This window comes from Pseudenhygromyxa sp. WMMC2535 (assembly GCF_011083025.2).
This window is the reverse complement of the sequence record NZ_JABJWV010000001.1, coordinates 3,389,121-3,502,872: the sequence shown is the minus strand read 5'-3', so window position 1 is coordinate 3,502,872 and position 113,752 is coordinate 3,389,121. Positions and strand designations below refer to the sequence as shown.

The following is a 113,752-nucleotide window of genomic DNA, read 5'->3' as shown; positions in this document are numbered from 1 at the left end:
CGCAGGCGAGCGCCTCGGCGCCGCCGCGCGCGTCAGCCTCGACGGCCAAGCTCGCGGTGGGCGTCAGCCGATCGTCTTGCGCTGCCGCGGCGTGGAGGTCCACGGCTGGGTCGCGTCGCGCAACCTCCGAGAGAGCCCCGCCCGCTATAGCGTCCTCGACCGCGCCCAGTCGCCGGTCTCGTCGAGCTGCGAGGCCCTCCGCCGCTCGCCGACCGCCAGCGTCATGCGGGTGCCCGCGGGCACCCCCTTGTTCGAGCCCAAGTCGGGCGAGGACGCGGCGCTGATCGGCGCGGTCATCGAGGAGGTCGAGCTGCTCGTCGAGTCGGCGGGCTCGGGCTGGTGGCAGGCCTGCGTGCCCAGCCCCTGGGGTGACCTCGGGCTGCGCTTTCGGCCACGCTACTGACGAGCCCCGAGCCCCGGGCTGTCCTTTCAGCCGCGCGCTGCCCCTTTGGCAAAACCGAGCCAGCGGGGCACGTACTATGAACATTTAATCGATTCATTTTCATCATCTGTAATCAGCACCACATCGAAGGTGATCATGTGCTGATAACTCAATCGACGGTTTCCTCATCCCCCCTTCTGGAAAGCGTCGATGTCGATGAAAAAGCTGTACACCGCCACCTGCCTGTCCCTTGCCCTCTCGAGCCTGTCCGCCTGCACCGAGGCAGACTCGGGCGAGCTGCTCAGCGAGCGCGCCGCGTGTACCTCATTGATCGACGAGGCCTTCGTGGCCTCCTACATCGCGCTGCCCGGCCTCGCGGACGAGATCGTCGCCAACGCTTGCGACTACGACGAGCTCTCCTACGACCTCGCCATCCAGCTCGCGGACGCGACCAGCGTGGACGAGTTCCAGCCCAGCGACGAGCTCTACGCCCTCGCCGCGGCCAACCAAACCCTGATCGAGCCGCTGCTCGACGCCGAGTACTGGCGCGGGTGCACCAACAAAGAGTGGACCACCGCCTATATCAACCTGCGCGAGGTGTTCAACTACAGCTCGGAGGAGGCCATCGCCATCGCCAACGCGGCCTGCATGGCCAAGGAGTAGGCCCAGCCACGCCGGCCCGAGAGAGCCCTCGCAGGCCTGCCACACGCTGACCAGCTACGCGCTGGCCAGCGAGGGCAGGTCGGCGAGCACCCGGCGCAGAGACTCGGTCAGCGCCTCCGAGTCGGTCACGGCCATGAAGGTCGACCAGGTCAAGAAGGCCAGCATCGAGCGCGGGTCCGCGACCCAGGGCGGCAAGAAGAGCGGGGGCACGACCAGGCCCTCGAAGGACAGCTCGGCCAGGGCACCGATCGCCCCGACGTCGAGCTTGCCCACGAAGAGCAGGGGCACGAGGTCCGAGCGGCCCATGACGAAGGCCGCGCGCACGAAGGACGAGACCTCGAGCAGCCCGAACAGGTAGCTGACGTCCTTGCAAAAGGGCGCGCCGCCGGTGATCGGACCGCCGCGGATCACCCGGCGGGCGCTCTCGAAGGCCTGCTCTCGCGAGGGGCTGCGGTCGAGGAACCAGCGGTAGAGCTCGATGAAGTCGGCCCCGTCGATGCACATCTGGATCGCGACGACGCGGTCGGCGAGGCGGCGCAGACGATCGAGGTCGCTGGTCCCGCTCATCAGCTCGGCGAACACCGCCAGGCCCTCCTGGGTGCGCGTGATCCCCGGGTGGCTGTCGCCGAGCAGGCGGATGTGCGGCTGGGCCTGACCGTTGAGCGCGGTGGCCACGTGCACGAAGGCCTCGTGGTTGAGGAGCTGGGCGGCGTCGAGGTCCGTGAACCGGGCCGAGCGACGCAAGCGGATCTTGGTCGAGCTCGCCCGCGCCTTGGCCGAGAGCTCGTCGACCAGCACGATCTCCGGGGCGGCGTCGCCAAAGTGCTCGCGCACCGCCGACTGCAGCCGCGCGGCCACGTCCTCGGCCGAGCGATCCGGCACCGAGTTCACGTCGAGGTCGAGGGCGCGCAGCTCGACGAGGACCTCGTGGACGCGGTTGGCGAGGTCCAGAGGCGTGCTCGGGTCGTAGCGCAGCGGCTCGGTGGGCGTGCCGTAGATCAGCCGGTTGTGGGCGTAGAAGCGCTCCGTACCCACGCCGGCGAGCATCAGCGCCGAGCGCTCGATGACCGCGGCCTGCTCCTCGAGCCAGTTGTCGACGCGCAGGCCGGGGTAGATCCGCCGCCGGGCCTCACGAACGATCTCGACGATCGGCTCGGGGTCGAAGGCCTCGTACTCGACCTCGGGCAGCTCGGCCCCGTCGCAGGCCAAGAAGCGCTCGCGGGCCTCGGCCGGCCAGTCGAGGGCCGAGATCACGCGTAGCTGAGCGGCCGCGCTGTGCAGCAGCTCGCTGACGGCGATGATGCGCTCGCGCTCGTCGTCGTGCATCCGGGCAGCCTGCCAGCCTCTCGCCTGCCCGTCGAGTGGTCATTCACGCAGCGATCGCGAGGACCCTTCGCGCGGAGCGAATGTGCGCGCGGCGATCAGGTAGGCAGCCAGCGCGAAGGCTGCGCAGCTCAGACCGATCGGCAGCGGGATCCAGGCCGCCGGCCACAGCCCGCCGGCGAAAGCCTCGGCGCCCACGAGCAGGTGCAGCAGCCACAGCCCCGTACCTACGCCCATGGCTGCCAGCGCGGCGCGCTGATCCCCCGCTTCGCCGTGCAGCCCGAGCAGCAGGGGGACGAGCAGCGAGACCAGGCCCAGGGCGTAGGCCTCCTCGAGCAGCTCGTAGGCGCTCGCGCCCCAAAAGGCCGTGGCCAGGGCCCCGCCGCCGACGAGCAGCACGCAGACCCGGTTGACGGTCAGCGCCGTCCACCCGCGGGCCTCGAGGCGCGCGCCGAAGCTCGGCCAGATCAGGTTCTGGGCGAGGACGCTGGCCGGGGAGAGCAGCGCGCTGTCGATGGTCGAGAGCACCGCCGACATCAGCACCAAGGTGAACACCACGGCCATGGTCGGCGACAAGAAGAGCTGGGCGAGGCTGGTCAGGGTCGAGCGCTCGGCGGTACCCGGGGCGAGCGAGTCTGCGCTCAGGCCGATGACCAGCGGGAGCAGGCCGACGCTGAGGTAGCCCAGCCCCGAGAGGTGGCAGGCCCACACCGCGGTCCGCTCGCTGCGCGCGGCGAACATGCGCTGGCCGAGCTCCTGCCCCGGCAGGTTGCCCAGGGCGCCCACGGCCAGCACCCCCAACCAGCCCACGAAGGCCGCCGCGTCCTCGCGCGGCACGAGCACGCGCTTGTCCGCCGGGAGCTCGCGCCACAGCCGGGCCAACCCCGCGAAGGGGCCACCGCCGAGGGCGTCGAGCACCACCCAGGCGAGCACGAAGAGGCCCACGATGACCAGCGCGAGCTGGAGGGCGTCGGTCGCCGTCACCGACCACATGCCCCCGAGCAGGGTGTAGGCCACGCCGACCACCGCGACGATCACCAGGCCCCAGGCCAGGGGCAGGCCGAAGCTGATCTCCAGCATCCCAGCCAGGGCCACGTACTGCGCGGCGATCCACCCGAAGTAGCTGGGCACCATCAGGGCCGCCGACCAGCGCTCCGCCCGGGGACCGAAGCGCCGGGCAAAGAAGTCGCCGAGGGTCAGCAGCTTCATGCGCCACAGCTTGGGCGCGAGCAGCAGGCCGGCGAGGATCAGGCACAGGCCCGCGCCCAGCGGCTCGAGGGCGGCCATGCGCAGGCCGCCGGCGCGGACCTCGTCGGTCGCGGTGAGCAGCGTGCCCGCCCCGAACCATGTCGCCAGCAAGGTCGGCGCGGCGAGGATCAGCGGCAGGCGACGCCCGGCGACCAGGAAGTCCTCGGCGTCGTGAACCCGGCCGCGCGCCCACCAGCCGATCCCCAGCATCAACGCCGCGTAGGCGACGACCGTCACGGCGAGGACTGTCTGCAAGCTGGCGTCCAAGCGCCGGCTATAGACCCCGCGCCCTGGCCGCGCAAGCCGTCGGCGCGCGCTGCCCCGCGCCCCCACTCGGCGCCCACTCAGTGGTGGCGCAGTGGTGGCTCAGTCGTGGCTCAGTGGCAGCTCAAGAACAGGTCGATCAAGGTCCCGCGGCCGCCGGCGTGCTCGAAGCGCCCGCCGATCGCCGCGCAGTTGCCCCGCTCGTCGCAGGCGGCCTCCTCGGCCCCGGCCACCGGAAGCGCCTCGACTCCGGCGGCGCTGAGCGGCTCGAGCTCGCCGAGCTGCGAGCGTCGGTCGGCGTCGTGGTCCCGCCACAGCAGCAGCTCGCCAAAGCGCGGGTCGAGAGCGTCGACGAGTCCGTCGCCGTTCGCGTCGAAGCTCGCCAGGGCGACGAAGCCGTCGCTGGCCCGGCGCCCGTCGGCCAGCCGCGTGCCCGAGCCGAAGAGCTCGTGGCCCGCGTCGATGAACCCGTTTTGGTCGAGGTCCACGGCCAGCCAGGGCGTCGCGGCCGTCGGCCAGTCGGTGCTCACGCAGCCGCCCTCGTGGGCGGAGATGTCGAAGGTCGCGGCCGGGGTCTGCTCGGCGGGGATCAGCTCGAAGCGGCTCGCCGCGCTCATCGCCGCGTCGCTGAAGTTCAGGACCAGCGGCGTCTCGCAGTCGTCATCGCTGCGCCACGTCGGCTCGCCGCCCCAGACCTCGCAGCGCTCCGTGTAGTCTCCGCAGACCGCCTGCTCGAACTCGTCCGCCCGCGGGCCGAGGCTGTGGACCTCGCCCGGTTCACACTCGATCTCCTCCGGCTCCAGGCAGGGGCCGTACTCCAGGTCCGAGCTGGCCTCGAAGCTCGAGCAATAGGCGACGGACCCACCGCCACACTCCGCCACCTCGCCCGCGATCTCGCAGGACCTCCCGACCAGCTCGGCTTCGGACTTGTCACAGGCGAGAGGAGCGAGGCTCGAGAGCAGCGCGGCGGCGAGAAGTGAGCTGGCGTGGGTCTTCATGCGGAGGTCGTCCTCGACCTCCGATGTGCCAGCGATGCCCTCGCTCGATCACCGCGAGCTCGGAATTTCGAGTCCAGAACGCTCGCGCCCGCACCGAGCTCAGCGCCGCAGGGGCGCCAGCCACCACAGCGCCTCGGGCTCCCGCTCGGGGATCGAGCCCGAGACCGGCTCGCGGCGCTCGATGGAGAACAGGCCCGCGACCAGGCGCTCCACCAGCCCTGGGGCCATGTCATAGGGTGGCCCGCCCTCGCGCCCGTGGCTCCACAGCAGCGCGACCATCCGGCCCTCGGGGTGGAGCACCGCCGCCATCTGCTCGAGGTAAGGCCGGCGCAGCTGCGGCTCGAGGGCGCACAGGCAGGTCTGCTCCCAGACGAGGTCGAAGCCGGCACGCAAGGACGCAGGCGGCCGGGTGACATCGGCCTCGAGCACCTCGAGGGAGACGCCGCGCTGGCTGGCCCGCTCGCGCATGGACGCGACGGCCAGGGGCGCGAAGTCCAGGGCCACGACCTCGTGGCCCGCCGCGGCCCAGGCCAGCGCGTCGTGGCCGTGACCCGCCCCGGGGACGAGCACGCGCCGGCGCCCGCGCTGCCTGGCGATCAGCTGCTCGAGCACCGGCGGCGCGCCGCCCAGATCCCAGTGCGTCGTGCCCTCGGCGTAGCGGGAGTTCCAGGCCCTCGACTCGTCTTCGTTCATCACGCAGCCGATTGTAGCCGCCGTCGCGGCGGCGGGCGCACCGGCTCGCTCCAGCTCGCTCAGGCCTCGCGCAGGCTCAGTCCAGGCGCTCGCCGCCGACGACCTCGTAGCTGCTCAGGTTGGGATCGGCGGCGATGTCCTGTTCGCGCCATAGCACCGGCCGCCACTGCTTGGCCGAGAACAGCTCGGTCTGGTCGGAGAAGTGCGGCGAGTCGGGGTCCCCGGACTGCGAGTAGCTCAGCAGCGCCTTGGCCTCGGGGCCGTCGTCGGTGTACTGCAGGCACATCACGAAGCTGCTGCCGTAGTTGACGAGGTAGCCCTCGTCCGTCAGCCCGGTCGACGCGTGGATCACATCGCCGCGGGGGATCCACTCGCTCAGGTCGCTGCGCAGGTGCTCGTAGGCCATCATGTTGATCGGCCCCTCGTTGCGAAAGCCGCCGTGCATGGGGATCCGCAGCTCGCCCTTCCTCGCGAACTGCGCCTCTCCCAGGGGGGTATCGAGGGCGAGACCGGCCTGCTCGAGGCGAAACACGGCCCGCGCGAGGGCGTCGAGGGCACGGTCGCCTTCGCCCGCCGCCTCGGCCAGACCGCGCGGCGTCCCCAGGGGGTCCGCGGGATCGAAGGCCTCCGCGAACAGCTCGCCGGCGTCCTTGGTCTCGGCGTTCTCATAGTCGCCGACCCACTCGCGCCAGATGATCGCCCCGACGCTGTCGAGGTCGAGCAGCCCGTCCCAGGCCGCGAGCAGCTCACAGGCCGCGCCGAGCTCGACCTGCGCGACGGTCTCGAGCGTCTCGCCGGCGCTCTCGTACTCGACCTCGACCTCCCAGGTACCCACGCCGGCGCAGCGAGCGAGCAGCGCGTCGCGCAGCAGCAGCTCGGCCATGCCCCGGTTGGCGAGCACGGCCTCGCCGAGCTCGTCGAGGTCGAGCTTGCCGTCGGCCCCAGCGAAGCCGCCGCCCTCGGCGATCTCGAGCAGGGTCGTCGCGTTGAGGCGCGTGCGCAGGCGCTGGCCGACGTCCGTGAACCCGTGCAGGGGCGAGTAGCCGGTCAGCGGCGCCGTGGGGTTGGCCAGCCAGTAGCTGTCGTTGGCGTTGAACACGAAGTCCTCGCGCTCGAGCTGCGGCATGTTGGCCGGCGCCACCAAGCCCGAGCTGCGCGCCCCGGCCTGCTCCTGCCACGCGTCGCGGTCGAGGCTGCCGTCGAGCAGCCACAGATCCTGATCCGCCAGCGCCTTGGTGAAGCCCGACTCGTCCTTGCGCACGATCCAGGCGTCGATCGCCTCCTGGCTCAGGGCCGGCGTGGCCGCCGAGTCCATGTACCAGGCCCGGCCCTCGGCCGAGGTCGCGATCGTGTTCACCCAGGGGATCCCGCTGACCGCCATGTGGACCTGCTGAAATTCCTCGAGGCTGCCGGCCATGTTCATGGCCAGGAACTGCTCGACCAGCCGGGTGTTCTCGATGTTCGCGTCGCGGTAGCTCAGCGCGAAGGCCTCGGTCCAATAAAAGGGCTCGAGCGCGAGCATCGGCCCGTAGTGGGTGCTCCACTGCGTCCGGCTCTCCTCGACCAGCGAGCCGTCGTCTTGCAGCACGTCGATGGTGAAGGTCTCCGCGCTCATCTCGCGGACCTCGCCCTCGTAGAGATACTTGGTCGGCTCGTCCTCCGGCGACTCGATCTCGTAGAGGGTCAGGCGGTGGCCGTCGGAGACCGTATGCGTCCAGGCCACGTCCTCGTTGAAGCCGATCAGCACCCCGGGCACGCCGAGCAGGCCGACGCCGTAGACGTCGAGCTCGCCGGGGATGACCAGGTGGCTCTCCCACAGCTGGAGCTCGCCCTCCCACGGGAAATGCGGGTTGGCGAAGAGCATGCCCCGACCCGTGGACGAGAGCGCCCCGCCCACGCCCCAGCCGTTGCTGCCCAGCACGCCGCGATGAGCCGTGAGCGTGGAGACGTGGGGCGCCGGGGCCGGAGCCGCGCCGCTCTTGGGCGGCTGGGCCGCGCCGATCCCCGCGATCGCCTGGCGGCTGCTCGCGAGCACGGCCAAGTCGATGTAATAAGAGAAGAGATCGACCTCGTCGATCTGCGTGGGCACCCAGTCCTCGCCCGCGCACGCGCCCCCGATCTTGCCCTCGGCGACCGCCTGGTTGTAGCCCGCCGCGTAGCCGACCACCGCCTCGCGCGTCCACGCCTCGCTCGCCTCGAGGCCCTGCTCGGCGCGCTCGCGCAGGTGGAGCTGGAGATAGGCGATGTCGCCATAGATGTTGGCGTTGCCCTCGCCCGCGCCGAAGTAGCGCGACCGCTGGCTGCGGACCTTGACGATCTGATCCGCGAGCAGGCAGCCCTTGTCCTCGGTCAGCGCGTAGCCCTGGCCAAAGGCCAGGCTGCCCCAGTCGTCCGCTTGCACGTGCGCCACCCCGTAGCTGGTGCGGCGGATCTGCGCCGAATATTCGTAGCGCTCGTCCCCAGCCTCGTCGCCCCCCTCATCCGCTCCGCCGCCGCCGCAGGCCCCGAGCACGAGAAAAAGGGGCGACATCGCCTGCAAAGCACGTATTGGAGCCATTGTTTCCAAACGTAGGGCCAACCTCGCGCGCGGGTCAATCACAAAGCGCAGCTGTCCACTCCCGCCCCCAGCCGGCACTTCCTGCGTCCCTGCGCCACACAAAAGCCCGGGTTCATGCAGGGCTGCTAGCATCCCCGCATGAACCGAGTCCTGGTCCCCTTCGACTTCTCGCCCCACTCCCGCCGCGCCCTCGCCCTCGCGCTCCAGGGCTTCCCCTTCGGCCGGGACGTCGAGATCGAGGTCCTCCACGTCGTCGACGAGGACCTCTACAAAGGTGTGCTGACCAAGGCCGCGATCCCCAGCGACGACGACATCCAAAGCTACCTCCAAGACGACCTCAACCGCGTGCGCGCCGAGGTCAGCGTGGCCCACGGCAAGCACGACGCCCCCGTCGAGCTGCTCACCCCGAGCTTCTCCGTGATCCGCGGCCGGCCCCACGCGATCATCGACGAGCACCTCCAGCGCGCCGAGGTCACGGGCTGCCTGCTCGGCGGCCAAGGTCACGGCGGCGCCTCCGAGCGCCTGCTCGGACGCACGGCCCAGCGGGTCATCCGTCACGCCACGGTCCCGGTCATGGTCATCAAGCAGCCGCGCTCCTTGGCCCTGCCCGCGCGCCTGCTCGCCGCCGTGGACTGGTCCGAGAACAGCGCCCGCGCCCTCCAGCTCGCCGCCCGCCTGCACACCGAGCTCGGCGGCCTGCTCTCCGTCGCCCACGTCATCGACTCGCCCTACGTCCCCTACGTCAAGGCCTTCGCCCACGAGTCCGAGGCCCGCGAGGTCCTCGAGCAGATGCGCGAAGAGCAGGCCGAGCAGCTCCAGGCCTTCGTGACCAAGGCCCTGGGCGAGGCCGGCCCGATGCCCGACTCGCTGACCGAGGCCGTGGTCTTCGGCGACCCGGCCGAGACCATCGCCAACCAGGCGCAGACCCTGCTCGCCGACCTCGTGATCGTCGGCGCCCACGGGCAGAGCAACCTCTCGCGCTTCTTGCTGGGCTCGACCTCCGAGAAGCTGGTCACCGCCGCGCGCACGGACATCCTGGTCGTCAACTGACTCAGACCCCGTCGGCGCAGCAGCGAAAGCCCGTCGAATAGTCCCAGTGATGGACGTTGTGGGCCGTGGTCGCGTAGAGGCAACCCGGCCCGTTGATCGACGTGTCCACGTAAAAGCCGCCGCGAAAGGTCCCCTCGGGGTCCGCCGTCCACTCGTGGAGGTTGCCCATCATGTCGTAGATGCCGTCGTCGCTGACGCAGCCCGGGTGCTCGCCCGTGCGTGCGAGGCCCTCGGGGAGCTGGTCGAGGCAGGGGTGGCCGAGCTCCGACCAGATCCAGTCGGCGCTGGACTCGAAGTATTGAATCGCCGGGTGGCAGGTCCGCGCGTCGTTGCAGGTCCCCGCCGCGGGCTGATCCCCAAAGGGGTAGACGTGCGCCGCCGCGCCCTGGCACGCGCGCAGCCACTCGGCGTCGGTGCACAGGCGCTTGCCCGCGGAGGCGCAGGCGGCCTCGGCCTGGACCTGGGTGATGTAGCCCTGGGGCACGAGCTCGGGGGCGCTCACGGCCCGGACCGTCGCGGTGCCCGGGGTCTGGTAGGGCGACCAGGGCGAGAGGCTGTCGTCGATCCCCACCTCGACCAGCGCGGCCTCCCAGCGGTCGACGCAAAAGTCCTCGATCCCCGTCATCCCAGCCGGGCAGCCGCCGAGGCCGGCGGGCTCCTCGGGGACGCCGTTGGGCGTGGGCAGGGTGTCCTCGTCGCACCAAGGGATCGGGTTGGTCGTGCAGTCCTGCGGGTCTCCCGTGGTCGTGTCCTCGCTCGACTCGCTCGACGACTCTTCTGAGCTCTCCGCGCTCGACTCGCTGCCGGCGTCCCCGCTGCTCTCGCTCTCGCCCTCCCCCTCCCCCTCCCCCTCGCCCTCGCCCTCCCCCTCGCTCTCGCCAGCGCCCTCCGAGCTGCTCTCGCTCTCGTCGGTCTCCGAGCTGCTCGCGCTCGACCCCTCCTCGCTCGACTCGTCGGCGCTCGACTCCCCCGCGTCCCCGAGCGGCCCCGGAGAGACGATGTCCACGCAGGCGACGATCACGAGGCAGCTGGGGGCGAGCAACGCGATCCGACGATCCATGACCGCGAGAGTAGAGCACCAATCGGTTCGAGCCCACAACCCAGGGCACATCTGGGGACCTCGACAGCGCTCCGGGGCGATGCCAGGCTCCCCCGACCAGCCATGAGTGCGATCCGCAAGGTGTTTTGGAACCCCGAAGAGCGCCGCGTTCGCGCGCTGTGGCGCCTGCTCTTGCACCTCGTCGCCCTCGCGCTCATCGGCGTCGCTACCAGCATGGTGCTCGGCTCGCTGATCGCCTCCATCCTCGGCGTGCAGCAGCTGCCCAGCGTCGCGGTCGCGCTGATCACCGCCTCGAGCATCGCCGGCGCCTCGTGGCTGTGCGCCCGCGTCCTCGACGAGCGCCCCTTCGCCGCGCTCGGCTTCCACCTCGACGCGCGCTGGTTCATCGACGCCGGCGCCGGCGCGGCCCTCGGGCTGATCTTGATGGCGGGGATCTTCGGCGTCGAGCTGGCCGCGGGCTGGGTCGAGATCGAGGGTCGCTTCGTCCCCGGCGAGGACGCCGGCCAGCCCTTCGCCCTCGCCCTCGCCCTCGCGGCCCTGATGTTCGTGCTCGTGGGTTTTTACGAGGAGCTCTTCTCCCGCGGCTACCAGCTGCGCAACCTCGCCGAAGGTCTGCGCGGCGGGCCGCTGGGTCCGGGCGCCGCGCTGGCCGTGGCCACGCTGCTCTCGTCCACGATCTTCGGCCTCGCCCACGCCAACAACGACGGGGCCACGACCTTGTCGACCATCAACGTCGCCCTGGCCGGCTGCATGCTCGCCGTGACCCCGCTGCTCACCGGCGAGCTCGGCTTCGCCGTGGGCTTGCACGCGAGCTGGAATTTTTGCCAGGGCAACGTGTTTGGCTTCCCGGTCAGCGGCACCGACCCCGGCCCGCGGGTCCTGGCCCTGCGCCAGGCAGGAGATCCCCTGCTCACCGGCGGCGACTTTGGCCCCGAGGCCGGGCTGCTCGGCGTCGCGGCGATGATCCTCGGCGCCGGCCTGAGCGTGCTGTGGGTCCGCCTGAGCCGGGGCGAGCTGCGCTGGCACGAGGCCTGGACGCGCCCCAGCCCGCGCGAGACCAGCTGACTGGGCTCGGTCGAGCGCGCCCGAGACACACCGAGAGCCCCTCGCATCGGACAGCGCCCGCGTCCGCCCCGAGCCTCGAAGCTCGTCGGCCGACCGAGCCCCGTCGACCAGCGCGCCGCGTCAGCTGGCCGAGAGCTCGCGCAGGCGCTCGGCCGTGATCAGCTCGACCCCCCGCGAGGCCGCCCTGACCTCCTCGACGAAGGCGCAGAGGTTGACGTTCAAGGACATGCGCAGGGGATCGTCGAGGCCGATGAAAAAATTGTCGTGGTGGTGGGGCAAGACCACCTTGGGCCGAAAGCTGCGGATCGCCCGGCCGATGAAGTCGTCGGTGAAGCCGCGCCCGGCGATCCCCGCCAAGAACAGGTCGACGTCGCGGTGGCGGACGGCGTCCTCGATCAGGTCGGCGCTGCCCTGGTGGTAGATCGTGAAGCCCTCGACGGTGATCGCCAGGCCGTAGACCTGCCCGCAGCGGTACTCGCTGCAGGCCAGGCCGTCGACGTGCTCGCAGGTGATGTCCCCGCTCGAGGGCACGGCCAGACCGAGGGCGAGCTTGGAGTGGACGCTGGGCACGAAGCTGACCCGAAAGGGGCCGAGCTCGTACTCGCGGTAGACCTCGACCTCGACGGCCTGCTCGGCCATGCCGCGCGCGGCCATCAGGTTGACCAGCGAGCGCGAGCCATAGACCGAGCAGCCGTCGCGACGCGCGACGGCCGGGGCGTCGAGGGCGTGGTCGAAGTGGGTGTGGCCGATCAAGATCGCGTCGGCCCGGGGCAGGTAGCGGTCGATCAGCGCCTGATCGGGGCGGACGCGCTCGCGGCCCAGGGCCGTGGCCAGGGGCACGCGGGTGACGTAGGGGTCGATCAGCAAGGTGTAGCCCGCGCAGCGCAGGGCGAAGCCCGAGGTCCCCAACCACTCGAGGCTCAGGCCCGCGGGGAGCTGCGGCTCGTAGCGCGCCCGCGCCCAGTCGAGCTCGGCGGCGGCCTGGAGATCGTGGCGCTCCTGGCTGCGCGTCCGCGTCAAGAAGCGCAGGAAGTCGAAGATCTGAGCGGGCATATGCGGCGCAGCTTAGCAGGGCGAGGTGACGGCCAGCGCTCAGCTCGGCTCAGCTCGGCTCAGCTCGGCTCGGCTCGGCTCGGCTCGGCTCGGGGGCCGGGCGCACGTGCACGGCGAGGTCGTAGAAGAGCGCGCCCGCCCCCATGTCCGTCTCATCTGGCATCGCCAGCCAATTGATGTTGCGACCCTCGGGGCTGCGCTTGGCCCACCACACCCCGGGCGCCACGACGGTCCCCCGCGCGAGGTCCTCGCGCAGCGTCGCGCGCAGGCGGACGCTCCCGCGCTCGCCCTCGACGAGCACGTCTCGACCCTCGACCACGCCCCGGGACGCGGCGTCCTCGGGGTGGATCATCAAGCAGGGCGCGCCCTCGCGGCGGGCGAGCTTCTCGACGTTGGCGAAGCTGCTGTTCAAAAACGAGTGCGCCGGCGGCGAGATGCAGCGCAGCTGCTCGCTCGGCGCGGCGGCCGAGGCCGGCGGAGTGTAGTCGGGCAGCGGGTCGTAGCCGTGGCGGGCCATGGTCTCGCTGCGCAGCTCGCAGCGCCCGCTGGGCGTGGGGAAATTTCCGGCGGCGAAGGGCAGGTAGGGCTCCGGGAGCGCCAGCCGACAAAAGCCCGCGTCGAGCAGGCGCTCCCAGCTGATCCCCGCCATGCAGGGGTCGCGCTGCGCCGCCACGAAGGCGCGCAGGATCGTCTCGTCGTCCTCGCGAAAGCACGGCTCGTCGTAGCCGAGGGCCCGGGCGATGCGGCGAAAGATCTCGGCGTTGGCCAGGCTCTCGCCCACGGGCGCGATCGCGGGGCGGTTGAGGCCGACGTAGAGGTGCCCGTAGGCCTTGTGCAGATCCCAGTGCTCGAGCTGCGTGGTCGCCGGGAGCACGATGTCGGCCCAGTCCACGGTGTCCGTGGCGAAGTGCTCGAGGACCACGGTGAACAACCCCTCGCGCGCGAGGCCGCGGCGCACCGCGCCCTGATCCGGGACCGTGGCCGCGGGGTTGCAGTTGTAGACGAGCAGCGCCTCCACGGGGGTCTGGGCCGCCGACAGCGGAGGCTCGGGATCCGCGGGCCGCTCGCGCAAGAGCGCCGCGTGGCGCTGCTGCGGATCCGCAGACAGGGCCTGGCCGAGGCGGTTCATGTTGAAGGTCCGCGGCTGGCGACCCGCGAGCAGGTCCGGGCGCTCGAGCCCGCGGCGGTCGAGGACGAAGCTGCCCGAGTTGCTGAGCAGCACCCCGCCGCCGCGGCGCTGCCAGTCGCCGGTCAGCGCCGGCAGGCAGGCGATGGTCCGCACCGCCATGCCCCCGCCGCGGTGGCGCTGGAGCCCGTAGTTGATGCGGATCATTGCCGGCGGGCGCTCGTGGAGCTCACGGGCCAGGGCGGTGATCGTCTCGCCCGGCACGCCGGTGATCTCCTCGGCCCGAGCCGGCGACCAGCGCTCGCTAACCCGCGCCGCCAGGTCTTCGAAGCCCACGGTGGCCTGGGCGATATAGTCGTGATCCAGGCGATCTTCGACCACGAGCACGTGCATCAGCGCCAGGGCCAGGGCCGCGTCGGTGCCGGGGCGGATCGGGATCCACTGATCCGCCGCCTTGGCCGTGCGCGTGCGCAGAGGGTCGATGACCACGACCTTGGCCCCGCGCTTGCGCGCGCGGGTGATCACCGGCCACAGGTGCATGTTGCTGGTCAGCGTGTTGCTGCCCCAGAGCACCACCAGGCCCGCGTGCTCGAGGTCGAGGGGGTCCGGGCCGATGGACCGGCCGATGGTGTAGCGCAGCCCCTCGCTCCCGGCGCTGGCGCAGATCGTCCGCGCCAGCTGGCTCGCGCCCATGCGGTTGAACAAGCGCGAGGCCATGCCCTCGCCCTGCAAAAATCCCAGGGTCCCCGAGTAGCTGTAGGGCAGCACCGCCTCGGGTCCGGACCTGGCGATCACCGCGCCGAGCCGCTCGGCGATCTCGGCGATCGCCTCGCCCCAGCCGATCGCCTCGAAGCGCCCCTCCCCCTTGGCCCCCACGCGGCGCAGGGGCCTCTGAAGGCGCTCGGCGTGATAGCTGCGCAGCAGGTAGTTGTCGACCTTGGTGCACAGCTTGCCCGCGGTCAGGGGATGCTCGGGATGTCCCCATAGATCCAACGCGCGGCCAGTCTCGGCCTCCACGGCCACCTCCCAGGCGCAGGTGTCGGGGCAATCGTGTGGGCAGACGCCCCCGACGATGTGTACGCCCTCCCTACCCTGAAAACGTGCTCGACTCACCCCTGCATGGTAGCCGATTCACCCAAGCACGCCGCGGCTCGCCAACGCTACCGTAGGTAGCGTTGGACGAAGCTTCGTCCTCCCAAAACTCCCACGAAATTCGCGAGCTTGGATCAACGACCCTGACCATCGAGACGGGCGAGCCCGAGCTCTGGCCGCTCTGGACCGTCGCTTTCGTCAGCCTTCGCACAAGCTCGGCGGAAGGAGTCCACGCGGCATGGCTCACTTGACGAATTTCGCACCAAGTCCCCTGCTCCCAAAATCGAGCTCCCTGGCTTAGCATGGAGCGGTGACCATCCAGACTGATCTGCTTCCCCTCGACCGGCCGATGCGCCGGGCCTTGACCGTTTTCATGTCGATCGCCCTGCTCACGGCGTGCAGCGGCGACCCCCCCGAGGCCGAGAGCTCCGGGACCGAGACCGAGACCAACGGCGACGACGTCGACACCGAGACGACCTCCGACGAGAGCACCGAGACCGAGAGCACCGAGACCGAGACCGACACGACCGAGACCGAGACCGGGCCCGAGTGTGGCGACGGGATCGTCGAGGGCGACGAGGCTTGCGACGGGGACGACCTCGCTGGCCAGACCTGCGAGGGGCTGGGTCACTTTGGTGGCGACCTGTCCTGCTCCGCGGACTGCACCCTGGACGAGTCGGCTTGCCAGGTCGATCCGATCTGTGGCAACGGCGTGCTCGAGGGCGACGAGGTCTGCGACGCGCCCGACTTTGGCGAGGCGACCTGTGAGAGCGTTGGGGACTTCGTGGGTGGGGAGCTCGGGTGTAGTGAGGACTGCACCGCAGTGAGCGACCTCTCCTGCCTGTCGGAGGGCGAGGGCGAAGAGTGCAGCTTCGACAACGACTGTCCGGAAGAGGCGCCCTACTGCGTCGAGGGCTCGTGCTGGAATGGCAGCGAGACCGATCCTTGTGACTACAACGGTGACTGCGCCGCGTTCATCTGCGTCAACGACATGTGCTACGACGGCAGCCTTGGCGACCCCTGCGAGGGGGATGGCGACTGCCTTGAGGCTCCTTACTGTGTCGGTTTGGTGTGCACTAACGGCGACGAAGGCGACGCCTGCGAGAACGACAACGACTGCAACGACCTAGCCCCCTTCTGCGTCGACGACATCTGCTACGACGGCAGTGAGGGCGACCCCTGCGACTTCGACAACGAGTGCAAGGCCGACGCGCCGCAGTGCTCGACGCTTACCGACGCCTGCCAGACCGGTGAGACCGGCTCCCCTTGCCAGTCCAACTCCGACTGCAACAGCAGCCAGTGCGACTTCGATAACCAGGTTTGTCTCTAGACCAAGACTACCTTCGGGGCACCGCCGTCCACGATATGTGGACAACGGTGCCCCGATTTCGTTTGTCGCATCCGAGAACTCACCATGACCATCCATCACAGAATCGCTCTACTCGCCGGCTCGCTTCTTGGCCTGTCCTTCGCCTGCTCCACGGGCGAGTGCATCGTCGGCTCCGAAGGCTGCACCTGTAGCCTCGCCAGTGGCGCCTGCGAACAGGGCCTCACCTGCGTCTCGAACATGTGCGTGAGCCCCAGCGACGACGACGTTGGAGACGCGACCGACACGGTTTCTGAAACCGACACCTCGTCCGAGTCCGGCTCCGAGACCGACACGACCAGCGGCCTCCCCGTGTGTGGCGACGGCCTCGCCGAAGGCGACGAGGCCTGCGACGGCGAAGACCTCGCCGGTCAGACCTGCGTGTCCCTCGGATATACACTCGGCGAGCTCGCCTGTCGGGAGAACTGCACCCTCGATCAATCGGGCTGCTACGTCGACGCCGTCTGCGGCAACGGTACGCGAGAGGGCAACGAGGAATGCGACGGCGACGACCTCGATGGCCTAACCTGCGCGAACATCGATGACTTCGTCGGCGGCGAGCTTGCTTGCAACGAAGACTGCTCCCTCCTCGTCTATGCTTGTCTGGTCGTCGGTGAAGGAGAGAGCTGTGACAGCGATGCAGACTGCGAAGAGACTGCTCCCAATTGCGTCGATGGAGCCTGCTGGAACGGCAGCGAGGGCGACCCCTGCAACTATGTTGGAGAATGTCCAGATGCTAGCTGCGTCAACAATCAGTGTTGGGACGGCAGCGAAGGTGACCCCTGCAACAACCCCACAGACTGCTCCGAGTTCGTTCTCTTCTGCGTGGAACATCTCTGCCAGACCGGAGAACCCGGCTCCCCCTGCGTCATCAACGCAGACTGCGTGAGCGACTCCTGCGACGTCGATACCTTCACCTGCCTCTAGCTCTTTACCCCGGACCGCTAGCCCTGCCCGACTCCATCATGACCATCCATCACAGAATCGCTCTACTCGCCGGCTCGCTTCTTGGCCTGTCCTTCGCCTGCTCCACGGGCGAGTGCATCGTCGGCTCCGAAGGCTGCACCTGTAGCCTCGTCAGCGGCGCCTGCGAACAGGGCCTCACCTGCGTCTCGAACATGTGCGTGAGCCCCAGCGACGACGACGTTGGAGACGCGACCGACACCGTTGCCGAAACTGACACCTCGTCCGAGTCCGGCTCTGGAGACGGCTCCGACTCAGAGACCGAGACCGACTCGACGAGCGACCTCCCCGTGTGTGGCGACGGTCTCGCCGAAGGCGACGAGGCCTGCGACGGCGACGACCTCGCCGGTCAGACCTGCGTGTCCCTCGGATACACGCTCGGCGAGCTCGCCTGTCGGGAGAACTGCACCCTCGATCAGTCGGGCTGCTACGTCGACGCCGTGTGTGGCAACGGTACGCGAGAGGGCAACGAGGAATGCGACGGCGACGACCTCGATGGCCTAACCTGCGCGAACATCGATGACTTCGTCGGCGGCGAGCTTGCTTGCAACGAAGACTGCTCCCTCCTCGTCTATGCTTGTCTGGTCGTCGGCGAGGGAGAGAGCTGTGACAGTGATGAGGACTGTGTAGAGACCGCGCCCAATTGCGCCGACGGAGCTTGCTGGAACGGCAGCAAGACCGATCCCTGCATAAACTTTTTAGACTGCGACTACACCTGCGTCGAAAACCAGTGCTGGGAGGGCAGCGAAGGCGATCCCTGCGAAGCCAAGCCAGACTGCAGCTACGCCGTCCCCTTCTGCGTGGAAAACATCTGCCAGACCGGAGAACCGGGCTCCCCCTGCGTCATCAACGCAGACTGCCTGAGCGACTCCTGCGACGTCGAGACCTTCACCTGCGAGTGAAGCCCACGCTCCCCGGGGCGCAGTGATAAGCTCGCGCCCCCGCCATGATCGCCAAAGACCGCCTCGCGCCCACGCTCTGCCTGCTCTCCTGCCTCCCCCTCGCCGCCTGCGCTGGCGACGACGGAGGCGCCAGCACGGACGAGAGCGCCAGCGAGGAGACCGCTGGCGGCGAGACCACCGGCGGCGAGACCGGCACCGGCGAGACCGACACCGGCACCGACACCGGCACCGAGATCCCCGAGCTCCTCGCCTGCAAGAGCGCCCCGCCCGAGGGCGCCAGCTTGGCCCCCGCCCTGCCCGGCTACGGCGGCCCTGGCGGGTCGTGCCCGGTGCTCGAGACCGGCGACACCGTCAACATCATGGACACCAGCGCCGGCGAGCGCGAGTTCTACCTGATCGCGCCCAGCGACTACGCGCCGGGCGAGGACCTGCCGGTGATGTTCATGTACCACTGGCTCGGCGGCGACGCCCTCGACTTCATCTCGCGCGCCGAGGTCCAGTACGCCGCCGACTACTACGGCTTCATCGCGGTGATCCCCGAGGGCCGGACCAGCGAGGAGGACGTGCCCTTCCGCTGGCCGTTCAGCATCGCCGACGACGAGCAGCAGATGGAGGAAGAGTACGACTTCCACAACGACATGCTCGCCTGCGTCCACGAGCAGTTCGGCGCCGACAAGGAGTGCGTCTCGACCATGGGCGTCAGCGCCGGGGCGATGTGGTCGGCGATGCTCGCCAGCCGCCACGGCGAGCACCTGTCGAGCTTCATCTCGCTGTCCGGGGGCACCGGCGGCAGCCTGGTCCAGCCCTGGGTCTCGACCACCAACCACATGCCGGCCATGGTGCTGTGGGGCGGCCCCGAGGACCTGTGCCTGGGCGTGGACTTCGACGCCAACTCCATGGAGATGGAGGCCGCGCTCGAGGTCGACGGCCACTTCATGGTCGAGTGCGTGCACAACTGCACCCACGCGACCCCGCCCTTCGAGCCCGAGGATCCCAGCTGGCCGACCTACGCGCCGGCCTGGGAGTTCTTCCTCGACCACCCCTACTGGCTCGAGGACGGCGAGTCACCCTACACGGACTATGTGGCCGCGACCGGCGGGCTGCCGCCGACGTGGCCCGAGTGGTGCGCGGTCGGGCCGGGGAACGCGGAGATCCGTCAGGGCGAGTGCGGCGGCTCGGAGTGCTGAGCCGCGCCTGGGCTCACGGGGTGCACTCCCCACCCCAACAGACACTCCAACCGCTGCAATCACTGTTGCTATCGCAGGGATCACCATCGCTGCCGTTCCAGCATTGGCCGTTCTTGCAGTAGTTATCGTCCTTGCAGTCGTTGTCGTTGTCGCAAGGGTCCCCCTCCTCGCCCGCGTAGCAGCCCGAGGTGTCGAAGAGGCAGTCGTCCCCGCAGCTCAGCTCTCCCCACACGAAGCCCACGCTCTTGCAGTTCTGGTTGTTGGACAGCTGACCGTCGCAGTCCTCGTCGGGGTCGACCATGTTGTTCCCGCAGTTGTCCTCGCCCGTCGTGGTCTCGCCCCCATCCGTGGTCTCGCCCCCATCCGTGGTCTCGCCCCCCGTCGTCTCACCCGTCGACCCCTCGTCCGTCGTCCCGCCATCATCGGTGGTCGTCGTGTCCGCGCTCGAGGTCTCGTCGCTCTCACCGCCATCGGTGCTGCTCTCGCCCTCCCCGCTCGTCCCGCTGTCATCACCGATCTCATCGCTCCCCACCGCGGTCTCGCCCATGGTCTCCATGTCGTCGGCTTCGTCGCCGTCGCCACTACCTAGGCTGTCTCCAGAACCGAGGCCGCCCGTCACCGGCGAGCACGCGGCCGCCGTGGCCAGCAAAGTCATCGAGATCGTGAGCCCAACAATGCGGTCGCGTCGCACCAACGTATGGAAACGCAGCCACGCCCGAAGATCCAGGCCCTTGTCCGGCTAGCTGCCTGCGCGCTTGCCCTCCCGCGCGCCGCGACGCATGCTTGGCCCCCCTCCCTCCGGGGGGCATCGAGCGCCAACCGGAGGCCGCCAACACCGCTCCAACCATGGATCTCGCCTATTTCTTCGAACAAGGTGGCCCGCTCATGTGGGCGATCCTCGCTGCTGCGGTGGTCGGGCTGTTCATCTTCTTTGAACGGCTCTACTCGTTACAGCGCAGCAAAATCGTCCCTCGTGCCTTCGTCGATCGAATCCGCGCAATGGTCGCAAAGGGCAAGACCCGCGAGGCCCAGCTGCTGTGCGAGGAGAACAATTCGAGCATCGCGCGCATGATGGTTGCGAGCCTGCAAGCCTACGCCGACGGCAAACCCCGCGCCGACATCAAGGAGGCCGTCGAAGAGGTCGGTGGGCGCGAAGTCGCCCACCTCGACAAGAACGTCGAGATCATCGGCACCGTCGCCTCGGTCTCCCCCCTGCTCGGCCTGCTGGGCACGGTGGTCGGCATGATCCAGGTCTTCCAGCGCTTCGTCGACGCCTACGCCGACGGCAAGGCCACCCCCGACGTGTTCGCCGAGGGCATCTGGACGGCGCTGATCACCACGGCCTACGGCCTGATGGTCGCCATCCCCATGCTCGTGCTCTACAAGATCGTCCAGGGGCGCAATGACCGGCTGATCGTCGAGATGGAGGAGGACGCCATGGGCGTGGTCGATCTCCTCGACGAGGCCGCCCGCCGCGGCAGCGAGACCAGCCGCGGCGGCGAAGCCGAACCCGCACCTGAAAGGGCTCCGGCGTGAGCCTTCGGGATCGCGGCGGGGGTCACCTCCGTCATCGCCGCCGCAGCGGACAAGGCGCGGCCGTCGAGCTCACCCCGCTGATCGACATCACCTTCCAGCTGCTGATCTTCTTCTTGCTGACCGCGACCTTCCAGCAAGACTCGTCCATCGACGTCGACCTCGCCCGGGCCAAGAACCAGCAGAAGGCCAACAAGCAGGAGGCGGTGGTCGTCTCGATCAGCTCCGACGGGCGCTTCGAGGTCGACGAGATCCTGGTCGAGCCCGGCGCCCTCGAGGGCTACCTGTGCAGCCAGGCCAAGGCCGGCAAGGACACCATGCACATCCGCGCCGACAAGGACAGCAAGCACGAGGACCTGGTCCAGGCCATGGACCTCGCCAAGGCCTGCGGCTTCGAGAAGCTCGGCATCCTCCATCAGAATTGACCCGGCGTTTTGGAGACGGGAGGACCCGCGAGAAGCCTGAACCGAGCGCTACTGCTCGTTGGCGTTGGACGGTCGCCGCTTGGAATTCCGCGGGGGCTCTTGCTCGCGTTCACTTTGCGGCTCGAGAGCCCCAGAGGTGTCGCCGGTATCGGTGGTGTCATCCTCGCTCTCGTCGATGGGCCCTTCGGGTCCGGCGTAGTCGGAGCCTGACGACTCGGAGTCGCTATTGTCCGTGCCGGTGCAGCCGACGATGGTGAACGCCCCCACGGCCATCACGGTCATCGCCGTCAGACCCACGCCGAAGGCCAGGCTCTGCAGACCACGGCCGGGCTTGGTCGACGCTTGAACGGCCACGGCCTCGATGGTGATCAGCGCGGCGCCGCAGAAGGGACAGGAGGACTCTTCGGCATGGGCGTGCCGATGACAGCTAGGGCAAGGGATCATGTCACCTACCCTAGACGCGGGCTCGTGGCCGGCGCAAGCAAAACGCGCAGGCTGAGCAAGCTGCTCTTGGGAGACTCTGCGCCAAATTCCGAACAGGCCCAATTGCACGCTGTGGTCGCGCTCGAAGGTTTTTGTGCAGGCGGCAATGCATCGAAATTGTCCTCGAGTTCGACTGCGTCTCAATACACCGGGTCGAGGCAGCCCCCCAAAGCTCGCGGCTTCAGTTCGGCGCCTCGAACAACTGACTCGATGCATGAAATTGGCTCATCAGATACGGGATTCCTGTAGACGTACAGCGCCCTCTCCAACCAGTGCTGGGGATCGTCCTATGTATATTGCATCCACCCTCCTCGACTCGGCCCAGCCAGTCTGAGAAGAGTGGAAGGATCTCGTCCGGCGGCTTCGAGCAGCCCGGCATCCGCCATCGGAATTGCGCGGCGTCAGAACTTGGGGTGGCGCTCGACGACCCAGCCGCTCGCGGCCTGCAGCACGCGCTCGAGCGCGATGTCGAAGCGCAGCTGGTCGAAGGAGCCCGGCGAGAGCGTCGGGTCGAGCTCGCCGTCTCGCGTGAAGTCCTCGAGCTGACGGTCGATCTCCGGCGCCATCGAGCGTGGGAGGCCCTGGTCGAGGACGCGACGACGGAGCTGTCGAGGCCGAAGCATGGATGCGCGGGACATATCACCTGGCCAGGTTCGTCAGCGGAGCGTGGACAGCGAGTCGAGCATCGCGTGGAGCGGCCCGATCTGGAGCGGCTTGGCAAGGTATCCGTTGGCACCGAGCGCGACGGCCCGGATGCGATCCGCCTGAGAGTTCGACGCGCCCAGCATCAGCACTGGCGCGCTCGCGTGGGCGGGCTCGAGCCGCAGCGAACGCAGCACCTTGAAGCCGTCCATGCAGGGGATGTCGATGTCGAGGACGAACATGTCGAAGTCCTCGGCCTCGATGGCGGCCAGCGCCGCGAGGCCGTCACCTGCGAGCTGCGTCTCGTAGCCGCGCGCCTCGAAGGTCCGCGCGAGGCGCTCGGCGATGAAGCGGCAGTCGTCGACGATCAGCACCCGCGGCCGCAGGTCGATGCGCAGCGCCGCAGAGGACGACGAGAGGGCGAGGCCCGCAGGCTGCGAGCCCGAGCCCGCGCGACGAAGAGGGATCGGGGCTGAAGTCGACTGCATGGCTTCGCTGTCCACCGCGCCTCAAGTGTCTCATCCCCTGGTCTTAAGACCAGTTTTTTGTTCGTAAGATCAGAGACCAAAAAAATCGTGAACCCCACTTCGGGGCCCTGGACACTGAGCCCCCGAGCGCACGGATCTGCCTGGAAAACCAGAATTTGCCACGCAGGAGCTCGCTCTTCTCCCATTTGCAACCCCGCTCTTCCATGCAGTGCCAGACCGTCAGCGAAGTTGGCCCCGGACAGTCCTCCATGGAGGGCGTGGTCTGCGACGCCGGCATGGGATCCTGGTCACGACGGATCTCGAGCATCTTCCGAACGGCAACCGGCGATGACACTGCCGGAGGCATGTGGGAAACTGGGAACCCCGGCGACAACATGAGTTCTCGCCCGATCCCGGCCGTGCCCGCCCCCGAGCCAGAGTCCTCCACGGCCTCGGAGGTGGAGTCGGTTTCCGACCTCCAATCCTCCGAGCTTGCCGAGGCACTGCGCGCCGGCGATCCCACAGCGATCGCCAGGCTCTTCGATCTCTATGGCGCCCACGTCGAGCGCGTGTTGATCCGAACCATCGGCCGCGACACGGAGATGGACGACATGGTTCAAGACGTGTTCTTGGGCGCCTATCGGAGCGGGCATAACTTTCAGGGCAACGACGAGCAGCTCAAGGCGTGGATCAGCCGCATCGCGGTGTTCACTGCCCGCGGCTACCTGCGCAAGCGCAAGCGGCGTTGGTGGCTGCGCTCGGCGGCCCCCGATCAGATGCCCGAGCTCACCTCCAAGGAGGCGAGCCCGCACATCCAAGAGGTCCTGCGTCGCACCTACGCGGCGCTGGACCAGATGGATCCGGACCTGCGGATCCCCCTGGCCCTGCGCGAGCTCGAGAAGCTCGAGCTCGCGGAGATCGCCGAGGCCTGCGAGTGCTCGGTCTCGACGATCAAGCGGCGGCTCGCCCGGGCCCGCAAAGCTTTCGAGCGCCTGGCAAAGAACGACCCGATCCTGCGCGATTGGGTGGAGGAATCGAACTAGTGTCCGACGCGACCCGACACACCAGCTCACGGCTCTTCGCGGCCGTGCGCGGAGCTCAAGACGAAGCCTTGCAGCTCAGCGACTCGGGCGAGCGCGCCCGCGCCCGCGCCCGCCTGCTTCAGTCCATCGACGGTGAGCGTCGACGTGGCAAGAGCACCCCCGCGCCCGCCAGGCCGCTGTGGCGCTGGACCGCGGGCACCGTGGTCGCGGCCGCCTGTGCCTTCGCGGTGTTGTTCGCGTGGCCGAGCGAGCACGCCCTCGAGTTTCAGGTCGACGGCGTCTCCTATACCGCCGCCGAGCTCGGCACGAGCATCGACGCCGGCGACCAGCCGCGGGTGCTCGCGTTCTCCGACAGCACCCGCGTGACCCTCGACGTCGACAGCCGCATGCGCGTCGACGAGCTGCGCAGCAACGGCGCGACCGTGACCCTCACCCAGGGCGAGGTCTCGCTGTCCGTGCACCACGAGGACGACGACACCAGCTGGAAGGTGCTCGCCGGGCCCTACAGCGTGCACGTGACCGGCACCGAGTTCTCCGTGTCCTGGCAGCCGGCGAGCGGCGACTTCGGCGTGAGCGTCGACGAGGGCTCGGTCCGCGTCGAGGGCCCCGAGGGCGAGATCGCCTCGCTGCGCGGCGGCGACAGCCTGTTCCGCGCCCGCGGCAAGGCGACCATCGAGCCCGAGGACATCGACATCGACGACAGCCCGCGGGTCATCGCCGAGCGCCCCTCTGGGGACCGCGATGGCGAGCGCGACGGCTCTCGCGACGGCGCCGAAGACAGCGAGCCCAGCCAGCCGCCGGCGGGCGAGTCGAGCACCGAGGCGCCCTCGAGCGCGACGAGCCTGTCGAGCCACGCCCACGCCGAGCGCGAGCCCAGCAGCCACGCCCGCGAGCTCGAGACCGACGCCAACGCCCAGACCCAAGCCCGGACCGAAGCCCAGACCGAAGCGAGCACGGTGGCCCAAGGCTGGCTCAGCCTGCACGAGGCCGGCAGCTTCGCCAAGGCCTGGGACGCCGTCGCCGAGCAGCCCGGCGGCGTGCTCGGGGAGGCCGACCGCGCCGACGCCGACACGATGCTCGAGCTCGCCGACCTCGCGCGCTACAACAAGCGCCGCGGCGACGCGCGGACCGTGCTCGAGCGCGTGCGCGTGCGCTTCCCCGGCAGCAAGCAGGCCAGCAAGGCCGCGTTCTTGCTCGGCAAGATGGCGGCCGACGGCGGCGACACGAGCCGCGCCGCGGTCTGGTTCGAGACCTACCTCGACGAGCGCCCCAACGGCTCGTTTGCGGCCGACGCCCTCGGCCGACTCATGGCCAGCTACCAGTCGCTGGATCAGGCCGACGACGCGCGCTCTGCGGCCGAGCGCTACCTGGAGCTCGAGCCCCAGGGCTTGCACGCGGACAAGGCTCGGAAGATCCTCGGTCAGTGAGCCCCCTGCGACGACGAGCCGACCGCCTCCTCGCATGGAGCGCGGCCGGCTCGTTGGTCTTCGCGGCCAGCAGTCTCGCCCACGCGAGCCCTGCGGGAGAGGTCGTCCGCAAGGACGAGTCCATCGCCGCCGACCTCGTGCTGATCCGCGTGGTCCCCGAGCGCCCAGAGATCGACAGCCGCGTCCAGGCCGAGCTCGGCCTGCTCGGCTTCGTCAGCGAGCCCCTCGCCCTCGAAGGAGAGGGCCTCGGCCCCGACCTCCTCGATCACCTCGCCGGGCTCGAGCGAGAGGTCAGCGCGGGGATCGAGATCGACATCAGCGACACCCGCGTGGATCTGTGGATCGCCGACGCCGAGACCGGCAAGACCGTGCACCGCAGACTCGACCCCCGCGAGGGCGACTGCGAGCCACGGACGATCGCGATCGCGGCCGTCGAGCTGCTTCGGGCCTCGCGGCTCGAGGCCGCGCACCATGACGAGGGCCCAGAGGAGCCGCCGCCGACCGTGCAGGTTGTCGAGGACGAGCTCCCCCCGGACGAGAAGGCGCCGAAGTCCAGCTTGCCCTTGCAAGGCGCGCTCAGCCTGGCGCCCGCGCTGCTCTCGAGCCCCGGAGGCGTCGGCGTCAGCTCGCACATCGAGGTCGGCGGCCGCTGGGCCCCCGCGACGATCCCCCGCTTCGCCCTGCGCGTCTCGGCCTGGGTGCCAACCTTGGGCAACCGCGTCGAGGATCCCCGCGGCTCTGCGCGGATCTTCATTGGGATGATCTTCATCGAGCCGCAGCTGCGCCTGCCCGGCGGCGCGCCTTGGTTTCACCCCGAGCTCGGCCTCGGCCTCGGCGCGATGGTGATCAGCGCAATCGGCGAGGCGACCGATGGCGCGGGCTCGCGCGATAGCCAGACCGTGCTCCCCGCCTTCGTCAGCCATGTCCACGGCGGGCTGGGCTTTTCTGCCACACCTCGACTGTGGATCCGGCTGGACGGTTTTTTGGGCATCGCGCAGCCCCAGCCAGTCATCTTCTTCGCAGACCAAGAGAGCCGCGACGAGATCGTGCGCTGGGGGCTCCCCTGGGGCGGTGGCAGCCTGGGCCTCGAGGTCTGGCTGTAGGCCTGATCGGAGCGTTGTCTGAGTTGCACAAATAGCTGGAGAAACCTTGGCGATCTCCACTACATGAGCACCGTAACCCGATGATTTTCAGGCTATCCTCCATTCGGTTGAATGGAGCGAAGAGGTCTCATGCGCGTTGCCCCCCACGCTTGGCTGATCCTCATCACCGTCCCGCTCGCGGCCTGCACCATCGAGGGTGTCGCGCTCTTGCCCGGATCGGATGAGCAAGGAGACAGCGCGGACGAGATCGGAGACGACGAGACCGGCCTCGAAGAGGAGGGGGACGATCCCTTCCCCGACCTCCCGCCCAACGAGCCGCTCGAGCCCTCCGAATTCTGCACGCTCCCGAGCGCGGCCCTCGACGGGCCGCTGCCCTGCGAGATGCCCGAGCTCGCCGAGAGCGTCGCCGCCGAGATCCGCTGGGAGTGGGTCGGCCCGGGCACCGAGACCAGCGTGCTGACCACCCCGCTGGTCGCCAACCTCGACGACGACAACGGCGACGGCTTCATCGACGTCTGCGACACCCCCGACGTCGTCGCGGCGGTGGTCGACGTGCCCGCGACCAAGACCGCGATCTGGCCCGACGCTCACCTCTACATCCTCTCGGGAGATACCGGCCAGCTGACCCGAAAGATCGAGTACGGCATCGACGGCGCGGTCAACCCGGCGATCGCCGACCTCGACGGCGACGGCAGGCCCGAGATCATCGCGCTCGAGGCCGTGCTGCCCAACAGCCCCTACACGATCACCGAGCGCCGCCTGGTCGCCTTCGACAACCAAGGCGAGCTGCTGTGGCAGGGCTCGCACTGGCAGGCCGCCCGCGGCGGCGGGGCCCTGGCGATCGCCGATCTCGACGGCGACGGCAGCCCGGAGATCATCGCCCCCGAGTACGTCGCCGACGCCGACGGCGAGCTGCTGTGGGCCGTCGACGACCCCGCGATCGCCTACGCCATGCCCGTGGCCGTCGACCTCGACCTCGACGGCGATCTCGAGGTCGTGTTTGGGACCAGCGCCTACGCCCACGACGGCACCCACCTCTTCGACGCCCCCCTCGCCCCGCCCAACCACGGCTCCGTGGCCATCGCCAACTTCGACAGCGACCCCTACCCCGAGCTCTATATCCAGCACGAGGGCGCCCACGGGATCATCGAGCACGACGGCAGCCTCAAGGCCCCCTGCCCCACGGACGGCTCGGTCAACGGCACCGGCAACAACCCCGCGGCGATCCACGACCTCGACAGCGACGGCAACGCGGAGCTGGTGTTCGGCTATCACAGCCAGCTCCACGTGCTCAGCGTCGCCGACGACACCTGCACCGCGCGCTGGTCGAGGAGCGTCGACGCCAACGACATCATCGCCAGCGGGACGATCTTCGATCTCCTCGACGACGGCGAGGCCGAGACGATCTACGCCGACCGCAGCCGCGTGCAGATCGTCAGCGGCGACGGTCAGCTGCTCTTTCAGATCCCCCGGGTCGCGCGCGAGAGCATCGCCAACCCGGTCGTCGCCGACGTCGACGGAGACGGCGCCGCCGAGATCCTCGTCGCGTCGAGCAAACCAATCTCCTACTCCGGCGAGCCGGAGATCCCCCCAACCACCACGCTCACGCTGATCGACAGCCAAGTTGGCGCGTTTGCGCCCACCCGGCGAGTCTGGAATCAGCACACGTATCACTACAGCAACATCCGCGAGGACGCGCGCGTTCCCCCCCACGAGTTACCCCACTGGGCGCTCGAAAATGGCTTTCGGATAAACGTTGGCGCGGGAATGGTCGCAAGCGACACCTGCATCCCGCCCTGGTTCTGAGCCCTCGGAACGGCCATGACCGCGCGCAGGGCTCCTAGGAGCCGCTGGCGACGCCGCGCTGCGGGCGTGTCGTCGCCTAGCCACGATGGTCAGTTTATTTCACGCCGTGTCCTGACTTCTCGTGACTCGCGGCACTGTGAGCCGTGCGCTATGATGGGGCCCGCGGGTCGCTAGTCGACCCATTGGGAGGCAGGTTGTCCTCGAGCTCCAATCAACGCCGCGTGATGTTCGCGAGTATCGCAATGATGCTCGCCGGCTGCACCATGGACATCATCGCGCTGGCGCCGGGGCCCCTCGACGTCGGCGACGAGAGCAGCGGGGAAGACAGCGGAGAGGACAGCGAGGACGAGTTCGCGGAGGCGTCTGGTGACGACGAGAGCTCGGGCGACGAGTCCGAGCTCGCGCGCCTCGACCTCGGCGGCCAGGAGTTCCACGACGCCTGCGAGATCGCCCCAGGAGAGCTCGACGCGGCGCTCCCCTGCGACACCCCGCAGGTCAGCGCCACGCTCTCGCCGCAGCTGGCGTGGAGCTGGACCGGCGCAGACGGGGAGGACAGCGCCCTGGTCACGCCCCTGGTCGCCAACCTCGACGACGACAACGGCGACGGGCTGCTCGATCTGTGCGACACCCCCGACGTGGTCGTCGTCACCGTCGACCTGCCAAAGAACAAGGGCCAGCCCATGCCCGAGGGCCACCTCGTGATCCTCGACGGCGCCAGCGGCCAGCTGCGCCTGCGCGTGCCGACTGGCGTCGACGCCAGCGTGACCCCGGCGATCGCCGACCTCGACGGCGACGGCCGCCCGGAGATCGTCACCCTCGAGCACGACGGCCCGGTCTCGCTGCTCCAGCTCCACGACCGCCGGCTGATCGCCTTCGATGCCGAGGGCGAGCTGCTGTGGACCGGCTCGGACTGGTTCCCCTCCCGGGGCGGCGGCGCCGTGACCATCGCCGACCTCGACGGCGACGGCCGCCCGGAGATCCTCGCCCCCGAGCACGTCGCCGACAGCAGCGGCCAGCTGCTGTGGGCGCTCGACGATCCCCCCCAGGCCAGGTCCATGCCCGTGGCCGTCGACCTCGACCTCGACGGCGACCTCGAGGTCCTGTTTGGCAGCAGCGCCTACGACCACCTCGGGACCCCGCTCTTCGAGCCCCCGGGCGACGCCAAGAACGTCGGCCTCGCCGCGGTCGCCAACTTCGACGACGACCCCTACCCCGAGATCTATCTCCAGACCGCCAAGCATCGGATCCTCGAGCACGACGGCAGCCTCAAGACCCAGTGTCCTGGCGGCCTCAGCGGCCCCGCGGCGATCGCCGACCTCGACGGTGACGAGATCCCCGAGCTGATCGCCGGCGTCGCCAACAAGTTCGGCGTGCTGCTCATCGTCGACGACCAGCTCACCAAGGGCTGGCAGCTCGACATCGACGAGGTCGAGGGCGCCTCCTCGGGTACGGTCTTCGACCTGCTCGCCGACGGCAGCCCCGAGCTGATCCACGCCGACCGCTCGCGCCTGCGGATCTACGACATCCAGGGCGAGGTCCTGTTTCAGACGGCCCGCAGCGCCCGCAGCAACCTCGCCAACCCGATCGTCGTCGACGTCGACAACGACGGCGCGGCCGAGATCCTCGTGGTCAGCAGCGAGGTCAGTGGCGGCCTCACGCCCACGCTGATGGTGTTCGAAAACGCCGACGACGCCTTCGCGCCGACGCGGCGGATCTGGAACCAGCACGCCTACTACCAGGCCAACATCAGCGAGAGCGCCGGCCTCCCGAGCGTCCCCGCGGCGGCCACGGGCGAGCTCGGCTTCCGGACCAACGGCGCCCCCCTCGGCCCCCCGCTCGAGGCCTCGTGCCAGGGCTTGTTGGTCGAATGACCCCGTGAAATATGCGAAATTAGATTCGCACTTCCGCGCCTGACAGCGGCTGCTAGAGTTCGCCGCGAGTCAGCCGTGGTCAACGCAATTATCACCGGAACCGGGTTTTACGTGCCGCCGCGGGTCGTGACCAACGACGACCTCGTCCGCGAACATGGCATGGAGACCAGCGACGAGTGGATCCAGCAGCGCACCGGCATCCGCGAGCGACGCTTCGCCGCCGACGGAGTCGGCAGCGCCGACCTCGGCCTCGCGGCCACCGAGATGGCCGTCGCCGACGCCGGCATCGAGCCGCGCGATCTCGACATGATCATCTTCGCGACCTTGTCGCCGGAGCACTGCTTCCCCGGCTCGGGGGTCTACCTCCAAGACAAGCTCGGGCTGACCGCCGGCGACGCGCTGCGCTACGTGCCCTGCCTGGACATCCGCAACCAGTGCTCGGGGTTTTTGTATGGGACCCAGGTCGCCACCGCGCTGATCCGCTCGGGGCAGCACAAACGCGTGCTCCTCGTCGGCGCCGAGACCCACTCCCACGCCCTCGACCTGAGCACCCGCGGACGCACGGTCGCCTCGCTCTTCGGCGACGGCGCGGGCGCGGTGGTGTTCGAAGCCAGCGAGGAAGATCGCGGCGTGCGCGGGGTCTGGCTGGGCGCCGATGGCTCCCACGCAGACGTGCTCTCGCAGCCGCTGTGGGACATCTCGCGCTTCCCCTTCGTCGAGGTCGACGAGCAGGGCGTGGGTCACATCCCACCGAGCATGCTGTTCGCGCACATGGACGGGCGCACGGTCTTCAAGCACGCGGTCATCAAGCTCGCCGGCGCGCTGATGCAGGCCCTGGGCGAGACCAGGTCCACGCTCGAGGACATCGACCTGTTCATGCTCCACCAGGCCAACAAGCGCATCAACGAGTACGTCGCCAGCAAGCTGAACATCCCTGCGCACAAAGTGCCGCACAATATCGAACGCTACGGGAACACCACGGCCGCCACGATCCCCATCTTGCTGGCCGAGGCCCAGCGCGACGGGACGCTTCAGCGCGGGATGAGGATCGCGCTGGCGGCCTTTGGATCAGGGTTCACCTGGGGTTCGGCGATCATCGACTGGTGAGCGGGTGCGCGGTCGCGCGCCCGACCCCTCGCCCACCTCCTGGGCAGGGGCGACAATCCACGTTCAGCATGAGCACCGACTTGGGGTACGCTCGTCGGGCCTACTCGAATGGTCGACGAACCCAAGGACCCGAGCGACGAAGGCGGAGACGACGTCCTCGCGGTGCCGATCCGCAGCGAGTCCGACCTCAACCATGCCCGCATGGTTGCGCGCGAGACTTGCACCCTGGTCGGCCTGCGTGGCTATCAGGCGCAAAAGGTCGTCACCGCCGTCAGCGAGCTGGCCCGGAACATCGCGCGCTACGCCGGCGAGGGCGAGCTGCGCTTCCGTGTCGACACCAACACCGAGCAGATCATCATCGTCGCCGAGGATCAGGGCCCCGGCATCCCGAACCTCGACGAGATCTTCGCAGGCCGCTACCGCAGCCGCACTGGCCTCGGCCGCGGCCTGCTCGGCTCCAAGCGCCTCGCTGACCACTTCGACATCAAGACGAGCTCGCAAGGTACCAAGGTGACGATCATCTTCGAGTACCCCAAGGGCGCCGGACGGAGGTAGCCGCCATGGACAATTTCGTGACTTGCATACCGCTTTGGGACTGCCTGCTGGTCCCCCTGCATGGCGACGTGAGCGACGACCAGGCAGATGTCCTGGTCACCGACGTGCTCGAGCGCATCAAGCGTGACGAGTGCTTCGGCGTGCTCGTCGACCTCTCGGGCGTGTGGACCCTCGACAGCCACCTGTGCGCCGTCCTGGCCCGCCTGGCCATGGCCGCGCGGCTGATGGGCGCCAAGACAGTGCTCTCGGGCATGCGCCCCGAGATCGCCATGACCCTCGAGGCCATGGGCATCGAGCTGCGCGGCATCGAGACCGTCGCAACCCTCGAGGACGCCCTCGGGACCATGGGCATCACCCGCGTCCGTCAGCCCCGCGAACTCGAGGACGACATGTTGATGCAGAGCCTGCTCGACGACTCCCGCGAGTCCGAGCCGCGTGGACGGGGGAAGCCCTGAGCCCCCCTTCATGACCGACAACATCGATAGCCTACGCGCGGAGAACGAGCGCCTACGCCAGCGCCTCGACGTCCTCGAGTCCCGCATCCAGCTCGTCGTCGAGGCGACCAACGACGGCCTATGGGACTGGGACCTCACGACCGACGAGACCTTCTTCTCCAGGCGCTGGAAGGACATCCTCGGCTACGCGGAGGACGACCTCGAGTCGAACTCGGGCGCCTTCTTCGAGCTCGTCCACCCGGACGACCGCGCCAAGATCCAGGCGGTCCTCACCGCCCACCTCGAGCGCCGCGTGCCCTATGTCGTCGACTTTCGCATGCGCGCCAAGAATGGGAGCTGGCGAGAGATCCTCGCCCGCGGCCAGGCCACCTGGGACGCGCAGGGCAAGCCGCTGCGCATGGCCGGCGTCCACACCGACGTGACCGAGCACCGTCGGCGCGAGCGCGAGCAGCTGCGCAACGAGGCGCTGATCGCCATCCAGCGCGAGACCATCAACGCCCTCGGGGTGCCCATCCTCCAGATCTGGCGGGGGATCTTGTGCCTGCCGATCCTCGGCGACGTCGACGACGCCCGCGGCGCGAAGATCACCCACGAGCTGCTCGAGCGCGTCGCCGAGTCGGCGATCCGCTTTGCGATCATCGACCTCACCGGCGCCGAGTTTCACACCGAGACCGTCCAGCACCTCGCCCGCATGACCCGTGCCCTGGGGCTGATCGGCGCCCAGGGGGTGTTCTGTGGGATCAGCCCGAAGGTCGCCATGACCCTCGTCGACGCAGGCGTCGAGTTCGACGAGGTCTCCACCTACCGCGACCTCGGCGATGCCCTGCGCGCCTGCCTGCTGCGTCTGCGTGCACGCGAAGCCGGGCTCTCCCCGGGGACAACAAACGAGGGCGCGCGGCGGTGAATAATTCCGCGAGTTCGAATCCTCGCTCGCAGGCGTAGCTCGGCTTGCGAGAATGATCGCTGGTGTCGCGACGAGGAGCCGCGGCTGCGAAGCTGATAAGTTGCGCCCTTCATGGCAACCCGCTTCGTCCCCACCTCCCGCATCTCCTGGCTGGCCTCGCTCGCGCTCGTGTGCCTCGTTGCGATGGCCAGCGCCTGCCAGCACTACATGGTCATTCAGCAGTCGGGGCCGCCCTCGGCCCTGTCCGGCGCGCAGGCGGTCTACGTGCAGTACGACTACTCGCGGATCGCGATCAGCGACAAGCACATGAGCGAGCAGCAGTGGCTCGACAGCCGCGAAAAAGACGAGCACCGCCAGACCTACCTCGACACCAAGAACTCCGTGAACATCGGCGTGGTCGAGGGCCTCAGCCAGAAGCTCGGCATCCCCGTGGAGCTCGGCCAGGCCCCCGCCGGCGGCGTGCAGCTCACGGTCACCTACCTCGACTGGGAAGAGGGCGTCTACGCCGGGGTGTTCGCCTGGCCGTCGCGGGTGATGGCCCACTTCATCTTCACCATCGACGGGCAGATCGTCGACGAGATCGAGGTCAAGACCGAGGAGGAGGCCACGCTCTTCACCCCGGCCCCGACCCAGCGCTTCCACACCTGCGGCCAGCGCCTCGGGCAGTACGGCGCCGAGTTCATCCTCAAGACCACGAAGTGAGGCGCGAGCGATGACGAGCGACGCCCCGGCCCCTCCGGCCCCATCCAACTCCGCTGACTCGGCTACCTCTGCTGGCTCGGCCGGCCTGCTCGACCCCTCGCGCCTGCGCCTCGGCGCGACCACGGGGCTGATCGCGGGCGCGCTCTTCATCATCGACGAGATCGCCAGCTTCTTCGCGGGCTTCCCCCCCAGCGATCCAGGCGCGCTCGCCGACTGGGTCGCGGCTGGGCGCGTGCCGATGATCGTCGCCAACGAGGCCGCCGGCATCGGCACGGGCGCCCTCGTCCCCTTCGCCCTCGGCCTCCACCACGCCTTCGCCCGCCAGCGCCGCGGCCTGGGCGTGGCCGCGGCTGGCCTGCTCGGCTGCGCCGCCCCCCTGTGGCTGGTCCTGGTGGTGATCCAAGGCCGGCTGATCTACCCGATGTTCGGCCAGCTCGCGGGCGACGAGCACAGCCTGCGGCTGCTCGTGCAGCTCTTGTTCGGCGGGCTGCACACCCTCGGCCTCGTGCTCGCGATGGCCGCGCTCTTCGCTGGCCTCGCCGTGCGCCAGGACGCCCACGCGCTCGACGAGGGCACCAACGCCAGCGCCCTCGCGGGCTTTGGCGCCGCGGTCTTCGTGATGACCCTCGCCGGCACCTTCCCCGAGCAGCTCGGCGTCACCGCGACCGCGATCTGCCGCGCGAGCTTTGGCCTGTGGGTCATCGTCTGGAGCCTGCACCTGCGCCGCCTCGCCGGGCTATGCTCGCGCCCCCGTGAGTGAGCGCGTCCTGATCATCGGTGCGACCTCGGCCATCGCCGCGGCCTTCGCCCGGCTCCACGCCCAGCGCGGCAGCCAGCTCTACCTGATCGCCCGCAACCGCGAGCGCCTCGCCGCCCTCGTCGACGAGCTGAACGCGGCTGGCGAGCGCGTGGTCGGCTGGGCGAGCGCCGACCTCGACGCGCTCGCTCAAAACGCCGCGCTGGTCGCCAGCGCCCACGCCCGCCTGAGCGGCTTCGACCTCGTGCTGATCGCCCACGGCTACCTGGGGGATCAGCTGCGCTCCGAGACCGACCTCGACGAGGCCCTCGCCAGCCTGCGGACCAACCTGCTCAGCCCGGTCAGCCTGCTGCTCGAGATCGCCGCGCGCTGCGAGGCCCAGGCCAGCGGGCGCGTCGGGGTGATCACCTCCGTGGCCGGCGAGCGCGGGCGCCCGCGCAACTACACCTACGGCGCGGCCAAGGGCGGGCTGAGCCGCTACCTCGAGGGCGTGCGCAGCCGCCTGTACCCCAGCGGCGTGCGGGTCTACGACTTCAGGCTCGGCCCCGTGGACACGCCCATGACCCACGACCACCCCAAAAACGCGCTCTTCACCACGGCCGAGCGGGCCGCGGCGCGCATCGATCGTGGCTTCGCCGGGCGCGGGCGTGCGGTCTACGTGCCCGGATTTTGGTGGTGGATCATGCTCGTCGTCCGCTGGCTGCCCGAGCCGATCTTTCAGCGCCTGTCCTTCTTGAGCGGGCGCTGATCGAGCTGCGAGCCGACAGCGCACGCCGGGGTCCGCCGGGTATACTCGTGCGATGTCCGCACGATCCCCGCGAGCGCCGATCCGCACCGGCGCCGACTACATCGAGAGCCTGCGCGGCCGCGATCTTCGGGTCTTCTTCATGGGCGAGCGCGTGGCCGAGCCCGTCGACCACCCGGTGATCCGCCCCTCGATCAACGCCGTCGCCGAGACCTACGAGCTCGCCTCGCGCGAGCCCGAGCTGGCCACGGCCCGCTCCTCGATCACCGGCAAACCCATCAACCGCTTCTTGCACGTCGCGGGCAGCTCCCGCGACCTGGTCTTGCAAAACAAGATGCAGCGCAAGCTCGGTCAGCTGACCGGGACCTGCTTTCAGCGCTGCGTGGGCATGGACGCCATCAACGCCCTGCACTCCGTCACCTACGACATCGACGCGGCCACGGGCAGCGAGTACCACGCCCGGCTGCTGCGCCTGCTCGAGCACGTCCAGACCTACAACTTGGTGATCGGCGGGGCGATGACCGACCCCAAGGGCGACCGCGCCAAGGCCCCCCACGAGCAGCACGACCCCGACCTGTTCCTGCGCGTGGTCGAGCGCCGCGAGGACGGCGTGGTGATCCGCGGGGCCAAGGCTCACCAGACCGGGTGCATCAATTCGCACTGGCTGATCGTGATGCCGACCATGCGCCTGAGCCCCGCCGACCGCGACTGGGCCGTGGTCGCGGCGATGCCGGTGGACACGCCGGGGATCACCTTCGTCTACGGCCGCCAGTCCTGCGACACCCGCAGTCTCGAGCCCGCCGGCCGCGGCCTCGACCAGGGCAACCCGGGCTACGCCGGGCAGGAGGCCCTGGTGATCTTCGACGACGTGTTCGTGCCCTGGGAGCGCGTGCTGATGAACGGCGAGACCGAGTTCGCCGCCAGCTTGGTCGAGCGCTTCACCTGCTACCACCGGCGCAGCTACGTGTGTAAGAGCGGCGTGGGCGACGTGCTGATCGGCGCGGCGGCGACCATCGCCGAGCAAAACGGCGTGCCCAAGGCCTCGCACATCCGCGACAAGCTCGTCGAGATGACCCACCTCAACGAGACGATCTACGCGACCGGGATCGCGTCCTCGACCCAGGCCCAGGCCACGCCCTCGGGCTGCTACCTCAACGACGACATGCTCGCCAACGTCTGCAAGCACCACGTCACCAAGCTGCCCTACGAGCTCGGGCGCCTGGCCCAGGATCTCGCCGGCGGCCTGGTCGTCACCTTGCCGGCCGCCGCCGACCTCGACTCGGAGGCGGTCGGGCCCGCGCTGCGCAAGTACCTGGCGACCCGCGCCGACGTCGAGGTCGAGGATCGCTGGCGGATCTTGCGGCTGATCGAGAACATGACCATGGGCCGCAACGCCGTCGGCTACCTGACCGAGTCGCTCCACGGCGCGGGTTCACCCCAGGCCCAGCGCATCCAGATCGCGCGCCAGGCTCAGCTCGAGCTCAAGCAGCGCATGGCCAAGCGCATCGCGCGGACCTCCGACGCCGACCCGGATGGGGCCCCCACGCCCACCGACGAGGGCTACCTCGGACGGGTGTTCGACCTCGACCCCGGGCCCCTTTCGGGCGATTGAGCGTCCGCCCCCCCCGATAGTCGAGCAACTGTTCAAGTATCGAATAGCTGTGTACACCTTGACGAAGTGAAGGACTTCCTCAAGCATCGCCAACCATGAAAAAGGCTGCACCGCTGATCATCGCGGTGAGCCTGGCCTTCGCTTGCGTCGAAGACCAGGATCACGACGACCACAACCACGAGACCGAGGTGATCTCGACCGTCGAGCTGACCTTCACGCCCGACGCCGGTGGAGACCCCGTGGTCGCCACCTTCTTCGACTCCGACGGCGACGGCGGCATGTCCGGCACCGCCGAGGCGATCAACCTGGTCGCCGGTATGACCTACACCCTCGAGCTGAGCTTTCTCAACGAGCTCGAGAGCCCCGCCGAGGACATCACCGAGGAGATCCGCGAAGAGGCCGAGGACCACTTCGTGTTCATCGCTGGCGACGGCGTCGAGGGCCCCGCCTCGAGCACGGCCTCCCCGTTCGTGACTCACGCCTACGCCGACGTCGAGTCGGACTACACCGAAAACCTCGTCGGCGACGACCTGCCCGTGGGTCTGTACAACACCATCACCGCTACCGGTGAGGGCAGCTCGGAGCTGCGCGTGATGCTCCGCCACCTCCCGGAGCTCAACGGCAGCCCGCAGAAGTCGGCGGACCTGCCCTCCTTGTTCGCCGCAGGCGACGCGCTGCCCGGAGACGTCGATGTCGACGTCACCTTCGAGCTGAACGTCGTCCCCTAGCCATCCATGCTCGCGCTCGCGCTCGCGCTGCTGGCGGCCTCCTCGCTCGCCGTCCTCGCTCCCCCAGTAGGAGCGACCGAAGGAAGGGAGGAGGTCCCCAGCGCGCGCGCGCCTGCGAACGCCGGTGAGCCGCGCCCCGAGGCAGGCGAAGCGCGCTGCGTCGACAAGGCGAGCTGGACCGGGCTGATCGTCGACGCCGACACCGACGAGGGGGTGCCCGACGCCGAGGTCGAGCTGCACCCGCGCGGTCAAACGGACGCCCTGCGCGTGCGCACCGACGCCGACGGCCGCGTCCACGTCGACGGGCTGTGCACCGGGACCTTGCACGTGTCCGTGCGCGTCGGCGAGCACGAGGCCGACGAGCGCACCGTCGATCTCGTCGCACCAGGGGTCGACACCACCATCTACCTCGCCCCGCTCCACGCCCACCACAGCGAGCGAGTGATCGTCGTGCACGACGACGACGAGCACTACATGGGCGCGAGCGAGGAGATCGCCGGGGCCGAGCTCGCCCAGACCCGCGGGGTCGGGCTGTCCGACGCGATCGAGCAGGTCTCGGGGGTCTCGACCCTGCGCGGGCCCGCGGGCGGCATGGGCAAGCCGGTGATCCGCGGACAGATCGGCCGGCGCAACCTGATCATCTTCGATGGCATCCGCCACGAGGGTCAAAAGTGGGGCCTCGACCACGCCCCCGAGGTCGACCCCTACGCGGCCGGGCGGCTGACGGTGATCAAGGGCGCGGCCACGACCCGCTTTGGCCCCGACGCCATCGGCGGGGTGGTCCTCGTCGAGCCGCGGCCGCTGCCCCGCGCCCCGGGGGTCGCCGGCGAGGTCAGCACCGTCGGCGGCAGCAACCCCCTGGGCGGGGGCCTGGCCGCGCGCTTCGACCACGCCCCCGCCCGGCTCCCGGGCTTCGCGTGGCGCGTCGAGGGCAACGTCGGCCGCCACCGCGCAGCCCTGACCCCGGACTATCCCCTCGACAACACCGGCGACCTCAGCTGGAACGTGGGCGCGCGCGCGGGCTACCTCGGGGACCGCTTCGACCTCACCGCCGGCTACCGGCTGCTGCGCACCCGCGCCGGGATCTGCACCTGCCTGCGCGTGTCGACCCCCGAGGAGTTCGACGCCGCGGTCTCGGCCAGGCAGCCCGTCGCCTCCGAACTCTACACCGCAGAATTCCCGATCGAGCGCCCACTCCAGGCCTACTGGCATCACCTCGCCATGGCCCGAACCCGCGTCGACCTCGGCGCGGGCGGAGAGCTGCACGCGACCTACGCCTACCAGTTCAACGACCGCGAAGAGTACGACATCGTCCGCAGCAACATCGACGGCCCGCAGCTGACCTTTCAGCTCGCCACGCACAGCGTCGACCTCGACTACGAGCACCCCCGCGTCGAGCTCGGCCGCGACTGGGTCCTGGTCGGGGACGTGGGCGCGAGCTTCAGCCACCAGCAAAACGCCTTCACCGCCGCGACCACGCTGATCCCCGACTACCGCCAGGCCTACGGCGGGGTCTATGTGGTCGAGCGCTTCGTGGCCGAGCGCGTCGAGCTCGAGCTCGGCGCGCGCTACGACGGCCTCGATCGCCGCGCGAGCCTCAACGAGCGCGACTACCTCGGCCAGCTCGCCGGCGAGCGCCTCGACGCGGACGCCTGCGAGCGCACCGACGACGACGGCGCGCTATGCCGCAAGGTCTTCCACACCCCCTCGGCGAGCGCCGGCGTGCTGACCCGGCCATTCGCGCGGGTGCCCGAGCTGAGCTGGCGCGTCGACCTCAACTCCTCGGCGCGGATCCCCGCCATCGACGAACAATTCATGAACGGGGCCGCGCCCTCGTTCCCAATCCTCGGCCTCGGCGACTCGCGGATCGGCGTCGAGCGGACCTGGGGCGGCGCGACCAACCTGGTCTACGCCGGCACCTGGCTCTACGTCGAGGGCTCGGCCTACGCCAACTACATCGACGACTACATCTACTTCAAGCCCGAGCCCCAGGAGGGTCAGTGCGCGCCGCTGACCTGCACCACCCGCGGGCCGCTGCCGGTGTTCGTGTTCGAGCCGACCGACGCGCTCTTCGGCGGCGGCGAGCTGAGCTTCGAGCTCGACGCCCCGCGCCTGCCCCTGTCCCTGTCCGGCGACGCCGCTTGGGTCCGCGCCATCGACCTCGAGACGGGCGGCTACCTCGCGCTGATCCCCGCCGATCGCTACCGCGTCGCGGGGCGCTGGAACTGGGCCGACTTCTCGGTGACCTCGAACGGCTTTTTGGAGATCGACGGGACCTACGTGGCCCGCCAGCGCCGCTACGATCCCGACGCCGACTTCGCGGACCCGCCCAAGGACTACGTGCTGCTCGGCGCCAGCGTGGGCGTGGAATTTCCCGGCCAGGACTACCTGGTCCGCACCAGCCTGACCGGGGCCAACCTGCTCAACGCCCGCTACCGCGAGTACACCAGCTTGCTGCGCTACTTCGCCGACGAGCCCGGGTGGAGCCTGACCTTGCGCGTGGCCGTGGAATTCAGCGTGGGGACCTGAGCGCGCGCCCAGACCCCCACACCATCATCTCATCACCGGCCAGCGGCGCTCGACCAGCCCAGCGCCACTCGACCAGTCGAGCGGCGCTCGACCGGCTCAGCCTCGACGCCGGCGCAGGCCCAGGCCGAGCAGGCCCAGGCCGAGCAGGCCCAGCGCACCGCCGCCGAGGTCACGGTCGTCGGTGCTCGCGCAGGCGCAGCCCCCCGAGTCCACGCCGCCCTCACCGCCCTCGCCGCCGAGGTCGTCGCCGCCGGTCGCGTCGCCCTCGTCGCCGCCCTCGTCGCCGACCTCGTCACCCGAGCCGTCGTCCTCGTCGACGCTGAAGTGGACCGTCGCCGAGGCCTCGTTGCCCCAAAAGTCGACCGTCGTCGCCGAGAGCTCGTACTCGCCGGCGGGGAATTGCCCCCCGGCCCACACGGCCGGGTTGGTGTCCGAGTAGCCCGGGACCGCCTCGCCGTTGATGCTCAAGCTGGTCTCGAGCGGCAGGTCGCTGTCTTCTTGGATGAGGACCGTGATGTCGATGGCCGCGGGGACCTCGCTGAACACCTGGCCGTCGGTCGGGACGCTGAACTCGAGGGTCGGCGGGTTGGCCTCGTAGTGTTCGTCGTAGAAGGTCGAGCCGCAGCCCCCGCTCCACTCGATGGCCGTGGTGTCCTTGCACCACGTGGGCCACGAGCCGCCCGAGAGCGCCGGCTGGGCGTCGGAGAAGTTGCCGCACAGCTCGGTCGGGTTCCACGTCCCGTCGTAGTCGTGGCAGGGCGTCACGTCGATGCCCGAGTCCTGCTCGATCCACTGGACCGCGTAGACGGCGTTGGAGTGGGTGCCCTTGGCCGAGTTGCAGGTGCCCGCGCTCTTGGTCGAGGCGATGCCGTAGGCGTGCCAGCTGCCGTCATCGTGGCGGATGAAGGCCGGGCCGCCCGAGTCGCCCGAGCAGATCGTCGGCTGCTCGCTGCCGCCGACGTCGAAGCGCCCGTTTTGCAGGTTGGAGATCGTCGTGAACGCCCAGCGCTTGCGCCCGGACCCGGTCTCGCCCGAGTCGTTGCCGAAGCCGACCACCGCCACGGTCTGGCCGTTGTAGAGGTACTCGTTGACCTCGCAGCCGTAGCCCACGGGCGTGGTCGGGATGTCGGTCATCGGCTCGGCGAGCACGCAGTAGGCCCAGTCGTTGGTCTGGCTGCCGGTCCAGCCGTCGTAGACCTCGCAGTACTCGACCTGCTTGGTCTTGAGGGTCGCGCTGCTGTCCCCGAAGCGCACGACCTTGTCCTCGGCCTCGCAGTGCGCCGCGTACATCACCACCTGGGGATGGATCAGCGTGCCCGAGCACAGCGAGCCGTTGCCCGTCACCTGCACCGTCGTCGGCCACGCGCAGTACTCGGTCTCGCTCCCACCCCAGACCGCGGGGTTTTGCTCCTCCCCGGCCTGGACCTCGGGCTGCCCTGCCTGGGCCCCGGCGAGGGGCAACACGAGGAACGAGAGGAACGCGAGAGGTACGAGGATTTTCTGCGAGTGTGTATGAGGAATGATAGCCATGACTTGCAGGGCATCATGAAGGATTTCCCGCCGAAACTCAAATCTCGACATTTATTTCTATTATTGAACAAGTCATGAGTTACAAATTTTTCTATCGGTGAATCTATTGCGTGATCACCGAAGCACCATGGATATGGTCGCACTGTGCGCATGTCCTGGCTGACACCCATGAGCGCTTTCATCCTCGGCGCCTGCGCGACCGTGGCCGTGCAGAGCTCGGCCACGACGCAGGCCGACGCGACAGGCAGCGGGCCGCTCGAGGACGCCACCGAGCGACCCCTGAGCTCGACGCCCGGGTCCGACGCTGCCGAGTCGCCCGCCACCGTGCTCGCCCTGAGCGAGGCGCCCACGGCCACCTCGCCCAGCGGCGCCGCCACGGTCACGCACCTCGCCCGCGGCCAAAACGCCTACCTCGGCCTGCTGCGCATGGCGGGCGGCGCCGAGGTCCCGCTCCACCGCGACCCCACCGAGGAGTTCATCCACGTGCTCGAGGGCGAGGGGATCGTGACCATCGATGGCGCGGAGTACCCCGTCTCCCCCGGGACCACGATCTACATGCCGGCGAACGCCGAGGTCGGCTTCCGCGGCGGACCCGAGGCCCTCGTCGCCCTCCAGGTCTTCGCCGGGCCGGGCCCCGCGGACAAGTACGAGGCCTGGGAGCCCGCGAAGTGAGCCCTACTCGCCCCAGAGATCCGCGACGGAGTAGCTGCCGCCGGGCAGCGCCCAGAAGTCGCCGAGCACGTAGCGGCGCTGGGTCTCGCCCAGGTCGGCGAGGGCCTGCATGTCCTCGGCCGAGAGCGGCTCGGCCCGAGCCGCCGCGAGGTTTTGGCGCAGGTACTCGGGCGTGACCGACTTGGGGATCACCACGGTCTCGCGGTCGAGGGCCCAGCGGATCAGCACCTGCGCCGGGCTCAGCCCGCGGCGCTCGCCCACGGCCGCGACCACCGGGTCCGCGAGCAGCTTGGGCTCGTCGGGCTTGCGCAGCGCGGCGTTGCGATCCCCCGAGCCCAGCGGCGAGTAGGCCGTGACGACCACGCCCCGCCGCTTGCACAGCTCGACCAGCGCGTTTTGGGGCAGGTAGGGGTGGAGCTCGACTTGGTTGACCTCCGGCTGCACGCGCTCGGCCGCGTCGAGCAGCGCCTCGAGCCTGGCGGCGTGGACGTTGGACACCCCGATGTGCCGGCTCAAGCCCGCCGCCTTGGCGTCCTCCATGCCCGCCCAGGTCGTGGCCAGGGGCAGCGTCGCCAGGGGGATCTGGTCGTCGTGGGTCTTGGGGTAGAGCACGCCGTGGCGGTGGGCCACCGGCCAGTGGATCAGGTAGAGGTCGAGGTAGTCGAGGCCGAGGCGCTCGAGGCTCCCGCGCAGCGCCGGCACGACCTCGTCGCGGCCGTGGCAGTCGTTCCACAGCTTCGAGGTGATCCACAGGTCCTCGCGGCGAACGACGCCGTCCTCGAAGCAGCGCCGCAGGCCCTCGCCGACCTCGTCCTCGTTGGCGTAGATCGCCGCGCAGTCGATGTGCCGGTAGCCCATGCGCACCGCCGCCTCGACGGCCGCGCTGACCTCCTTGGGCTTGGACTTCCAGGTGCCGAGGCCGAAGGCCGGCATGGTCTCACCGTCGCGCAGACGCAGCGTGCTGAGGTCGCTCATGCCGAACTTTTACCGCGCGCCGCGAGCCCGCGCGAACCCGCCGCCTCGACCGGCGACCAGCGAGGCTCGTCCGGCGAGCGCTGACTCGGGGCCGGCCCCGGCGTCACAGCTCGATGCCGAGCGGCCCGCAGACCTTCTCGAGCATCTCTTTTTTCGACTGCGGCAGCTTCTTGTAGGCCGCCTTGGCCTTGGACTTGCTGCCCATCTTGCAGGCCGTCACGCCCATCAGGCTCAGGGCCTCGTTGCCCTTGCCGCCGTCGTAGGCCTCCTTGGCCAGGGAGTAGGCCTTGCTGTTGTTCCCCCCGACCATGGCCTTGCGCGCGGCGTCGAGGGCCGCGTCGGGGCTGAGGCCCGAGCTCTTGGGCTGCGACGACTTGGTCCGCGACTTCGACTTCTTGGTCGACTTCTTCTTGGTCGAGTTCGTCGAGGGCTCGTCGTCCTCGATGACCTCGTCCCCGTCGCTGTCCTCGGCGTCGTCCTCGATGATCTCTTCGTCGTCGCCCTCGTCCGCGACCGCCTCGTCCTCACCGGCAGAGGCGACCGCGCCCGCTTCGGCGACGCCCTCGTCGAGGGCGGCCTCGCCTGCGTCGGCGGCCGCACCACCATCGCCACCGCCACCATCAGGGCCAGCGTCGCCAGCCTCACCGCCGGCGCTCGCCTTGGGATCGCTGGTCGCCACGCCCGAGCTCTGCTCGCCCTCACCACCGCCGCCGCCGAGAGCCCACACGCTCACGCCGATGATCGCCACGAGCGCGAGCAGGCCGACGGCGATCAGCCCGCCCTTGCCCTTGCGCTCCTCTTCGCCCTCGGCCTGCCCCTGGTGGTAGCCCAGCGCGGCGCTGGCCGTGGCCGCGTCCATGTTCGCCGGGCGGATCGGCTCGAGGTCCTCGACCGACACCGAAGGCAGCTCCGTGGAGCTCGAGCCCATGCCGTCGTTGGCCGCCCGCGGCCGCTCGATGTCGACGGTCGCTCGGTCGACGTCGTCGGTGAGCGTGAGGTGGTAGTCCCCGATCTGGATCAGATCGTTCTCGGCGAGCAGCGTGGCCTCGCCGATCGGTACGCCGTTGACCTTGACCCCGTTGTAGGAGTCGAGGTCCTGGATGGACCAGGCATCCTCCTTGAAGATCAACTTGGCATGGCTACGCGACACGTTCTGCTCGGTGAGCTGAATCGTGTTGTGATCCTTGCGGCCGATGGTCACTTCCTCGTCGCCGAGGGGAACGACCGTAGTCGAGCCTTCGAGGTCTTCGATGATGAGCCTCACGCCCAATGTCCTACTAGGCTATTGATGGCGGCCCAAAGCTGTCAAGGCGCATTTGTCGGAGGAGGTAGGTGGGCCGTGTAGGCGCACCGAGGCGCAACGGGGGCCACTCTCGCCTTGCGCCCTTCCTGCAGTCCCGGGGTGAGCGCCACGCGATCACTGGACATCAGCACCGTCTTGGCGAGCTCGCTCGATCCCGCCCGAGTTGGCGGAGGGAGTCAGCGGGACGCCGCGATCAACCGCGAGAGCGGGTAGATTCCGACACCGCCGCGGTGCAGCTGCGGCAGCTCGTCACGCAGTACCTCGACCACATCCATGGAGGGGTGGGCGATCACCACCGTCGGCTCATGGCGCGAGGACTCGGCGGCCTGCGCCAGCGCCCGACGGATCGCCGGCTTGCCCGGCTCGTGATCGAGGAAAAATTTGCGAGAGATCGTGGCCACGCCAGCGCGCTCGGCCTCGGTCGCGGCCACCGTCTCGGGGTGCGTGCGCGAGTCGAAGAAGTAGAGCCCGCGCGCGCGCAAGGTCGGCATGAGCGCCGCCATCGCCCGCGCGTCGGTGGTCAGCCGCGAGCCCATGTGGTTGTTGACGCCGACGGCGTCGGGGACCACGACCAGGGCCGCCTCGAGCTTGGCCTGGAGCGTCTTGGGATCGTCGGCGGCGCGCAGGAAGTCCTCCCGCGCGTCGTCTCCGCTCTGCATGTGGGTGGCGTCGAGGGGCTCCATGGGGAGGTGCAAGAGGATCTCCCGAGGCCGGCGCGGATCCGCGTCGAGGCGGTCGGCGACCCCCTGGGCGTAGACCGCTCCCGGGAGGATCGAGAAGCTCAGGGGGAAGCGCAGCGCCAGCAGCTTGTCGAAGTAGTCGAGCTCGCGGCCGACGTCGTCGACGACGATCGCCAGGTGGCCCTCGGCCTGGTCCCAGGGGATGGTCAGGTCGCCCTCCTCGCGCTGCCAGTCCTCGGCGTCGCGCTCGGCCCACTCGGCCGTGCGCTGGCGGATCGCCGGGGCCTCGGGGGGCTCCACGGGGGCGCTCGGCGGGGGTGACGCGAGCAAGAAGAGCGCGCAGGCGATCACCACCCAGGCCAGCAACAAGATCGTGGCGATCGGGTTCCTGGGCCGCTCGACGGCCGACGGTTGGCTCGCAGAGGCCATGTCTGGCCGATATCACGATCCCTGCGGGAGCGCCGGTTTTTGGCGAGCGCGGGGCGTACACTCCCCCGGATGAGCGAGCGAGGCGCGCGGGGAACTGTAGTCGTCGGTGGCCTGTGCCTGGCGCTGGGGCTCGCGGGCGGGCTGAGCCTGGGCAAGGCCGGCGCGGCGCCGCCGAGCGAAGACCAGGACAACCCAGACAACCCGGACGACGCGGTGGTCCGCCCCGCCGTCGAGCCGGTCGGCGAGGCCCCGGCCGACTACTCCCGCTACCGCAAGCTCGATCGCTTCGCCCGCTCGCTGGCGATCATCGAGCAGTACTACGTGCGCCCCGTCGACGGCGAGGCGCTGATCGACGCGGCCCTGCGCGGCCTCGTCGACGACCTCGACCCGCACAGCTACTACCTCGATCCCGAGCAGGCCAAGCTCCTGCGCGAGGACACCGAGGGGCGCTTCGGCGGGGTCGGCCTGGTCGTGACCTTGCGCCGCGAGCCGATCGCCCCCGCCCCTGACCAGCCTGAGCAGGCTGAGCAGGGCACGAACGCGACAGACCAGCAGGCGCAGGCCGACGCCCAGCTCGCCGCCGGCCAGGGCGAGAGCGCCATCCCCTCCGCGCACGCCGACGCGGCCTCGGGCGAGCAGCGCCTGGTCCTGCACATCGACGACGTGATCCCCGGCGGCCCGGCCGAGCGCGCCGGCCTGAAGATCGGCGACCGGATCGTGGAGATCGAGGGCGAGCCGATCTCCCACTACAGCGATCTCCTCGACGCCGTCACCGTGATGCGGGGCGTCCCCGGCACGCAGGTGCGCTTCAGCTACCTCCGCGACGACGCCCCCGCCCAGGCCCTGACCGTGACCCGGGCGATCGTGGATCCGCCGGCGGTCGAGGTCCGCTGGCTCGGCGAGGGTATGGGTGTGCTGCGCCTGCGTGACTTCCAGGCCTCGAGCGCCAAGGAGCTGCGCGCCGGTCTGGCCGAGCTGGGCGAGCTCGCCGACGCGGCCGGCGAGCCGCTCTCGGGCGTGGCCATCGACCTGCGAGACAACGGCGGCGGGCTCCTCGATCAGGCCATCGAGATCGCCGACATCTTCATCGCCGAGGGCGTCATCGTGCGCACCCGCGGGCGCCAGGGAGCGCTCCTCGACGAGGCCCGCGCGCACCTCGCTCGCACCGAGCGAGATCTCCCCCTGGTCGTGCTCATCAACAAGGGCTCGGCCTCGGCCTCGGAGATCGTCGCCGGCGCCCTCCAAGATCACCGCCGCGCGCTGATCATCGGCGAGCGCAGCTACGGCAAGGGCTCCGTGCAGGCGCCCTTCGAGCTCGGCGGCGGCGCGCTGCTCAAGCTGACCACCGCGCTCTACTACACCCCGGCGGACCGGCTGATCCAGGCCAGCGGCATCGCCCCCGACGTCATGGTCGGACCGCTGCGCGCCGAGTACGTCGACAGCCGCCCGCAGCTCGAGCCGGAGCGCGCCGCTCCCAAGCACCTGCGCCCCCAGGACTTCGGCCGCCCCGGGGTGCCCAGCGACGACGCCCCGAGCCCCGCCCGGGCGGCGGCAGGCGACGACGCCCAGCTCCTCGCCGCCATCGATCACCTCCAGGCCTGGGCACGCCTGGGCCCCCCCAAGCGCGGGCGTCGACGCTGAGCCGCCCCGAGCGGCCTCCAGATCGCTCCCCGCGGGCTTTGAAGCGCTCCCGCGACCCCCCTTTTGTTGTGCGCCCTCGGCGGGTATGCTCCCCCCGACGCTCGAGGTCCCATGAAGCGCACCCTGCTCGGAATTTCTCTCCTCGCCTCTCTCCTGGCCGTTGGTGCCCACTGGGCCGGCACGCCGCCGGCGGTCGCCAACGCGGCGCCCCTCGCCGCGCAAGACACCGACATCTCGGGTCAGTCTCGACTGCTCGGCGTGGCCATCCCCGCCGACGGCCAGCTCGGCGACCTCCTGCGCAAGAACGCGCAGATCTCTGGCGGCTTCCAGGTCATCCCCCGGCGCAGCATGCCCAGCGCCCTGGTCAAGGCCACCGGCTTCGACAAGAAAGCCTGGGGTCAGGTCGGCAACGTCGACGTGGTCATCTTGACCTCCGAGGCCGGCTCGCAGCTGCGCATGGCGATGTACGAGCTCAGCAAGGGCGACAAGCCCGTGCTCAGCAAGGGCTACCCCGCCGGCGACCCGCTCTCGGCCGCCAACAAGTTCATGAACGAGGTCGTGAACTACTACACGCAAGAGCCCGGCGTGTTCGGCTCGCGCATCGCCTTCGTGCGGACGCGCCGCGAGCCCACGATCAGCAAGAACGTCTACACCGTCCAGATGAACGGCGAGTCGACCTCGGCCGTGACCAGCAACCGCTCGCTGAACATCCTGCCGAGCATGGGCCCCGGCGGCGAGGTGGTCTTCACCAGCTACGCCAAGCGCAACCCCGACCTGTGGACCAGCAACGGGACCAAGCGCATCAGCAAGTACCCCGGCCTCAACCTCGGCGGCGCGGTCAGCCCCGACGGCGGCACCATCGCCTTGGCCCTGTCCAAGGACGGCAACTCCGAGATCTACACGATCGACCGCAGCGGCAACATCAAGAACCGCCTGACCAAGAACGCGGCCATCGACGGCCAGCCCTCGTGGAGCGGCGGCGGCCAGCTCGCCTTCGTCTCGGACCGCGCCGGCGGCCCGCAGGTCTACCGCATGTCCGCCTCCGGCGGCGGCGCGAGCCGGGTGACCAAGAGCGGCAGCTACAACCAGTCCCCCGACTGGAGCCAGGGCAAGAACCGCGGCCAGTGGATCGTCTACAGCGGCCGCGACAACTCCAACCGCTACGACATCTTCAAGGTCGACGTGAAGACCGGCAAGGTCACGCGCATGACCCAGAGCCCCGGCCGCAACCTCGACCCCTCGTGGAGCCCGGACGGCCGCTACATCGCCTACACCCAAAGCGGCTCGCTCTACGTCGCCAACGAGGACGGCGACAACAACATCGAGATCGCCAAGGGCGCCAGCACCCCCGACTGGGGTCCGCGGGCCGACTGAGCGACACGGGTCGACCGCTCGACTCGAAAAAGCCCCCTCCAGCGAGGGGGCTTTTTCTTTTGTCCCGGGGCCAATCCCAGGGCCAAACTCAGGGCCAGTCCCGACGCAGGAGCCCGGCGCCTTCAGAGCTCGAGATCCGCCGGGCGCCAGGCGCTCTCGCGCATGGTCAGGACCTCGAAGCCGGCCTCGGTCACCAAGATCGTGTGCTCCGCCTGGGCGCTGAGCCGACCGTCGCTGGTCACCGCGGTCCAGTGGTCGGCGAGGATCTCGACCTCGGCGGTGCCCTGGTTGAGCATCGGCTCGATGGTGAAGGTCATGCCCGGGCGCAGGCTCAAGCCTTGACCGCGGCGCCCGACGTGGGGCACCTGGGGGGGCATGTGCATCTCGCGGCCGATGCCGTGGCCACAAAAGGCCTCGCCCACGCTGTAGCCGTGGCGCCGAGCGAGGGCGACGATCACCGCCCCGATGTCCCCGATGGTCTTGCCCGGGGCGACCTCGCGGATCCCCAGCCACATGGCCTCGCGGGTGACGTCGACGAGGCGCTGGGCCTCCTCGGGGATCGCGCCGATGGCGAAGGTCTCGGAGGTGTCGCCGAACCAACCATCGACGATGGTCGTCACGTCGATGTTGATGATGTCGCCTTCGACGAGGGCGCGCTGGTTGGGGACGCCGTGGCAGACGACCTCGTTGACCGAGGTGCAGACCGCCGCCGGGAAGCCTCGGTAGCCCAGCGGAGCCGGGTAGGCGCCGTGGGCGACGATGAACTCGTGGCAGAGGCGATCGAGCTCGCTGGTGGTCACGCCGGGGACCACGTGGGGAGCGATGAAGTCGAGGACGGAGGCTGCGAAGCGGCACGCCGCGCGCATCTTGTCGAGCTCGCGCGCATTCTTGACCTCGGCCAACATCGGTCCGCGGAGCATACTCGCCGCTGCGGCGCTGGCCAGCCCGCCCGCGCTGTGCCAACCTCCGAGCTCGGTGCCTCCGCTCTCGTCGACCCCACCCGAAGACCTGCTGGAGGATCTCGGCGCGCGCCGCCTGCTGATCGTCAGCGGCAAGGGCGGCGTGGGCAGGACGACGGTCGCCGCGCTGCTCGGCTCGGCCCTGGCCGCCCGCGGCAAGCGAGTGCTGATCGCAACCACCGGCCACGACGATCGCCTGGCGTGGATGCTCGGCGGCGAGCGCCTGCGCGACAGCCCCGTCGAGGTCTCCCCCAACCTGGAGATCCAGCGCCTGAGCCCGGCGACCTGCGTCGAGGAGTACGGCGCGCTGGTCACCCGTAGCCAGCGCATCTCCCACGCGGTGTTCGGCAACAAGGTCGTGCGTCGGCTGCTGCGGGCGATCCCCGGCCTCGACGACTTTGCGATCCTCGGCAAGGTCTGGCACGAGGCCTGCCGCGCGCGCAGCGTGGACACGCTGATCTTCGACGGCCCCGCCTCGGGGCACCTGCGCCTGGTCCTCGGCGTGCCTCAGGCGATCGTCGAGGCCGTGTCCGAGGGTCCGCTGACCCGCGAGGCCGTGGCCATGCGCGACGCCCTGCGTGACCCCGAGCAGTGCGCCGCGGTGCTCGTCGGCCTCGCCGAGCCGTGGCCGCTGACGGAGCTCGGCGAGCTCGCCTTGGCCCTGCGCCGCGAGCTCGGCATCGACCTCGGGGCGATCGTCGTCAACAAGCTGTGGCCGCTCGAGCTCGCCGAGACTCCCACCTCCGCCGAGGGCCCCGAAGGCGACGACACCCTCGCCACGATGCTCTGCGCCCTCGACGAGCTGCGCGCCCGCGGCCGGGATCAGCAGCAGACCGTCCACGAGTGGCTCGCCGAGCGCGGCCCGGGCCACGACGGCAGCGCCATGGTCACGATCCCCTGGTGGCCGTGGGGGGTCGAGTCTCCCGAGCAGCTCGAGCGCCTGCTCGAGCGCATCGAGCAGGGGGGAGACGCCGCCGATGGCTAGCCGACCGAGCCGGGCCTACTCGCCCGCAGCTTCGGCCTCGGGCTCGTCCGAGGCGACCGTGATCTCGCAGAGGATCTGGCCGGCGTCGACGGTGTCGCCCTCGGCCACGGCCACGCTGCGGACCACGCCGTCGGCCGTGGCCAACAGCTCGTTTTCCATCTTCATGGCCTCGATGATGATCGCCGGACGGCCGCGCTCGATGGTCTCGCCCTCGGTGACCAGGACCTTGACCACGCGCCCGGGCATGGGCGCGGTCAGGGAGCCGTCGCCAGCAGCCGCGCCGCTCTTGCCCAGGGCGGCGGCCAGCTGGGCCTCCTGCTCGGTGCGGACCTCGAGCTTGGCGCGGTGGCCCTCGACCCAGGCCTCGGCCGGGCGCGGACCGTCGGCGAGGCTGACCTCGATCTGCCGACCTCCGCCGGCCTCGCCCGGAGACACCCGAACCACGTGGGCCCCGGCGCCGTCGACCTCGAAGGGCTCACCGTCGACGAGCACGTGCTGCTCCCCCTCGCTGCCCTCGATGACCTCGACTACGTGCTCGCGCTCGCCCACGACCACGCGAAAGGCCGAACTCTTGTTCCCACTCGCGCTCGCCGACATCGGAGCTGGAGGCTAAGCCATGGCAGCCAGCGCGTCCACCTTGTTCATCGACCGCCGCCTGGTCCTGTGCGTGGGACCCGGGGGCGTGGGCAAGACCACCTGCTCGGCGGCCCTCGCCCTCCAGGCGGCCACCAGCGGCCGCAAGGTCGTGGTCGTGACCATCGACCCTTCGCGCCGCCTGGCTCAGGCCCTGGGCCTCGACGCCGGGGTCTCCGGGGAGCTCGTCCCGGTCCTCCGCGAGCCCGGCATGGTCCTCGACGCGCTGATCCTCGACGGCGCCAAGGTCTTCGACTCGATCGTCCGCTCGTGCTCGAGCGACGCCAAGACGGCCCAGACCATCCTCGACAGCCGCATCTACCAGGCCACCGCCCAGCGCCTCTCGGGCGCCCTCGAGTTTGCGGCCATGGCCCGGGTCCAGATGCTCGTCGACGCGGGCGAGCACGACCTGATCATCCTCGACACCCCGCCCACGGCCAACGCCGTCGACTTCCTCGAGGCCCCGACCCGCATCCGCGAGCTCATCGACAACCCGGGCGCGCGGCTGATCGCCGGCGGCGGACGGATCGGCGCCAAGATCCTCGGCCTGGGCAGCTCGCTGCTCAGCAAGACCCTCGAGGCCATGGGCGGCGGCGCCTTCATGGGTGACCTCGGGGCCTTCTTGAAGGAGTTCTCGAGCGTGATCGAAGAATTCCACAGCCGCGGCGGCGACTTCGAACGGCTCTTGCGCAGCCCGGCCACCGGCGTGGTCATGGTCACCACGGCCTCGCCCTTCTCGGCTCGAGAGGCTGGCGCCTTCCTGGATCAGCTCGGCGACTACGGCCTGCGCGTGGACGCCGTGGTCTTCAACCGCACCGACACCCAGCTCCCGCCGCCGCCGCCACGCGCCCGCTTCGACGCTGCGCTGGCCAAGCTCGACGCCCGCGAGCGCGAGCGGCTGTGGAACGCCTACGCCGGGGCTCGGGCCCTGGGCGAGCGCACCCGTCGATCGATCGCCTCGATCCGCGACGCGCGGCCGCGGCTGCGGATCTGGACGGCGCCGCGCCACGCGGATCCACCGGACACGCTCCCCGAGCTGCGCGCGCTGGGCCGGCAGATCTTCGAGGGCGCGGCCAGCTGACGGAGCCCTGCTCCCTCACCTCGACACCACGCGAGTCAACCGAGTCAACCGACGCGCTCCAGCGGCACCACCGACGCGCGCTTCGCCGACTCCGCCGCCGGCAGCTCGACGATCACCGCCCCGCGCCGACCCCGACGGCGCTCGACGACGCGGTGGGCCGCGACGATCTCCGCCATCTCGAAGCGCCGCCCGACGATCGGCCGGATCGCGCCGGCCTCGACGAGGGCGCGGACGCGCTCGAGCGCCTCGCGGGTGTCCATCGCCACGCCGCTGATCACCCTCGGCCCCGGCCAGATCCGCGTCCACACGCCCCGCCACAGGTCGCCGAGCGAGCCCTCGATCGGGACGTAGCGACCCGCGGCCGCGAGCGCCGGCTTGGCCCGGGCGAAGCTCGAGATCCCCGCGACGTCGACGATCACGTCGTAGATCTGCCCCGTCGCCAAGGGATCGGTGATGGCGTAGTCGACGACGTGGTCGGCCCCGAGCTCGCGGACGAAGTCGAGGTTCGCCGCGCTCGCGACCCCCGTGACCTCGGCCCCGAGGTGCTTGGCGAGCTGGACCACGTAGACCCCGACCCCGCCCGAGGCCCCGAGCACGAGCACGCGCTCGCCCGGCTGGACCTTCGCCCCGTCCGCCAAAAAATGCATCGCCGTGTTCGCGCCGAAGGGCAGCGCCGCGACCTCGACGTGGCTCAGGCCCGCCGGCGCGGCGACGATCGCCGCCGACTCGGGCAGCACGAGGCGCTCGACGTTGGCGCCCTTCGGGCTCGCGCCGAACACCGCGTCTCCAGGTGACAGGCGCGTGACCGCCGACCCGACCGCGAGCACCCGACCGCCGAAATCGCGCCCCGTGAGCGGCTCCCGGGGCCGCGACCAGCCCAGGGCCAGGCGCCCGGGCAGGCTGAAGCCCGGAGGAAAGACCGCCGCGCGCATCCGCCACTCGGCCGTCGTCACCGAGGTCGCGTGGACCTCGATCAGCACCTCGTCGGGAGCGAGATCGCCCTTTGGCTCGGGCAGCTCGCGGATCTCGAGGACTTCGGGAGGGCCGTAGACGTCACGAACGATGGCTTTCATGCGCTCAACCTAGCGCGCCGCCCGGGTCGTGAAATTAGCCAATCTCGATCATGGGTTATGCATTCGTGTATGGACTGGCGCACCGTCCAATTCGACTGGAACCGGGCCCGAGCGTTCTTGGTCACCGCCGAGGAGGGCTCGCTGTCCGCGGCCGCCCGCGCCCTCGGCATGGCTCAGCCGACCCTCGGCCGCCAGGTCGACGCGCTCGAGACCGAGCTCGGCGTGACCTTGTTCGAGCGCGTCGGCCGGCGCCTGGTCCTGACCGAGGCCGGCGAGCGCCTCCTCGATCAGGCCCGGGTCATGGGCGAGGCCGCGAGCCGCATGTCGCTGGCCGCGTCGGGCCAGTCCCAGGTCCTCGCCGGTCGGGTCTGCGTGACCGCGACCGAGGCGTTCTCCGTCTGGGTCCTGCCCGACATCGTCGCCGGGCTGCACGCGGAGCACCCCGGGATCCAGATCGAGCTCGAGGCGTCGAGCGAGCGCCGCGATCTCCTGCGCCGCGAGGCCGACATCGCGATCCGAAACGTCCGCCCCGAGCACCCCGACCTGATCGCCAAGAAGATCGGCGACATGAGCGGTCACCTCTACGCCGCCTCGACCTACCTCGAGCGCCTCGGCCGACCGCAGCAGCTCGCGCAGCTCGGCGAGGCCGAATTCGTGACCCTGGGCCGCCCCGAGCAGATGATCGCCTTCCTCGGCCAGCTCGGGCTCGAGCTCACCGCGGCCAACGTCCCCTTCATCACCGAGAGCCACATCGTCAGCTGGGAGCTGGTCCGGCGCGGGCTCGGGATCGGCGTGATGATGGAGGCCGTCGGCGCCCGCGATCCCACGGTCGAGCGGGCCGCCCCGCAGATGCAGCCGATCCCCTTTCCGGTCTGGCTCGTGACCCACCGCGAGCTGCACACCAGCCGGCGGGTGCGGGTGGTCTTCGATCGCCTCGCCGAGGCCCTCGCCGAGCTCACGGACTGAACGAAGCGCGCGCCAGCCCGAGGCGTCAGCTGTGAAGCCCGAGACGAGATCATGCGAGAGCCGGCTGCGGGTCAGCGGGGGGAGACGACGAGCGATGCTTTCTCTGCTCGGGTCGGTCCGGCGCGGGAACCTGCGATCGTTGTATGCGTTCGAGAACGACGACCCTACAGCCCCGCGAAGGGCCACATCGCGCCTGCGATCGCCAAGGCCAAGGACGCCGGGTTCGATCCCGATCGGTGTCGCTTTCAGCGTGTCGCTACCGCTGCTCTGCGCCTGCGAAGGCGTCCCCTGACCACTCAAGGGCGGCGCTTGGCGATCCAGATGTAGTGGAACCGCCCCCGCCCCTTGCGAGACGCCTGCACCTTTTTCACCTCGGTCTCGAAGCCCGCCTTCTTGCAGCGCGCGGTGAACTTGCGGTCGTCGGAGAACGACCACACCCCCAGCACGCCCCCGGGCGTGAGCGCGTCGCGTGCCGCCGCCAAGCCCGAAGACGAGTAGAGCGCCCCGTTGCCATCGTGCGCGAGCGCGTCCGGCCCGTTGTCCACGTCGAGCAAGATCGCATCGAAGCGCTGCGGCGGCTTGCGAATGCGGGCACCGACGTCGCCGTGGAACACCCGCGCCCGCGGATCCTCGAGAGGCCGCCGAGCCACGTCCGCCAGCGGCCCCTGATTCCACCGCACGACCGCCTCGACCAGCTCGGCCACCTCGACCGTCGCCTCGGGACCGACCAGGTCCAGCGCCTCTCGCAAGGTGAAGCCCATGCCCAGGCCGCCCACCAGCACGTGCTGCGCGGGGCGGCCCAGCTCGAGCAGACCCAGGGACGACAGCGCCTTGGACGAGCCATCGTCCTCACTGGACATCAAGTCGTAGCCGCCCGCGCGAATGAGGAACTCGTCGCCACGCCGCCGAAGATCCAGCGACTCACCGTCGGGGGCGGTTGCGGTGTCGAGCGTCTCCCAGGGCAGCATCAGGCGGATGCTACAGGTTTTCGCGGCCGAGGCGAACGCCCAGCCAGGCCCACAGCCCCACGGCGGAGGGGGCCAGCCAGGCGATGGCGCCCAGGCCTACGCCGGCGAGCGCGGTGGGCTCGATCCAACCAGGCGCGGGCCTCCCCTTCGACCGGGCTCTCGTCGAGATGTTCGAGGCGCCGAACTGAAGCCGCAAGTTTGGGGTTGGACAGACTCGACATCAGCGAGGCCCTCGCGCTGTCGGAGACCGAGGCCGAGCGGATGTTCGCCAGCGGCAAGGCCCGGCTCCCCACGGCCCACGCGATCCTCCAGCGCCTCGCCGACATCGGACTCGGCGACTCGCTACCCATCTCTCGGCGCGTAAACCCGGCGTCGACGCGTGAACCTGGCTCGACGGTGCCTCGCGTCCTGCACTACCATGCCGCGGTGCCCCCGACCGATGCAGATCGCCCGCGCCCCGACGGCGTCCCCTCCGAGGCCTGGTGGTCGTCCGAAGATGGCGAGTGGGTGCTCGGCCCCAAGGACGAGGCCGGCGAGCTCCACGGCGAGATTCGCTACTGGAGACCCGACGGCACGCTGTGCTGCGTCTCGCGCCTGCAGGCCGGCAAGCCGCACGGTCCGTTTCGGCGGTTCCACGAGACCGGCGAGGTCTCGCAGACCGGGCAGTTCGTCTACGGCGAGCTTCACGGGCTGCGCACCTTCATCAACGCGACCGGCCCGAGCACCGAGAACATGCACATCGGTGCTCGGCTGAGCCGCAAGATCGCCCGCTCGGAGTACGACTACGACCACGGCACGCTGAGCGCCACGCGCCACTACGCCGCCGACGGGACCCCGCTTGGGACCGACGGCGAGCCGCTGCCGAGCCGTCCGGAAGGCGTCCCGAAACGGGCGATCCGCAACGCGACCTCGGGCAACTGGGTCGCGGGGCTGTGGGACGGCGAGGGTCGGCGCGATGGCGAGCTGCAGGTGTTCGACGCCGAGGGTAAGCAAGTCTCGCGCGAGACCTACAAGGCCGACGTGCTCCACGGGCCGACCACGGTGTTCTATCCCGGCACCGGGACCAAGCGCGCGAGCTTCAATCACGTCGAGGGGGCGCTCGACGGCTTATTCGAGCAGTACTACCGCGACGGCACCCTCGCCCGGCAGGCCCAGCTCGCGGCCGGGCGATTCGCCGGAACCCTGCGCGACTGGACCCCCGACGGGGAGCTCACCGCCGAGACCGAGCTGCCCGGATCCGATGCGCCCGCGGTCTTCATTCAAGCCCCACCCGAGCCGGTGTTGCGCTGCGATCTCGGTGAGCTCGATCTCGACGAGCTCGCCGCCCTCGCCGACGGACCGATCTCCCCGACCGGTCTCGCCCGTCTGATCGCCCTGGGCTGGGGCGGCGACGAGAGCCGCGACGGCGAGCTCGCCCGAGTCGCGCGAAAGCTGGTCCGCGAGCGCAACGACGAGGCCCTGCGCGCGGCCCTCGCTGAGACCGGGCTCGACGCCGCACCACGGCTGCTCACCGTCAGACGACTCGAGCGCGTGATCGAGATCATGCAGGACGTCCCGGCGGTCGACACCCAGGCCCTCCAGCGCGAGCTCGCGGCGTCCGGCGGTGTCGGCCTGCTGGTCCCGCTCGAGCGCGACGACGCCGTCGAGATCGCGGCGCTCGAGTCGTTGATCTCCGGCGACCGCCTCAACCTGCGCAGCCGCGACCTCACCCGGCTCCCGCCCGCGGTCCGTCGGTTCCCTGGCCTGCGCACCATCGACGCCAGCCACAACCGCATCACCGAGCTCACCGCCGAGGTGTCCGAGGTCCTGCTCCTGTACGAGCTCAACCTCGTCGACAACGGGCTGCGCGACCTGCCCGACGAGCTGCGCCGGCTCCGGGATCTGCGGGTCCTGATGCTCGGCGACAACCCACTCGAGCGCGTGCCCGACGTGATCCCGGCGCTGTCCGAGCTCAGCACCCTCCACCTCGCTAGCACCCGGCTGACCTCCCTGCCCGGCAGCTTCGGCGAGCTCGAGCGACTCCGGACCCTGTGGCTGGACGACAACCCCCTCAGCGGGCTGCCGACGTCGTTCGCCACCCTGGATTCGCTGAGGTTCCTGCACCTCGGCGGTCACCCATGGTCGTCGCCGCCGCTGGTGATCTTCGAGCTCCGCGGGCTCGAGGAGCTGTGGCTCGCCTCCCCCGATCTGACCGAGCTGCCCGGCGACATCGCCCGCCTGGCCAAGCTCGAACGCCTGACCCTGTGGTACTCGGGGCTCACCTCGCTGCCCGACTCGCTGTTCGAGATGACCGGGCTGCGCGAGCTTCGGGTCAGTAACAACCCGCTGCCCCAGGGCACCATCGAACGGCTCCAGGAGGCGCTCCCTGACTGCACCATCTACTGAGGACGCCGAGGATCTCGAGCGCGCGCTGACGGCGGTCCAGACCGGCAAGGCCGGCCTCGACGACGTCTTGCAGCTCGCCGGGGCCGAGCCGCCGTGGGCACCGGCCCCGATCCTCACAGCGATCACCGCGATGCTCGCGGCCGAGCCGGACCTGGCCAATGGCGGCATCGATCAGCTGGTCTGGAACACCGGCCCCGGCATGGCGCGAGAGTTCGCCGCGGCCTGGCGTGCCGTCGGGGCGATCGAGAACGCCGAACTTCTCGTCGAACTCGCCCACGCCTACGAGCAGTTCACGAGCGAACAGGGCACCGAGCAGATCGCCGCCGACCCGGTGCGGGCGTTTTTTCAATTTCGCAAGCGCGTCGGCGGCCCGTGGCTGGCCAGCCCCGACCCGCACGCCGAGCTCGGCGAGGCCCTGCTCGAGTGGTCGCTCGAGCATCCCAACGCGTTTCGCCAGCCGGCCGACGCCTGACCGCCAGTATGCGCGCCAGAGGACTTGAAGGGTCTCAGGCGCCGGACCGCCGGTCGCTGACGAGGCGCGAGGAGGGAGTTTGTCGGGCACAAATGACTGACGAGCAACGAAGTCAGCGGCCGGTGCTCCAAGCCTGGGGCCCTTCAAGCCCTCTGGCGCGCACACTAGAGCAGCGCTCGCCGGGGTCCTCGCCGCTATTCGAACCTTCGCCGCTTCCAGGTCTCGGGGCCGACGTGCAGGCTGTGGCGATCGAGCTCCGCGCCTGCGGGGTCTCGCAAGATCAGTACGAGCTCGAGCTCCTCTTCGCCGTGCGTCGGGCCATCGAAGTAGAGCGTCTCGAAGCGCTCATCGCCGAAGACCAGCATCGTGTCGATCCGGCGCCCCGCGAGCTCGGCCGAGATCATCCCGCCCTCGCGACGAAAAGCCGAGGGCAGCGGTCGGAGCGCGACGGCCAGGAAGCGAGAGGGGCGCTCACAGGGGCGGCACTGTCTCTGCGCCACGTAGACGTCGGTGACGACCAGGCGCAGCGAGGACCAGTCGAGGGTCGAGGGTGGCGGAGCGTCGGGCCTGGTGAGGGCGGTGGGCCAGCTGCACCTGCGGCAGCCGGCGTTGGCGGGCAGGCACGCCGCTGCGAGCAGCGCGAGCAGCAGCGGGTGAGGGCGCACGGTCCGATCCTAGCAAAAAGCCCCCGCGGTGAGTCGTTCAGGGCAGCCGGCTGACGGCGAAGTAGCCCAGGTTCTCGGCGTTGAAGCGAGCGGCGCCCGGTCGCTCCTGGGCGAGGAGCTGAGCGTAGGTCTCCCGGTAGGCTTTCTTGCGCTCGGTCTTGCCGGACGAGTTCGTCACCTGGACGGACATGTCCTGCATCCCGAGGTAGTGCATGGCCTCGTGGACGATGCTCTGCACCCGCTCCATGTTCGCGTCGGGGCCCTTCTCCATGGCCCACTTGGGGCACAGGACCAGCTTTCGAACTCCGGGCCAGCCCTGGGCCCAAGTGCTGTGGCCGCAGGAGATGCGCATGTCGTTACCGGGGGCGTCGTCGAGGAATTCCTGGCCCAGGCGGCACTCGACGAACAAGGTCCCGCTCGAGGCCGGCTCCAGCTTCTCGTAGCGGCGCCCGAGGACCCGGAGGCCGCGCTCGGAGAATTCGCCGAACCACTTCTGGAGGCCGAGGTTCCTCCAGCGATCGATGCGCTCGTCCTTCGGAGCGGCGGCGACCATGTCGACGGCGCCGCTGGCCTTTGCACAGGCGTCCGCTGCTTTTTGCCAGAACCCGTCCAGGGCTCTGGGTGCGCACCTCGACTGCTGGCTCGGTCCAGCCCGACGACGAGGTTAGCGGCCTACCTTCGCGCGAGGACGGTCGTCGCCCGCAGGTTGCTCAGCGGACCCGGGAGAGGGCCGCTGGACCGTCGAGAGCAGTGGCCTTGTCGTCCCCCGCTCCGCGCCGTTCACTCGGGGAGGCCTATGACGCCGGTTGGCTCGGCGCGCGCCCGAGCCAGCGCTCGACGAGCCGCGTCACGTGGCCGCTGTTGCGTAGGCTGAAGCTGCGCTCGCGCCAGATCGGCCAGCTCTCGCGCTCGGCGACCTCGTCGAACTCGCGCACGACGCTGCGATCGAGGCGCACGATCTTGCGGATCCCTGGCGCCCCCGCGATCATCTCGAGGTCGTCGAGGCCCTCGGGCTCGAAATTGGGATCACTCCGGAGGATCGGGAAGTCGCGGTTCTCGAGGGTCGTGAGCGAGTTGAACCAGATCGGGTGGCCGAGGCGAGCGCCGCTGAGCACGCCCTCGTCGATGAGCGGGGCGTCCCGCGTCTGCGCGAAGACCTCCATGAGCCCGCCGGCCCCGGGCTCTTCGTAGATGTAGCGGCCGAAGGCGTAGTCACCAGCCTCCAGGGGGATGGCGAAGACGTCGCCGATCGCGTGAGGCTGGTGTTTGGGCGCCTTCTTCGTCCGCAGCGTCAACTTCGTCAGTTGGCGGCCGTCGAGCTCCTCGAACCATCGGCCCCCGAAGCTGCCGATGACGGTCACCAGGGTTGCTTCGAGCTCGGCGACCGTCGGCTGCCGACCCTCGGCCGCGAGGTAGGCGTCGCGGAAGTCTTCGAGGAACTGACCCGTGAGGTCGAGGGGATCGTCGCCGAGGACGACGTCGGGGAAGCGGGCGGACTCGAACCATCCCATGGCGAGGACGCTAACACGGCTCAAGAGCAGGTCTTGTCGAGCTGCTTGAGCTTGGCCGTCTTGGCCTTCTCGAAGTCCTCGAAGCGCGTCGAAGCGCGCGTGTTGTTCTTGACGTAGCTGTTCTTGCGGTTGCCCCTGGCCTCCCCCTCGAGGGGGTTGCCCTTGTTCCCCCAAGGGTCGCCGGGCTTCGCGGTCTTGGTCTCGTACTTCTCGATGTAGGCCTGCTCGTAGCCGCGAGCCGTCGTCTCACTGACCTTGGTCTCCTCGAGCGCCTCGATGCCCGCGGTTTTCGACACCCGACCGTCACTCGCGTGCTGCGCCTCCCTCGTTCTCAGATCCTGGGTGGTGATGCCGACATAGTAGGGTTTTTGGCCGACGTCGGGCGGGTGTGGATCGTAGAGCCCATAGACCCAGTGCGTCCCCTCGAGCCCGAAGGGATCGACCTGATCGAAGGGATGTCCGACAAAGTTCCAGGCGTGCAGGCCGCCCGCGAGCCCGATGGGATCGGGCGACAGGTACGCGCCGAGATCCGGGTCGTACCAGCGCTTGATGTTGTAGTAGATCCCGAGCTCTGGATCCTCGAGCTGACCGAGGAAGCGAAAGGGCACGCGCTGGCTCCGGCCGAGCGCGAAGCTCCGCGCCCGCCCGAGGACGTCGAAGTCCGCGAGCCATACGAGCTCGCCGCGCTCGTCGTGAGCGGCCCGCGGCACGCCGATCTGATCGCACTCGAGCAGCAGCGTCTGGCCCTCGGGCTCGAAGATCGCGTGGGGCTGAAGATCCTCGCCGACGAAGAACTCGCGCAGCGCCTCGACGGGCTCGCGGCGCTGGCCCTCGCCCCCGGCGCCGGCCAGCGCCGCGTCCGCTCGCTGACCAGCGCGTAGTCGTGCCAGAGCCAGTCGTACTCGGCCCGGCGGCCGTCCGCGTACTCGACGGACTTGCGCACGAGGCGTGAGAAGCCGTCGTAGCGCATCCTGGCCGTGAGCACGAGCTCACCGCGCTCGTGGACCTCGACGCCCGCGAGCTCGCTGGCCTCGTCCCAGCGCAAGCGCCAGCGCCGGCTGCCGTCGACGCTCAGCTTCTCGATCAGCCGCCATCGAGGGCTGCCGGTGCCTTGAAGTTGTAGGCTCGCGTGGCGACCTTGGTCTGGCACTGGCTGAGGGTCAGCTCCAGGCCCTGGAGAGACTCGGTCCCCGCTTCATCGACGCGGTCGGTGATGATCGGAATCTCGTCACCGACCAAGAGCGTGGTGTCGAGATAGGCGTCGTTGTTGTCGACGAGGATCAGCTTTTCGCAGCCCTTGTCCTCGTCGGCCTCGAAGTAGTAGGCGATGCCCTCCTCCCCGAGCAGGCGCGCGCAAAAGTCGAGGTCCGACTCGCGGAACTGGACGCAGTAATCTCGCGCCTCATAGGTCTGCACGAGCCCGCTTGCGACGTCGACCTCGCGGTCGTACTCGGCGAGCCCATCGCCGAGCACGGCCTCGACGATCTCCGGGACGGTCTGCCCCTGGAACACCCGCGTGTCGACGCGCTGGTCGAGCAGCTGGAGGGCAGGGACGAGGTAGACCCGTACGAACTGATGGCTGCTGTCACCGCCGAGCTCCTCGAGGCGATGAATGATGCCGAAGGCCGCGTGGACGAGGCCCATGCGCTCCATCACCAGCTCGGCGCTGGTGCCGATCAGGTCCTCGACGGGAATCTGCTCGCCATCGGTGATGAGCTCGACGACGAGCTCGTAGGGCTGTGATAGCTCCTCACGCCACTCGACGCGGCGCACATGCCACAGCACGGGGGCGTCTCCTGCAGGAAGAAATGAGTAATTGACGTGGTCGAGGCGAGCCAGGTCCAACATGCGTTGTTCCCCCGCTCCCTTTGTCGTCGATGAAGTCGAAGTGTTCGACGAGGCCGCGACGATCTTCGCCTAGCACGGCGATCGACAGGGCGTCCCTGGGGTCTCGTCCCCCTCCCCCAGCACCCCGCCCTGGTGACTCTCCACCCCACCTCGCCCAGGGATTTCGCCCACTTGCCCCCGGCACCCGCTTCGCACTCCTCGGGGGCATGACCCGCACGCTCCACGCCCACGCCCACGCCCACACCACCACCGGCCGCCGCTCCCAGAACGAAGACGCGTTCTTGCTCGAGGATCAGCTCGGCGTGTTCGCGGTGCTCGACGGCATGGGCGGCTACGCGGGGGGAGCCCTCGCCAGCAACCTCGCCGTCCAGACCATCGCGCACTTCTTCCAGGTGGTCACTCAAAACCCCGACGCGACCTGGCCCTACGCCCTGGACCCCCACAAGTCCCTGGCCGAGAACCAGGTCGAGGCCGCCCTGCGCCTGGCCAATCGGCAGATCCGCGCCAAGCGTTGCGACCAGTACGCGAACATGGGCTCGACCGTCGTGTTGCTGGCCGTCCAGGGCGACCACGCCGTCCTCGCTCACCTCGGCGACAGCCGGATCTACCGCCTGCGCGGCGACGTCATCTCCCGCCTGACCTGCGACCACTCGCTCTACGAGCACCTGCGCGCCGCCGGGGTCGAGCTCCCGAGCGAGGCCGAATTTCCCCACGCCAACGTGATCACCCGCGCCCTCGGTCCGCACGAGGACGAGCGCCCCGAGCTCGCCCGCGTCGACCTCAAGGCCGGCGACCGCTACCTGCTGTGCACCGACGGCCTGTGCGGCGTGCTCTCGGACGAGGAGATCGCCGCCTTGCTCGCCGAGGGCAGCGTCGACGCGGCCTGCGTGTCACTCGTGGACACCGCTTATGCCCTGGGCTCGCGCGACAACATCACCGCCTTGGTCCTCGAGCTCGCATGACTCGGGATATTGCGCGCCCATCGCACAAGGCTACCATAACTGACATGAAGATTGGCTCGACATCGATCCCGCGTGGGCTGCTGGCCCTGACCTCGAGCTTGTTGAGCCTGGTTGCCTGCCCCCAGAAGGACGATGACGCCCCCGCCGACGAGGCCGCTGCCGACAGCAGCGAGGGCGGTCTCGACGAGAACACGAGCGCCACCGACGAGGTCGGCACCAACACCGAGAGCCAGAGCGACGACGACAGCGACAGCGAGAGCGAAGGCGGCACCTTCGTCCCCGATGAAGACACCGACCCCACCATGCAGTGCGAACCCTACATTCAAGACTGCCCCGAGGGTGAGAAGTGCGTGTGGGCGGTGCCCGAAAATGGAAGCCAGCGCCGCGATGGTGCCGTGTGTATCCCGGTGACCGGAGATCGCCAGCCCTTCTCGACCTGCTCGCTGCCCACGGGCATCGGCCAGGAGATCAGCGACGACTGTGGAGCCGAGTCTTTTTGCCTCGAGGTCTACGGCACCGCCGACCACGGCTTTTGCGTGCCCTTCGCCAAGGACACCGCCGACTTCACCCCCTGCGACGACTACCCCGGCACCGAGTACGCCACCGAGAACGGCTCGAGCTTCCCCGACGCCTGCCTGTTCTACGACTGCAGCCCCCTGCTCGCCGAGAGCTGCCCCGACGAGATGCGCTGCGTGTTCTATCCGGCCTCGCTCTACGTCACCAACATCTGCCTGAACGTGCCCGCGGAGTACGAGCTGCCCGTCGGCGCGCCCTGTGACTTTGGCGGGTGCGGCGAGGGCAAGCTCTGCGCCCCACAGGAGTGGCTGCCCGCGTGCGCCGGCGAGCGCTGCTGTACGCAGTGGTGCGATCTCGACAGCCCCAGCTGCGCCACCGAGGGGACGCAGTGCGAGTTCTTCCCGATCCCGAGCGAGTACGACAACCCCGACTACACCAACCTGGGCGCCTGCCTGGTCCCCGAGCCCTTCGAATGAGCCCTGCGCGGCCCACGTCGGGGCCCCCTGCTACAGTCCCGCCATGCGCGTCCTGAGTCTTTCGGGCACCCCTGCCGCCATGGGCGAGGCCTACGGCGAGAGCTGCCGCGACGAGATCCCCAAACTCTACGAAAAGCGCCTCGCCAACGCGATCCGCCAGGCCAAGGTCCACGGCGGCCGCGAGGTCGGCGAGGAGGCGGTGCTGACCGTCGCCCGCGCCTGCCTGACGCCGACCCGGGCCCACCACCCCGAGGGCTTCGCCGAGCTCGAGGGCATCGCCCGGGGCGCGGGCCAGCCCGTGGAGAAGATCCTGGCCATGAACGGCCTGACCGACATCCGCGACGTGCTCGCCTGGCGCGGCGACCTCGAGTCCCTCGGCGGCTGCACGGCCTTCGTGGTCGCCGGCGACCAGACCCGCGACGGCCAGCTGATCTGCGGCCAGACCTGGGACCTGGCCACGGACAACATGCCCCACGTGCTCGGCGTCCACCGCAAGCCCGCCGACGGCCCCGAGACCTGGACGCTGACCACCGCCGGCTGCCTGTCGCTGATCGGCCTCAACGAGCACGGGATCGCCGTGGGCACGACCAACGTGCGGACCACCGACGCCCGCCCCGGGGTCACCTACCTGAGCATGATCCACAAGGCCCTGGCGGCGCGGACCCTCGACGACGCGGCCGCGGGGATCAGCGATGTCCAGCGCGCCGGCGCACACTTCTTCTTCGTCGCCGACGGCGAGGGTCGGGCCCTGGCCCTCGAGTGCACCCCCGAGCACGTCGAGCGCGTGGCCGTCGACGCCGGGTCCTACGTGCACACCAACCACTGCCTGGTCCCCGCGCACCAGGCCATCGAGGGCGACACCCCCTCGGCCTCCTCCCACGCCCGCCAGGCGCGCCTCGAGCAGCTGATCGCCGCGACCGCCGGCCAGGCCGACCTCGACGCCAGCAAGACCTGGCTGGGGGATCAGGCCAACGGCGACAAGGCGATCTCGCGCAGCGACTTCGAGGGCATCAGCAGCAACGGGAGCGTGGTGATGGTCCCGCAGTCGCGCACGATCCACGTCTGCCACGGGCCGGCCCACGAAGCCACCTGGCTCGATCTGCGCGCCGTCAGCTGAGCTGGCCGGGCGTGCTAGGAAGCTCTTCCCAACGAGGACCATGCTCGGCGCCGAGGCCAACCCCAAAGACGTGACCTTGCCCCCTCCAGAGGAGCGGCGCTGGCTGATTCAGCAGACGGCGGCGCTGCTCGCCGAGGGCGGCTGGCACCGCTACGTGCGCGGCCCCCTGCTCGAGCCCACGCCGCACTTCTTCCCGGACGCCTGGGCCGGCGGGGAGCGCAGCGTCGCCCGGGTCCTGCGCCGGCTGCTGCGCTACGCCGGCCACGAGGCCGCCGAGATCAGCTTGACGATCCACCCCCAGGACCCGGCCCGCCGCGCCAAGGTCGTGGCCAAGCCCCCGGTGATGCGCGGCCAAGACCCCATCGCCTGGTTCATCCCCGGCGCCAAGGCCCCGCTGCGCTTCGCCGTCGAGGAGGCCGCCCTGCGCGAGCCCGAGAACCTCGTCCCCGCTCTGGCCCGGGCCGTCGCCCACGCCCACCGGGCCGCGAGCGGCATGGCCACCCCCGAGGGCGCCGAGGGCCAGCGCCTCATCGACCTCACCAGCTTCGCCCTGGGCTTTGGCCTGCTGACCACCGACGCCAGCCAGCGCTTCTACGCCAAGTCTGCCGGCGGCTTCAAAGCCACCCGGGCCCAGTCGCGCCTGGGCGTGCTCTCCGTCCAGGACATGAGCTTCCTGCTCGCCCTCCAGGCCGAGGCCCGCGGCCTCGAGCGACGCGAGCGCAGGCGCCTGCTCGCCCACCTGCAGCCCAACCAGGCCGGCTTCTTTCGCCAGGCCGCGACCTGGATGGCCGGGCTCGAGCCGTCGATCCGCGAGCGCCTCGGCCTGCCCGAGCCCGCCAGCTGGCCCGCGGCGCCCGACCTCGCCACCTTGGCCGGCCCCCTCGAGCTCCCCGACGCCCCCGAGGGCGCCGAGACCGACGCAGACGCCGAGACCGATGACGACGACGAGCCCGAGGAGCGCCTCGACCTCGACCGGGGCATCCGCGACGCCAACCGCGGCAAGGCCGTGTTTCGCGTCGAGCGCAGCGGCGCCCTGCGCATGGCCAAGGTCCTCGGCTTCCCGGTGCTGATGCTCGGCGGCCTGCTCAGCCGTGGGAACTTCGGCGTCGACATCCCCATGGAGATCGTCATGCCCTCGGCCGCCGGCCTCGCCGTCGCCGGCCTGGCGATCGGCTCGCTGTTCACCGACCGGCGCTGCTCGGAGCCCAAGTGCGGCAACAAGCTGCGCCCAGACGACGAGACCTGCCCGCTGTGCGGCGGACAGGTCATGGGCGTGATCCACAGCCCCAAGGAGCGCCTGGGCGCCGAGGAGGCCCTCGTCCGCGCCGGCAAGATCGACGAGCACGGCCTGCTCGTCGGCTGGCAGGACGAGCAGGACGAGGACGAAGAGTACGAGGACGAAGAGTACGAGTACGAAGAGGACGAGGACGAAGAGGACGAGGACGGAGCCGCCAAGCTCGTGCACGACGCCGAGCTCGCCCCCCTGACGGCCACGCGCGCGTCCTGAGCACGTGTCCGTCCCCCGCTTCGCTCGGTCGCTCGGTCGCTCGGTCGCTCAGTCGAGGATCAGCCGGGCGATCGCCGTGACAAAAGCCTCGACGCTCGGCTCGGGGCCGCCGCCCATGTTCATGTGGCTGCCCTGGCTGGTCCACTCGGCGAGCACGGTGTGCGGTGCCTCGCGGTGGGCGCTGTACTCGAGGGTGAAGTAGCGGCGCCGAGGCGCGGCGTCCTCCGCGGGGTCCTCGGATCCCTCCCCGTCGAGGTCGACGAGCGCGACCATGAAGGCCTCGGTCGTCGCCCCCGGCTCCGGCAGCTCGATGATCACGCAGGGGTAGCTGCCGATCGTCAGGCGGTGCAGGCCCAGCTCGTCGACGTGCAGAGCCCCCCCCTCCCCCTGGCGGCGACACTCGCGGGTGACCTGCACGGCGATGTCGTCGAGCAGCGCCCGGGGATCCTCGAGCTCCCACAGCGCCCGGACGAAGCGCGGCTCCGAGAAGATCAGCTGGCGAAGCGCGACGTGGGCAAACTGATAGTGGACACAGCGGGGCTCGGCCGAGGTCATGGCGGGAGTGTCGCAGCCTCATGGGGCATAATCCAAGTCAGCCCGCCATGGACGAGGAGCGACCCCTAGGCCAGCGATATGTGCTCGAGCGAGAGCTCGGGCGCGGGAGCATGGGCGTCGTCCACGTCGCCCGCGACACGAGGAGCGAGCGCGAGGTCGCCATCAAGCTGGTCGGCGAGTACCCCGACCGCGAGCGCCTCGCCGCCGCGCTGCGCCGCGAGGCCGAGCGCATGACCCGGCTCAACCACCCGGGGATCGTGCCGATGCTCGACTTCGGCCTCGACGGCGAGCTGCTCTTCGTGGTCATGCCCCTGCTCGAGGGCCAGACCCTGCGCGAGCTGCTGAGCCTCGGCCCCCTGCCGATCCCCCTGGTCGCCGAGATCGGCCATCAGGTCGCCCTCGCCCTGGCGCACGCCCACGCCCACGAGGTCGTCCACCGCGACCTCAAGCCCGAGAACCTGATGCTGATCAGCGACGCCGGGGAGCTGCGCGTCGAGATCATGGACTACGGCCTGGCCCGGGTGATCGCCGACGAGAACCTGCGCCGGCGCGCCGCCCCGGTCGTCGGGACCTTGCCCTACCTGGCCCCGGAGCAGCTCCGCGGCGAGCGCAGCGACCCCCGCTCGGACCTCTACGCCCTGGGCATCATCCTCTACGAGGCCGCCGTCGGCCGCCCGCCCTTCGTGGGGGACACCCACGCGGTGCTCGAGGCCATCACCGAGGCGACCCCGGTGCGCCCCGCGCTGCTGCGCACCGAGCTCCCCCGGGACCTCGACCTGCTGATCGTCGAGCTCCTGGCCAAGGACGGCACGCGCCGCCCGGCGAGCGGGCGCGACATCGCCGAGCGCCTCAGCCCCTACGCCGACGCCTCGCAGGCCACCAACGTGCTCGCCCAGGCCTGGCGCGGGCGCGCGGCCCAGAAGATCGACGCGGCCTCGGGCAAGAGCTCGACCATCCTCGGCCGCAACAACGCCTTGCGCTCCCTCGACGCCCGGCTGACCGCGGCGATCGCCGGCAGCCTCCAGCTCGTGCTGCTCAGCGGCGAGCTCGGCATGGGCAAGACCACCGCCCTCGACGAGCTCGCCCTCGCCTGCCAGCAGCGCGACGTCCAGCTGCTGCGCACCGGCACGAGCTGCGGGGGCGAGCCGCTCGAGCCCATCGGTGAGCTGCTGACCGCCGGCCTCGCCCGCCGCCCCGAGGCCGCCAAGGACCTCGAGAAGGAGGCCGCGGACCTCGTCGAGCTCTTCCCCAGCCTCGACCGCGACCGCCTCGGCGAGCTCGCCCGCCGCCGCGCCCCCGACCCCGGGCTGTTCACGGCCCTGTCCGAGGAGGGCCCGCGCCGTCGCCCGCGCGCCCTCGACCGGGCCCGCAGCAGGCGGCGGCTCAGCCCGCGCGAGCGCATCGAGCTGCTGATCGTCCGCACCTTCGAGGCCCTCGTCGCCGACGAACGCCCGCTCGTGCTGGCGATCGACGACGCCCACCTGCACTCGCGCGAGGTCACCGAGCTCATCGCGCAGCTCTTTCGCCGCCTGGCCCGCGCGCCGGTGCTGATCGTCGTCGCCCACCAGCTCTCGGGCCTCGAGCTCAACCACCCGCTGCGGCGCCTGCACACGCGCACGCGCCTGCATCCGCGCTGCCTGGCCATCGACTTCGGCCCGCTGCCCGAGGCCGTCTACGACGAGCTGCTCCACCGCCTGCTCGGCGGCGGGGCGCTCAAGCCCGGCCTCGCCCGGCGCCTGCATCGACAGAGCGGGGGCATCCCGGCCCACGCCCACGAGCTCGTCCTCGGCGCCCTCGAGTCGGGGCTGCTGATCCGCCGCGGCGACGTCTGGCACCTCGACGCCGCCGAGTGGCCGATCCCCCGCGGGCTGCGCGAGCGCATGGCCGACAAGCTGCGGGCCCTGCCCAAGCCGCTGCTCTCGGCCCTGCGCACGGGCTCGGTGCTCGCCGTCAGCGAGGGCGAGCTCGACTTCGAGGAGCTGCTCGAGCTCCACGGCCGCCCGCGCGACGAGCTCGAGCTGGTCATCGACGAGGCCCTGCTCCGCGGCATGCTCGAGGAGCGGCGCAGCGAGGGCCGCCCGCGCCTGCGCTTCACCAGCGAGCTCCTGCGCCGGGTGATCCACGACGACCTCCCCCAGGCCGCTCGCCGCAAGCTCCACGAGCACTGCGCCAAGCGGGCCGCTCGCATCCTCCGCGGCCAGAGCCCCGAGCCAGGCCAGGCCCGCGTGCAGCTCGCCCACTTGATCGAGGCGGGCGCGGCCGAGGCCGCCCGGCCCACGGTCGTCGCCCTGGCCCAGCGCGCCCTCGAGGAGGGCCGGCCGATGCGCGCCCTGCCCTCGCTCATGGCCCTGCTCGAGATCGCCGACGGGCTCCCGGCCCTCGAGCGCGCCGAGCTGCGCCTGCTCTCGGCCGAGCTCGAGCTCCAGCGTGACGAGCCCCAGGCGGCCGTCAGCGCCCTCCAGCGCCTGGCCGCGACCCTCGACGAGTCCAGCGATCCCCGGGTCCTGCGCCTCGGCGAGCGCGGGGCCGAGCTCGCCAAGACCCTCGACCACCGCCCCCTCGCCGACCGCCTGCTCGGCCTCCGCCCCCACGACCGGCGCTCGGCCGAGCGTCGCCGCCGCGCCCGCGTCGAGCTGGCCACGCTGCGCCCGGCGACCAGCTCGCGCTCCATGGCGATCGGAGACCTACGCCTGATGCACGGCGAGTACACCGAGGCCCGCGACGCCTACGAGGTCGCCCGCCGCCGGGCCGCCGCCGAGGGTCAGCCCGAAGAGGAGGCTCGCCAGCTGCAAAAGCTCGCCCGCGTGGCCAGCAAGCTCGGGCACTACGAGGTTGCGATCGCCTACTGCCGCGACGGCCTGGGCCTGCTCCAGCACACGCGCTCGCTCGAGCGCGTCGGCCTGTGGGCCCACGCCGCCAACGCCCACTGCGTGGCCGGCCACCTCGACCGCGCCACGGCCGAGCTCGAGGCCGCCCGCGCCGAGCTCGCGACCTACCCCGAGCACCGCGAGCCCACCCGCGACCGCATCGAGGCCGAGTTCGAGCGCAGCCGCGGGAACCTGCTCATGGCCCGCGGCCGCGCCGAGCCGGCCATCGAGGCCTACGAGCGCTGCCTGAGCCTGACCTCGACCAACGACCGCTGGCTGGCCTCGATCGCCCGCTTCAACCTCGGGGAGGCCTGCGCCCTCGCCGGCCAGTCGAGCCGAGCCCTGCGCGAGCTCGAGCGCGCCGCCGCCGACAAGCGGGCGATCGGCGACCGCTGGGGCCTGGCCCACACCCACACCGCGCGGATCCGCGTGCTGCGGGACCTCGGCCTGCTCGAGGACAGCATCGACATGCTCCAGTCGGCCCGCGACCTCGCCGAGGAGGTCCGCGACCCCCGGCTCTTCGCCCTCGTGCACACCGAGCTCGGCCGCCACGCCCTGCTCACCGGCAAGCTCGAGCAGGCCGTCCAGGAGGCCCGCCGCGCCAGCGACATGGCCAAGGCCGCCGACGCCAAGCCCGAGGCCGCCCGCGCCCGCGAGCTGCTCGCGGCCGTCTACCTCGCCCGCGGCGAGGGTGAAGAGGCCGCGACCCAGGCGACCATCGTCACCCAGCAGGCCGAGGCCCTCGGCCTGGGCGAGGTGCTGATCGGCGCGCTGCTGACCCTGGCCGAGGCCAGCGAGCCCGCGCAGCGCCCCGAGCACCTCGCCCGCGCCCGCGCCACGAGCGAGACCCTGGGCAACCCCTACCGCGAGCTCGACGTGGCGATGACCGGGCTGCGCCTGGGGCTGGGCGATCCCAACCTCGCCGGTGACGACTACGTCGCCCTCCAGCAGCTGGCCAGCCGCGCCGAGAGCCTGCTCGCCAAGCGCCACCTGGGCCTTTGCCAGCTCGCTCAGGCCGAGGTCATCGCGCCCTACGATCTGCGCGGCGCCCTCGACCACGCGCGCCTCGCCGAGGGCCAGCTGCGCAGGCTCGGGGCCAAGCTCGACGCCGATCGAGCCAGCGAGCTCGTCGCCCGCCTGACCATCGAAGACCGCGGCCGCTGAGCGAGTCCGCTCGTGCTCGGCGACGGCCGAGGGGACGCCCATCGAGGTGTGGACCGAAGCCGGCCTGCGCTCTGGTGCCCTTTTTTGTCGGGCCGACAATTTTTGCGGCATGCTCGAGACCTAAATTGTCACTCCTCTGAGGGGCGCGCAGACGCTCACATCAAGCATGCGCAATCATTCACTTTTAATGTTTTGCACCGTCGGCACGCGTGCTGCTTTTAGTACGAACAGACAATGCGCAACCGTCCACATCCGCGCAATTGCGCGATATCGAACCAGCGTGGATTCACGCTCATCGAGCTGCTGACGGTCGTCGCAATCCTGGGCATCATGGCCGCCCTCGCAATCGTCGGATACACGAAAAACGTCCGCAACGCGCGGCGCACCGAGGTGATCGGCAACCTGTCCAACATCGCGCTGCGCGAAAACGCCTTGCTCTCGCGCTATGGTCACTACGCCTCCACTTCGGTCGATGAGGACGACACCTACCCGGTGACCCCCGGCGAGCTCGCCAGCAAGGAGGGCGCGATCCAGTGGTCGATCACCGACGAGGGCTTCACCCGGGACTCGGTCGCCATCGACACCCCACTGTTCCGCGCCGGCGGGGTCGAGCACGGCTTCGACGTGCTCAATTTCATGCCCGAGGGCGGGCACAGCTGGTGCGCCTACGGGGTGATCTCCGGCGACGGGACCAACGGCGAGCACGGCGACGAGCCCCCGGCCTACCCCCTGGGCAGCGAGGTCTTCCCCGTCGGCGGCGAGCAGCTCGAGCGCTTCTACGCCCGCGATTGGTTCTACGCCTTCGCCAAGTGCGACTTCGACCGCGACGGGATCTTTTGGGAATTCACCACGGCTCATTTCACCACCGATGTATCGATGGGTGATAGCAACTTCGGGGAGTGAGCCCCCCAGACACCGAATACGCAGTAACCACATCGAGACGCCACAGGACAAGGATCAGACAATGCACATCGACATCAAAAAGCAGCTGAAGAACGCCCGCGGTTTCACGCTCATCGAGCTCATGATCGTGGTCGCGATTTTGGGCATCCTCGCCGTCGTCGCCATCCCGGCCCTGCAAAAGTACATGCGCAAGGCCAAGACCTCCGAGGCCAAGGTTCAGCTCGCCAAGATCTTCGACGCCAGCTCGGCCTTCTTCAAGGCGGAGCACGCTCAGCGCGGCGCGACTGGCTTCATCGGTGACGGCGGTCTGATCGAAGAGATGGCCCCACACCGCTGCCCCCACATGGAGGCCACCCCCGGCGGCGGCGAGGCCGGCGTGACCCCGGCCTTCGGTACCGACTGCAACGACGGCCCCGGCGGGCGCTGCGTCCCGGCCACCGGCGGCGGTGGCGGCGGCTACTACGACATCGCCGAGTGGAACGACAACGACGTGTGGAACGGCCTGAACTACCTCCAGGAGCAGGGCCACTACTACCACTACAACTACAAGGCCGTGAACGAGACCACCGGCTACGGGCGCTGCCAGTTCACCGCCCAGGCCTTCGGCGATCTCGACGGTGACCTGATCTACTCGACCTTCGAGCGCAGCGGCGCGGCCGACCAGCAGGGCGTCAACGGTGCCGCCGGTCAGTACGTCAAGGACGAGGTCGAGTAAGCCTCGGGCTCGTGAAGCGGCGGCCGCTCAACCTTCGTCGTCTCGACGCGACCCCGGCCGCTTCGAACAGCTCCCGCCGCCCTCTCCGAGCTCGAGCTCGGGGAGCAGGCCCTTGGCGCGCGTCGACGCGTCCGAGCAGCTCGCGTGGACTCGCGCGAGCTGCTCTTTGCGATCCGAGCAGCGCGAGCCGCCATGCGCGAGCTCGGCCTTGGCCTGCGCCTTGCCGCCGCCCGGGCGCTTCGAGCAGCCGACCCCCTCGAAGTTGATCTCGATCCCCGGGAGCGCCGCCGCGACCACTGCGGCGGCCCTCTCGGCGGGGGCCCTCTCCGCGGACTCGCCCTGATCCCCGGCCGTCTTGGCGCACGCGCCCAGCTTGGCTCCCCCGCGCAGCACCTCGCTGGCCGACAAGATCGCCTGGATCAGCCCCTCCGGCGGCGGCCCGTGCTTCTTCTTCTCTTCGGGGTCGAGCTCCGAGCGCCCACAGCGACGCACGAGCTCCACGGTCTGGCGGTAGCTCTCGAGGTAGTGCCCGCAGGGCGGACAGCGCCCGAGGTGCCGCGAGAACTCGTGGCCGGCCTGGGCCTCGAGCTCACCGTCGAGGTAGGTCATCAGGAACTCGCTGATCTCCCGACAGGTGAGCTTGGGCTCGTGGCCGTCGCCGCGGCCGTCGTCGTGCTCGCTCATGGTTCGCCGGTGAGTTCGAGCTCTCGCTCGAGGAGGTTTCGCAGCGCCTGCCGTGCGCGGTGCAGGCGGACCTTGAGGGTACCCCGACTGATGCCGAGGAGGTCAGCGCTCTCGGCGGTGTCGAGCTCTTCGATGTCGCGCAAGATCAGCACGGTCCGGTAGCCCTCGGGCAGCTCGTCGATCAGCTCGCGCACCCGCTTGCGGGTCTCCGCTCGGGAGACCAGCTCGTCGGCGCTCTGGACCCAGGGGCGATAGAGCTGCTCGGCGTGGCCGTCCTCGAGGAAGCGAGGCAGCAGCGCCTCGATGTCCTCGCGCTGGCCCGACTCGTCCTCTCGCCGGCGCCGACGCAGGCGCTGGAGCGCCGCGTTGATCGCGATGCGGTGCAGCCAGGTGCCCAGGCGAGCCTCCCCGCGGAAGCTGTCGAGGCTGCGAAAGGCGCTGAGGAAGGCCTCTTGAACGACGTCATCCGCGTCGGCCTCGTCCTTGAGCAGGCGCAGGGCCGCGGCCCGCAGCGGCCCGACGTGGGCGCGGACCAGGCGCTCGAAGGCGCGCGAGTCTCCCGCGCGCAGGCCCTCGATGATGGCGGCCTCGTCCTCGAGCGCCTCGGCATGCGCACTCTGCTCACCCCCGAGGGGGGCAGCGTGACTCGCGCCGCCTGGAGGCGCGCTGGACGCGTCACTCACGCCCCCTGATTAGCACGAAAGTCGGCCCGAACTGCCAAGTCGGCCCAGACCTGCCATGCAGGCCGCATATCGCCGGCTCAGTCCCACCCATCCGGGGAGGCGATGACTGACATCGACTTCTTTTGAACCGGCTTTTGTAACCCATCGGGCTCCAGCGCATCGAAGCATACGAACCCGGAGGACAGCAGCATGACCACCACCCATTCAGACCGCTACGAGGGGCTCTCCGAGCTCATGGCGCGCTATCTCGACGGAGATCAGCGCGCTTTCTCGGCGCTCTACAAGCGCCTGAGCCCCATCGTACGCCTGCAGATCCGCGGGCGGATCAGCGATCCCTCCACCGTCGAGGACCTCCTCCAGGCCACCTTCATGAAGGCTCACGGCGCGCGCTCGCGCTTCGCGGCCCCCGAAGGCGCCAACCCCGACCGCGCCGTCGCGGTCTGGTACTCGGCCATCGCCCGCAACGCGACCATCGACCACGTGCGCCGGATCTACCGCGAGCGCGCCGTCAAGGTCGGCACCGCAGGTGAGGAGACCAACAAGCTGATGACCACCCTGCGCGACCCCAGGCCGTCCAGCGAAGCGCTCGGCCTCGAGCGCGAGCGCGAGCTCGGCATCGCCCAGCGGATCCGCGCGGCGCTCGCGAGCTTGCCCCGCAGCCAGCGCGAGGTCGTCACCATGCACAAGCTCGAGGGCCGCCCCATGGCCGAGATCGCCGAGCTCCTCGGCGTCCGCGAGGGCACCCTGCGCGTGCGCGCGCACCGTGGCTACAAGGCCCTGGCCAACGCCCTGGGCAGCTTCGGCTCCGCCCCGACCTGATCCCGCGCGGCGGTGCGCGGCGCACCGAGCCTGGCCATCGTCGACGATTCGACGCAAAAAGCCCCGGCCATGGCTCGCGCCACCGCACCACTCAAAGTCCTGTCCTGGAACGTCAACGGCCTGCGCGCCGCAGCCAACAAGGGCTTCGGCGACTGGCTCGAGGGCGCCGGAGACATCGTCGGCGTTCAAGAGGTCCGCGCCTTCCCGGACCAGCTGCCCGAGGACCTGCGCACGCGCGCTGGCTGGCGCACCGACTTCGCCCCCGCGCAGCGCCCAGGCTACAGCGGCGTCGGCATGTTCGCCCGCCTCGAGCCCGACAAGGTCGAGCGCGCGCTCGGGGTCGAGCGCTTCGACGTCGAGGGCCGGCTCCAGCTCGCCCGCTTCGGCCGGCTGTTCATCGCCAACGTCTACTTCCCCAACGGCAGCGGCCCCAACCGCGACCACAGCCGCGTGCCCTACAAGCTCGACTTCTACCGCGCCGTCTTCGAGCTCGTCGAGCGCAAGCGCAGGGGCGGCTACCGGGTCCTGGTCATGGGCGACTTCAACACCGCCCACCGCGAGATCGATCTCGCCCGCCCGCGCCAGAACCAAAAGACCTCGGGCTTCTTGCCCGAGGAGCGCGAGGAGCTCGACCGCTGGCTCGCCGCCGGTTGGGTCGACACCTTCCGCCACCTCGAGCCCGGCCCAGGCCACTACTCCTGGTGGTCCCAGCGTGGCACCGCCCGCGAGCGCAACGTCGGCTGGCGCATCGACTATGTGCTCGCCACGCCCAACGTGCGGCCGTTCTTGCGCGACGCCTTCATCCAGCGTGATGTCAGCGGTTCGGATCACGCCCCCGTCGGCGTGGAGCTCGATCGCGGCGTGCTGGGTTGAGCGGCGCCGAGAATCGGTTACCCTCGGCGGCGATGGCCAACCCCACCGCAGTGTTCGATACGAGCGAAGGCACCTTCAAGGCCGAGATCTTCGAAGAGCAGATGCCGATCACCGCCGGCAACTTCATCAAGCTCGCGGAGTCTGGCTTCTACGACGGCCTGCACTTCCACCGAGTGATCCCGGGCTTCATGTGCCAGTTCGGCTGCCCCCACTCCAAGGACCCCAACTCCGGGCGCGCGGGCACTGGCGGGCCGCCCAGCGGCAACATCCAAGACGAGTTCCTCGACAACGCCAAGTTCTCCAACGAGCCGGGGACCTTGTCGATGGCGAACACCGGGCGCCCCAACAGCGGCGGCAGCCAGTTCTTCATCAACACGGCGCACAACAAGTTCCTCGACTGGTGGGACCAGAGCACCCCCTCCAAGCATCCGGTGTTCGGCCGCGTCAGCGAGGGCATGGACGTGCTCGAGAAGCTCGAGGGCTTCGGGAGCCGCGGCGGTCAGACCTCCAAGGCGCTGCGCATGAACAAGATCACGATCGAGCGCTAGGAGCCCCTAGAGCGGTTTCACCACCTGCTCCATCTCCGCAAGAGCGCGAGAGTCCGGCTGACCGGCTCTCGCGTTTTTCTTTGCCCGGCCAAAGCCGAGCCCGCCCTCCCGAAGCCGAGCCCGCCCTCCCGAAGCCGAGCCCGCCCTCCCGAAGCCGAGCCCGCCCTCCTTGCCCGAAGCGGAGCAGCCCTCCGACAAAGGACGCGCACAAAAGGGACAGCAGGGGACCCGCCGGGCGAGTTTCGCGTACGCCCAGCACCTCTCGAAGCGCCCCCCTCCTGGGAAGACCACGTCCGCCCGCACAAAAGAGGCCGACGTCAGCGAACTGTCTGAGCCCGGCGGGTCCCCTGCTGGCCCGTGCGCGCCTCCGCCGTCGAGACCCCCTCCCTCCAAAGAGCAAGACCCAAGCTCCCTCCAAAGAGCGAGACCCAAGCTCCAGACAAAGAGCGAGACCCAAGCTCCAGACAAAGAGCGAGGCCCGAGAAGAGTCAGCGCTCCCGAAGCTTGCGATAGCCGCGGATCCCGACCATCAATCCAATCCCGAGGGTCAACAACCCCCCCACGCCCCAGGCGATGCTGATCGCCGACTTGAACACGGCGAGGAAGACGATCGCGACCATGAACATCGTCCCCCCCTCGTTGAACACGCGCAGCTTCTTGCTGGTCCAGGTGCTCTTCCCAGCCGCCTGGTCGCGGCGGATCTTCCCGCACCACAGGTGGTAGCCCAGCAGCCCGGCCAGCAGGACGAACTTGATGTGCAGCCAGGTCTGCGCGCCAAAGTTCTCGAGCTGCACGACCATCGACAGCCCCCCGATGAAGGTCAGCACCGCCGCCGGGACCGTGATGATCTTCCACAGCCGCCCGGCCATGAGCTCGAGCTGCGGCTGGAGGATCGCCCGCTCGGCCTCGGGGCGCTCACCAGCCTCGGCGTGATAGACGAAGAGCCGGACGATGTAGAAAATACCCGCGAACCAGCTGATGAAGCCGACGATGTGCAGGGCCTTGGCGAGCAGGTAGGGCACGGTGCTTCGGGTCGGCGGGGGAGGTCTCGGCGGGGCGTCGACAGGGAATCGACAGCGTGACTCAGCTGGCGGCGGTGATCTCGGCGACGATGGCGTCGGCGGCGGCCGCGGGGTCTTGGGCCTGACGGATCGGCCGACCGACGACCAGGTGCGTGGCTCCAGCCGCGATCGCCCGGGCGGGGGTCATGACCCGCTTTTGGTCGCCGAGCTCGGCGCCGGCGGGGCGGATGCCCGGGACCACGCGCAGCAGGCCGGACGTGAGCGGGGTGATCCCCTCGAGCTCCTGACCGCTGCACACGAGCCCCGCGCAGCCAGCCTCGGCGGCCGCCCGGGCACGGATCCCGACGAGCTCGGCCGGCGAGCGCGTGTGCCCGGCCTGCTCGCAGGCGAGCTGGTCTTGGCTGGTCAGCACGGTCACGGCGAGCACGCCAAGGGTGCCACCAGATGACGCCTCGGCCTGCTCGACGCAGGCCCGCAGGTGCTCGACCCCCGAGCCAGCGTGCACGGTGATCAGCCGGGCGCCCAGGCCCGCGGCGCTGCGGATCGCCCCGCGCATGGTGTTGGGGATGTCGTGGAGCTTGAGGTCCAAGAAGATCTCGAGCTGCGGGTGACGGGACCGCAGCTCGCGGACGATCGCCGGGCCCTCGGCCACGAACAGCTCGAGGCCGATCTTGAGCATGCCGACGTGGCCGTCGAGGCGCTCGGCGAGGGCGAAGGCCGACGCGCGGTCGGGGACATCGAGGGCGACGATCAGGCGTTCGCGGGACATCGCGCGGACGCTAGCAAGTTCTCGCCCCGCCGTCAGCGCGACCGATCTGCGCGGCCAGAGGGCACGACTGATCGGCGCGGCGGGTCGGCGCGACAGGGCCGAAGCCCCGTCAGTGAGCGCAGGCGCTGGCGCAGCGGATCACGTACACTCGCGTCGAGGCGCCGTGACCCCCCCTTACGCATCCGCCCACGAGCGCGTCGACGCCCAGTGTCCGGCCTGCCGCCTGCACGCGCTGGTGCCCCTGATCCTCTACTCGGTCGAGCGTGGGCGCTGGGCGCCGATCCCCGCCAAGGGTCTGCCGCCGCCGCGCCCCGGCGCACCCCACCCCATCGTCGTACACATCGACGCCTGCCCCGTTTGCAACGGCGCGTGGTTCGACGCCGGCGAGCTCAACTTGCTCGCAGGCGGCGACGCCAACCTGGCCAACATCGAGCAGGCCCTCGACCCCCAGCCCAGGCCCTGCGAGCGCGCCTGCCCGCGCGGCTGCGGCATGCTGGTCGAGCGCGCCCTGCCAGGCAAGATCACCACCCCCATCGATCAGTGCCACCGCTGCGGCGGCCTGTGGCTCGACGGTAACGAGCGGGCCAAGCTGGCCAAGGCGACCACCCGCGAGGGTCAAAAGAGCCGCGGTGAGCTGCTCACGCGCCGCGGGGTGATCTGGGTCGCCCAGCTGATCACCCAGGTCCCCGTGGAGGTCGAGAACCCGGCCACGAGCACCCCCTGGACCGTGCTCTCCCTGCTCGCTGTGCTCGCTGTGTGCTTCGCCCTCCAGCTCACCGGCACCTTGGACCTCGGCGTCTGCATGCCGGGGGCCAACGGCCTGCCCCAGGGCCGCCCCTGCCTGGCGCCGATCGCCAACGCGCTCTTCGAGCAGTGGCACAGCCTCGGCCCCGCGGCCCTGGTCCAGGGCAGCTGGTACACGCTGCTGACCTACTGGCTGCTCCACGGCGGCTGGGCCCACCTGCTGGGCAACTGCTACTTCCTCTACGTGTTCGGCGACAACGTCGAGCACCTGTTTGGGCGCGCGCGCTTCTTGGCGATCTTCTTGGCGGCCGCGCTGCTCGGCGGCCTGGCCGAGGTCTTGCTGTCCAAGAACTCCGGGGCCCCGCTCGTCGGCGCCTCCGGGGGCATCGCCGGGGTGATGGCCGCGTACCTGTGGTGCTTCCCCCGCAACAAGCTCTTTCAGCTGATCTTGTTCATCCAGCTCAAGCTGCCCGCGTGGGTCTACCTGATCGTGTGGATCGGCCTCCAGGCGATGATGGCCGCGCTCGAGACCGAGGACGCCAGCGTGGCCTGGTGGACCCACCTGTTCGGCTTCATGACCGGGGCCGCGCTCACGCCGATCTTCCTCGCCCAGCGCAGGCGCGAGGTCTCGGCGCGGGTCCGCGTCCCCGCGCTCCCCTACACCCGCGGCGCCCCGGGCCACGGCCCGCCTCGCTGACCCGAGCCCGGCTGCTCAGAGCCCGGCTGCTCAGAGCCCGGCTGCTCGGAGCCCGGCTGCTCGGAGCCCGGCTGCTCAGAGCCCGGCTGCTCAGAGCCCGGCTGCTCGGAGCCCGGCGTCAATGCGCGCGCGCATGGTCGCGTCGACGCGGCGGTAGTGCGCGACGCGGATGTCGAGGCTGGCGTCCCCCGCCCGACGGACCGCCCGCGCGATCGCGTCGGCGATCCACTGCGGGTCGTTGTCGAACACGCCGCCGCCGAGGAAGGTCAGCCACACGACCCCGCTGCAGCGCCCGGCCGCCACGCCGGCCCGGGCGGCGAGCAGCGTGGCCTCGTAGGCGGCGTCGAGCACCGCCGTGGCCAGCGGCGCCCAGGCGCTGCGGGGCGAGCGGTCGTAGCCGCAGGAGAGCGCCGAGCAAAAGGCCTGCGAGACCGTGGTGGGTGCGCTGACCTCGGCAAAGCGCGACGCGAAGCTGACCTCGGCGCCGGTCTGCACGCCGATGCGCACGCGGTCCACGAAGGCCTCGCGGCCGCGGTTCGCCAGCGCATCCGCGGACGCGGCCAGGCGCTCGGCGTCGGAGAAGGCGTAGCCGTTGCGCACCGAGACGAAGGCCTCGGGCGCCCCGAGCAGCGCGAGCGCGTCGGCGAGGTTGTCGAGCTGGCGATCCGCCCGCTGCCCGATCTCGCCGGCGACGGGCGCGAAGTAGTTGCGATAGACCGTGGCCGCAGGCGCCGCGAGGGCGCAGGCCGGGCCCTGGGTGGGATCTTCGGCGTAGCCGGTCACCCCTTCTTCGGGGGTCGCCCGTGGATCCGCGAACTCCAGGCAATTGAGCTGCGAGGCGACCTGAAACATGGCGTCGCGGTTTTCGGGCAGGGCGTGCAGCTCGAGCACGTCGCCGATCCCCTCGTGGCGGACGCGCGCCCTGCCCGAGCGCGCCGGGGCGGCCGCCCGCAGCTCGGCGACGCTGGGCGTGGAGAAGCGCCCGGCCGCGAAGCGCCGGCCGTTGGCCCGCGAGCGCAAGCTGGCGCCCTCGGCCTCGACCTCGAACTGGGCCTGGGTCGCCTCCCAGGCGCCCTCGCGAAAGCCGAAGAGCTGCTCGAACCAGGTCATCCGCGAGCGTCGAGGAGCTCCGCGAGCGCGCGCAGAGCGTCGGTGGTCGTGAACACCCCGAGGACCTTGGCCGGGTGCTCGCGGTCGACGACGATCGTCGAGCCATAGTGGTGCTGGGCCATCTCGCGGGCGACCGCCTCGACGTGAGCCTCGGGCCCGCAGGTGAAGGGCACCGGGGTCATCACCTTCGACACGAGGATCTCCTCGCTGGGCACCGAGATCACGCTCTCGGCCACGGCGATATCGCCGTGACTGAGGATCCCGACCAGCTTGCCGTCGCTGACCACGGGCAGGTGATGCCCGCCCATGCGGTACATCCGGTCCTTGGCGTCGGCCAGGGTCAGGCTCTCGTCGATGGTCTCGGGGAGCACGGTCATGTACTGACGGACGGGGATGTGATCGGCCATGGCCCGCAGAGCATAGCGGCTCGGCCCCACCCGCAACCAGCTCGGCGCGGCTGCCCAGGGCCCGGCTCCAGGTGCTACCCTGCGAGCGATGCGTGGCGTGCTCGTCACCGGGCTTTCGGCCCTCGTCGCCGGCTGCCTGCCCGAGAACCCCGATCTCGACGACACCTCGACCTCCGCCTCGGACAGCGAAGGCGAGAGCGAGGACGACGGCGTCGAGGCCGTGACCGAGGGTCTGCTCGGCTGCCCGGCGGGGGAGCGCTGCACCCTGGTCGCCGTCAGCCAGACCCTCGACGATCGCGTCGAGCTCTACACCGCGGCCGGCCCCGGCGCGACCTATCGCGGCGCCTTCGATCTCGACTTCAAGCCCAACCTCCAGGGCGACAACAGCGGCGAGCGCCTCGACGAGCCCTACGGCCTGGCCTGGGACGGCGAGCGCCTGCACGTGCTCTTGGGCCACTACCCGACCCGCGAGCTGTCCTCGCTGCTCAGCCTCCCGGCGGCCGAGCTCGCCGCGTTCGGGGACGCGAGCTGGATCGACGCCGACGACCTCGCCAGCTTCGAGATCACCGGCCTCGAGGTCACCGAGGCCCTGAGCATCACCCCCGACCCGGCGGGCGGCGGCGCCTTGCTCGTCGGCGTGTTCGCCAACGACCTCACGGTCCCCGAGGCGGCCTGGACCGAGCCCAGCCAGGTCCTGCGCGTGCGCCCCGGCGAGGCCCCGCAAGCCACCGACATCGGCTGCGCGGGCGCCTGGTCCATGGTCGAGATCGCCGAGGATCGCCTGGCCCTGGCCTGCGACGGCGACGAGGCCATGGTCATCGTCGACCTGAACGGGGGCGGGGGCGGGGGCGGGGACGGGGGCGAGAGCGGGGGCGGGGGCGAAAGCGAGAGCCTGCCGACCCCGGCCTGCGTGGGCGACGTGCCCTTCTCGAGCAAGCGCGTGCGCTTCTTGGCCCCGGACCAGCTCGGCGGCGTGCTGCTCACCGAGGCCCCGACGATCGTCAGCACCACCGAGGACGCCCGGCTGTGGTGGTTCGACGGCGGCTGCGGCCTGCGTGGCTTCACCACCCTCGAGGGCGCGAGCTCCTGGGACCTGCGCCAGCTCGTCGCCCTGCCCGAAGAGCGCGTCGACAGCCTCGCCCTCGACGGCCCGCGCTGGCTGCTCGCCCGGGCCGACGGCGACGCCCGCGGCGTGCTCGTCCTCGCCGGCGACCCCGAGGCCGGCAGCGTCGAAGTCTGCGGGCGCCTCGACGCCCTCGACGCCGCCGGCGCCTGGACCCCCGAGGGCGGCGCCGAGCTGCTCGAGCCCCACGCCCTCGCCCTCGACGCCGCCGGCAGCGGCCTGGCCATCGGCGTCGGGCCGGCCAACGCAGACGTCGCGGGCCCCGGCTACGGCGAGGTCTGGTGGGTCGAGCTTGGCGAGGGCGACCCCTGCGAGGGCGGCGACAGCCTCGAGCCCGTGAAGCTCAGCGCCGCCGCCCCGGCCGTCGACCCGGCCGCGCCCCAGACCTGGCGCCGAGCCCCCCACGTCGTCGAGATCATCGAGGTCGGGCCATGAGCGAGCCCAGGCGGCGGCTGCCCCTGCACCCCTCTCAGCGGGCGCCCAGCCCCGACGACGATCCCCTCGCCCTACTCCGCGGCGGCCGCTTCGCCCGGGCCTTCGCCGTGGTCCTCGGCGTCATCGGGCTGCTCTGGATCGTCGCCCACCAGGTCGAGGCGGCCGCGCCCGAGGGCGGCGTCGAGGTGATCGAGAAGGTCCACACCAGCTTGCGGGCGACCCCGCCCAAGCCGCCCGTCGAGGACATCACCCCAGACCGCGGCGACACGCCGCCCCCAAAGCCGCCTGTCGAGGACATCACCCCAGGCCGCGGCGACCCCGACGAGCGAGGCGTCAGCGTCGATCGCTTCGGTCAAAAGCGCACCGCCTCCGGCGCGCTGATCCTCGAAGACAGCGACAACAGCGGCAACGACGAGGGCGAAGAGCTCGGCCTGTCCGCGCAGACCCTCGACACGCTCGACCAGGGCGGCTTCTTCGACCCCGAGGCCTTCGCCGACGCCAAGGTCGTCAAGACCAAGGCCTACGTCCACCTGATGCCGGGCCTACCCAACGAGATCGTCTACGTCGGCATCGGCCTGATCTTGCTGCTCTCCTTCGTGCTCTTCGAGCGCTACGGCAAGCGCAAGGACCCCCGGGGCAGCGGCGGCGGCGGCTCCCGGGACGCCCGGCCCTACTGGCGCTTCGAACTCACCCGCGCCCGCTGGCTGGCTCGCGCCATGAAACAGCGGTGGTTTCAGCCCGCCGTCCAGCTCCCCGTGGTCCTGGGCTTTTGCGCGGTGATCGTCGCTGGCTTCATCGGCAGCCAGGAGCCCGGCCGCAACATCGCGCCGGTGCTGACCTGGAACATCTGGTGGATCGGCCTGATCTTCCTGGTGATGTTCGCGGGCAACCTGTGGTGCTTCGCCTGCCCGTGGACCGCGATCCCCGACTGGGTCATGCGCCGCTCGCTGCTCGCCGTCCGCCGGATCCGCAGCCTCGGCCGCGCCTACCCGCGCTTTCGCCTGTGGATGTGGCCGGCGATCGTGCTCTTCGCCTTCGTCACCTGGCTCGAGCTCGCCTACGACGCCGCCAATCGCCCGTGGCTGACCTCGACCCTCGCCCTGCTGATGGTCGCCCTCGCCTGGCTGTGCCTGGTGCTCTTCGACCGCAAGGCCATGTGCCGCTACGTCTGCTTCGTCGGCCGGGTCTCCGGGCAGTACGCGACCATGGCCATGCTCGAGCTGCGCCGCCGCGACAACGAGACCTGCCGCGGCTGCGAGACCAGCGACTGCTTTCACGGCCGCGAGGGCGCCGGCTACCCCTGCCCGACCGGCGAGTACATGGGGGCGATGAACGACAACCAGTACTGCACGCTGTGCACGGAGTGCGTCAAGAGCTGCCCCCACGACAACATCGCCCTCAACCTGCGCAGCAGCGGCGCCGACCTGCTCCACCCCCACCGCGCCAAGCTCGACGAGGCCTACATGGCGATCCTGGTGTTCATCGTCAGCGCCTTCCACGGCGCGGCCATGATCCCGCTGTGGAAGTCCTGGGAGGCCGGGCTGCGCGGCTGGCTCGTCGATCACGACCTGCTCGGCAGCGGGGCGGTCTTCGCCGGCAGCCACGGCGGCGTGCTCGTGTTCACGATCATGATGCTCGCCTGCATCCTCGCCCCGGGGCTGCTCTACTGGCTGCTGTGCGCGGCCATGCGCCTGATCAGCGGCCGCCCCGACGTGTCCACGCGCAAGCTCTTCGTGCGCTTCGCCTACACCCTGCTGCCGATCGCGCTCTTTTATCACCTCGCCCACAACGCGACCCACGTGTTTTGGGAGTGGTCCAAGCTGCGCCGGCTGGTCTCCGATCCCCTCGGCTGGGGCAGCGACTTCTTCGGCACCGCGCGGGCGCCCTTGAGCGCGCTGTGGGAGCCCGAGACGATCTGGTACATGCAGCTGGCGCTGGTCGTGATCGGCCACGTCTACGGGATCTTCGTGGCCCAGCGCGAGGCCTTTCGAGTCTACGACGGCGACCGCAAGGCGAGCTTGCGGGTGCACATGGTGATGATCGTGGGCATGGTCGCGATGAGCCTGCTGAGCCTGTGGCTCCTGGCGCAGCCGATGTACATGCGCACGGCCGACATCTGAGCCCGGGCTTCAGGTCCGCGAGATGTGGTGACCAAAGCTCGAGCATCGTCGTCAAAAAGCCCGGGAGGTGCTCGCCGCGTAGACCTTGGCCATCTCGCGTCGAGTATCGCACGCGTGCGCGGGCTCAGACCCGCCAGCGCCACGTCCAGACCAGGGCCTGGAGCTGACGCTGGCCAGCGCTGTGAATGCCCAGCGCGAGCGCCAGCCCTGGCGTCCGCCGCATCGACCCGTGGCGAAGGCCCTCGAGCAGCGCCGCCTCGGACCAGGGCACGCCGCCGAGCAAGCGCGGCTGCGCGGCGAGCTCGGGCCGCCGCTCGGCCCACCATGCCGCGAGTGCCTCGGCCTTGGGGACCGGCAGCAGCGACTCGGCGTCGATGCCGAGCTCTGCCTCGAGGTCGTCATCCTCGAGCGAGGGCAGGCTGACCTCGCCCTCCCCGATCTCCCCGATGTCGCCGATACTGGCGGCCTCCCACAGGCTGTCGTCCTCCTCCGGGGCCCCCGCGATCGCGCGGAAGAGCTCACCGGCGAGGGGGCCGAGCACGGGATCCCCGAGCAACGGGAGCGCCGCGTCGACGGCCGCAGGGCGACCGCCAAAGCTCGCGGCCCACAGCGCGTCGGCGCGCTCGGCCTGCGAGCCCTCGTCGACCGCTCCACCAAAACGGGCGATCAGCTCGGCCTGAGCGGCCTCGTCACCGAGCAGGGCGAGCCACAGCCACGCGCGCCGGCGCAGGCCGGGAGGCGCTGCGCTGGCCATGGTCCGCGCGCACGCCCAGGCGCCGGGGAGCTGGCGGATCAGCCCGCTCTCGATCGCCTCGGCGCGCACCCACGCGTTGGCGTGCTCGAAGCAGGAGATCAGCGCGGCCGCGCTGCCCTCGTCGCTCGCGTGGCGGGCAGCCAGCGCCGCCGCGGCCACGACCTGCGCCTCGGCCCTCTGCAACAGCGCAGGCAGGCCCACCACGGCGCGACCGCGGCGGGCGGCGGCCAGCAGGAGCTCGGCGAGCCGCGTCGGATCCCCCGCGCTCGCGTCTGCGAGGCGCTCGTCGAGCCAGGCGTCGACTCTCGGATCTTCGGCGAGGCTCAGCGCAAGCACCCGCGCCGAGCAGCGCAGCGCTGCCAGAGGATCGTCCTGCGCCGACTGTGCCCGCGCCCGCCAGGGCGCGAGGGCGTCGAGCACCGCGTCCATCTCGTCCGCCTCGGCACTCGCCCCGCGCGGCTCGAAGAGCGTCGACCACTCGCCAGGCTCGAGCACGGCCATGGCCGCGAGCGAGGCGACCCCGGCGTCGGGCACCTCGCCGCGGAGGATCACCGGCCGAAGCACACGCGCGACGACCTCGGGACCCGCGACCCGCAGGCCGTCGAGGTGCGCCAGGATCCGCGCCTCGACGCTGGCGAGGGCCTCGAGGTCGAAGTCCGGGGCCTCCCAGGCCTCGAGCCAGCGCTCCACGAGCGCCGCGGCCTCGTCGAGGTGACGCTCGACGATCCACCACAGCGGACCGCCAGCGCGCAGCTCGACGCCTTCGTGTTCATCGCCGCGCTGCGTATCCATGACCGATCTCCGTCCCAGTCCCGTTCAGCGAGCCCGGATGTCGGCGATCAGCGCCTCGGGCAGCTCGCCCCCGCGCTGAAAGCCGCGCATGTGGAGGATCGGCAAGGTCCCGAGCTGCGCCATGGTCCGCCCGGCGATGGTCTCGGTGTAGGCCTCGGGACGGAAGCCCGCGAGGGCCTCGTGGGCCTGCTCGACGCCCTCGCGGGGCTCGCCCGGCCCGGCGCTCGAGGGCAGACGCTCGAGCAGGTCGACGAGGGCGTCGAGGCTGTTCATCTTCATGTACGGACAGGTCGCGCAGCCGCCGGCGGTCGAGCAGCCCTCGCCACCGGACACGCCGGGGACCAGGGGCATGGCGGCGTCGCCGGTCGCGGTCACGGCCTCGCTGGCGACGGGGAAGATGATCTCGACCTCGACCTCGCGGGCCGCGGGCGCCTCGGCCAGGCGCGCGCGGATGCTGCGGGCGATGGCCGTGATCATCCCGGCCTCGGTGCCGAGCACGAAGCGCAGGCGCGTGGGCCCGTGGGGGGCGGCGCCCTCGTCCAGGGCCGCGTCGAGGCGCGCGCCGATGTGATCGAGGATGTTCTTGGTCGAGCCGATCACCCCTCGGCCCTCGCGCTGGGCTCGCAGCGCCAGGGCGAACATCTCACCGGGGACCTCGAGGTGCGCGGTGACGTCGACCGCCGTCGCGCCAGGCTCGGCCGCGGCGCGGTAGTAGTCGTCCTCGACCCGCCGGGCCACGTCGGCGCCAAAGAGGTGGTGCACCACGCAGTTGCCCTGCTCGAAGTAGTGAAAGCGCGGGAGCAGGGCGCGGATCGTCTCGCGGTCGTGGGCCGGGTGCAGCGCGCGGATCGCCTCGTCGTCGAGCTCGAGCAGCGTGGCGAACAAGCGCGCGAGGTTTTGGCCCATGTAGGTGTCGGGCCCGAACCACACGTGCGCATCGGGCTCCTGCGCGAAGGTCTGGAGCACCGTGGCCACGACGTTGCTCGAGGTGCAGGTGATCGTCGGCACCTTGTGGTGCGCACGGGCCTTCGTCCGCAAGCTCGTGTTGATGTAGACAACGTGCAGCGACTTCGGCGTCGCCATGGCCTTGTCGAGCCACGCCCCGTAAGCCAGGGCCTCGGCCGACTCCGCCAGCGAGCAGCCGATCGGCCGCTCGGACACCCGCCAGCAGCCCACGTCCTCGTGGCCCGAAGCGTCGAGCATCGCGCGGACGTTCTCGGACATGAAGTCGACGCCGAGGACCACGATCTCCTGGGCGCCGGCCTTGGCCATGTCACAGGCCCGATCTGCCATGACGAGGGAGTCGGACACGTGGATGTGCGGCCAGTCGCATGCGTAGAGCACGCCCTGGAGCTCGGGGTCCATGTAGAAGTGGGCGACCACCCCCGCCGAGCGCGAGCTCAGCAAGCGCTCGAGCCGCGAGACGACCCCGGCGTCGGGATCGAGGTACTCGGCTTGGGCCTCGGCGAAGGCCCCTTGGGCCTCGACGCCGTCGGCGCGGATGATCAACGAAGGAAATGGCTCGGACCGGGTGGACAAGCGGGGGCTCCGTTGCAGGAAATCTATCGCAAAAAGCCCCGTGTGGCCCGGATTACCCGCTATTTCTTTTCGCCGATGACGTAGACCAGCCAGCTGTCCTGCTGCTCGGTGACCTGGACCTCTTCGTACTCGCCGGTCCCCTCGAGCATGTCGTCGTCGTCGTCGTCGTCGTCCTCGTCCTCGTCGTCCTCGTCGTCGTCGTCGTCCTCGTCGTCCTCGTCGTCGAGATCGTCGTCATCGATCTCGTCGTCGTCATCATCGTCGTCGTCGTCGTCGTCGTCGTCTTCGACCTTCTCCCAGTACACCCGGACGTTGGCGAAGCCGACCTCGAAGAGCAGGTCGCGCAGCTCGGTGATCGACCACAGCCGCCAGTCGTAGGTGAAGGCCTTCTCGAGGCGAGAACCATCATCGAACTCGAAGTGGATGTGGCAGACGATCTCGTTGGTGATCGGGTTGAAGGCGGCCTGCTCCCAGATGTAGGTGAAGCCGTCGAGCTCGCGGATCTCCTCGTCGGTGTCGATGGCCTTGAGGCCGCCGAAGAGCTCGAGGAAGACCAGGCCGCGGTCGGCCAAGCTGGCGTAGACCTGCTCGAAGTAGCGCTTGAGCTCCTCGCGCTGCTTGAAGATGCAAAAGCTGAAGTTGAGGGCGGCGACGACGTCGGCCTTGGTGATGGCCTCGTTGTCGACCTCGAGCACGTCGCCGCGGACGAGCTCGAGGCGGTCGCCGAGGGCCTCGGCGTGGGGGCCGAGGTTGTGGCGGCGGCCCCAGTCGAGGGTGTCCTCGTCGAGGTCGACGCCGATCGCCCGGCGGTTGTCGTCCTCGAGGCACCAGGTCAGCGAGAGCTTGGCCGTGCCGCAGAAGTCTTCGCGCAGGACCTGGGGCGAGGCGCCGCGCAGCTCCTCGTAGACGTCGGCGAAGAGCTCACAGTCGGCCTCGGGCGACTGCACCGAGCGCTCGTAGAGCTCGTGGAGATCCGCCCGCTCGGCCCGAGTCGGGCGCTTGCGCTTCTTACCTTTGTGCTGCTTGCCGCCCATTTTTAGTTCTCGGCGCTAATGTACACCCACCACACGCCCTCGTTGTCGAGATCCTTGGTCTCGTAGTAGGTCCCCGTCCCGTCGCCGTCGTCGTCCTCGCGCTCGGCCCAGATCCGGACCGTGGCGAAGCCGGCCTCGAGCAGGAGCTCGCGCAGCTCGGGCAGGGTCCACACGCGCCACGAGTAGCTGAAGGCCTCGTCGATGCGCGAGCCGTCCTCGAACTCGAAGTGAATGGCGCAGTCCATGTGCCCGGTGATCGGGTTGTAGCGGATCTGGTCCCAGACGTAGGTGAAGGGCTCGCCCTCGTTGACGACCCCGCGCTCGTCGATCACCTCGCGCTCGTTGATCTCGCTCATCGGCACCTCGGTGCCACCATAGGCGTCGAGAAAGAGCACGCCGTCGTCGACGAGGCCCGCGCGGGCGGCCTCGAAGTAGGCCAGCAGCTGCTCGCGGGTCTCGAAGCACCAGTACGAGAAGTTGTAGCCGACGGCGACGTCGGTCAGCGTGGGCGAGGCATCGAGCACGTTGGCCTCGCGCAGGGTCATCCGCGACTCGTAGTCGACCCCGTCGCGCTCGCCCGCCGGGCGCACGCGCTGCTCGAGGCCCCACTGCAAGGTCTCGCCGTCGAGGTCGACGCCGATCGCCGTGCGCTCGCGGTTGCTGCGGACCCAGGCCAGGCTGAACACCGCGGTCCCGCAAAAATCTTCGCGCAGGCTCGAGGCCTTGCGCTTGCGCAAGCGCTTGAAGGTCTTGGCGACGAACTGGACCTCGGACTTGGGGTCCTGGACAGAGAGCTCGTAGAGTTCGTGACGGTCGGCGCGAGCGGCCTGACCACGGAGCTTGACCTTCGAATTCCTGGACGCAGCCATCGGCCGCGCCGATTTAGAGGAGCCAGGCGCGACGGTCAAGCTGCCGCTGGCGCTCGATCTGCGCCCAGCGCAGCGCGACGCACGGGCCCGGCGGCCTCAGGCGGCGCCCAGGTGGATCTTGAGGCCCTCGTAGGCCGCGGTGATCTTGCGCGCGACCTCGGTGGCGGCGGCGTACTTCTCCGGGTCCGAGGCGTAGCGGTCCGGGTGGTACTTGGCCACGAGCTTGCGATAGGACTTGCGCACGGTCTTGAGGTCGGCCCCCGAGGGGATCTCGAGGGTCCGGTACCACTCGTCGAGCTGCCGGCCGCTCGGGCGAGCGCCCCTCACTGGGCCGCCGCCTTGGCGGGCCTCCTCGAAGGCCCGCTCCCAGGCCTCCTCGGCGCGATCCTTGGCTTCGCGCGCGCGCCTGCCGGCCCGCGCCCCGACCGAGTCGTCGACCTCTCGACGCAGCTCCTCGTCGAACTCCTTGTCGAGGCGCCGACGCTCGCGCTCCTCCGGATCCGTGGAGAAGGCGCTAGCGAAGTCCGTCAGGTTCGAGCGCGTGACGTCCCAAAAGCGCTTGCCGATGCCCACCTCGAAAGTGTGGCCCCGGCGCCTCGCAAACACAACACCCGCGGCGGCGGCGGCAGCGAGCGCCGCGACCGACCCGGCCGACTCGGGGGGTCGAAGGCCCGCTCGCTCCGCCTCAGCGACCTCAGCGACCTCAGTCTTCGTCGCGCTCCAGGGGGAGCGTGGGCGCTTCGTCGAGCGCCTGGGGCGTCCCGGTGTAGACCGAGGTGACCTCGTCATCCTCGTCATCCTCGCCGTCTGGGCCCTCGAGGCGCACCGGCGCGGGCCGGGGGAAGACCGAGGTCGCGTCCTCGTCGTCCTCCTCGGTCGCAGCCGCGGTCGCAGCCGCAGCCGCGGCCGCGACCTGGCTGGGCAGCGGTGGCGGCACGAAGCGCGCGAGGCCCAGGGGCGCGCCGCTGTCGCGGGGGCGCAGGCGCTCGAGCGAGGACTCGATCGCCTCGCGGGCCTCGTCGTCGACGGACTCGAACTCGACGCCCATGCCCGGAGGGTCCTCCGAGTGACGCACGACCTTGCCGAACACGTCGACGATCACCGGGTCGTCGAGCATGATCGTGAAGCGCAGCTCGATCTGCTCGCCGATCTCCGGGCGCTCGAGGGTGTGAACGAACACCCCGGAGATCGAGAGGTTGGAGACCCAGGTCGAGCCCGGCGCGCCCGAGGGGGCGACGTCGAGCTCGTCGAACTCGCGGTTGATATCGACCCGCTCGTCTCGCCGCCGCTCGGACCCGTCCTCGCTCATGCCCTCAGCTTACTCGCTGGCGCCGGTGCGCCGAGCCTTCTTGCCGCGGATCTCGAACTTTTCCGGGTGAAAGCCCTTGCGACCGTGGATCTCGATCGCCTTTTGCACTCGCTTGACGGTGTGGTCCACCGCCGGGCGCTCGGCGCCGTTCATCAGGTCCGCGACGTCGGGGTGGACCGTGATGGTGATCAGGTCGCCGGCGAGGTGCTCGCCCTCGCGGCGGATCTGGCGGAGGACCTCGTAGCAGATCGTCGACGGGCTCTTGTGGTAGCCCTTGCCGCCACAGACCTCGCAGGTCGTGGCCAGCCGGCGCTCGAGGCTCTCGCGCGTGCGCTTGCGGCTCATCTCGACCAAGCCCATCTCGGAGATCTTGGTGATGTGGGCCTTGGCGCGATCCCGACGCAGCGCCTCTTGCAGGCGGCGGTAAACCTTGCGCCGGTTGGACTCGCGGTCCATGTCGATGAAGTCGATGATGATCAGCCCGCCGACGTTGCGCAGGCGCAGCTGCTCGGCGATCTCGTCGGCCGCCTCGAGGTTGGTCTGGGTGATCGTCTCCTCGAGGGTCTTGCCCTTGCTGCCGACGAACTTCCCGGTGTTGACGTCGATCGCCGTGAGCGCCTCGCCCTGGTCGAAGACCAGCGAGCCGCCGCTCTTGAGGTCGACCTTGCGCTCGAGCGCGCGATCGATCTCGAGCTCGATGCCGTAGCTGTCGAACACGCCCTCGCGGCCAGTGAAGAGCTGGATGCGGTCGGCGTACTCGGGCAAGAACGCGCCGACGAAGCGCTTGAGCCGCTCGTAGGCCACGCGGTCGTCGACGATCACCCGCGCGAACTCGGGCGAGAGGTGGTCTCGGACCACGCGCAGCATCAGGTCGAGGTCGCGGTAGAGCAGCACCGGCGCACGGTGCAGGCGCTCGTTGGCCTTGAGGTTGGCCCACAGGCGGATCAGGTAGTCCATCCCCGCGCGGACCTGGGCCGAGGACGCGTGGCGAGCGACGGTGCGCACGATGAAGCCGCTGCCCTTGGGCCGCATCTCGTCGACGATCCGCCGCAGCCGCCTGCGCTGGCGCTCGCTGGAGATCCGCCGCGAGATGCCCACGTGGCTGACCGTGGGCATGAACACCACGTTGCGACCAGGCAGGGAGATATAGGAGGTGATGCGCGCGCCCTTGCTGGAGATCGGGTCCTTGACGACCTGGACCAGGATCTCCTGGCCCGGGTGCACGAGGTCCGCGATGTTCCCGACCTTGGACGATCCCCGCCGCGGCACTCCGTCACCGTCGACCGTGTCGACGGTGGAGCCCGGGGCGGCGATATCGCCCGCGTAGAGGAAGGCGGCCTTCTCCTCGCCGATGTCGACGAAGGCGGCCTGCATTCCCGGCAGCACGCGCAGCACCCTGCCCTTGTAGACGTTGCCAACGATGCCGCGCTCGCGCTCGCGCTCGATGAAGAGCTCCGTGAGGATGCCGTTCTCGATCAGGGCCACGCGGGTTTCGGGGCCGTCAGCGTTAATGACGATGACAGATTCGGACATGAGGTTCTGCGCCGAGCACGGCCGTCCAGGCGGCTCGGCGTGGGCGACCGATTGGTAGCATGTCGCAGCCCAATCGCGCAGCGAGTCCAGACTCGCTCCACGGGAGAGTAGTCATGACCTCTGGACTGGAACGATGTACAGTCCCTGGTCGTCTCCGAGTGCCGAAGGTACTGGTCAAGCTCACATCCCCAGTGATATTTGATCACAGGTGGAGCTTCGCCCCTCGGTCGCGGACTACGCCTTTGACATCGCGGCCTTCGAGGCGCTGCGCTCTCGACTGCGCGCGGGCTACCTCGGCGAGCACACGACCAAGCTGCCCCGCTCGCCCGATCCCCTCTCGTCCATGCGGCGCCCGCCGCTGCTGGACTTCCGCACCTTTGGCCCACGCCTGAGCGCCGGCGAACGTAACCTCGCACACCTCGCCGAGCGCGGACAAAAAGCCCTGCGCCACGGGCGGGCGGCCGTGCTGATCCTCAACGGCGGTATGGCCACGCGCTTCGGCGGCGTCCCCAAGGGCGTCGTCCCCGTTTCCGAGGACGGCAGCGAGGCGTTCTTGTGGGTCAAGCTCGCCCAGATCAAGCGGCTCATCGATCGCTACGACGCGCACGTCCCCGTGATCATGATGCACAGCTTCGCGACCGAGGCCGCGAGCGAGCGCTACCTGCGGGAGATCGACTGGGCCGGGATCCCCGAGGCCATGCGCCACACCTTCTCGCAGTCGGTGATGCCGCGGGTCACCCCCGAGGGCGTGCCCCTGCAAGAGCTGCCCGAGCACGCCAACGCCCCGGACACGCTGCTCTACGCCGCGCCCGGCCACGGCGACACCTTGCTGCGCTTTCGGGCCAGCGGCGTGCTCCGGACCCTGCGCCAGGAGGGCGTCGAGCACGTGCTGGTCGCCAACGTCGACAACCTCGGGGCCGAGCTCGACCCGATCTTGCTCGGCGCGCACATCGAGGCCATCGACGCCGGCGCGCACATGAGCGTGGAGGTCGTCGACCGCGAGGGCGACAAGGGCGGCTGCGTGGCCGTGATCGCCGGGCGCCCGGTGATCGTCGAGGGCTTCCGCCTGCCCCCGGACTGCGACATGCAGCGCTACCCGCAGTTCAACACCAACACCTTGTGGTTTTGGCTCTCGGCCATCGACCGCGACTTCGACCTCGACTGGTTCCCGGTCCGCAAGACCGTGCCCGTCCCCGGGCGCGAGCCCATAGAGGTCGTGCAGTTCGAGCAGCTGATCGGCCAGTCCACCGAGCACCTCGAGGCCCACTACTTCGAGGTCGACCGCGAGCGCCGCTTCATGCCGATCAAGACCCGCGACGATCTGGTGACCGCGGGGCCGCGGATGCGGGCGCTGATCAAGCGCCTCAAAGAGGGCTGAAGCCCGAGCGCTCAGAGGCCCCCGAGGAGCGTTGGAAAGCTGCGCTCGACGGCGGCTTTGTCCAGGCGAAAGCTCAGACGTCTCAGCAGCTTGTGGCCGATCTCGGATGGCTCCCTGACTCGCTTCGACCAACGATGGGTCAGATCCATGGACTTCTCGTAGTCGACATCTCGTGGAGGAGGAGCGTCGCCCATGCCGACCTCGCCGTGCTTGGGCCGCTCGAGCTGAGCGTTGGCGTGCCCGCCAGTCCAAGCTGCCAGAGCCAGATAGGGCGCACGTCGGCTCACCGGCATGAACGCAGACGGCGCAAATCCCATCGCGTCAGTCCTGAGACCCTCCGAAGTGGTCCACGTCGACCGAACGCCAACTTCCCGGCCGTCTCTAGCGAGCTGAGGGTCCGCCGAGATCTCCCACCGAGGGTGGCTGGAGAGCGCCCCCAAGAATGACGCGGTCTCGTCATCGCCTCTGAGGTTCACGCCGAGCAACACGCCGACTCGCCCGCTCTGCCCTGCCTCGTCCAAGAAGTCCGCGACAGCAGCGGGGTCTACCGCCGAGTCGAAGAGCTCGTAAAACAGCAGCCCCTCTTCGGAAGCCGCAAAGTGAGCAGCGAACGCACAACCCGTGAGCTGACCTCTACGCAGCCAGTCTCGAAAGACGACCTGCTCATGGCTGGTCTCGCTCGAACTCACCAGCACATCTCGTCAATCGAAGCTGACGCGCATGCGCTTTTTTGGCGCACTGATCGCTGCAACGGCCCGACCTTGATCGTTTTTGATCAGCACTCGCCCCTCTTGGATGGCCTGGTGGACGACCCTCTTGGGATCGCTTCGGAACTCAGCCTGAGAAACCGAAGCTGACTCCTGCTCGGGCTTGCGCTCCATCTGCTCAGACTACCCCTCTCGCTCCTGGACGCCAACTCGAAGACCTGGTCACAGAGCAAAGGATCGAAACCACACGACAATTCCCGGAGCGATCTCCGGCGCGGGGCTCGCTATTGAGACCTCTCCTAACGCAGCTCGCCGAGGATCGCGTCGACGTTCTTCTTCGCGTCGCCGAAGAGCATCCGCGTGTTCTCGTGGAAGAAGAGCGGGTTTTGCACGCCGGCGTAGCCGCTCGCCATGCCGCGCTTCATCACGACCACGGTCTTGGCCTTCCAGACCTCGAGCACCGGCATGCCCGCGATCGGGCTGTCGGGGTCGGTCTGGGCGCTCGGGTTGACGATGTCGTTGGCGCCGATCACCAAGACCGCGTCGGTCTCGGGGAAGTCGTCGTTGAGCTCGTCCATCTCGAGGACGATGTCGTAGGGGACGTTGGCCTCGGCGAGCAGCACGTTCATGTGCCCCGGCAGGCGCCCGGCGACGGGGTGGATGCCGAAGCGGACCTCGCAGCCGGCCTTGCGCAGGATCTTGATGGCGTCGGAGAGCGAGTGCTGGGCCTGGGCCACGGCCATGCCGTAGCCGGGCACGATGATCACGCTCTTGGCGTCGCGCAGCATCGTCACCGTGTCCTCGACGGAGAACTCCACGGTGTCGTCGCGGCCCTTGCCGTCGCTCTCCTTGGGCTTGCTCGCCCCGCCCCCGCTGTCGGTGCCGAAGCCCCCGAGGATCACGGAGATGAACGAGCGGTTCATGGCCGCGCACATGATGTAGGAGAGGATCGCGCCCGAGCTGCCGACGAGGGCGCCGGTGACCAGCAGCAGGTCGTTCTCGAGCATGAAGCCCGCGGCGGCCGCGGCCCAGCCCGAGTAGCTGTTGAGCATCGAGACGACCACCGGCATGTCGGCGCCGCCGATCGCCATGACCAGGTGCACGCCGATGATCCCGGCGATAGCGGTCATGATCAGCAGGTAGAGCAGCCCGCCGTGGGCGTCGTGGCCGACGAAGAGCACGCCCATGACCACGCAGGCCACGACCATGGTCACGTTGAGCATGTGGCGGCCGGGGAGCATCAGCGGCTTGCCGGAGAGCGAGCCGCGCAGCTTCAAGAAGGCGATCACCGAGCCGGTGAAGGTGATCGCGCCGATGAACACGTCGATGAAGATCTCGATCTCGTGGATCAGCTGCTCCGAGCCCGTCAGCGCGTGCAGCGGGGCCATGTAGCTCGAGATCCCGACGAGCACGGCGGCCAGGCCGACGAAGCTGTGCAGGACCGCGACGAGCTCCGGCATCGAGGTCATGGCCACGCGCGCGGCCATGTAGGCGCCGATCAGCGCGCCCGGCAAGATCGCGGCGGCGAGCAGGCCGACGCCCGAGGCCCCGAGCTCGAAGGGCGCGTGGCCCTCGAAGGCGCCGACGATGTAGCCGGCGGTCGCGGCCACGGCGATCAGCATGCCGAGGATGCCGTAGAGGTTGCCCCGGCGGGCGCTCTCTTGGTTGGACAGGCCCCCGAGCGAGAGGATGAAGAGCACGCTCGCGGCGATATAAGCGACGGTGAGTAGTCCGGCGGGCAGCATGTCGTCCTCGTGCCTCTACTTGTGGAACATCTTGAGCATGCGCTGGGTGACCAAGAAGCCCCCGGCGATGTTGATGGTGGCCACCAAGATGGCGGCGGCCCCGAGGATCACCGCTGGATCCCCCATCTCACCGCCGATCTGCAGCATGCCGCCGATGATGATGATCCCGCTGATCGCGTTGGTCACGGACATCAGCGGGGTGTGCAGGGCCGGGGAGACGTTCCAGATGATCTGCCAGCCGACGAAGCAGGCGAGCACGAAGACCGTCAGGTGCTTGAGGAAGTCCTCGCCGCCGCCCCAACCCACGGCGATCAGCGCGAGGCCGCCGAGGATCAGCGGCCACCACTTGGGCTCGCCGGCCGGGGGCGCGTGGCCGTGGCCGTGGCTGGACTTCTTCTTGGCCGCCGGCTCGACCGCCGCCGGCTTTTGGGCCTCGGGCTTTTGTGCCTCGGGCTTCTTTTGCGGCGAGGGCTCGATCTTGGGCGGCGGCCAGCGCAGCTCGCCCTTATTGAGGACCAGCGCGCCGCGAACGACCTCGTCGGCCTCGTCGACCTCGAACCCCTCGGCCCCGCCCATGTCGTCGAGCAGGTGAAAGAGGTTGTTGCCGTAGAGGTTCGAGGCAACGTTGGGCATGCGGCTGGGCAGATCGGTGTAGCCGATCAGCTTGACGCCGTGCACGACCGTGACCTCGTTGGCCGTGACCTGCGGACAGTTGCCGCCGCGCTCCGCCGCGAGGTCGACGATCACCGAGCCCTCGCGCATGTTCTTCAGCGCCTGCTCGGTGATCAGCAAGGGCGCGGGCTTGCCGGGGATCAGCGCCGTGGTGACGATGATGTCGACCTCTTTGGCCTGCGCCTCGAAGAGCGCCCGCTCGGCGTCCATGAACGCCTCGGACATCACCTTGGCGTAGCCGCCGGCCCCGGTCCCGTCCTCCTCGAACTCGAGCGGGAGGTACTCGGCGCCCATGGACTCGACCTGCTCCTGGACCGCCGGACGGGTGTCGAAGGCCCGCACGATGGCACCCAGCCCGCGCGCGGCGCCGATCGCCGCGAGGCCCGCCACGCCCGCCCCGATCACCAACACCTTGGCCGGGGGCACCTTGCCCGCCGCCGTGAACTGCCCGGTGAAGAAGCTCCCGAAGTGCTGGGCGGCCTCGACCACGGCGCGGTAGCCCGCGATGTTGGCCATGGACGAGAGCGCGTCCATCTTCTGCGCGCGAGAGATCCGGGGGATCGCGTCCATGGCCAGGACCGTGGCCCCGGTCGCCTTCAGGCGCTCGACCAGGGCCTCGTTTTGTGCCGGCCAAATGAAGGAGATCAGCACCTTCGAGGCGTCGAGGAGCTCGGCCTCGTGCTTGCCGAGCCCGGGGTGCTCCATGGGCTCGCGGACCTTGAGGATGATGTCGGCCGTGGACCACAGCGCCTCGGCCCCCTCGACCACCGTGCAGCCGCTCGCCTCGTAGGCCGCGTCGGAGAAGTCGGCGGCGGCGCCGGCTCCGGCCTCGATGAGCACGGTGAAGCCGAGCTTCTGCAAGCGCTTGGACGTCTCGGGTGTCGTCGCCACCCGGCGCTCGCCCGGGAAGACCTCTTTGGGGATGCCTACTTTCATCGCTGATCCCTCGCGCTTCGTGTCGAACTGCCTGATCAGCCCGGCCGAAGAGCGTTGCATCAGTATCACGAACCCGGACCACCCAAAAGCCAGGGATTGCGCCGCTCACGCGAGCGCACACCGTGCACGAAGCTGCGCTGCGCCCTATAATTTCGCAGCCCTGGCTGCCTCCGCGCGCCGGCCCCGAGACCATCATGAGCAACACCTCCCGTCCCCGAGTCGTCCTCGCCGGAACCGCCCTCTTCGGCCTCACCTGCCTGCTCGCCTGGCAACACCGCGAGACCGATGCAGGTCTGCGCGCCCAGGACATCCAGGAGGCATCGATCGCCGCCGAGCTAGCGGCCGGCCCGGACCAAGACGGCCGCCAGTTGCTCTTGGATCTCGTCGAGCCCGAGGACGGCGAAGGTGGCAGCGAGGCCGAGCTCCTGGCCCTCGTCGACTCCCTCGGTCTGCCCGCCGAGCCGGCCGGCTTCTACGCCGAAGGTGAGCACCTGTGGCGTGTGCACGGCAGCCCCGAGCAGCTCGCCAGGCTCCAGGAGAGCCTCGCGGATCACCCCAAAGCTCACCTCATCGAGGGGATCGAGGCCGAGCTCACCTACAGCCTGCCCGACAACGCGCTGATCGCCCTCGACCAGGACGGGGATGGCGATTGGGCCGCGGGTGAGGACGCCGACGTGCAGCGCCCGGATCGCCCGCGCTTTTCTCCCAACGACCCGCTCTACCCCAAGCAGTGGCACCTCGACGCGATCAACGTTCCCGAGGCGTGGATGCACACCCGCGGCCAGGGAGCCACGGTCGCGGTCATCGACACGGGCGTGGCCTACAAGGACTTCAGCTGGAAGAACGTCGAGGCCAAGGCCGTGCCCGACCTCGCCGGCGTCGAGATGGTCGCCGGCAAGAGCTTCGTGGCCAACGGCCTGCCCGACGGCCTCGACGACCACGCCCACGGCACCCACGTGGCCGGGACCATCGCTCAGGCCACGGACAACGGCGTGGGCGTGGCCGGGGTCGCCCACCAGGCCAAGGTCATGCCCCTGAAGGTGCTCGGGGCCAGCGGCGGCGGCTCGGTGGCAGACATCTCCAACGCGATCCGCTACGCCGCCGACAACGGGGCCGACGTGATCAACATGAGCCTCGGCGGCCCGCTGCCCTCGCGGGTCATGGCCAAGGCCGTGAAGTACGCCCACGACAAGGGCACCACGGTGATCTGCGCGGCCGGCAACGAGCGGCGCTCGCGGGTGTCCTACCCCGCGTCCTACGAGGGCGCCGTGGCCGTGGCCGCCACCGGCATGACGGGCAAGCGCTCGTTCTACTCCAACTGGGGCAAGGATCTCGACATCTCCGCCCCCGGCGGCGACCAGAGCAAGGAGTTCGGCCAGGAGGGCGGCGTCCTCCAAAACACGATCATGGTCGGCGACCCCTCGCGCAACGACTACCTGTGGTTCCAGGGCACCTCCATGGCCTCGCCCCACGCCGCGGGCGTCGCTGGGCTGATCGTCTCCGCCGGCGTCGACAACCCCGTGGAGGTCGAGCGCATCTTGAAGGAGACCGCCCACCACCCCGACGGCAAGACCTGGGACAAGGAGTACGGCGCGGGCCTGATCGACGCCGAGGCGGCGGTGATCGCCGCGCGCGCGGACTACCAGGGCGAGCGCCTGGGCTTCGCCGGCCTGCTGGGCCTGCTGAGCTTCGCCGGCCTGGGCTTCCTGGGCCGCGGCCAGAGCCACGGCCAGGACCAGGCGCCGCGCAGCGCCGCGCGCAAGCTGCTGGGCGGCGCGAGCTTGCTCGGTGGCGTCGCCCTGGCCGCCGGCGTCCTCGTCACCCCGCTGGCCTACGCCGCGGGCACCAGCGCGGGCCTGATGGGCTCGGGGCTGATGCTCTCGGCGCTGCTGCCCACGCTGCTGACCTTGGTCCTCCTCCAGGTCCGTTCACTTCGTGCCTTCCTGGCCGGGCTCAACCTCGGCTGGGCGGCCCTGCTGGCCCACGGCGCGGTCGTGCTGCCCACGCTGATCCAGGGCGTCCCCGGTGGCGCCGGCTGGGACCGGCTGTGGCTCGCCGCCAACGCCCTCGTCACCCTGTGGCTGGCTCGCCGCGCGGCCGACCTGTCCTGAGTACCGAGGGGGCCCGAATCCCAAAAGGGAGCGGGCCCCCGGGCCTGCCCCCGCGTTGTGCGCATACTCTTTGTGCACCCCAACGCGAGGCGCAAGCGCCGACAAAATAGGGCGACCCGAGTGGGTCGCCCTATTGTCGTGCTGCGAAGCGCGCACAGTGAGCTCAAAGAAACTTCATAATCGACGCCTCGGCTCGAGAGGCTGCAATCGAATCGTTGTGGTTTTAGACCCCTCGGTCTCGACTGCTCTCCAGCCACAGAGGCAAGGTCGCGTCGACCCCCTCGGCCTCGAGGCGCTCCTTGGCCTCTTTCATCTCATCGACTCGCCCGCCCTCGGCGTCGACGAGCACCGCGAGCGGATAGGTGCCCAGGGCCGGCTCCCAGCGCCGCCGCAGCTCGTTGAACTCGTCCATGCGCGCGGCGTCCTTCCAGTCCTCCTCCTTGAGCTCGAGGACCCGGACGTCGCCGATCATCGAGCGCGGGTGCATGTTCCCGAGCTCGAGATCCAGGCGCTTACAGGGCTCGCACCAGTCGGCGGAGAAGAGCACCAATACACGCTTGCCCTCGGCGGTGGCCTCGCCGTGGACGCGCTCGAACATCTGTGAGAGGCGCTCCCCCTGGCGCGGTCGCAGTCGGCGCAAATCGTAGCCCACGAGCGCGCCAGGGTCCTCCTGGGCGCCAGGGCCGTCTCCAGCACCCTGCGCGTCCGCTGCGCTCGCGCCGGGGCCCTCCCCCTCGACGCCCCCGCCACAGCCCCAGACGAGCACCAGCGCCGCCGACAGCAGCCACGCTGCGCTCCAGGTCTTCTCTCGCAGCTCTCGCAGCGACGCCCGCGATGCCTCACACCGCGGGCGCTTCGCCTCTCGTGACGCGCTCTGACACCAATGCACGCCTGCACATAACCTCGCGCGAGCCGCGAGGCAAGCCGCGGACACGGCTCCTAGGAGCCCGTGGTGAAGCCCAGCGCGGCTCCTGGCGCCGGGATTTTCGTCGAGGGCGCGGAGCCAAAACGCCGCTGTACCGGGCGTACTGTCAGTTTTGGCGACAAAGCCCTCGGCGAAAAGACCAAGCGAGGTGTCGTGTTGGGTTTCACCACGGGCTCCTAGTCCTCGTCGTCCTCGATCTCGTCGTCGTCCTCGAATTCCACGGTGCTGTAGCGCATCCCCCGGGCCTTGCCCTCCCAGGTGACCCTGCCACGGTCGATCAAACGTGCGAGGGACTTGCGCACCTGCAGCGCGGTGCCGCCAACCTCGGCCGTGATCTCCGGCGCCTTGATGGGCCGCTCCGCGTTCTCGACGACCGCAAACACCGCCGCGTCATAGGCCTTGCGGCCCTCTGGCGTGCGCGTATTGACCGGCTTGGTCTTCTGCTTGCGCTTCTTCTTCTTGTTGTTGGTGGTGTTGCCCTCTGCTGCCGAACGCGTCCCGCCAGCTCGCCCTCCCTCGAGGATGTCGCCAACGGACACGGAGCTGAGCAAGTTGGCAAACTTACCCTTTCCAAGCTTGGTCAATTCGGCGAGCGTGAGCTGCGGGTTCTCGAGGACGAGGTTGATGAACACGTCGCGCTCCACAGCCTCCACAGCCGAGTTGAATTCACGTTCGAAACTGGACACGCACAGACCATAGCACAATCGAATCACAACACGAACATCTGTCTCCCATTTTTTGAGCACCACTGGCAATTGGAACACCCCACTGAATGTTGACGATCGGGCACAATGTCCAAGTGGCCATAAATTTGACCTTTCGGACAGGCAGAGCGTCTCGAAGTGGCCCTACGTGGCAACTATGGATATAGTCTCGGCCGCCTTCCACACCGCCCGGACGCCCACCTGGCTGTCCCAAAGTGCAGGGTATCTCGGGTGACTGCTATGCTCCGGGCGTGCAGCCATCATTCGATCTGATCGGCGACGTCCACGGGATGATCCAGACCCTGGACGCCACCATCGCGCGCCTGGGCTACCGCAAGGGCGGCGGCGGACGAGCCGGGCGCTGGGGCCACCCTGGCGGCCGAACGTTGATTTCCCTGGGAGATCTACTCGATCGTGGGCCCGACCCCCTCGGCTGCTGTGAGCGCATCGCGGCCATGGTCGAGGACGGCTGCGCGGCCATGATCATCGGCAACCACGAACTCAACGCCCTGCACTGGGTCGAGGGCTTGCGCACACATAGTGAGAAAAACCGGGCACAGTTTGCGACTACGTTGGCGCAGATCGAGGTCGATTCCGCGCGCTGGGATCGCGCCCGAAGCTTCATTGAATCGCAACCCACGCACTTGCAGCTGATGCTCCCAGACGGCCCGCTACGTGTCATTCACGCCTACTGGGACGAGGACACGACGCGCTCGCTCCCGCCCCGCCTAGACCCCGACATCCTGCGTCGTAGCGCCCCAGGCGGCGATCTCGAGCCAATCTTTGAACGCTACATCAAGGGTCCAGAGGAGCGCTGTGCGCCCTACGAGGACCAAAATGGCCACGTCCGCAGCACTCGGCGTATTCCATGGTGGCGTGATTACCCCGAGCGTGCGCCGAAGACCGTCTTTGGCCACTACTGGTGGCCGTGGTCTGGCTTACTCACCCCAAGGCATCCAAGTTGGGCCGGGCCGGGCCGCAACGCCGCCTGCCTCGACTTTGCCGCAGGTCGCGGCGGCCCCCTCGTCGCCCTGCGCATGCCCGAGGGCGAATTCATCACGGTGGACAATCGAGATGTTCCCGGTCGCTGATTGATCGGTCGCGCAAAACACACACACTCCACCTTTCGTGGGATCATGTAGATTTCGCGCGCGGCACGGGGAGGCCAATTTAGCAGGCCCGCCCGGCGTTCGACCCGCCGCCAGGCGGGACCCCGTGCCCATGCGAGGCTCAGGCCAGAGCCGCGAGGATCGCTCGTGCGTGGCCGAGGACGGCCTCGCGCAGCTCGGGCGGCTCGATCGAGACCAGCGCGTCTCCAATCGAGAGCAGCCGCCGGGCGAGCTCTCGACAGGAGCGATAGGCCACCTTTCGCTCGAGCAATTCCCCCTGCTCAATCCAGCGATCTTCCTGCCCGGGGTCCCAGACATTGTGGTGGACCCAGCGCGCCATTGGGGCGCGAATCCGCAAGGTCGCCGTCCCGGGCCGATCTTGATCGATGCCAAAGGCAGGGTCGTGGTCTCCCCAGATCCTATCCTGACTCGGCACCGGCTCTCGAGGCGACAGGCCCGCGATCACCTCGGCGGCCTCGATCTGCGCGACCCGAAAGCTGCGCGCGTCGGCGTGGGTCCGCGACCACGCGCGCAGATACATGTTCCCGTCGTGCAGACGCAACTGCCACGGCTCGACGTCGTGGACCCTCGCGCCGCCCTCGGCGCTCCACGGGCTGGCATAGCGAATCTGCACGACCTGCTTGGTGACGGCGCCGAGCAGCACCGAGAGCACCCGCGGGTCCGTGCGGCTGCCCGTCGTCAATGTTGCGACCAGGCTGCCAGGTCGCGCGCCCGCGCTGGGCAAGTCGCCGCGCTCGCGGATCTCCGCGTCCATCTGCTCGGAGAGCCGGCGCAGGCGGACCGTGATCTCCTCGTCGGCGATCGGCGCGAGCAGAGCCTCCGCGAACAACACAGCGGACAGATCCGCCGGCTCGGGATCGCTCAGCGGCAGCGTGAACAGAGAGTCTCGGAGCACCCACCGGCCCTGGGAGCGATCGAACTCCACCGGGGAGTCGCAGGCGTCTCGCAGCCAGGTCAAGGCGCGCTGGATCGAGGGATGGGAGACCCCGGCGACGTTGGCCAAGACCTCCTTGCTCGCGCCCTCCGGGTTGTCACGAAGGTGGCGAAGCAAGACCCGCGCCGTGTCCTTGACGAGCTCCGAGGGTCCGTCGGTCATGGGGGCCTTCATACCAGGAACACAGGCCGTGACGATTCAGCACGGTCCGTGAAAACGTGACGATCTGACTCACCGCGACGAGCCTGTCATCCTGTCCTTTGGACCACGCGCTGCGAGGGCAGACGCGCACGCGCCTCAGGACCCACGGCGCAGCGCTCGTGGGCCGCGAATTTCTGCCAAAAATTTGCGGATACGCGAAAGCGCGGGAGACTGATCACATGGACTATGTAGGCGCTGAGAAACTTCGGCCCAAGCTGCGTACGGGCTCGCTCCCCGGCCTGCCTTGGCGCTCACTGACCCGGCGTGACGACCTCGAAGACCGCATGCCCGCGCTGATTTTGCTGAGCTTCGCGATGCTGGCGGCGATCCAGCTGCTGCTCCGCGGCTAGCAGTCGCTCTAGGAGCCCGTGGTGAAACCCAACACGACACCTGGCTTGGTCTTTTCGCCGAGGGCTTTGTCGCCAAAACTGGCAGTACACCCGGTACAGCGGCGTTTTGGCTTCGCGCCCTCGACGAAAATCCCGGCGCCAGGAGCCGCGCTGGGTTCCACCACGGGCTCCTAGGAGCCGGCGCGCATGGAGCCGGCGCCAAAGGACTCGACCTCGGCCATGATCTCCTCGTCGCTGAGGATGTGATCGGTGGTCTTGGCGCGAGCGAAGATCTGTTTGACGAGGCCCTCGGCGGGCTCGATGCCGCGTTTTTCGAGCCAATAGCGGACATTGGACTCGCCGGACATGAAGCCGACCTCGATGCACTGCTGCTTGCCGAACCAGTTGGCTGGCACGCCGCTATAGATGCGATCGGCGAGGTCCGCATCACCCTTTTTGATCGCCTTGATGACGGCGGCCGCGTGGACCCCCGTGGCGGTGCGGAAGGCGTCCTCGCCGACGAGGGGATACTGGCGATGGATGGGCACGTGGCAGGCCGCGGCGACGGCCTCGCACCAGGGCACGAGCGCGCTGAGGTCGTTGTCGATCTCGCCGAGCAGCTTGAGGTTCATCAGCGTCTGATCGAGGGACGCGTTGCCGACCCGCTCGCCGATGCCGAGGGCCGTCCCGTGGATGCGGTCGGCCCCAGCCTCGAGCGCGACGATGTTGTTGGTCACCCCGAGCCCGCGGTCATTGTGCCCATGCCAGTCGACGCCGACGTGGCTCATGCCAATGGCCTCGAGCAGCATGCGGGTGAAGGTCACCAGATCGCGGACGCCGTCGGGGGTCGCGTGGCCGACGGTGTCGCAGATGCACAGCCGGGCGACGCCGTGCTCGACGGCGCAGGAGAACAGCTGGTTGAGGACCTGCGGGGTCGAGCGCGTGGTGTCCTCGGTGACGAAGCACATCGGCAGGCCCCGCTTGCGGCACAGGTCCGCGGCCGCCCGGGTGCGCTCGAGCAGGGTCGAGATCGTCCAGTCCTCGGTGTACAGGCGGATCGGGCTCGAGCCCAAGAAGGCGTAGACGGTGATCTCCTTGCCGGTCGCCTCGGCGATGTCGGCGACGGCGTTGATGTCTTTTTCGTGGGTCCGGGCGGCGCAGGCGTAGGCGATGTCGAGGCCCTCGCGCTCGCCGTATTCGATCAGCGCGGTGACGTGGTCGATCTGCGCCTTGCCGGCCCCGGGCAGCCCGAGGTCGACGGCGTCGATGCCCAGCGCCGCCGTCAGCCGCAGGATCTCCTGCTTTTGTTCGAGCGAGGGATCACGCACCGAGGGCGACTGGATCCCGTCGCGCAGGGTCTCGTCGAAGAAGCTGACGCGGCGGTCCTTGAGCGGGCTCAGCGAGGTCCTGCGCTTGCGCGAGTTCCAGTCGAAGATCAGGTCCTTGATGTCGGGCTGAGTGGCTGAGTTCGTCATGCTCGTTGGCTCCCTCGAGGTTGCCCTCGGTGCGTGGTGATCGGGCTCCTAGGCGCGCTCGAGCACCAAGGCGATGCCCTGGCCGCCGCCGATGCAGGCCGAGCCGACGGCGTACTTGCCCTCGCGCCGGCGCAGCTCGTGGACCAGGTGCGCGGTGATCCGCGCCCCCGAGGCCCCGAGCGGGTGACCCAAGGAGATCGCGCCGCCGTCGACGTTGACCTTGTCGCGGTCGAGCTCGAGCTCCTTTTCACAGGCGAGGTACTGGGGCGCGAAGGCCTCGTTGATCTCGATCAGGTCCATGTCGCCCAGGCCCAGGCCCGCGCGATCGAGGGCGCCCTTGATCGCCGGCACGGGGCCGATGCCCATGATCTTGGGATCGACGCCGGCGACCTTCCACTGGACCAGGCGGGCCAGGGGCTTCAGGCCGTGCTGCTTGACGGCCTCCTCGCTGGCGAGGATCAGCGCGCCGGCGCCGTCGCAGATGCCCGAGGCGTTGCCGGCGGTCACGACCCCCTCCTTGGAGAAGGACGGGCGCAGCTTGGCCAGGCCCTCCATGGAGGCGTCGGCCCGGGGATGCTCGTCGACCTCGACGAGCTTGTCGCCGCGGCGGCTCTCGACGGTGACCGCGGCCATCTCGGCGGTGAAGCGACCGCCCTCCTGGGCCGCGGCCCAGGCTTGCTGGCTGCGCAGCGCATAGGCGTCGCACTGCTCCCGGGTGATGCCGTGCTGCTTGGCCAGGTTCTCGGCGGTCATGCCCATGGCACAGCCGGCGTAGGTGTCGGTCAGCGAGGCCCACAAGGTGTCCTCGAGCACGGGGCTCTGGCCCAGGCGGGCGCCCCAGCGCAGGCCGCGGGCGGCGTGCGGGGCCTGGCTCATGCTCTCGGTCCCGCCGGTGAGCACGACCTCGGCGTCACCAACGAGGATCTCGTGGGCGCCATTGACCACGGACTGGAAGCCCGAGCCGCACAGGCGGTTGACGGTCAGCGCGGGCGAGGGCACGGGCACGCCGCTGCGCAGGCCGACGTGGCGGGCCATGTAGAGCGCGTCGGCGGAGGTCTGGCAGACGTTGCCGACGACGACGTGGTCGACGATCTCGGGGTTGACGGCGCCGGCCTCGAGCGCGGCTTGGGCCGCGACGACCTGCAGGTCGATGGCGCTCAGGTCTTTGAGGGAGCCACCAAAGGCTCCAAAAGGGGTGCGTTTGGCGGCGACGATGTAAATGGCACGAGACAGGGTTTTGACGGTCACGGGCTGGTAGTATGCCATGCACCCAAAGGCCGCCTCGGCGTCGGCGAAGGCGCCCTGTGTGGCTCTGCGCGGGCTTCCTCACGATTTTGCACATGCTCTCGACGGTCGCCCTGCTCTGCACATGGCTCGCGTGGACGCCGAGCGAGGCGGGCGCGGGCAACGAACGCGGCCGAGGAGCGCCCGCGACCGTCGATTCCGCGGGCGAAGCTGCGGATCGCGGCGAGGCAGATGCCACTGTGAATCTTCCTGCCGAGTCCGCCGCGCCTGCCGAGCATGGCCACGCCAGCCATGCCGATCGTGCCAATCATGCCGAACCCGAGCAGGCCGAGGCTGCGCCGCGCAGGCCCGGGCTGCGCGCGTGGCTGACTCGACCGCGCCCTCGCAGCGCGCGCTTCTTGGACCACGGGGTGCTCGCCCTGAGCGTCGCCGGCGGGACGCCGCACCTCTACCGCCTCGACCTGCGCGTCGGCCTGCTCGACCTGCTCAGCCTCGGGTTCACGACGCACTGGCTCCCCGGCCAGCGCGCGCCGCAGATCTGGCCGGTGGCCGCCCTCGCCCTGTGGCGCGGCCGCGTGTTCGAAGTCGGCGCGCACTATCGGCCGGTGCTCCACCCCCCGGTCGATCCCAGCGAGCACTTCGTCCCCCGCACCCACTTCGCCCTCGCCAGCTTCGTGCTCTCGAGCGGGTGGATCTCCGGGGGCCTCGACGCTGGCTTTGGCCACGCCCGAGTCGCGAGCGTCGACCCCGGCGCCACGCTCGAGTTCACGCGGCGCTCGGCCTTCGCCGGGGGCGTGTTCGCCCGGGTCGGCACCCGCCGCTGGGGGGTCAGCGCCGACGCCCTGGCGCTGCTGACTCCAGATCCCCTGCTGGTGTTCGAGCTCGCCGTGGACCTGCGCTTCGGGGCTTTCGAGCGGCGTCCGCCCGGGGGCTGGACGCGACCATGAGGCCGGGGTAGGTCGAGCGCATGCCTCCGCGCCGACGCACCGCGAGCTCCGCCGAAGAAGCCTGGGAGAGCGAGAGCGAGGCCGATCTCGGCTGGGATCTCGAGAACCCGCTGCGCCCGTCGATCGCCGCCGATCGCCCCTTCGAGCTGGTCACCGAGCTCGAGCCGCGCGGCTCCCAGCCCAAGGCGATCACCAGCCTGGTCGAGGGCCTGCGCGCCGGCGACGAGAACCAGGTCCTGCTCGGGATCACCGGCTCGGGCAAGACCTTCACCGTGGCCAACGTGATCGCCCAGGTCCAGCGGCCCACGCTGCTCCTCGCCCACAACAAGACCCTCGCGGCCCAGCTCTACGGCGAGTTCAAGGCGCTCTTCCCCCAAAACGCCGTCGAGTACTTCGTCAGCTACTACGACTATTACCAGCCCGAGGCCTACGTCCCCTCGACGGACACCTATATCGAGAAGGACTCGAACATCAACGAGCAGATCGACCGCATGCGCCACGCGGCGACCTACTCGCTGCTCTCGCGCCGCGACGTGATCATCATCGCGAGCGTGTCGTGCATCTTTGGTATCGGCTCGGCCGAGGCCTACTACGGCATGGTCGCGCCGATCAGCGTGGGCGAGGAGCTCGACCGCGACGTGCTCCTGCGCCGCCTGGTCGCGATGCAGTACGAGCGCAACGACGTCGACTTTCACCGCGGGACCTTTCGCGTGCGCGGCGACGTGGTCGAGATCTTCCCGGCCTACGAGGACGACAAGGCCGTGCGCGTCGAGTTCTTTGGCGACGAGGTCGAGGCGATCCGCGAGATGGATCCGCTGCGCGGGACCACGCGCGGGACCATGAAGCGGGTCACGATCTTCCCCGCCAGCCACTACGTGACCCCGGCCAGCAAGCTGCGCACGGCCATCCAGGGCATCCAGACCGAGCTCGGCGAGCGGCTGACCGAGCTGCGCGGGGACAACCGCCTGGTCGAGGCCCAGCGCCTCGAGCAGCGCTGCATGTTCGACCTCGAGATGCTCGAGGAGATGGGCCGCTGCTCGGGCATCGAGAACTACTCGCGCCACCTCTCGGGCCGCGCCCCGGGCGAGCCCCCGCCGACGCTGCTCGACTACTTCCCCGACGACTTCTTGCTGGTCATCGACGAGTCCCACGTGACCTTGCCCCAGGTCCGGGCGATGTTCCGCGGCGACCGGGCGCGCAAGTCGACCCTGGTCGAGCACGGCTTTCGCCTGCCCTCGGCCCTCGACAACCGCCCGCTGCGCTTCGAGGAATTCCAAGAGCGCACCGGCCAGCGCATCTACGTGTCGGCGACCCCCGGCGACTACGAGCTCGAGTGCACCGAGGGCGTGGTCGTCGAGCAGATCATCCGACCCACGGGGCTGCTCGACCCGGAGATCGAGATCCGCCCGATCGCCGGTCAGGTCGACGACCTGCTCGACGAGGTCAAGGCGCGCATCGACCGTGACGAGCGCGTGCTGGTCACGACCCTGACCAAGCGCATGGCCGAGGACCTGACCGAGTACTACGCCGACCTGGGCCTGCGCGTGCGCTACCTGCACTCGGACGTGGACACCCTCGAGCGCACCGAGATCATCCGCGACCTCCGGCTCGGCGAGTTCGACGTGCTCGTGGGCATCAACTTGCTGCGCGAGGGCCTCGACATCCCCGAGGTCTCGCTGGTCGCGATCCTCGACGCCGACAAGGAGGGTTTCCTCCGGGCCGAGCGCAGCTTGATGCAGACCTGCGGCCGTGCGGCCCGCAACGTCAACGGCCGGGTGATCATGTACGCCGACCGGATCACCGACTCGATGCGCAAGGCCATCGACGAGACCGAGCGCCGGCGCGCGATCCAGGACGCCTACAACCGAGAGCACGGGATCACCCCACGCAGCACCCGGGCCAAGATCACCCCCCTCGAGCAAGACAAGGCCCCGCCCGGGAGCGCAGGGGGCGGGCGCGGCAAGACCAAGGGCCGCGGCAAGGCCAAGGAGGAGCTGCCCGTGGGCCTCGATCGCGCCGACGACCTCGACCTCCTGCCCAGCGAGCTGCCCGAGCGGATCCGCGAGCTCGAAGCACAGATGCGTGCGCTCGCCAAGGCGCTACGCTACGAGGACGCGGCGCAGCTGCGAGATCGCGTCCGGGTCCTCGAGGCCCGGCGCCTGGCGTTCGAGGGAGACTGACCCCCCAGACGAGGTCCCATGAGCGAGGAAGACGAGCGCGAGCAAGCCGAGCGGCGCTACATGGTCGAGCTCGGCCTGCGCATCCGAGCCGAGCGGATCCTGCGCAGCATGACCCAAAAGGACGCCGCGCAGGCGGCCGGCATCGCCACCGACATGATCTCGCGCATCGAGAACGGTCGCTACCAGAGCCCCGGCCTGCGGACCTTGCTGCGCATCGCCGACGGCTTTGGCATGCCCGTGTCCAAGCTGCTCCCCGACGGCAGCAACGACCCGCCCCGCGCCGAGTCACAAAACGCCCGCCTGGTCGCGTTGACGCACCGCGCCGAGCCGCGCGACCTGGATCTGATCGTCGAGATCGCCAGCGCCATCGTCAACCGCAAGTGAGCCCGCGCCACGGCCTGGCCGCGCGGGGTATCCTCCCCGCCATGCCGCGCGCGCAGCATCGAGGCAGCTCGGGCCGGTGGGTCCCTGCGGGCGCGTGTGCGCTGCTCTCGATCGCGCCCTTCCCCGCGCTCGTATCGGCCGCGCCCCCCCTCGACGCGACGCGCGTGAACGCGCCCAGCCCCGAGGCCCCCAGCCCGGGCGAGCCCCAGACCGCCCTCGAGTGGTTCGACCGCGGCCTCGAGCTCGCCGGCCGCGAGGACTTCGAGGCCGCGGCCGAGGCCTTCTTGCGCTCGCACGCGCTCCAGCCCACGACCCAGGCCCTGCTCAACGCCGCCTACGCCTTCGAGGCCGCGAAGCGCCCCCTCGACGCGGTCTCCAGCTACCGCCTCGTCCTCGCCCAGCCCGAGCTCGACGAGGGCCTCGCCGCCCAGGTCCGCGAGGCCCTCGACGCCCAGGTCGCCACGCTCGTGACCCTCAAGGGCGTGCGCTACTCCCCCGACCGCCCCCTCGCGCACCTGTGGATCAACGGCCGCGAGCGCGACATCGAGAACTTCCCGATGCTGCTCGAGCCCGGCCTCGTCGACATCGAGGCCGAGGACGAAGACGGCTACCGCGGCCGCGAGCGCGTGGCCCTGGACCCCGGCGAGGTCATGGTCGTCGACGTCGCCCGGCTGCTCCCCCCCCCCGTTCAGCTCCCGCCGCAGGACGTCGACGCGGCCACCGAGGGCGAGCTCGAAGGCGACTCCCCGACCACGAGCCCGACGTCCCCTTCGCGCCCGGATCAGATCCGCGACCAGCGACATCGCGGCGTGCTGATCAGCACCTGGGTCGGCGTCGGCCTGTCCGGGGCGCTCGGCGTCGGCATCTCGACCACCGGGCTGCTCACCAGGCGCGAGTACAACCTCTACAATGACTCGACCTGCTTCGAGGAGGGCGCCTGCGCGGGCTCGGACGATCCAAACGTCGACCCGCCCGGAGACCCCGAGGCCCACTACCAGGCGATGACGCGCTACGAAGACGCCACCAACGCGCTGATCGGCGTGGGCGTGGTCGTCGGCGCCGTCACCCTCGGCCTGGGCATCTCGGCGATCGTGCTCGGACGCAAGCGCGCCGCGGCCAGTGAGAGCGTCCGCCTCGCGCCTGTGCCCGGCGGCCTCGGTCTGCGCTTTTGAGCCCTCGAGCTCAGCGCCGCCGCTTGGGCTTTCGGCCCAGGCGCAGCCCGGTGCTCGTGTGCGTGCTCGAGCCCTCGACGCCGCGACCGGCTCGGGGCGCGCTTCCGGTGCGATAGCTGCCCGTGCCCTCGGGCCGCCCCGCGTCGGGCTGCGTCGGCCGCTTGGGTCGGCCCGCTCGCCGCAGGCTGCCCCGTTGGTTCGTGGCCACCGTGTCCGCGCCGGAGCCCTCTTCGTCGAGCCACGGTGACTGTGACTGTGACTGTGACTGTGACTGTGACTCGCGGGGCGCGTCGGCGCCCGCGGGCTCGTCGAGCCACGGCCCGCTCGCGGGGGCGGGTCCACCTGCGGCCGCGTGGGCCTGGGCCCCGCGCGGCTCGACGCGCGGGGGTCCACCCGCGGCCCGGTGGGCCTCCGCGCGCAGAGGGCCTCGCGCGGCCTCGAAGGGGCGCGTCGGCTCGCGGACACCTGTCTCCTCGGCGTCTAGATGCCGGGGCGCCTCTCGCTCGGGCTCGCGCGGGATGATCCGCGTGGGCTCGCGGGTGAGCGGCTCGTCGTAGCCGGGCTCGCCGGCGTGGCTCGGCCCATCGGCGTGGCTCGGCCCGTCAGCGTAGCTCGGCCCATCGGCGTGGCTCGGCCCGTCGGCGTAGCTCGGCCCGTCGGCGTAGCTCGGCCCGTCGGCGTAGCTCGGCCCGTCGGCGTAGCTCGGCCCGTCGGCGTAGCTCGGCCCGTCGGCGTAGCTCGGCCCGTCGGCGTAGCTCGGCCCGTCGGCGTAGCTCGGCCCGTCGGGATGGTCCGACTGAGGATGGCTCGCCCCCGGGTAGTCCGACTGGGGATGGTCCGGCCGCTCGAGATGGCGAGGCGAGCCCGAGCGGGCGGCCACCTCGGGGCCAGCGTGGCCACGCACCTGAGCTCGGCGGCCCTGAACCTGATCTAGGCGACCCTGAAAGGGCCGCGTCGGCGCGCGCTCTTGCAGCTCGGGGACATCCGCGCGCTCGGGCCTCCTCGCGCGCGGGCGGGTCGGCTCCCAGCCAGCCTCGTCCCACTGGTGCTCGTCGTGGCGCCGGTGGACCCCGGCCCGCTGCGGCGCCTCGGGCTCCGGCTCGCCCTCGAAGGCCTCGCTGGGATCGAAGGTCAGGTCGTCGTCGACCTCGATATAGGGGTCGTAGCGCTGGCGCTCGCTCGGCGCCGGCTCGCTCGGGCGGGGCTCCGACGCGCGCGGCTCGGGCTCCGGCGCGCCCATCGGCTCCGGCTCGGGCTCCGGCTCCGGCATGAGCTCGTCGAGCCAGGGCGCCGCGTTGAGCGGGCGGTCTCGGGCGGCCAAGGTCGCGTCGAAGATCTCGCTGGCCAGGCCGATCCCCGGCGGCCGCCAGCCCGCGGCCATGCGATCTCCCATGAGCTCCTGGACCTGGCGCAAGAGCGCAAAGTACTCCTTGCGCGTGCGCCGCTGATTGAGCACGTAGAACTCCGCGCCCTCGAGGCCGACGCTGGCCAGGCAGTGCACGCAGTCCTTACAGTCCACGCACAAGGTGAGGTAGCGCGAGCTCTTGCAGTCCCGCGAGTCCTCGCAGTAGCTGACCTTCTCACAGCTCACGCAGCGCTTGGACTGGGTACAACCGTTGCAGTCGATCGACTCATCGCAGTAGGTGCAGTCCTCGCAAGAGTCGCAGCCGATGCAAAAGCGGCAGTGGTTGCAGGCCCGGCAGTCCTCACAGCCGAAATTGCCCTCGCCGGGATCGTCGTCGTCGATCTCCCGATCTTCGATCAGCGTCTCGAGGGCAGCGAGGAACTCGTCGAGGGTCACGGCGCAGGCGGGCGAGCACGCGGGGCTACTCGCGCGGGCCAGGTTACGCGGGCGCCGGGCACAGATCCAAGAAAAGCCGCAGCCCGGGCGAAGC

105 protein-coding genes (1 of these 105 running past the window's edge) are annotated in these 113,752 nt (G+C 70.1%); 56 read left to right on the top strand and 49 right to left on the bottom strand.

All coding sequences use genetic code 11. The annotated features are described in order from the left end of the window. Together G6O69_RS13660 and G6O69_RS13655 are read left to right on the top strand one after the other, a co-directional pair. Positions 1-403, top strand: the 3' end of a protein-coding gene (locus G6O69_RS13660) for a hypothetical protein (protein ID WP_172303940.1). The gene continues 746 nt to the left of window position 1, outside the view; only the last 403 of its 1,149 coding nucleotides appear in the window; its start codon lies off the left edge, out of view; its stop codon occupies positions 401-403. A 189-nt stretch (positions 404-592) separates the two neighbouring features. After that, positions 593-1,045, top strand: a complete 453-nt coding sequence (locus G6O69_RS13655) for a hypothetical protein (protein ID WP_217909826.1) — start codon at positions 593-595, stop codon at positions 1,043-1,045. A 54-nt stretch (positions 1,046-1,099) separates the two neighbouring features. On the opposite strand, the gene G6O69_RS13650 is transcribed toward G6O69_RS13655, so the two are convergent. From G6O69_RS13650 to G6O69_RS13630, 5 genes are all read right to left on the bottom strand, one after another. Continuing rightward, complete coding sequence (locus tag G6O69_RS13650) at positions 1,100-2,371, bottom strand: flavohemoglobin expression-modulating QEGLA motif protein (RefSeq protein WP_172303938.1); 1,272 nt, start codon at positions 2,369-2,371, stop codon at positions 1,100-1,102. A gap of 39 nt (positions 2,372-2,410) precedes the next feature. Then, a complete protein-coding gene (locus G6O69_RS13645) occupies positions 2,411-3,871 on the bottom strand; it encodes a hypothetical protein (protein WP_217909825.1) in 1,461 nt (486 codons plus the stop codon). A gap of 122 nt (positions 3,872-3,993) precedes the next feature. Then, on the bottom strand, positions 3,994-4,878 hold the full coding sequence (locus G6O69_RS13640; protein ID WP_172303937.1) for a hypothetical protein: 885 nt from the start codon (positions 4,876-4,878) through the stop codon (positions 3,994-3,996). 99 nt (positions 4,879-4,977) lie between these two features. Beyond that, positions 4,978-5,571, bottom strand: coding sequence for a methyltransferase domain-containing protein (locus G6O69_RS13635; RefSeq protein WP_217909824.1), 594 nt, complete (start codon positions 5,569-5,571; stop codon positions 4,978-4,980). Between the two features lie 76 nt (positions 5,572-5,647). Continuing rightward, positions 5,648-8,101, bottom strand: a complete 2,454-nt coding sequence (locus G6O69_RS13630; RefSeq protein ID WP_172303935.1) for a penicillin acylase family protein — start codon at positions 8,099-8,101, stop codon at positions 5,648-5,650. Positions 8,102-8,266: 165 nt separating this feature from the next. Here G6O69_RS13630 and G6O69_RS13625 point away from each other — a divergent pair, with 165 nt between their 5' ends. Then, complete coding sequence (locus G6O69_RS13625) at positions 8,267-9,178, top strand: universal stress protein (RefSeq protein ID WP_172303934.1); 912 nt, start codon at positions 8,267-8,269, stop codon at positions 9,176-9,178. A 1-nt stretch (position 9,179) separates the two neighbouring features. On the opposite strand, the gene G6O69_RS13620 is transcribed toward G6O69_RS13625, so the two are convergent. Then, positions 9,180-10,238, bottom strand: a complete 1,059-nt coding sequence (locus G6O69_RS13620) for an SUMF1/EgtB/PvdO family nonheme iron enzyme (protein ID WP_172303933.1) — start codon at positions 10,236-10,238, stop codon at positions 9,180-9,182. 102 nt (positions 10,239-10,340) lie between these two features. Between G6O69_RS13620 and G6O69_RS13615 the strand changes: the two genes are divergently transcribed. Next, positions 10,341-11,303 (top strand): type II CAAX endopeptidase family protein, encoded by a 963-nt coding sequence (locus G6O69_RS13615; RefSeq protein WP_172303932.1) that lies wholly within the window; start codon positions 10,341-10,343, stop codon positions 11,301-11,303. 120 nt (positions 11,304-11,423) lie between these two features. On the opposite strand, the gene G6O69_RS13610 is transcribed toward G6O69_RS13615, so the two are convergent. Both G6O69_RS13610 and G6O69_RS13605 read right to left on the bottom strand, forming a co-directional pair. Continuing rightward, positions 11,424-12,356, bottom strand: a complete 933-nt coding sequence (locus G6O69_RS13610) for an MBL fold metallo-hydrolase (RefSeq protein ID WP_172303931.1) — start codon at positions 12,354-12,356, stop codon at positions 11,424-11,426. 49 nt (positions 12,357-12,405) lie between these two features. Continuing rightward, positions 12,406-14,595, bottom strand: a complete 2,190-nt coding sequence (locus tag G6O69_RS13605) for a molybdopterin-dependent oxidoreductase (RefSeq protein WP_172303930.1) — start codon at positions 14,593-14,595, stop codon at positions 12,406-12,408. A 289-nt stretch (positions 14,596-14,884) separates the two neighbouring features. Here G6O69_RS13605 and G6O69_RS13600 point away from each other — a divergent pair, with 289 nt between their 5' ends. The 4 genes from G6O69_RS13600 to G6O69_RS13585 all read left to right on the top strand — a co-directional run bounded on the left by G6O69_RS13600 (position 14,885) and on the right by G6O69_RS13585 (position 18,992). Continuing rightward, positions 14,885-15,904, top strand: coding sequence for a hypothetical protein (locus G6O69_RS13600; protein WP_172303929.1), 1,020 nt, complete (start codon positions 14,885-14,887; stop codon positions 15,902-15,904). Positions 15,905-15,988: 84 nt separating this feature from the next. After that, positions 15,989-16,867 carry a hypothetical protein gene (locus G6O69_RS13595; RefSeq protein WP_172303928.1) on the top strand — a complete coding sequence of 293 codons (879 nt, stop codon included), beginning with the start codon at positions 15,989-15,991 and terminating at the stop codon, positions 16,865-16,867. Between the two features lie 38 nt (positions 16,868-16,905). Further along, positions 16,906-17,805, top strand: a complete 900-nt coding sequence (locus G6O69_RS13590) for a hypothetical protein (RefSeq protein ID WP_172303927.1) — start codon at positions 16,906-16,908, stop codon at positions 17,803-17,805. Between the two features lie 44 nt (positions 17,806-17,849). Further along, positions 17,850-18,992 carry an alpha/beta hydrolase-fold protein gene (locus tag G6O69_RS13585; protein WP_172303926.1) on the top strand — a complete coding sequence of 381 codons (1,143 nt, stop codon included), beginning with the start codon at positions 17,850-17,852 and terminating at the stop codon, positions 18,990-18,992. 13 nt (positions 18,993-19,005) lie between these two features. On the opposite strand, the gene G6O69_RS13580 is transcribed toward G6O69_RS13585, so the two are convergent. Continuing rightward, positions 19,006-19,683 carry a hypothetical protein gene (locus tag G6O69_RS13580; RefSeq protein ID WP_172301250.1) on the bottom strand — a complete coding sequence of 226 codons (678 nt, stop codon included), beginning with the start codon at positions 19,681-19,683 and terminating at the stop codon, positions 19,006-19,008. A 155-nt stretch (positions 19,684-19,838) separates the two neighbouring features. Here G6O69_RS13580 and G6O69_RS13575 point away from each other — a divergent pair, with 155 nt between their 5' ends. Both G6O69_RS13575 and G6O69_RS13570 read left to right on the top strand, forming a co-directional pair. Next, the gene (locus tag G6O69_RS13575) at positions 19,839-20,528 is read left to right on the top strand and encodes a MotA/TolQ/ExbB proton channel family protein (RefSeq protein ID WP_172303925.1); all 690 of its coding nucleotides are present in this window, start codon (positions 19,839-19,841) and stop codon (positions 20,526-20,528) included. Further along, positions 20,525-20,950: a biopolymer transporter ExbD gene (locus G6O69_RS13570; protein ID WP_172303924.1), complete on the top strand. Its 426-nt coding sequence runs from the start codon at positions 20,525-20,527 to the stop codon at positions 20,948-20,950. Before G6O69_RS13575 ends, G6O69_RS13570 begins: the two co-directional genes overlap by 4 nt. A gap of 48 nt (positions 20,951-20,998) precedes the next feature. On the opposite strand, the gene G6O69_RS13565 is transcribed toward G6O69_RS13570, so the two are convergent. The 3 genes from G6O69_RS13565 to G6O69_RS13555 form a co-directional block, all read right to left on the bottom strand. Then, the gene (locus G6O69_RS13565; RefSeq protein WP_172303923.1) at positions 20,999-21,394 is read right to left on the bottom strand and encodes a hypothetical protein; all 396 of its coding nucleotides are present in this window, start codon (positions 21,392-21,394) and stop codon (positions 20,999-21,001) included. Positions 21,395-21,834: 440 nt separating this feature from the next. Further along, positions 21,835-22,056, bottom strand: a complete 222-nt coding sequence (locus G6O69_RS13560; RefSeq protein WP_172303922.1) for a hypothetical protein — start codon at positions 22,054-22,056, stop codon at positions 21,835-21,837. Between the two features lie 33 nt (positions 22,057-22,089). Then, positions 22,090-22,563: a response regulator gene (locus tag G6O69_RS13555; protein WP_172303921.1), complete on the bottom strand. Its 474-nt coding sequence runs from the start codon at positions 22,561-22,563 to the stop codon at positions 22,090-22,092. Between the two features lie 203 nt (positions 22,564-22,766). On the opposite strand from G6O69_RS13555, the gene G6O69_RS13550 reads away from it, so the two are divergent. From G6O69_RS13550 to G6O69_RS13480, 15 genes are all read left to right on the top strand, one after another. Continuing rightward, the gene (locus tag G6O69_RS13550) at positions 22,767-23,585 is read left to right on the top strand and encodes an RNA polymerase sigma factor (protein ID WP_176396817.1); all 819 of its coding nucleotides are present in this window, start codon (positions 22,767-22,769) and stop codon (positions 23,583-23,585) included. Beyond that, positions 23,585-25,012, top strand: a complete 1,428-nt coding sequence (locus tag G6O69_RS13545) for a FecR domain-containing protein (RefSeq protein ID WP_172303919.1) — start codon at positions 23,585-23,587, stop codon at positions 25,010-25,012. The genes G6O69_RS13550 and G6O69_RS13545 overlap by 1 nt, the downstream gene beginning before the upstream one ends. Then, a complete protein-coding gene (locus tag G6O69_RS13540) occupies positions 25,009-26,115 on the top strand; it encodes a hypothetical protein (protein WP_172303918.1) in 1,107 nt (368 codons plus the stop codon). The genes G6O69_RS13545 and G6O69_RS13540 overlap by 4 nt, the downstream gene beginning before the upstream one ends. A 129-nt stretch (positions 26,116-26,244) precedes the next feature. Continuing rightward, positions 26,245-27,921 carry a hypothetical protein gene (locus tag G6O69_RS13535; protein ID WP_172303917.1) on the top strand — a complete coding sequence of 559 codons (1,677 nt, stop codon included), beginning with the start codon at positions 26,245-26,247 and terminating at the stop codon, positions 27,919-27,921. A 224-nt stretch (positions 27,922-28,145) separates the two neighbouring features. Further along, positions 28,146-29,792: a VCBS repeat-containing protein gene (locus tag G6O69_RS13530; RefSeq protein WP_176396816.1), complete on the top strand. Its 1,647-nt coding sequence runs from the start codon at positions 28,146-28,148 to the stop codon at positions 29,790-29,792. Between the two features lie 75 nt (positions 29,793-29,867). Next, positions 29,868-30,899 (top strand): beta-ketoacyl-ACP synthase III, encoded by a 1,032-nt coding sequence (locus tag G6O69_RS13525; protein WP_172303915.1) that lies wholly within the window; start codon positions 29,868-29,870, stop codon positions 30,897-30,899. Between the two features lie 108 nt (positions 30,900-31,007). Then, a complete protein-coding gene (locus tag G6O69_RS13520) occupies positions 31,008-31,454 on the top strand; it encodes an ATP-binding protein (protein ID WP_172303914.1) in 447 nt (148 codons plus the stop codon). Between the two features lie 5 nt (positions 31,455-31,459). Beyond that, positions 31,460-31,909 (top strand): STAS domain-containing protein, encoded by a 450-nt coding sequence (locus tag G6O69_RS13515; protein WP_172303913.1) that lies wholly within the window; start codon positions 31,460-31,462, stop codon positions 31,907-31,909. Between the two features lie 10 nt (positions 31,910-31,919). After that, entirely contained in the window at positions 31,920-32,813 is an 894-nt protein-coding gene (locus tag G6O69_RS13510) for a PAS domain-containing protein (RefSeq protein ID WP_172303912.1), read from the top strand. 111 nt (positions 32,814-32,924) lie between these two features. Then, positions 32,925-33,515, top strand: coding sequence for a hypothetical protein (locus tag G6O69_RS13505; protein WP_172303911.1), 591 nt, complete (start codon positions 32,925-32,927; stop codon positions 33,513-33,515). Between the two features lie 10 nt (positions 33,516-33,525). Then, on the top strand, positions 33,526-34,275 hold the full coding sequence (locus G6O69_RS13500; protein WP_172303910.1) for a hypothetical protein: 750 nt from the start codon (positions 33,526-33,528) through the stop codon (positions 34,273-34,275). Then, on the top strand, positions 34,268-35,020 hold the full coding sequence (locus tag G6O69_RS13495) for an SDR family NAD(P)-dependent oxidoreductase (RefSeq protein ID WP_172303909.1): 753 nt from the start codon (positions 34,268-34,270) through the stop codon (positions 35,018-35,020). The genes G6O69_RS13500 and G6O69_RS13495 overlap by 8 nt, the downstream gene beginning before the upstream one ends. 52 nt (positions 35,021-35,072) lie before the next feature. Continuing rightward, positions 35,073-36,629 carry a 4-hydroxyphenylacetate 3-hydroxylase N-terminal domain-containing protein gene (locus tag G6O69_RS13490; protein ID WP_172303908.1) on the top strand — a complete coding sequence of 519 codons (1,557 nt, stop codon included), beginning with the start codon at positions 35,073-35,075 and terminating at the stop codon, positions 36,627-36,629. 95 nt (positions 36,630-36,724) lie between these two features. Beyond that, positions 36,725-37,357 (top strand): hypothetical protein, encoded by a 633-nt coding sequence (locus tag G6O69_RS13485; protein ID WP_172303907.1) that lies wholly within the window; start codon positions 36,725-36,727, stop codon positions 37,355-37,357. Between the two features lie 6 nt (positions 37,358-37,363). Further along, on the top strand, positions 37,364-39,886 hold the full coding sequence (locus G6O69_RS13480; RefSeq protein WP_172303906.1) for a TonB-dependent receptor: 2,523 nt from the start codon (positions 37,364-37,366) through the stop codon (positions 39,884-39,886). A 96-nt stretch (positions 39,887-39,982) separates the two neighbouring features. Here G6O69_RS13480 and G6O69_RS13475 read toward each other — a convergent pair whose 3' ends face one another. Then, entirely contained in the window at positions 39,983-41,350 is a 1,368-nt protein-coding gene (locus G6O69_RS13475) for a trypsin-like serine protease (RefSeq protein WP_172303905.1), read from the bottom strand. A gap of 234 nt (positions 41,351-41,584) precedes the next feature. On the opposite strand from G6O69_RS13475, the gene G6O69_RS13470 reads away from it, so the two are divergent. Next, positions 41,585-42,088 (top strand): cupin domain-containing protein, encoded by a 504-nt coding sequence (locus G6O69_RS13470; RefSeq protein WP_172303904.1) that lies wholly within the window; start codon positions 41,585-41,587, stop codon positions 42,086-42,088. 3 nt (positions 42,089-42,091) lie between these two features. On the opposite strand, the gene G6O69_RS13465 is transcribed toward G6O69_RS13470, so the two are convergent. From G6O69_RS13465 to G6O69_RS13455, 3 genes are all read right to left on the bottom strand, one after another. Further along, on the bottom strand, positions 42,092-43,063 hold the full coding sequence (locus tag G6O69_RS13465) for an aldo/keto reductase (RefSeq protein ID WP_217909822.1): 972 nt from the start codon (positions 43,061-43,063) through the stop codon (positions 42,092-42,094). Positions 43,064-43,166: 103 nt separating this feature from the next. Continuing rightward, complete coding sequence (locus tag G6O69_RS13460; RefSeq protein ID WP_172303903.1) at positions 43,167-44,327, bottom strand: FHA domain-containing protein; 1,161 nt, start codon at positions 44,325-44,327, stop codon at positions 43,167-43,169. 215 nt (positions 44,328-44,542) lie between these two features. After that, positions 44,543-45,475 carry a divergent polysaccharide deacetylase family protein gene (locus tag G6O69_RS13455; protein ID WP_172303902.1) on the bottom strand — a complete coding sequence of 311 codons (933 nt, stop codon included), beginning with the start codon at positions 45,473-45,475 and terminating at the stop codon, positions 44,543-44,545. Between the two features lie 69 nt (positions 45,476-45,544). Here G6O69_RS13455 and G6O69_RS13450 point away from each other — a divergent pair, with 69 nt between their 5' ends. Then, positions 45,545-47,116, top strand: a complete 1,572-nt coding sequence (locus G6O69_RS13450; RefSeq protein WP_172303901.1) for a S41 family peptidase — start codon at positions 45,545-45,547, stop codon at positions 47,114-47,116. Between the two features lie 111 nt (positions 47,117-47,227). After that, on the top strand, positions 47,228-48,490 hold the full coding sequence (locus G6O69_RS13445) for a DPP IV N-terminal domain-containing protein (RefSeq protein WP_172303900.1): 1,263 nt from the start codon (positions 47,228-47,230) through the stop codon (positions 48,488-48,490). 122 nt (positions 48,491-48,612) lie between these two features. Here G6O69_RS13445 and map read toward each other — a convergent pair whose 3' ends face one another. Then, complete coding sequence (gene map / locus G6O69_RS13440) at positions 48,613-49,395, bottom strand: type I methionyl aminopeptidase (protein WP_172303899.1); 783 nt, start codon at positions 49,393-49,395, stop codon at positions 48,613-48,615. On the opposite strand from map, the gene G6O69_RS13435 reads away from it, so the two are divergent. Further along, a complete protein-coding gene (locus tag G6O69_RS13435) occupies positions 49,379-50,434 on the top strand; it encodes an ArsA family ATPase (protein ID WP_172303898.1) in 1,056 nt (351 codons plus the stop codon). The genes map and G6O69_RS13435 overlap by 17 nt on opposite strands. 15 nt (positions 50,435-50,449) lie before the next feature. Here G6O69_RS13435 and G6O69_RS41560 read toward each other — a convergent pair whose 3' ends face one another. Further along, complete coding sequence (locus G6O69_RS41560) at positions 50,450-51,031, bottom strand: biotin/lipoyl-containing protein (RefSeq protein ID WP_172303897.1); 582 nt, start codon at positions 51,029-51,031, stop codon at positions 50,450-50,452. A 19-nt stretch (positions 51,032-51,050) separates the two neighbouring features. On the opposite strand from G6O69_RS41560, the gene G6O69_RS13425 reads away from it, so the two are divergent. Beyond that, the gene (locus tag G6O69_RS13425) at positions 51,051-52,148 is read left to right on the top strand and encodes an ArsA-related P-loop ATPase (protein WP_172303896.1); all 1,098 of its coding nucleotides are present in this window, start codon (positions 51,051-51,053) and stop codon (positions 52,146-52,148) included. A 44-nt stretch (positions 52,149-52,192) separates the two neighbouring features. Here G6O69_RS13425 and G6O69_RS13420 read toward each other — a convergent pair whose 3' ends face one another. Continuing rightward, complete coding sequence (locus tag G6O69_RS13420) at positions 52,193-53,221, bottom strand: NAD(P)-dependent alcohol dehydrogenase (RefSeq protein ID WP_172303895.1); 1,029 nt, start codon at positions 53,219-53,221, stop codon at positions 52,193-52,195. 69 nt (positions 53,222-53,290) lie between these two features. Between G6O69_RS13420 and G6O69_RS13415 the strand changes: the two genes are divergently transcribed. Beyond that, the gene (locus G6O69_RS13415) at positions 53,291-54,187 is read left to right on the top strand and encodes a LysR family transcriptional regulator (RefSeq protein WP_172303894.1); all 897 of its coding nucleotides are present in this window, start codon (positions 53,291-53,293) and stop codon (positions 54,185-54,187) included. Positions 54,188-54,483: 296 nt separating this feature from the next. Here the strand turns inward: G6O69_RS13415 and G6O69_RS13410 are convergent, their stop codons facing one another. Beyond that, complete coding sequence (locus tag G6O69_RS13410) at positions 54,484-55,155, bottom strand: spermidine synthase (protein ID WP_172303893.1); 672 nt, start codon at positions 55,153-55,155, stop codon at positions 54,484-54,486. 204 nt (positions 55,156-55,359) lie between these two features. Here G6O69_RS13410 and G6O69_RS13405 point away from each other — a divergent pair, with 204 nt between their 5' ends. Together G6O69_RS13405 and G6O69_RS13400 are read left to right on the top strand one after the other, a co-directional pair. After that, positions 55,360-57,540: a hypothetical protein gene (locus G6O69_RS13405; protein WP_172303892.1), complete on the top strand. Its 2,181-nt coding sequence runs from the start codon at positions 55,360-55,362 to the stop codon at positions 57,538-57,540. 67 nt (positions 57,541-57,607) lie between these two features. Further along, positions 57,608-58,012, top strand: coding sequence for a DUF4375 domain-containing protein (locus G6O69_RS13400; RefSeq protein WP_172303891.1), 405 nt, complete (start codon positions 57,608-57,610; stop codon positions 58,010-58,012). 194 nt (positions 58,013-58,206) lie between these two features. Here G6O69_RS13400 and G6O69_RS13395 read toward each other — a convergent pair whose 3' ends face one another. From G6O69_RS13395 to G6O69_RS13380, 4 genes are all read right to left on the bottom strand, one after another. After that, positions 58,207-58,677 (bottom strand): hypothetical protein, encoded by a 471-nt coding sequence (locus G6O69_RS13395; protein ID WP_172303890.1) that lies wholly within the window; start codon positions 58,675-58,677, stop codon positions 58,207-58,209. Between the two features lie 37 nt (positions 58,678-58,714). Continuing rightward, positions 58,715-59,230, bottom strand: a complete 516-nt coding sequence (locus G6O69_RS13390; protein ID WP_172303889.1) for a hypothetical protein — start codon at positions 59,228-59,230, stop codon at positions 58,715-58,717. 241 nt (positions 59,231-59,471) lie between these two features. Next, entirely contained in the window at positions 59,472-60,212 is a 741-nt protein-coding gene (locus G6O69_RS13385; protein ID WP_172303888.1) for an Imm26 family immunity protein, read from the bottom strand. Continuing rightward, positions 60,209-60,898 (bottom strand): RHS repeat-associated core domain-containing protein, encoded by a 690-nt coding sequence (locus tag G6O69_RS13380; protein WP_172303887.1) that lies wholly within the window; start codon positions 60,896-60,898, stop codon positions 60,209-60,211. Before G6O69_RS13380 ends, G6O69_RS13385 begins: the two co-directional genes overlap by 4 nt. Here G6O69_RS13380 and G6O69_RS13375 point away from each other — a divergent pair. Together G6O69_RS13375 and G6O69_RS13370 are read left to right on the top strand one after the other, a co-directional pair. Further along, the gene (locus tag G6O69_RS13375; protein ID WP_172303886.1) at positions 60,881-61,069 is read left to right on the top strand and encodes a hypothetical protein; all 189 of its coding nucleotides are present in this window, start codon (positions 60,881-60,883) and stop codon (positions 61,067-61,069) included. The two genes, G6O69_RS13380 and G6O69_RS13375, sit on opposite strands and share 18 nt — an antisense overlap. A 96-nt stretch (positions 61,070-61,165) precedes the next feature. Then, entirely contained in the window at positions 61,166-61,303 is a 138-nt protein-coding gene (locus G6O69_RS13370; protein WP_176396815.1) for a hypothetical protein, read from the top strand. Here G6O69_RS13370 and G6O69_RS13365 read toward each other — a convergent pair. Further along, positions 61,272-62,036, bottom strand: coding sequence for a contractile injection system protein, VgrG/Pvc8 family (locus G6O69_RS13365; protein ID WP_176396814.1), 765 nt, complete (start codon positions 62,034-62,036; stop codon positions 61,272-61,274). The genes G6O69_RS13370 and G6O69_RS13365 overlap by 32 nt on opposite strands. Before the next feature lie 206 nt (positions 62,037-62,242). Here G6O69_RS13365 and G6O69_RS13360 point away from each other — a divergent pair, with 206 nt between their 5' ends. Genes G6O69_RS13360 through G6O69_RS13345 form a run of 4 tightly spaced genes read left to right on the top strand, consistent with a single transcriptional unit; the run spans position 62,243 to position 66,614 of the window. Next, the gene (locus G6O69_RS13360) at positions 62,243-62,998 is read left to right on the top strand and encodes a protein phosphatase 2C domain-containing protein (protein ID WP_172303884.1); all 756 of its coding nucleotides are present in this window, start codon (positions 62,243-62,245) and stop codon (positions 62,996-62,998) included. Between the two features lie 44 nt (positions 62,999-63,042). Further along, entirely contained in the window at positions 63,043-63,990 is a 948-nt protein-coding gene (locus G6O69_RS13355; RefSeq protein ID WP_172303883.1) for a hypothetical protein, read from the top strand. Between the two features lie 43 nt (positions 63,991-64,033). Beyond that, positions 64,034-65,107, top strand: coding sequence for a C45 family peptidase (locus G6O69_RS13350; protein ID WP_172303882.1), 1,074 nt, complete (start codon positions 64,034-64,036; stop codon positions 65,105-65,107). Positions 65,108-65,147: 40 nt separating this feature from the next. Continuing rightward, the gene (locus G6O69_RS13345) at positions 65,148-66,614 is read left to right on the top strand and encodes a zinc ribbon domain-containing protein (RefSeq protein WP_176396813.1); all 1,467 of its coding nucleotides are present in this window, start codon (positions 65,148-65,150) and stop codon (positions 66,612-66,614) included. 48 nt (positions 66,615-66,662) lie between these two features. On the opposite strand, the gene G6O69_RS13340 is transcribed toward G6O69_RS13345, so the two are convergent. Beyond that, positions 66,663-67,169 (bottom strand): hypothetical protein, encoded by a 507-nt coding sequence (locus G6O69_RS13340; RefSeq protein ID WP_172303881.1) that lies wholly within the window; start codon positions 67,167-67,169, stop codon positions 66,663-66,665. 47 nt (positions 67,170-67,216) lie between these two features. Here G6O69_RS13340 and G6O69_RS13335 point away from each other — a divergent pair, with 47 nt between their 5' ends. From G6O69_RS13335 to G6O69_RS41555, 3 genes are all read left to right on the top strand, one after another. Continuing rightward, a complete protein-coding gene (locus G6O69_RS13335) occupies positions 67,217-71,200 on the top strand; it encodes a serine/threonine-protein kinase (protein ID WP_172303880.1) in 3,984 nt (1,327 codons plus the stop codon). A gap of 234 nt (positions 71,201-71,434) precedes the next feature. Then, positions 71,435-72,103, top strand: coding sequence for a prepilin-type N-terminal cleavage/methylation domain-containing protein (locus G6O69_RS42100; protein WP_172303879.1), 669 nt, complete (start codon positions 71,435-71,437; stop codon positions 72,101-72,103). A 61-nt stretch (positions 72,104-72,164) separates the two neighbouring features. Then, positions 72,165-72,818: a prepilin-type N-terminal cleavage/methylation domain-containing protein gene (locus G6O69_RS41555; RefSeq protein ID WP_172303878.1), complete on the top strand. Its 654-nt coding sequence runs from the start codon at positions 72,165-72,167 to the stop codon at positions 72,816-72,818. A 27-nt stretch (positions 72,819-72,845) separates the two neighbouring features. Here the strand turns inward: G6O69_RS41555 and G6O69_RS13320 are convergent, their stop codons facing one another. After that, positions 72,846-73,502, bottom strand: a complete 657-nt coding sequence (locus G6O69_RS13320; protein WP_172303877.1) for a zf-HC2 domain-containing protein — start codon at positions 73,500-73,502, stop codon at positions 72,846-72,848. Beyond that, the gene (locus G6O69_RS13315; RefSeq protein WP_217909821.1) at positions 73,499-74,185 is read right to left on the bottom strand and encodes a sigma-70 family RNA polymerase sigma factor; all 687 of its coding nucleotides are present in this window, start codon (positions 74,183-74,185) and stop codon (positions 73,499-73,501) included. Before G6O69_RS13315 ends, G6O69_RS13320 begins: the two co-directional genes overlap by 4 nt. 189 nt (positions 74,186-74,374) lie before the next feature. On the opposite strand from G6O69_RS13315, the gene G6O69_RS13310 reads away from it, so the two are divergent. From G6O69_RS13310 to G6O69_RS13300, 3 genes are all read left to right on the top strand, one after another. After that, positions 74,375-75,004: an RNA polymerase sigma factor gene (locus G6O69_RS13310; protein WP_172303876.1), complete on the top strand. Its 630-nt coding sequence runs from the start codon at positions 74,375-74,377 to the stop codon at positions 75,002-75,004. A gap of 69 nt (positions 75,005-75,073) precedes the next feature. Beyond that, positions 75,074-75,877: an exodeoxyribonuclease III gene (locus tag G6O69_RS13305; protein ID WP_172308222.1), complete on the top strand. Its 804-nt coding sequence runs from the start codon at positions 75,074-75,076 to the stop codon at positions 75,875-75,877. A 32-nt stretch (positions 75,878-75,909) separates the two neighbouring features. Further along, on the top strand, positions 75,910-76,425 hold the full coding sequence (locus tag G6O69_RS13300; RefSeq protein WP_172303875.1) for a peptidylprolyl isomerase: 516 nt from the start codon (positions 75,910-75,912) through the stop codon (positions 76,423-76,425). Positions 76,426-76,913: 488 nt separating this feature from the next. On the opposite strand, the gene G6O69_RS13295 is transcribed toward G6O69_RS13300, so the two are convergent. Further along, complete coding sequence (locus G6O69_RS13295) at positions 76,914-77,447, bottom strand: CopD family protein (protein WP_172303874.1); 534 nt, start codon at positions 77,445-77,447, stop codon at positions 76,914-76,916. A gap of 61 nt (positions 77,448-77,508) precedes the next feature. After that, positions 77,509-78,216 carry an orotidine-5'-phosphate decarboxylase gene (gene pyrF, locus G6O69_RS13290; protein ID WP_172303873.1) on the bottom strand — a complete coding sequence of 236 codons (708 nt, stop codon included), beginning with the start codon at positions 78,214-78,216 and terminating at the stop codon, positions 77,509-77,511. A gap of 163 nt (positions 78,217-78,379) precedes the next feature. Here pyrF and G6O69_RS13285 point away from each other — a divergent pair, with 163 nt between their 5' ends. Then, positions 78,380-79,657 (top strand): rhomboid family intramembrane serine protease, encoded by a 1,278-nt coding sequence (locus tag G6O69_RS13285; RefSeq protein ID WP_172303872.1) that lies wholly within the window; start codon positions 78,380-78,382, stop codon positions 79,655-79,657. Between the two features lie 90 nt (positions 79,658-79,747). Here the strand turns inward: G6O69_RS13285 and G6O69_RS13280 are convergent, their stop codons facing one another. Together G6O69_RS13280 and G6O69_RS13275 are read right to left on the bottom strand one after the other, a co-directional pair. Next, on the bottom strand, positions 79,748-80,767 hold the full coding sequence (locus tag G6O69_RS13280; RefSeq protein ID WP_172303871.1) for a hypothetical protein: 1,020 nt from the start codon (positions 80,765-80,767) through the stop codon (positions 79,748-79,750). Next, positions 80,764-81,174, bottom strand: a complete 411-nt coding sequence (locus tag G6O69_RS13275; RefSeq protein WP_172303870.1) for a CBS domain-containing protein — start codon at positions 81,172-81,174, stop codon at positions 80,764-80,766. The genes G6O69_RS13280 and G6O69_RS13275 overlap by 4 nt, the downstream gene beginning before the upstream one ends. A gap of 88 nt (positions 81,175-81,262) precedes the next feature. On the opposite strand from G6O69_RS13275, the gene G6O69_RS13270 reads away from it, so the two are divergent. Further along, positions 81,263-82,732, top strand: a complete 1,470-nt coding sequence (locus tag G6O69_RS13270; protein WP_172303869.1) for a hypothetical protein — start codon at positions 81,263-81,265, stop codon at positions 82,730-82,732. Then, positions 82,729-84,852: a 4Fe-4S binding protein gene (locus G6O69_RS13265; protein WP_172301248.1), complete on the top strand. Its 2,124-nt coding sequence runs from the start codon at positions 82,729-82,731 to the stop codon at positions 84,850-84,852. Before G6O69_RS13270 ends, G6O69_RS13265 begins: the two co-directional genes overlap by 4 nt. Positions 84,853-84,976: 124 nt before the next feature. Here G6O69_RS13265 and G6O69_RS13260 read toward each other — a convergent pair whose 3' ends face one another. The 7 genes from G6O69_RS13260 to G6O69_RS13230 all read right to left on the bottom strand — a co-directional run bounded on the left by G6O69_RS13260 (position 84,977) and on the right by G6O69_RS13230 (position 92,682). After that, a complete protein-coding gene (locus tag G6O69_RS13260) occupies positions 84,977-86,398 on the bottom strand; it encodes a hypothetical protein (protein ID WP_172303868.1) in 1,422 nt (473 codons plus the stop codon). A gap of 24 nt (positions 86,399-86,422) precedes the next feature. After that, the gene (gene nadA / locus G6O69_RS13255) at positions 86,423-87,937 is read right to left on the bottom strand and encodes a quinolinate synthase NadA (protein WP_172303867.1); all 1,515 of its coding nucleotides are present in this window, start codon (positions 87,935-87,937) and stop codon (positions 86,423-86,425) included. A gap of 59 nt (positions 87,938-87,996) precedes the next feature. Then, on the bottom strand, positions 87,997-88,971 hold the full coding sequence (locus tag G6O69_RS13250) for a class I SAM-dependent methyltransferase (RefSeq protein WP_172303866.1): 975 nt from the start codon (positions 88,969-88,971) through the stop codon (positions 87,997-87,999). Positions 88,972-88,973: 2 nt separating this feature from the next. Next, on the bottom strand, positions 88,974-89,840 hold the full coding sequence (locus G6O69_RS13245; RefSeq protein WP_172303865.1) for a class I SAM-dependent methyltransferase: 867 nt from the start codon (positions 89,838-89,840) through the stop codon (positions 88,974-88,976). 96 nt (positions 89,841-89,936) lie between these two features. Then, positions 89,937-90,413 carry a DnaJ domain-containing protein gene (locus tag G6O69_RS13240; protein WP_172303864.1) on the bottom strand — a complete coding sequence of 159 codons (477 nt, stop codon included), beginning with the start codon at positions 90,411-90,413 and terminating at the stop codon, positions 89,937-89,939. Between the two features lie 130 nt (positions 90,414-90,543). Further along, complete coding sequence (locus tag G6O69_RS13235) at positions 90,544-91,149, bottom strand: PilZ domain-containing protein (protein ID WP_172303863.1); 606 nt, start codon at positions 91,147-91,149, stop codon at positions 90,544-90,546. Positions 91,150-91,158: 9 nt separating this feature from the next. Further along, a complete protein-coding gene (locus tag G6O69_RS13230) occupies positions 91,159-92,682 on the bottom strand; it encodes an Rne/Rng family ribonuclease (RefSeq protein ID WP_172303862.1) in 1,524 nt (507 codons plus the stop codon). Between the two features lie 208 nt (positions 92,683-92,890). Between G6O69_RS13230 and G6O69_RS13225 the strand changes: the two genes are divergently transcribed. Beyond that, positions 92,891-94,060: a UTP--glucose-1-phosphate uridylyltransferase gene (locus tag G6O69_RS13225; protein WP_172303861.1), complete on the top strand. Its 1,170-nt coding sequence runs from the start codon at positions 92,891-92,893 to the stop codon at positions 94,058-94,060. Between the two features lie 11 nt (positions 94,061-94,071). On the opposite strand, the gene G6O69_RS13220 is transcribed toward G6O69_RS13225, so the two are convergent. From G6O69_RS13220 to pntA, 4 genes are all read right to left on the bottom strand, one after another. After that, on the bottom strand, positions 94,072-94,749 hold the full coding sequence (locus G6O69_RS13220) for a hypothetical protein (protein WP_172303860.1): 678 nt from the start codon (positions 94,747-94,749) through the stop codon (positions 94,072-94,074). 12 nt (positions 94,750-94,761) lie between these two features. Beyond that, positions 94,762-94,941: a hypothetical protein gene (locus G6O69_RS13215; RefSeq protein WP_172303859.1), complete on the bottom strand. Its 180-nt coding sequence runs from the start codon at positions 94,939-94,941 to the stop codon at positions 94,762-94,764. A gap of 125 nt (positions 94,942-95,066) precedes the next feature. Further along, complete coding sequence (locus tag G6O69_RS13210; RefSeq protein ID WP_172308221.1) at positions 95,067-96,509, bottom strand: NAD(P)(+) transhydrogenase (Re/Si-specific) subunit beta; 1,443 nt, start codon at positions 96,507-96,509, stop codon at positions 95,067-95,069. Positions 96,510-96,527: 18 nt separating this feature from the next. Then, the gene (gene pntA, locus G6O69_RS13205) at positions 96,528-98,180 is read right to left on the bottom strand and encodes a Re/Si-specific NAD(P)(+) transhydrogenase subunit alpha (protein WP_255215773.1); all 1,653 of its coding nucleotides are present in this window, start codon (positions 98,178-98,180) and stop codon (positions 96,528-96,530) included. A 62-nt stretch (positions 98,181-98,242) separates the two neighbouring features. On the opposite strand from pntA, the gene G6O69_RS13200 reads away from it, so the two are divergent. Continuing rightward, positions 98,243-100,231, top strand: coding sequence for a S8 family peptidase (locus G6O69_RS13200; protein WP_176396812.1), 1,989 nt, complete (start codon positions 98,243-98,245; stop codon positions 100,229-100,231). Between the two features lie 223 nt (positions 100,232-100,454). Here G6O69_RS13200 and G6O69_RS13195 read toward each other — a convergent pair whose 3' ends face one another. Beyond that, positions 100,455-101,165: a hypothetical protein gene (locus G6O69_RS13195; protein WP_176396811.1), complete on the bottom strand. Its 711-nt coding sequence runs from the start codon at positions 101,163-101,165 to the stop codon at positions 100,455-100,457. Between the two features lie 167 nt (positions 101,166-101,332). Beyond that, on the bottom strand, positions 101,333-101,842 hold the full coding sequence (locus tag G6O69_RS13190) for a hypothetical protein (protein ID WP_172303856.1): 510 nt from the start codon (positions 101,840-101,842) through the stop codon (positions 101,333-101,335). A 269-nt stretch (positions 101,843-102,111) separates the two neighbouring features. Between G6O69_RS13190 and G6O69_RS13185 the strand changes: the two genes are divergently transcribed. Continuing rightward, positions 102,112-102,951 (top strand): metallophosphoesterase, encoded by an 840-nt coding sequence (locus tag G6O69_RS13185; protein ID WP_172303855.1) that lies wholly within the window; start codon positions 102,112-102,114, stop codon positions 102,949-102,951. Between the two features lie 139 nt (positions 102,952-103,090). On the opposite strand, the gene G6O69_RS13180 is transcribed toward G6O69_RS13185, so the two are convergent. Beyond that, on the bottom strand, positions 103,091-104,086 hold the full coding sequence (locus G6O69_RS13180) for a WYL domain-containing protein (protein WP_172303854.1): 996 nt from the start codon (positions 104,084-104,086) through the stop codon (positions 103,091-103,093). A 218-nt stretch (positions 104,087-104,304) separates the two neighbouring features. Between G6O69_RS13180 and G6O69_RS13175 the strand changes: the two genes are divergently transcribed. Next, positions 104,305-104,475, top strand: coding sequence for a hypothetical protein (locus G6O69_RS13175; protein WP_172303853.1), 171 nt, complete (start codon positions 104,305-104,307; stop codon positions 104,473-104,475). Between the two features lie 170 nt (positions 104,476-104,645). Here the strand turns inward: G6O69_RS13175 and G6O69_RS13170 are convergent, their stop codons facing one another. Beyond that, positions 104,646-105,929 (bottom strand): LeuA family protein, encoded by a 1,284-nt coding sequence (locus G6O69_RS13170; protein WP_172303852.1) that lies wholly within the window; start codon positions 105,927-105,929, stop codon positions 104,646-104,648. Between the two features lie 48 nt (positions 105,930-105,977). Beyond that, on the bottom strand, positions 105,978-107,177 hold the full coding sequence (locus tag G6O69_RS13165) for an acetyl-CoA C-acetyltransferase (protein WP_346017038.1): 1,200 nt from the start codon (positions 107,175-107,177) through the stop codon (positions 105,978-105,980). Positions 107,178-107,269: 92 nt separating this feature from the next. Between G6O69_RS13165 and G6O69_RS13160 the strand changes: the two genes are divergently transcribed. Genes G6O69_RS13160 through G6O69_RS13145 form a run of 4 tightly spaced genes read left to right on the top strand, consistent with a single transcriptional unit; the run spans position 107,270 to position 111,857 of the window. Next, positions 107,270-108,121 (top strand): hypothetical protein, encoded by an 852-nt coding sequence (locus tag G6O69_RS13160; RefSeq protein ID WP_172303850.1) that lies wholly within the window; start codon positions 107,270-107,272, stop codon positions 108,119-108,121. Positions 108,122-108,141: 20 nt separating this feature from the next. Next, positions 108,142-110,301: an excinuclease ABC subunit UvrB gene (uvrB, locus tag G6O69_RS13155; protein WP_172303849.1), complete on the top strand. Its 2,160-nt coding sequence runs from the start codon at positions 108,142-108,144 to the stop codon at positions 110,299-110,301. A gap of 18 nt (positions 110,302-110,319) precedes the next feature. Next, positions 110,320-110,685 (top strand): helix-turn-helix transcriptional regulator, encoded by a 366-nt coding sequence (locus G6O69_RS13150; protein ID WP_172303848.1) that lies wholly within the window; start codon positions 110,320-110,322, stop codon positions 110,683-110,685. Between the two features lie 41 nt (positions 110,686-110,726). After that, the gene (locus tag G6O69_RS13145) at positions 110,727-111,857 is read left to right on the top strand and encodes a hypothetical protein (RefSeq protein ID WP_172303847.1); all 1,131 of its coding nucleotides are present in this window, start codon (positions 110,727-110,729) and stop codon (positions 111,855-111,857) included. A 10-nt stretch (positions 111,858-111,867) separates the two neighbouring features. Here G6O69_RS13145 and G6O69_RS13140 read toward each other — a convergent pair whose 3' ends face one another. Then, positions 111,868-113,658: a hypothetical protein gene (locus G6O69_RS13140; RefSeq protein ID WP_172303846.1), complete on the bottom strand. Its 1,791-nt coding sequence runs from the start codon at positions 113,656-113,658 to the stop codon at positions 111,868-111,870. Positions 113,659-113,752 lie beyond the last annotated feature (94 nt).

Coding starts and splice junctions, on each gene's coding strand:
- G6O69_RS13655 (WP_217909826.1), top strand. CDS start 593: ATGTCGATGAAAAAGCTGTACACCGCCACCTGCCTGTCCCTTGCCCTC.
- G6O69_RS13650 (WP_172303938.1), bottom strand. CDS start 2,371: ATGCACGACGACGAGCGCGAGCGCATCATCGCCGTCAGCGAGCTGCTG.
- G6O69_RS13640 (WP_172303937.1), bottom strand. CDS start 4,878: ATGAAGACCCACGCCAGCTCACTTCTCGCCGCCGCGCTGCTCTCGAGC.
- G6O69_RS13635 (WP_217909824.1), bottom strand. CDS start 5,571: ATGAACGAAGACGAGTCGAGGGCCTGGAACTCCCGCTACGCCGAGGGC.
- G6O69_RS13630 (WP_172303935.1), bottom strand. CDS start 8,101: ATGTCGCCCCTTTTTCTCGTGCTCGGGGCCTGCGGCGGCGGCGGAGCG.
- G6O69_RS13625 (WP_172303934.1), top strand. CDS start 8,267: ATGAACCGAGTCCTGGTCCCCTTCGACTTCTCGCCCCACTCCCGCCGC.
- G6O69_RS13620 (WP_172303933.1), bottom strand. CDS start 10,238: ATGGATCGTCGGATCGCGTTGCTCGCCCCCAGCTGCCTCGTGATCGTC.
- G6O69_RS13615 (WP_172303932.1), top strand. CDS start 10,341: ATGAGTGCGATCCGCAAGGTGTTTTGGAACCCCGAAGAGCGCCGCGTT.
- G6O69_RS13610 (WP_172303931.1), bottom strand. CDS start 12,356: ATGCCCGCTCAGATCTTCGACTTCCTGCGCTTCTTGACGCGGACGCGC.
- G6O69_RS13595 (WP_172303928.1), top strand. CDS start 15,989: ATGACCATCCATCACAGAATCGCTCTACTCGCCGGCTCGCTTCTTGGC.
- G6O69_RS13590 (WP_172303927.1), top strand. CDS start 16,906: ATGACCATCCATCACAGAATCGCTCTACTCGCCGGCTCGCTTCTTGGC.
- G6O69_RS13585 (WP_172303926.1), top strand. CDS start 17,850: ATGATCGCCAAAGACCGCCTCGCGCCCACGCTCTGCCTGCTCTCCTGC.
- G6O69_RS13575 (WP_172303925.1), top strand. CDS start 19,839: ATGGATCTCGCCTATTTCTTCGAACAAGGTGGCCCGCTCATGTGGGCG.
- G6O69_RS13565 (WP_172303923.1), bottom strand. CDS start 21,394: ATGATCCCTTGCCCTAGCTGTCATCGGCACGCCCATGCCGAAGAGTCC.
- G6O69_RS13560 (WP_172303922.1), bottom strand. CDS start 22,056: ATGCTTCGGCCTCGACAGCTCCGTCGTCGCGTCCTCGACCAGGGCCTC.
- G6O69_RS13555 (WP_172303921.1), bottom strand. CDS start 22,563: ATGCAGTCGACTTCAGCCCCGATCCCTCTTCGTCGCGCGGGCTCGGGC.
- G6O69_RS13550 (WP_176396817.1), top strand. CDS start 22,767: ATGCAGTGCCAGACCGTCAGCGAAGTTGGCCCCGGACAGTCCTCCATG.
- G6O69_RS13535 (WP_172303917.1), top strand. CDS start 26,245: ATGCGCGTTGCCCCCCACGCTTGGCTGATCCTCATCACCGTCCCGCTC.
- G6O69_RS13530 (WP_176396816.1), top strand. CDS start 28,146: ATGTTCGCGAGTATCGCAATGATGCTCGCCGGCTGCACCATGGACATC.
- G6O69_RS13520 (WP_172303914.1), top strand. CDS start 31,008: ATGGTCGACGAACCCAAGGACCCGAGCGACGAAGGCGGAGACGACGTC.
- G6O69_RS13515 (WP_172303913.1), top strand. CDS start 31,460: ATGGACAATTTCGTGACTTGCATACCGCTTTGGGACTGCCTGCTGGTC.
- G6O69_RS13510 (WP_172303912.1), top strand. CDS start 31,920: ATGACCGACAACATCGATAGCCTACGCGCGGAGAACGAGCGCCTACGC.
- G6O69_RS13505 (WP_172303911.1), top strand. CDS start 32,925: ATGGCAACCCGCTTCGTCCCCACCTCCCGCATCTCCTGGCTGGCCTCG.
- G6O69_RS13500 (WP_172303910.1), top strand. CDS start 33,526: ATGACGAGCGACGCCCCGGCCCCTCCGGCCCCATCCAACTCCGCTGAC.
- G6O69_RS13490 (WP_172303908.1), top strand. CDS start 35,073: ATGTCCGCACGATCCCCGCGAGCGCCGATCCGCACCGGCGCCGACTAC.
- G6O69_RS13485 (WP_172303907.1), top strand. CDS start 36,725: ATGAAAAAGGCTGCACCGCTGATCATCGCGGTGAGCCTGGCCTTCGCT.
- G6O69_RS13480 (WP_172303906.1), top strand. CDS start 37,364: ATGCTCGCGCTCGCGCTCGCGCTGCTGGCGGCCTCCTCGCTCGCCGTC.
- G6O69_RS13470 (WP_172303904.1), top strand. CDS start 41,585: ATGAGCGCTTTCATCCTCGGCGCCTGCGCGACCGTGGCCGTGCAGAGC.
- G6O69_RS13465 (WP_217909822.1), bottom strand. CDS start 43,063: ATGAGCGACCTCAGCACGCTGCGTCTGCGCGACGGTGAGACCATGCCG.
- G6O69_RS13455 (WP_172303902.1), bottom strand. CDS start 45,475: ATGGCCTCTGCGAGCCAACCGTCGGCCGTCGAGCGGCCCAGGAACCCG.
- G6O69_RS13450 (WP_172303901.1), top strand. CDS start 45,545: ATGAGCGAGCGAGGCGCGCGGGGAACTGTAGTCGTCGGTGGCCTGTGC.
- G6O69_RS13445 (WP_172303900.1), top strand. CDS start 47,228: ATGAAGCGCACCCTGCTCGGAATTTCTCTCCTCGCCTCTCTCCTGGCC.
- map (WP_172303899.1), bottom strand. CDS start 49,395: ATGTTGGCCGAGGTCAAGAATGCGCGCGAGCTCGACAAGATGCGCGCG.
- G6O69_RS41560 (WP_172303897.1), bottom strand. CDS start 51,031: ATGTCGGCGAGCGCGAGTGGGAACAAGAGTTCGGCCTTTCGCGTGGTC.
- G6O69_RS13425 (WP_172303896.1), top strand. CDS start 51,051: ATGGCAGCCAGCGCGTCCACCTTGTTCATCGACCGCCGCCTGGTCCTG.
- G6O69_RS13420 (WP_172303895.1), bottom strand. CDS start 53,221: ATGAAAGCCATCGTTCGTGACGTCTACGGCCCTCCCGAAGTCCTCGAG.
- G6O69_RS13415 (WP_172303894.1), top strand. CDS start 53,291: ATGGACTGGCGCACCGTCCAATTCGACTGGAACCGGGCCCGAGCGTTC.
- G6O69_RS13410 (WP_172303893.1), bottom strand. CDS start 55,155: ATGCTGCCCTGGGAGACGCTCGACACCGCAACCGCCCCCGACGGTGAG.
- G6O69_RS13390 (WP_172303889.1), bottom strand. CDS start 59,230: ATGGTCGCCGCCGCTCCGAAGGACGAGCGCATCGATCGCTGGAGGAAC.
- G6O69_RS13365 (WP_176396814.1), bottom strand. CDS start 62,036: ATGTTGGACCTGGCTCGCCTCGACCACGTCAATTACTCATTTCTTCCT.
- G6O69_RS13360 (WP_172303884.1), top strand. CDS start 62,243: ATGACCCGCACGCTCCACGCCCACGCCCACGCCCACACCACCACCGGC.
- G6O69_RS13355 (WP_172303883.1), top strand. CDS start 63,043: ATGAAGATTGGCTCGACATCGATCCCGCGTGGGCTGCTGGCCCTGACC.
- G6O69_RS13350 (WP_172303882.1), top strand. CDS start 64,034: ATGCGCGTCCTGAGTCTTTCGGGCACCCCTGCCGCCATGGGCGAGGCC.
- G6O69_RS13345 (WP_176396813.1), top strand. CDS start 65,148: ATGCTCGGCGCCGAGGCCAACCCCAAAGACGTGACCTTGCCCCCTCCA.
- G6O69_RS13340 (WP_172303881.1), bottom strand. CDS start 67,169: ATGACCTCGGCCGAGCCCCGCTGTGTCCACTATCAGTTTGCCCACGTC.
- G6O69_RS13335 (WP_172303880.1), top strand. CDS start 67,217: ATGGACGAGGAGCGACCCCTAGGCCAGCGATATGTGCTCGAGCGAGAG.
- G6O69_RS42100 (WP_172303879.1), top strand. CDS start 71,435: ATGCGCAACCGTCCACATCCGCGCAATTGCGCGATATCGAACCAGCGT.
- G6O69_RS41555 (WP_172303878.1), top strand. CDS start 72,165: ATGCACATCGACATCAAAAAGCAGCTGAAGAACGCCCGCGGTTTCACG.
- G6O69_RS13320 (WP_172303877.1), bottom strand. CDS start 73,502: ATGAGCGAGCACGACGACGGCCGCGGCGACGGCCACGAGCCCAAGCTC.
- G6O69_RS13310 (WP_172303876.1), top strand. CDS start 74,375: ATGACCACCACCCATTCAGACCGCTACGAGGGGCTCTCCGAGCTCATG.
- G6O69_RS13305 (WP_172308222.1), top strand. CDS start 75,074: ATGGCTCGCGCCACCGCACCACTCAAAGTCCTGTCCTGGAACGTCAAC.
- G6O69_RS13300 (WP_172303875.1), top strand. CDS start 75,910: ATGGCCAACCCCACCGCAGTGTTCGATACGAGCGAAGGCACCTTCAAG.
- pyrF (WP_172303873.1), bottom strand. CDS start 78,216: ATGTCCCGCGAACGCCTGATCGTCGCCCTCGATGTCCCCGACCGCGCG.
- G6O69_RS13280 (WP_172303871.1), bottom strand. CDS start 80,767: ATGACCTGGTTCGAGCAGCTCTTCGGCTTTCGCGAGGGCGCCTGGGAG.
- G6O69_RS13275 (WP_172303870.1), bottom strand. CDS start 81,174: ATGGCCGATCACATCCCCGTCCGTCAGTACATGACCGTGCTCCCCGAG.
- G6O69_RS13270 (WP_172303869.1), top strand. CDS start 81,263: ATGCGTGGCGTGCTCGTCACCGGGCTTTCGGCCCTCGTCGCCGGCTGC.
- G6O69_RS13265 (WP_172301248.1), top strand. CDS start 82,729: ATGAGCGAGCCCAGGCGGCGGCTGCCCCTGCACCCCTCTCAGCGGGCG.
- G6O69_RS13260 (WP_172303868.1), bottom strand. CDS start 86,398: ATGGATACGCAGCGCGGCGATGAACACGAAGGCGTCGAGCTGCGCGCT.
- G6O69_RS13250 (WP_172303866.1), bottom strand. CDS start 88,971: ATGGGCGGCAAGCAGCACAAAGGTAAGAAGCGCAAGCGCCCGACTCGG.
- G6O69_RS13245 (WP_172303865.1), bottom strand. CDS start 89,840: ATGGCTGCGTCCAGGAATTCGAAGGTCAAGCTCCGTGGTCAGGCCGCT.
- G6O69_RS13235 (WP_172303863.1), bottom strand. CDS start 91,149: ATGAGCGAGGACGGGTCCGAGCGGCGGCGAGACGAGCGGGTCGATATC.
- G6O69_RS13230 (WP_172303862.1), bottom strand. CDS start 92,682: ATGTCCGAATCTGTCATCGTCATTAACGCTGACGGCCCCGAAACCCGC.
- G6O69_RS13215 (WP_172303859.1), bottom strand. CDS start 94,941: ATGGAGCGCAAGCCCGAGCAGGAGTCAGCTTCGGTTTCTCAGGCTGAG.
- pntA (WP_255215773.1), bottom strand. CDS start 98,180: ATGCAACGCTCTTCGGCCGGGCTGATCAGGCAGTTCGACACGAAGCGC.
- G6O69_RS13180 (WP_172303854.1), bottom strand. CDS start 104,086: ATGACCGACGGACCCTCGGAGCTCGTCAAGGACACGGCGCGGGTCTTG.
- G6O69_RS13175 (WP_172303853.1), top strand. CDS start 104,305: ATGGACTATGTAGGCGCTGAGAAACTTCGGCCCAAGCTGCGTACGGGC.
- G6O69_RS13170 (WP_172303852.1), bottom strand. CDS start 105,929: ATGACGAACTCAGCCACTCAGCCCGACATCAAGGACCTGATCTTCGAC.
- G6O69_RS13160 (WP_172303850.1), top strand. CDS start 107,270: ATGCTCTCGACGGTCGCCCTGCTCTGCACATGGCTCGCGTGGACGCCG.
- uvrB (WP_172303849.1), top strand. CDS start 108,142: ATGCCTCCGCGCCGACGCACCGCGAGCTCCGCCGAAGAAGCCTGGGAG.
- G6O69_RS13150 (WP_172303848.1), top strand. CDS start 110,320: ATGAGCGAGGAAGACGAGCGCGAGCAAGCCGAGCGGCGCTACATGGTC.
- G6O69_RS13145 (WP_172303847.1), top strand. CDS start 110,727: ATGCCGCGCGCGCAGCATCGAGGCAGCTCGGGCCGGTGGGTCCCTGCG.